The sequence below is a fragment of the Anabaena sp. UHCC 0399 genome (assembly GCF_034931465.1).
Classification (GTDB): Bacteria; Cyanobacteriota; Cyanobacteriia; order Cyanobacteriales; family Nostocaceae; genus Trichormus; species Trichormus minutissimus.
The window spans coordinates 1-115343 of the sequence record NZ_JAYGGZ010000004.1 but is presented as its reverse complement, the minus strand read 5'-3'; the positions used below and the strand labels follow the sequence as shown (position 1 = coordinate 115343).

Below are 115343 nucleotides of genomic sequence, written 5' to 3'. Positions count from 1 at the left end.
CGATCGCATCCAAGCTATGGGTAGGGTGCGAAACTTTTGCCATTGGGGAACGTAGGCACGCTGATTAAAGATGTTGTAATCTTGACGTTCGATCACGTCCAATATTTGCCCGTACAGCATGGATGCTGCCCACACAGGCCAGCGTGCGTCTGGTGCTAAATGAGTGATGCCTTGTTCCGCCTTGGTGTAGAACTGCCGCGCCCGCTCAATTTGAAAGCGCATTAACGCCCGCCAACGGTCATCGACTACACCGTTGAAGAACTCTTGTTCGGTGTAATTGAATTGTGCTAAGTCTTCTAGGGGAATGTATATCCGCCCTCTCTTAGCATCTTCGCCAACATCCCGCAGAATGTTAGTGAGTTGAAGAGCAATTCCATTAGCGATCGCTTCTTCTGTGGGAATATATGGTTGTTTACACTGATGCCACGGGGCTGTATTGCCGGTGGTGTCTATTTCCATGACAGATGTTGACATCAAGCCGACTGTACCAGCGACGCGGTAACAGTAGAGGTATAATTCCTCAAAGGTTTCATAGCGACTACGGTATAAGTCCATACGCTGCCCAGCAATCATATCCCGAAAGGGCTGGATGTCGAGGGCAAAGCGTTGCAGGGTATCTACCAAAGCTACATCATAGTTTTCTACGGGATGACCCGCAAAAATTGACTCTAGATGCTGCTCCCATAGGTCTAGGGTTTCTGGTGTGGTAATGGCAGCACTAGGACCATCTACTAGTTCATCGGTACGGCGACACCAAGCATAAATTGCCCAGATAGCTTGACGTTTTGCCGGACTCATTAACAAAGTACCCAAGTAGAAGGTTTTGGCATACTTGGCTGTGAGTTGCCGACAAATTTTGTAGGACTCATCTACAGAGACCAGCGTTTTCATGCGCGGGGGGGAATCAGGCAGTTGCAGCATTCGTTGCAGGCGGTCGGGTTAGCGTTTGCAGGTTAGAGGCATTGGCCACTGGCAGTGATTCGCAGATCGCCTGCGCTGTTAGCTTACCAGAAAGTACAGCTCCTTCCATACTGCCTAAGTAGCGTTGCATGGTGTAACTCCCAGATAGCAAGAAATTGGCAATGGGAGTTTTTTGGGAGGGACGGTACTGTTGGCGACCGGGGGTCGCTTTGTAAACTGAACGCGGCGTTTTCACTACATGAGATTTCAGCAGTTTGGCTGGGTTTTCTCCCCCAAAATGATCGGGGAAAAGTTTTTCTAATTCTGCAAGAGTGGCAGTGACAATTTCCTCGTCAGATTTACTAATCCAATCTTTTGCCGGTGCTAGAACTAATTCCAGCATTGAGCGGTCGGGATTAGCGTATTCACGACAAGTATTGCTCATATCAGCATAAACGCTGAGGAGGGGCGATCGCGAAAATAATAGGTGATCAATTTCTGTTAATTTGCGATCAAACCATAAGTGCAGGTTAATAACTGGCACTCCTTCCAATCCTTCTAGCTTCTGGAAAAACTCCATTTGCTGCCAAGGCTTGGGTAATATCGCTTTGATCACGTCTACTGAGGTGGCACAAACGTAAAAATCGGCGGTTTCGATGTAATCATCTGCACCGTTTAATCCCCTAATGATAAAGTGCTTGACGCTACCATCTTCATTCAGGACAATTTCTTTGATGGGTGCATTCAGCCGCACATCGCCACCACCTGCGGCGATGTGTTCTACAATCGGACTGCATAGCCTTTCTGTAGGCGAACCATCCAAAAAGGCTATTTTCGAGCCATATCGTTCTTGCAGAAAGCGATTGAGTGCAGTTAAGAGGATTGTTGCCGAAACTTCGTCGGGATTGATAAAGGTCAGTGCTTTACACGCAGCGATAAACACATCACTTGTAACGCGCTCGTCAACACCTTGTTTTTCCAACCACTCTAAGAAGCTGTACTTGTCCATGTCCTCAACATACTTCTGACCTCTCACCACTGCTGGAGTTAGGCCGATAGCGAAGCGAATCTTCTGCTCCCAAGTCAACATATCTTGGTTACGAAGAATCGACGCAATCACGTTGAAAGGGGAGGGAATATCGGGAACATCAAAGCGTGAGAGTGTTCCAGGCTTGTCTGGTTGGTTAAAAATCAGTGTATGCTCTTTCCACTGGAGTCGGTCTTCAATACCCAACTCTTTGAGCAATTGGAGCATATTAGGATATGCACCGAAGAAGGCGTGTAATCCAGTCTCATACCAGTCGCCATCAGAGTCTTTCCACGCCGCGACAAGACCACCCAATACGTCTCGGCTTTCCAAGACTATGGGAGTGTGACCTGCGTCTGTGAGATATTTCGCGCAGGAGAGTCCTGCTAAACCAGCACCCGCGATCGCTACTCGCATTTAAACCTACTATTTTTCAATATTTCTTAATCGTTTTGCCGTTCTCATTATACGTTGCAATCTGTTACATTTGGCATTGCTACTAATTTGCAATTAGTAATTCCCATCTGTCAGTTGATGTCAATAGCCAAGACTGAAGGTGTAGGATAGGGCTGAAATTCTTGAAGTTAAAAATATTTCAGCAATCCTAGGTAAATTATTATGCCAGCATCACAACAAATAGAAAGCTTTGGTCATCACCTCATTCTGGGTATTTCTGGTACTACCTTAAGTGATGAGGATAAACGCGCTCTGAGTGAATTGAAACCTGTAGGGGTAATATTTTTCGGCAAAAATTTTCTGGATGGTGTCCCCTATGAGGTGTGGCTGCAAAGTTTTCGAGATTTGCACGACCAAATAAGAGAATATGCTGGACGTGAGTCGATGTTTTTTACATTAGACCATGAAGGCGGGCGAGTCGTGCGGACACCTTTACCAATTACGAGGTTTCCCCATGCTATGTTGTTGCGATCGCACGCACAGGAAGTAGCCAAAGCCACGGGTAGAGAATTAAAATCACTGGGAATTAATTTATCTTGGGCCCCAGTAGCAGATATTTATTCCAATCCCCAAAATCCTATTATTGGATTTCGCGCTTTTGATAGCACCCCTGAAACTACTGCTGAAGCGGTCTGTGAATATTACCAGGGACTCAAAGCATCGGGAATTGTGGGATCTGCCAAGCATTTCCCCGGACATGGAGATACTAGTAAAGACTCTCATGTGGAATTACCAATTCTCAATCTCACTCTCGAAGATTTACGAATCCGAGAATTAATCCCATTTAAAGCTTTGATTGAGGCAAAAATTCCCATCATGATGACAGCTCATATTCTCTTTCCCAAAATAGATCCCCATTGGCCGGCGACGCTCTCACCAGCTATTCTCAAAACCATCCTGCGGGAAGAATTGGGATTTGGGGGTGTGGTTGTATCTGATGATTTAGATATGAAAGCTGTCTCCGATATGTTCACTCAAAAGGGAACAGTGGCGCGTGCATTTAATGCAGGGTGTGATTTGTTTATCGTGTCGCGCAATATTCATTCATCATCAATAGAACGGACTTATAAAATAGCTGAAGATTTTGCTGATGCTTTAAGTCAGGGTAGCTTGGCTACATCTGTAGTTGAAGCAGCTAGAGCCAGAATTGAAAAATTATTGGCAATTACACCACAATATTCTGTAGAAACTTTAGATAAAGATACATTATTACAACACGCCGAATTAGCGATCGCTTGTACTTTTGATTGATATAAAAATACAGTTCAGCAAGGATCAATCAAGTTTTATAAATCATTATAAAACCCTATTATTCGCTTATCTGAACTGTATTTTACTAAAATTTGACTTGATTTTTGATTATCTCTAAGATGCTAAATCTCAAAGATAAAAAATCGGTACTAGTACAGCACGGCGTAAATAAGCAGACCATTTCAAAACAGCAAAAGCCTTGGTATATCAAACTTTTGACTTTTGACTTTTTACCTCCGGATCACAAAAACTTTTTGTGGTACTAATTGATATATTTCGAGTTATTGACAATTAAGTTATAATTTCATGACAATATTAGCGTGGTTATAATGTCTTCAGAAAACTGACCTTCTCATTTTTCTCAATAAGCTAGAGGTTTAAAAAAATATTGAAAAGTATTGTAAATAAAGCAGAAACTGGATTAGAAGCACAATTTTTAGATAAGTAATAAAAGCATTAAAAGATGTTATTTAATTTACCCCGCACTCATTTTTGCAATATTTTGTAATATTAATTTCGCTAAAAATAAAAATTAATGCTCAAGTGTTCCCTTCGCTTATTGCTTCACTACTTGAAGTATCGGACAGTTCCCCTGGGTTAGTTCATTGCAGTTTCAGCAACGCCAATTTTTCTATCGTGATGAACGAAATATGACGCGTCCGGGAATTTCTTCGTTGTTAATTCTGGCATAGACTCGCAGACAAGTTAAAACTTCGCCGGGGATTCCGCCGCAGTCTAGTTGTAAGTCATCTTTGGTTAATGCACAAATGTCAGCATAAATACCTGTTAGTTGACGGATTCGCACTTCGTAACCTGCATTAGTTGCGATCGCCACAACTTTTTTTAAAGCGCGTCTTGATTCTTGTTGCAGTTTACCCCACCAAGAATAACGTTCGGCTGGGGGGACAAAGATTAAGGAGTGGATGGCTTCATCCATGTCAATCCAGGCGCGTAGCATTAACAAGGGATCGGTAGTTTCTTCGGCTTTTTTGGTGCGGTGGAAGCGATCGCCTAAAGCTTCAACATATTGTATTTTTTGTTCTGGCTGGGAATGTAGAGGAATCACATCAAAGCTAAACACACTCTTTAAGGCATGATGTAACTCTGGTTCAATTTCAATAAATTTAATGAATAAAACTAGGAAACTCGCCAGTAAAGTTAATTCCTCAGAAGCATATTCTGGGATAATTTTAGTTCTTTCAAGTGCTTTTTGAGATAAGCATAATCCTGGGGAAATCACTGTACCACTGAGTCCAGGGTAGATAATTTCGTCTCTGATGAAGGGTAAATGATAGAGTTGAGAATTATCTGCGATACCTCCCGTAAACTGCGCTAACGCACCCACTTCTTGCGCTAAGTCTAAAGCACGTTGTCGCCAAAATTCCGCCAAATCTTCGGGAACTCGCAACAATTTGCGGTGAATTTCGTTCCATAAGTCGGAATCTGTTTGGCTATATAGGGGTGCGTCTCCTAGATATAAGCTGAGTTCTGAGTCAGATTCAAATGCGGCACGGAGATAATCCAGCTTTGATTCTGTTGGGGTGGATGCGTTAGTGTAGCTTACCGGAGGTATTGCCTCTTCTTTTACTTGTAGCAGATGATGAATTTCTTGCAGCACCTCATCGCACACTTTAGCACCAGGGTCATGAGGATGTTCTGCTTGCGCTTGTTTTAGCGAAGCTTCTAGTCCATGCAGACTATACCGCAGTAACTGGGCTAACTCTGAATTTTCTATTGCTAATAACTTGTAGAGATGCTGCATGAGTATCACCTTTTTTTATCCCACGCAGAGACCCTCAGAAAAACTATCTGCGCCTCTGCGCCTCTGCGTGAGGTAGTTTTAATGTATGCCGCAAAAGGGATCGCGTTCTTTATCAACTTCATTGGGTTGTAAGTCCAGTTCAGCGATATAAACACATCCTTCGTGTGTGAGACATTCTAAATTGGGTGATGTCCAGTAAGGTACGTCACCAGCGTGGATGCGAAGGATACCTCTGTTGTCGATTGTGACGCGATATTGACAAGGGTAATCTGTGTTGACATCGGGTTTACGCAATGCGCCGATGCGTATCCATTTTTTGGTGTTGGTTTGGACATCGGTTTGGTACATATAAAAGGTGTGCTGGCTAGCGTGGGGGAAGGGGGGTAGGGGGTTACTGATTAAACCGTTTCCTGGTTGGGATGTACCATCGCGCAGATAATGGAATTGTTGCAGGGGTTTGTTACCGTCTTTATCTACTTCAAAAACCAAATGATAAGCCTCTGGTTGATCTACTGTGGCTGATTCAATGACGTTGACGGCGATATCACCATCGCTTAAGTCTTTATCAGGACGTTCGACGGCGATGTTCCATTTCAATTTACCGTCAGCAAATAATGATGTTTCTGACAACTGTGATAATGCTGCGCCGATGTCAATTCCGGGGACATCGATTAAATAGTGGGGATTTCCTTGACACAGTAGGATGTTAAATTGCAGGGTTTGGTCAATCTCAAACTGGACTTTGATTTTTCTGAGAAATTCCGCTTCTTCCATCCCCAGTTGTCCCATGAGGTTTTTACCGTCGAAGCTACCCCACAGGCGTAAATCTCCTGCTTCGTAGTCTTGGCGATAAATGATGTTGGTTAACTGTGTCCCTACCCAATTTGTGCGAACTTTGGCGACGTTTTCTGAGGGTGAGAGTTGATAGAGTTCTTGTCCAGCTTTGAAGACTGTCAGGAGGTCGTTACTTTGGGTTTTGCGTTTGAAGTTGCAAGGTAGATAATAAAACAGGTTTTTAACGTCTATTTCTAATTGGTTTGCGCCTTTACGTAGCAATCCTTTCGATTCTTCAGGGTCAAATCGCAGTCTCCGCAGTTTCTCGGCGTAACAAGCACCGGCGGAGGTGGCTAGCTTGGTGTACTCCAAAACAAAGGTAATGCGTTCGGGATTCCAAACGAAATAGGGTGATTTGCTAAATTCTTGGTAAATTTGGCGTTGTACTAGGTCAAGATTGCAGGTTTTACCGGAGAGGATTAACCAGTCAACTTTATGGGTGTTCCAGGGATCTATATTATTGTCTTCGGGACGTAATCGGCTTTCCATTAAGCCTTTGGCAATTCCGATCGCTTCTTTGATGGCTGAGGCGGCGGCGCGTTCAAATTGCTGGCTGTCTAAGGTGACGCAAATATTTTCTGAGTCCTTCACCTGGAATTTAATCGCGCTTTGGGTAAGGAGTTCAGCAATTTGCTGTTCGGAAATTGTGAAGGTTAATAGGGTATTCTCAATTGCTGGTTTTTGCCCCAGTTTGAGTTTAGCAGTTTCTGCGTGATCCCAGAGGGTGTAAAAACTTTGCAGGCGTTGGGGTGCTTGTTGCCAACGGGTGGGGATGACTTTTTCGGCGGTATCTAAAGCATCTTTATAGGCTGCGTCACCTTCGGGGTTTTCCTTATCGACACATTTTAATAAACTTCCGCTTTTAAATTTACCTTGTTCTAAAAAGCGTTCGTTTAATTCGGCGTTGATTAAATCTTCTAGTTTGTCGCTTTCGATGTCGCCTCTGGTGACTGCTGTTAATAAAAAATCAGCGATCGCAATTTTCAATAATCTAAACACTCTGAGTGTAATTAACTCACCACCTAACTGTAAATGTCCAGAAGAACCCAATAATTTCGGGGTCAGTTTATAATAACGTCCCCCTAATCCTCGGTCTTCATTATTAGCAAAGTAGGGGGTTTTATCTTCTAAGGTGAGTTCAATTAATGCTAAGTCTGTTGTTCCGCCACCGACATCTAAAACTAGAACATTTTGTGACCATTTATTGTTTTCTTGGCGACAACGGGTTTTAAAAGATTCAATCCCAATGTTGAGATTCCCGCCAAATTCTCGCCATAAAAAGAAGATAGCTACAGATACAGCTTCATCATAGGCGGTTTGAACATCATCAATCCCCAACTGTTCGACTAATTCTTTAACTTCCTTCCTGACTACAGGGGGTGCAACGGTGGGGTAAGTCACAACTGCTGTTAAAAATTCCCCTTCCGAAAATCTGCGTCTGGCTCGTTGACGATAATCTTCTGTTAATTCGATTAAATGCGCCCATGCTGCTTGGATGAGTTGGTTAACATTAATAATATCTTCTTCGCCATCCAACATCACGGAAAAATTCCGATCCTGTCCAAAATAACGTTTGGGGGAATGGTGAAATCTGCTGATGATTTCTTTTAATGAACTGCTAGTACCTTGCGCGATCGCCTTTTTTCGATTATCCCTAGCTTCTCTCCCCATCCGTAGTTTTAAATTTTCTAAACTGGAAACTTCTAACTCACTGGGTATCTCTGTATCTCGGCGGTCAATATCTAAAACTACCGGGATTAAATTCTGTGATTCTAAAGTCGGGACGCGGAAGACTTCATGATATATCTGATAAAGTTTTTTACTGACGGCGTGGCGGAATCTATCGCTGTTACCTAAACATAATTCGATTTGCCGAATTGCTTCTAAAAATCTACCTTTATTATCACTACTAAAAACTTCACTTAAATTACTGGGTTCGATTTCGAGATTTTTACTAATATCAACAATAAATTTTTCCCATTCACTTTCGTTCACCTCTGGTAAAGCAATGGAAGCCGGAGAACTCAACCATTGTGACAGGCGATCGCGTAATCTGATTTCCTGTTCTTTCGGTAAAACCTCCGCGATGGGTACTTCAATCGGGTCAAAAAGAGTAACTGTAGAATTGGATGTACCAAAATCTAAAGCCAACCATCCAGGAAAGCGTTTTTTGGGTTTAACGTTGGTAGGTTTTTCGCTATATATTGGACTAGGAAGTTCAAACGGATTTGACCCCAGATTATTTGGTGTTTTTTGTTCCATAGGTAGTGACCACAGATGACAATAAGCTGCTACTTTTTGCCGTACAGATAACAGTGGATTTCCTGAATTGTCAGAATCAAAATATTCCACCATTACCCGTAAATGACAATTAATTGCTTGGGTAAGAGGTTGATCTAATTTACAAGGATACTGTTCTAATTGACCAATTTGGGAGATTTTGGGAATATCAGAATCAAACTTTTTATACGCTTGTTGAATTTTAGTTGCTAATTCGCCTGGTATGCCTTTAACTGTGCAGTTGATTCGGGAAATATGAGGTACGTTGTTTCCAGAACCTAGTAATTGAATACTGGGTAATTCTAAATACTTCTTATGATTAACCCGCACTTGAAAGCGAGGCACAAGTTGAATCTCTACAGGCATTTTTTATCTTCCTTAAAAGGCGGAATTCATTAAGCAGTAAATTTATGACTTATTACTGATTACTGATTAGCTGTTAGGGAATCAGAAATGTTAGCGATTTCTGTGAGATTCTGTAGCCAAGTAGGTACTGCTACACCTGATTGGGTGTCACCAGCCGCGATAAATCTCAGCAAGCCATCTTTTTTGGAGAGGTTTTGCAAAGTGGGAATAATTTGATCTAAAATCCCCTCTAATTCAGCGTTGACTTGTTGATTAACTTCGCTGACATACTGTACAAGATGTAAGCTAGCACTCGCAGTAATTTCATCACGCAATCTTAATACAAATAACTGGTGATTAGCTGATCTAGGTAGACCTTGATTTTTTTCTGGCGACCAATCAAAGATTTGACCAATATTATGTTTTTCATCCTGACGCGCCAGAGGAAACATAACTTCAGGAACGAGAGATTTATCTTGTTGATTAATCTCTTCTAAAATTACATCTTGCCATTTATTGGGGTCGCATCCTAACAGCAATTGATAAAATAAATCAGCTTCTTCCGGTCCGAATTTCGCTTCAATCTCTTGTTCTATTTCTGGTGTTAAAATTGCCAAGAGGCGATCGCGCTCTGGGGCAATTTGGTGAGATAATTTACTGAGTAAGTCTACTACAGCCTGACGGATGCGATCGCGGGCAAATTCTTCTACTTCTTGCACAGTCTTAGCAAAGGCTGGATAAAAGTCATCGCTTTTGGTCGGGATGCTGTTATTAGTTCTGTTCCCTCGGTCAAATAATTTACCGGCTGCACCCTTAGATTCTGTCAGCGTAATTGTGCCATTGTTGACTTTGTTAAATAATAAAGTCCACTGACTCCAACTAATAACTTGAAAAGTCAGTTCGTCTTTGACTACATCACTAACCACTGTTCCCCGGCGGTCTTTGAGTGGTTGTGTACCTAAATCTTTCTGGAAATTACGATAGGTTTTATCTAAACTTTCAATCGCATTCCTGAAGTCAACTAAAGCCTGAGAGTCACCAGTAGGAATACCTTGGGCGTGAATTTCGGCAATAATACCTTTGAGGTTCTCTTGTTGTAATTGTAAATTCTCAGCCGCGCGACGGGTATCTTCATACAGTTGCTTGAGTCCATGATTCGCAACGTGATTTTGAATTAATTCTCGCAGCTTGGCGACACCCCCATCTTGAGCAAAGTAACCCAGTTTGCGCCCTAAATGGTGACGTGCATCTGATTCTAACAGGCGATCGCTCAACCTGCGCCATTTTTGTTGCAGTCGCTTCGACCTCTCCAAATACTCTGGATAATCTAAGTTCGCCAAAAACTCCGTTGAACCTGCTTTCACACTACTAGAACGCTTGGCTAATTCCGCTAGTCCCAATAGGGGGGATAGCAAAACGATGCGGTCTTTATTAATGGTGAATGCACTCGCACCGTCAATGGTAGTTTGCAGAACCTTAAGTTTTTGCAGCACCATATCGGCTGTGAGGTTGGGGGTTTGGCTGTCGTTAATTAGGGAGTCTAATTCCCGTTCGCCGCCTTCACTTTCTAAAGGTAACTGGTCAAAACGTCCCACCCCCACCAGAATTAAATCCTTGAGGTCTTGTCCAGGACGCTGTTGTTGCATCATCGTGAAAATTTTATTGGCGCGATCGCTCCCCGGCGATTTACCATTCAGGAGTACCAAAATTGTCTGCACTTCCGCCAATTCTCGCAGCGATAAAAAGGTATCCCTCGCGCCAGAATTCGCCGCACCTAAACCTGGAAAATCTAACAGAATAAATTTATCAGCACCTGTAACATCCCAAATTTCTTGGGAAATTCTCACTTCAATATCAATACGCCGAATTAACGGAAAACTATTTTGTAATAACTTGGTGGGTAAGTTTTGCGGTGGACTCGGTAAACGAATATGCGCTGGCGGTAACTCTTCAAAGCTAAGAGTTTGGATAGCCATTGGCTGTTCCGCCAACTGTAACCCATCACGCGCCGTAGCTGCATCAATTTCGTAGCGTTTACCACACAACGCCTCATAGGAACTGTAGGCGCGGAGAAAAACCACCAACTCCCGCACCAGATAACGTAATTCCAAGTTATTGCTGCTATTCCAAGCTTCTTCACACCAGCTAAGAATGTCTTTCCCAGAGTTGAGTTTAGCCGATGGTATGGGGGGAAGTCCGGCTGCTGTTGTACGGCGATTAGCTTCTCCTAGCATGAAGCGCAAGCACTCATTAACCCCTTCCCGACTCAAATACTCCACAGTAAAGTTACCCACCTGTGTCGTTGAGAAGCCCGCTTGGGGGATGATATGAATAGCGGTGACGTTTCCTGTAGTGGGATTTTCACTAATGGGTAAAGCATCACCATAGCCAATTAAGCTACCTAAAAGTAAAGTTTTGCCACTACTAAATTCTCCCATCACACCAATTTTCACAGGCGAAGTAGCAAGACCTATAGTTTTCTCCGCAGCTTCTCGGAGACGCAAAATACATTCATCTAAGCTAGTAGGAATCCAATCTTCTTGTTTAGAAGGATTTTGAGGAACAGAATTAATTTTTTCAAGTATAATTTCGCTGTACTCTTTAAAACATCCTATTTTTTCTAGTTCCATAGAGTAGCCTACCAATAATATAATTTTCTGTGAGTTTTATAACACAAAAAAGGCCTGTAACTTTTATATTTACAACTTGTTTAGGCTATCTTTCGGAAGATTTTGCGATAATTTACTCTTTTAAAGACTTGAGTTTTTATCAGCTTACATCAGGGTGAAAAGGTGATAATTCTGGATAATTAACAAATATGAGTTTTTACTATCAAGATGCACTACTAACTATAGCAACCCTAAATCTAGATAAATTAGCCAATTTTTATACTAATTTATTGACACAAAAACCAATCAGTTTTATACCAAATGTATATGCTGAGTTCCAACTTACTGGTATAAGAGTGGGGATTTTTCAGCCCAAAAAAACATACGAGTCGGAATTTCAACACTCAGCTACAAGTAAAATGAGTATGTGTTTAGAGGTAAATAACTTAGAAGACGCGATCGCCCACCTCACAGATTTAGGTTATCCCCCACCAGGAGAAATTGCGATCGCCTCCCACGGTAGAGAAATTTACGCCTATGACCCCGATGGCAATCGTCTGATTTTGCATCAAAGCCATAAGGGATAATAATTAATAACTCGTAATGGGCTAACGCCCCGCTCCGCTAACGTAATTCGTAATTCATAATTGCTATGGGCTTAACAAATAACTATAAATTAAATTTGATCCAGTGGTATCCGGGTCATATTGCCAAGGCGGAAAAGAATCTCAAAGAACACCTATCGCGGGTAGATGTGGTCTTTGAGGTACGAGACGCGCGGATTCCTTTGGCGACACACCACCCCCAAATAGATGAGTGGGTGGGAAACAAGGCGCGAGTTTTGGTGTTGAATCGTTTAGATATGATACCGCCCCAAGTGCGATCGCTGTGGATAAATTACTTTAAAAATCGGGGAGAAGAACCTTATTGTACCAATGCTCAACACGGTCAAGGTGTTACCGGAGTTGCTAAAGCTGCCCAAGCAGCCGGGGTAGAACTCAACCAAAGAAGACGCGATCGGGGAATGTTACCTCGTCCTGTGCGCGCTGTGGTAATTGGTTTTCCTAATGTTGGTAAGTCAGCTTTAATCAACCGTTTATTAGGAAAGCGCGTTGTCGAAAGCGCGGCTCGTCCTGGGGTGACACGTCAACTGCGCTGGGTGCGAATTTCCGATCAGTTGGAATTGTTAGATGCACCCGGAGTCATCCCCCTGAAGATGGGTAATCAAGAAGCAGCCATAAAACTGGCAATTTGTGATGATATTGGTCAAGCCGCTTACGATAATCAACTAGTAGCGGCTGCATTCATAGATTTACTGAATTCTTTAGAAGAGCAAGCTGGTGAGTTATTACCCAGATCACCCTTATATTCACGTTATGAACTCGACCCCATACCCCACACAGGAGAAGCATACTTACACGCGTTAGCCGCATATCGTCATAAAGGTGATGTAGAACGAACTGCTAGGGAACTTTTAACAGATTATCGCAAGGGTTTACTCGGAACGCTCCCTTTGGAATTACCACCCAACATCTAGACGGTTAGTTTTTCAGTTTTATTTGAGAGGCTCTTGCTTTTAATAGCAGCATTGTTCCTGCTGTAAATGTTATTCCCATTAACAAGTTTTTGATACTGAAATTCTTACCGCTTTCACTGACTAAAACACCTTCTAGGATTAAAGAAGGTATTAATATTCCACTGTAAATAACTTTAGAAAAGATGAATCTTCTTTTTGTTAGGAGAGTGAGGATAGTTAAGCCTATCCCTAGGGGTATAAAAGTTAGTGCATAGTAGAAAACTCTTTGTTGTTTGGGAATTAATTCTAGTAAGTTAAAAGAGTAAGCATTTTGTAGATTATCTACATAAACTTGAATAGTTCCTCTAGCATAAGTAATAACTAGATGATGTGGTCTGGTATCCACAAAAATATTAGGTATATTCAATTTAAGCTCTGACCCATTTTCCCCAGTAATGGGTGTTCTTATGCGAAAATCTAGGCTATTTCCCTCTTGTCCCACCGTTAAATTGCGACGAAAAGAATTATCAGAAATAGAAATAATTCGTGCTGGCCCATCCTGTTCCGTATTCGCTGCCTTGACAATAGCACTAATCGTCACCTCTGATGTTTGACTGATTTTTTCACTCAGTTTTGTAACAGGAGCAGATGTTTGTAGCCAATGATTATTGCTCAAAAATACACCTTGACTTCCATCTTGATTGATAGGTTCTCCTTGCCAGATTAATTTGGGTAGTTGTAATGTTTTATCTTGATAGCAACATTTCTCATTAAATTGATAGTGAACTAATAAGTAATCACCAAGATTATCAAAATAACTAGAGTTTCTTAAAACCTGTCCTATTTGATTCCTTGATAGAGCTTTATCAGCAATATGGATTTCAGATATATATCCTTGCCACGGCTTATCACCCGTTCTTTCATTACCAATTATTAGTGGATAATTAACATCCCAATTACTTAAATTAGTTGTGCTTTGCCATAATAATGAAATTAACAAAGTTACAAATAAATATCCTATAAAAAATCCTAAAATCTGCTGATTGGATTGACTAAACCGACTGGTTTCTATTCTCTCAACAGTCATATTAAAGCTTTTTTTATTCCATATATAAAAGCCAATATAACCCAAAAATCCCCCTAGGGTATTATTGAGTAAATCCGCAGGTGTAGGCATTCTAGAAGGTAAAAATATTTGTAATACCTCTACTGTCAATGACAAGCTCAAGCTTGCTAAGATAACTAATAGAATTTGTAATCTACTTTTAATTTTCAGGCTTTGTAAGAATCTGGCTAAACTGAAACCTAAAGGCATAAATAACAAAATGTTATTTACCTGATCTTGAAAAGAACTGGAGTTATTAAAACTGAGAATAACTTCAGGTAATGAAAAATTATCTACATCTGAAAAATTGAATGGATAAAGTGTAGCTAGAAATACAGCTAAAATGCTAATACTGCAAAGTAGCCAATTATATGGTTGTAAATATTTCTGTTGATTATTCATATTTAAATATCTATCTATCAGTAGATAAGTGTAAATTAATGCTTGGTTATTAGTTAATAATAATTGGCATATAAATGCTTGATATAGATGCAGAGTAGATAATGCTTTTCTAATATTATTCACCTATTTATATTTTGACCTAATTATATATATTTTTTTTGTAAAGATATTACAAAGAAACTGTAAATGCAAATTAATTTTGGCGAATAATGAAGGTTCAGTTAAGTTATTGGGAAAAATTGTGTAAGTCAATACAGAACCCCGGTTTCTTGAAGAAACCGGAGTTCTCGTCCAAAAAATCCTGAAGCCAACAGATATTTATGTAGTATTTGATACTAAGACTTGTCGATCGCTATGAACAATGCCATAAAGAAATGGTAAAGAGTTCATAAATATCCTGCAAACCAGATATGTTTGCGCTCCCAGCCCCCAAAATAGACAAATCACACTCATGACTGAACTGACTTTACTCTTAAAACAGGGAGATACGGAAACAACTGTCACTGTGAATCAAGATATATTCACAATAGGTCGGTTGCCGGAATGTAACTTATATCTACCTTTTGGGGGAGTTTCCCGCAAGCACGCCCAACTCGTAAAAAAGGCTGAGGGTACATGGACGGTTGAGGATTTGGGTAGTAAGAACGGTACACAAGTTAATCAAACAATTGTCAGTCAAGCCCAAAAGTTACATCACGGTGATGTAATTTGGCTAGGTAATGTGAATTTAGTCGTATTGTTTCACACACCTCTTTCACCACCGCCACTTAAACAACTAACTATTTCAGATAGTTCTGAGCCAAGAACGATTTTTCGTAACGTCAAACAACTACAACAACAATGGATAGAAGCTAATGGTAATGATGGTGATATTAGCGACAAAAATAAAACCATTGCTCGTCTTAAAGACTTAGTAGATATAGCTAAAAACCTTTGTGCAGCAGCATCTATAGAAGAAATTTTCTCTCAAGTGCAACAAGTTGTATTTCGTTATCTTAGTAGTATTGACCGATTGGCTTTATTAATTGATGTCAATGGTTGCGGTAATTTAGAGTTAGTTAATGCTGGTACTAGAAACCAAACTCAGCAAAAATATCTCTTAGCTGATGCTAGTTGGATTAGTCGGAGTATTTGCCAAAAAGTCTTTGAAGAAAAAGTAGTAATTCAAACTGCTGATACCCAAAAAGATGAAAGGTTTTCTGGTGAACATAGCATTTTACTCAAAGGAATTCGTAGTGCTATGGCTGTCCCTTTATGGGATGAAAATAAAGTAGTGGGTGTACTTTATGCTGATGCTCATTTGTCTTCTTATCATTGGGAAAAAGATGGTGAAGAAGAACTCAGCTTTTTTTCTGCTTTAGCCAATCTTGTAGCATCGAGTGTACAACGTTGGTTACTTGTAGAAAAACTGAAAACAGAAGAAGTAATTCGCCATCGCTTAGAACGCTATCACTCACCTGCGGTTGTGCAACATTTGATTTCTGTGGGTGGTTTACCAGATGGTCGTTTATCACCTGCGGAAAGTGAAATTAGTATTTTATTCGCAGATTTAGTTGGTTTTACAGCTATTTCTGAGAAGTTAACACCAACTGCGATCGCCCAATTATTAAATAAGTTATTTGAAGAAATGCTACAAGAAGTATTCGCTTGTGGCGGCACTTTAGATAAATACATCGGTGATTGTATCATGGCATTTTTTGGCGCACCCGAACCGCAAGCCGATCATGCCGATCGCGCTACAGCAACTGCTAAAGGTATGCTAACTCGCCTAGAACATCTCAATGCCAACGGTTTCTGGCATGAACCTTTACAATTACGCATTGCGATTAACAGTGGTAAAGCTGTTGTAGGCGATGTCGGTAGTTCCCAAAGGGTAGAGTACACAGCATTAGGTGCTACTATTAACCTAGCCGCGAGAATGGAAGCAGTTTGTCCTCCTAGTGAATGTGTTGTTAGTGAAGCTACCTATCAATTACTTTCACAACCTGAAGACTTCCAAGAAATGGGAGATCATCGATTTAAAGGTATTGATAGACTAGTCAAAGTTTATCAAACAAAATTGCATCATTTAACAACAATTATTCATCCATAGTTATTAGCCATTAGTCATATATTTTACACTTAGGTATTGAAATTATGAATTACGAATTAATATGAAGCGGGAGTCATTATTAGAATCTTTAGTTAATCTTTTACTCCCTTTAGCATTAATTTTTGGATTAGTTCTACTTTTAGGTATTAACGTCGGACAAATTGAGGCAACACAAGCAGCTAGAGAACCTTTAGAGTCATGGTTAAAGCTCATTGTTGGCTACTTAGCAGCAACAGCAGAAATTGCCGCAGCCGTAGTAATTGGACTGGCAGTGATTCGTGGAATTGCTCTTTATTTTCGGCAAATATTTTCTCGTCATAGACAACATATTGATTCTACTGAAGTAGTAAGGTTGCAACTAGGAAGGGCATTGGCATTAGGATTAGAATTTACTGTTGCTAGTGATATTTTGCAAACAGCAGTTGCACCTACACGCCAAGATATTCTCAATTTGGGGGCGATTGTGCTTTTAAGAACACTATTGAACTACTTCCTGGAACGGGAGATTAAGCAAGTTGAACAAGCTCGTTTTACACATAGAGAAAATCTTCACAACTCATCTTCAGAAGAAATAGATCAATCTGATCATTAAACCGTGACTCACCCTCAAGATACAGATGAATGTGTTCTTGTATTCTATTAAGCAGCATTAATACTTATTTTTGAGTATAAATTAGTTCAAGTTTAATTGCGAGATTTTAAGTTGGAGAGACTAAGCCTTTGCCAAAAGACTAAAATTTGGATGGTGGCTTCCTCAAGAGATGTGTGTAACACTAAGAAGCTACCTCAAGCTATTTTAAAACGGGAGGTCAGGCAATGGCGATCGCCACTATCAATCCCGCTACTGGGGAAACGCTCAAAACCTTTGAGCCACTCAACGATGCAGAAATTGCCACTAAATTAGATTTGGCACAACAGGCTTTTATACAGTACCGTCAGACGAGTTTTACACAGCGATCGCAGTGGTTAAATGCAGCTGCGTCAATTTTAGAGCAAGACAAGGCTAATTTCGCTAAAATTATGACTCTAGAAATGGGCAAGCCTTACAAAGCTGCGATCGCAGAAGTCGAAAAATGCGCTTTAGTTTGCCGTTACTACGCTGAAAACGCTGCCGATTTTATGGCTGATGTCTCGGTAAAAACTGATGCTAGCCATAGTTTTGTCCGCTACCAACCATTGGGTATAATTCTCGCCGTCATGCCGTGGAATTTCCCCTTCTGGCAGGTGTTCAGGTTTGCTGCACCGACACTGATGGCGGGTAATGTCGGCTTACTCAAACACGCGTCTAATGTGCCACAGTGCGCTTTAGCTATTGCAGATATCATGCAACGGGCGGGTTTTCCTGAAGGTGCATTTCAGACTTTATTAATCGGTGCAGCTAAAGTTGCCGATTTAATGGCAGATGACCGAGTAAAAGCCGCTACCTTAACCGGAAGCGAACCAGCCGGTGCATCCCTAGCGGCGGCGGCGGGAAAACAAATAAAAAAAACCGTCTTGGAATTGGGGGGAAGTGACCCATTTATTGTCTTAGAAAGTGCTGATTTAGAAACAGCAGTAACCGCCGCGACAACCGCACGGATGTTAAATAATGGTCAATCTTGTATTGCAGCAAAACGCTTTATTGTCGCCGAGGCGATCGCAGATAAATTTGAGAAACTGCTATTAGGAAAATTCACGGCGTTGAAAGTTGGTGATCCCATGCTTCCCGACACCGACTTAGGCCCTTTAGCAACACCTGATCTTCTCCAAGATTTACACCAACAAGTGCAAGTTGCTGTCAAAAGTGGGGGAAAAGTCTTAACAGGTGGGTATCCTTTAGCAGATATTCCTGGCAACTTTTATCCACCAACAATTATCATAGATATCCCTGTTGACTCACAAATTGCCCAAGAAGAATTTTTTGGGCCAGTAGCCTTATTATTCCGTGTGCCAGATATAGATACTGCGATTAAACTAGCAAATGCTACACCCTTTGGTTTAGGTGCAAGTGCTTGGACAACCAACGATCAAGAACGCGATCGCTTAATTACAGAAATTGAAGCAGGCGCAGTATTTATTAACAGCTTAGTTAAATCCGACCCCCGACTACCATTTGGTGGCATTAAGCGTTCCGGGTATGGACGAGAACTAAGTATTCAAGGCATACACGAGTTCGTGAATGTTAAAACAGTTTGGGTTAAATAGGGATTAGGTATTAGGTACTGGGGATTACGTATTACTTTTTCTTCCCAATCCCCAGCTTTTCAATGAGTGGATTTTAGATTATTTAATCCAAAATCCAAAATCCAAAATCCAAAATCTAAAATCTAAAATTCCCAGTCCCCAACCACATGAGGAATGTAAAATGAATACGGCAGAACTATTAGTACAGTGTTTGGAAAATGAAGGGGTACAGTATGTTTTTGGACTCCCTGGCGAAGAGAATTTACACGTTTTAGAAGCACTTAAACATTCATCTATTAAATTTATTACCACACGTCATGAACAGGGTGCAGCTTTCATGGCCGATGTCTACGGACGATTGACAGGAAAAGCTGGAGTGTGTCTTTCTACACTTGGGCCTGGGGCAACAAATTTAATGACTGGTGTAGCAGATGCAAATCTAGATGGTGCGCCGTTGGTTGCCATTACTGGACAGGTGGGAACAGATAGAATGCACATTGAATCCCACCAATACTTAGATTTAGTGGCCATGTTTGCCCCTGTAACTAAGTGGAATAAACAGATAGTCAGACCGAGTATTACACCAGAAGTTGTACGGAAAGCCTTCAAGCGATCGCAAACTGAAAAACCCGGTGCAGTTCATATAGATTTACCAGAAAATATTGCCGCCATGCCCGTAGAGGGCAAACCATTGCGTAAAGATAATATCGAAAAAACCTACGCTTCTTTTGCTAGTATTCGGGCAGCCGCAGCCGCGATTTCTCAGGCAGTTAATCCCCTAATCTTAGTCGGAAATGGAGCAATTCGCGCTCAAGCTAGTGATGCTGTCACGCAATTTGCTACCCAGATGAATATCCCTGTTGCTAATACCTTCATGGGTAAAGGTGTGATTCCTTATACTCATCCTTTGGCCTTATGGTCAGTAGGATTACAACAAAGAGATTTTATTACCTGTGGTTTTGATAATACAGATTTAGTCATTGCGATCGGCTATGATTTAATTGAATTTTCACCCAAAAAATGGAATCCAAACGGTAATATTCCCATCATCCATATTGGGGCAAGTTCTGCCGAAATTGATAGCAGTTATATTCCCAATGTAGAAATAATCGGGGATATTTCTGATTCCCTAGCTGAGATTTTAAAAGTAGCAGATCGACAAGGAAAACCCAAACCCTACGCCATTAGTTTACGGGAAGAAATTCGGGCTGATTACGAACAATATGCCAACGATGAAGGGTATCCGATTAAACCGCAAAAATTAATTTATGACTTGCGGCAAGTCATGGGGCCAGATGATATTGTAATTTCTGATGTGGGCGCACATAAAATGTGGATTGCTCGCCATTATCATTGTCATAGTCCAAATACTTGCCTGATTTCCAATGGTTTTGCTGCAATGGGGATAGCAATTCCTGGTGCTTTAGCGGCAAAACTGGTGCATCCTAACCGCAAAGTTGTAGCCGCAACCGGCGACGGTGGCTTTATGATGAATTGCCAAGAATTAGAAACAGCATTGCGTGTTGGTACACCATTTGTCACCTTAATTTTTAATGATGGCGGCTACGGTTTAATTGAGTGGAAACAAGAGAATCAATTTGGTAAAGGACAATCATCTTTTGTCCATTTTGGCAACCCAGATTTTGTCAAATTAGCTGAAAGTATGGGCTTAAAAGGTTATCGAGTTGAATCAGCTTTAGATTTAATTCCTATACTCAAAGAAGCCTTAGCCCAAGATGTCCCGGCTGTGATTGATTGCCCTGTAGACTACAGAGAAAACCGCCGCTTTAGCCAAAAAGCCGGTGAGTTAAGTTGTGAATTGTAAATAATTAAACGTTCGTAGTAAGGACTTTAGTCCTTTCTTGAGAGCTAAATTCTTTACTATGAACTAAATTAATCTAAATTTCCGGGAAGCAATTCCATCACACAGTTTGTAATAGCGATCGCACCCCAGCCATGCCGACAGCATATAATGCGTTAGCGTAGCTTACCGTAAATATCGCCTATCGCCAAAAATGTATGAAGTTACACAAATATGATTATTTTTACACAAGTTGATATTCAGCTATAAATCATTAATTGATACCAAACCACCGTCTGTAAACTGGATAGTTAGTTCAGACCCATCCAATAAAGCAGTTCCCAATAAAGGCCGCCTTCCTGTAGCTAAAACATTAACTACTCTTTCCTCTCCATTCCAAACTATGACAGCTTGATGTAATGCTACGACGAGGGTACTATTGTCAGCCAGATTTATATAAACATCATATAGGAACGGTAAATCTAATACAGCTACTGCTGCTGGTGGAAGACAAAGGTAATCTGTAAAACCTGTGTCGATCTGAAACTCAATAGAAAAATCTGGTTGATTGGGCAACCGAAATGTAATATTAACAGTTGCCCGTCCGTTTTTCACAATACCAGAAATCACCGATAGTCACGCTCCATGTCACCATTGAAAGAAGCCGCAACTTTATAACCAATGCGAATACCAAACAGTCTAGCTAATGGGTTCTTTTTGCGTAAATAATGCGCCGATTCTATCCCTGTTTTATCAACTGCATATTCACCAGTTTCTATATCAATAATCACCATCTTACCGATGTTTTCTTCTGTTTCTACTTGCTGACGGATATTATTGTCATATAATGCTCTGGCACGTTTGCCGACTTCTTCGCTGCTTAAAAGTATGCTTTGCATGATTTCTCCTGTGTGGCGATGATTTATTATGCAACTGTTAAAATTAACAGCTGATTTTTGTTTATCTTAGCTTATTAGAATAGACAACAATAAAGTATTTTAGGCATGATTACCAAAATGTATGGTGCGTCAGTGAGAGAAAATCTAGTTATGCCAAGAAATTATTCATACTGACACACCCTACTAACTATTAATTAGTAGTCTGCTCAGAATTTGCTAATGTGCATTGTCTTTTATCAATATTGGACTTGATATTTAGTCCTTTATTACTGACTGCTATCTCAACTTGGTATTGACCATTAACCATATTAATAGCTGCGTAAGTAACTGTACCACACATAATTACACCGGCAAGTGATAAGGTAATTTGCAGGATTCCCAATGCTCTTTTCATGACCTATAGCCCTTAAATCTCTATGTCTCAATTAAAAGATGAGGCTGGTTGAGAACTGGGTTAACCACGAGTTGACTATTAGACGACTTTTCGCGAATTTTACATTGAATCAAGACGAGTTTAGGTTGTATTGTCGTTGATGCTCTCGAACACTGTTGATACTGTGTCTTTAATATAAAAGTCTGATATACTCTTGACAGTTTTTGAATGGGGAGTGATGGCGCGATCGCTTAGGGTAGCACCAGAGTATATTAATAAAGTCAAGTCAGCACTTCAGCGTAACGGCTACCCTAGCCTGAAAAAGTTTTCTGAAGACATAGAACCTTCATTATCCACCGTCAAAAACTTTTTTGGTGGTAAACCTATTGATTATGAGAATTTTCTAGTCATTTGTGAAAAACTAGGATTAGACTGGCAAGACATTGCAGACAAACAACCAGAAAATCAACCATCTCAACCTCAGCCGACTAATGGGGAAGCATCACCCTTCATCACTGGCGCACCCATCACCCAACCACGTTACTTTTTTGGACGCGAGAAAGAATTAAAACGCCTGTTTAACCTCCTCAAACGCCATCCCCTGCAAAACGCCGCCATTATCGGTAAAAAGCGCAGTGGTAAAACCTCTCTACTCCACTACTTAAAAAATATCACCACCACCCCACCAGAACAACTGCGTGCTGATCAAAAATCTGATTGGCTACTCCATCCAAAAAGTTACAACTGGGTATTTGTGGATTTGCAAGATGCACGAATGCAAAGCCGGGAAGGACTATTAAAGTACATCCTAGAATCTCTAAATATTAAAGTCCCAACACCTTGCGATTTAGATTATTTCATGAATGTAGTTAGCGAAAACTTATCTTCTCCCACAGTCATTTTATTAGATGAAATTGGCGTTGGTTTACAACGTTGTCCAGAGTTAGATGATACCTTTTGGGACAGTTTGCGGTCTTTAGTAACCAACCACACAAGAGGCAATCTAGCATTTATTTTATCTAGTCCTGAGTCACCAATGGATCTAGCACATCACACAGGACATAGTTCACCATTTTTCAATATTTTCGGCTACACAGCATTTCTAGGAGCATTAACTGAAGCTGAAGCACGAGAATTAATAGGGAGTTCACCAATACCCTTTCCTGATAAAGACATTGAGTGGATTTTAACTCAAAGCGAATATCAACCACTGTTACTACAAATTCTGTGTCGAGAAAGATTATTTACTCTAGAAGAAGGAGAGAACGATGATAGCTGGCGTGAGGAAGGGTTACAACAAATAAAATCATTTACTCATTTATTGGATTCATAACTAACAGAGTAATCATGAAAGCACATCGAATTGAAACCACATTAACCGAAGACGGAACTTTGATCATCAAAGACTTACCCTTTCAGGCTGGGGAAGCAGTAGAAATCATTATCTTAGAAAGTTCTTCTCAACCTTCAGATTCTAATCCTTACCCTTTACGGGGAAAGGTCATTCATTATGATGACCCATTTGAGCCTGCTGTACCTATAGAAGATTGGGAAGTTTTGCAATGATAATTTTAGATACCCATATTTGGATTTGGTGGGTAGATAATAATGCGCGACTAAATCAAAAATATCGCAATTGGATAGAAGAATATCAATCTCAAGGACTTGGAATTAGCCTGATTTCTTGTTGGGAAGTTGCCAAACTAGTTGAGAATCGCAAACTTGCTTTATCAATTTCAGTCGAGGAGTGGTTAACAGCAGCGTTAGCTTATCCAGGAGTGCAGCTACTCGAACTAACAATGCCCATTATCGTTGAATCAACTAAACTCACAGGTTTTCACCGAGATCCATCTGATCAAATCATAGTAGCCACTGCGAGAATTTACGGGTGTCCGTTACTCACGGCTGACGCAAAAATTCTGGCATATCCTGGCGTGCAAACTCTTAAATAAATATCAACAAGGTTTTTCATCTCATCTTCAGCAGCCACAAGGCAATTTAAATGCCTAAAAACATACTCCACAACGCCTACACCAATGCGCCTGAACAGCACCCTAACTTAATACTCGGTAGCCTGCAACTGCTTTTCTGGTTGTTCTTCCGTCCTTCAGCGTGGCATAACCACCTCAAGCGCATTGACCCCACTTTAGACAGCGAATCTTCTTTGATTACTGTAATAAGACGAGGAGGATGGCGGTTAATCATTCAGGGAAACATTATCTTACCTATTCTGGCTAACTTAATACTTGGCTTAGTGCTGTTGATATTGGGTGTACCAGTCGAAACTATAGTTGCTCGCGTGGCGGTAGGCGTGGCGGGAGGCGTGGCGGTAGGCGTAGCGGAAGGCGTGGCGTTAGGCGTGGCGTTCGGCGTGGCGTTCGGCGTGGCGTTCGGCGTGGCGTTCGGCGTGGCGTTCGACGTGGCGTTAGGCGTGGCGGTAGGCGTGGCGTTCGGCGTGGCGAGAGGCGTGGCGAGAGGCGTGGCGTTCGGCGTGGCGGAAAGCGTGGTGGTAGGCGTGGTGGTAGGCGTGGCGTTCGGCGTGGTGGTAGGCGTGGCGGAAAGCATGGCGAGAGGCGTGGCGGGAGGCGTGGCGGTAGGCGTGGGAGTTAATATTAACTCATGGCGACCTATTATATTATTTCCATTTCTCACAGTATGGAATTATCTACTCTATCTATTAGACAAACAACGTAATGCTCAAAGCCCTTGTTTATTGCGCTTTCACTCTGCTTTCTGGGATGAGTGGCAGCGTTTACATTTATCTGGCTTAGACGAGTATCTTCTTTTCGTCATCGGACATAATCTAGTCGAAGGCAAAACTGCTTTAGAATACTTAAGTACCAGTCCCCAGCGTTGGGCTGTTCAATCCGTACAAATTGAACTAGATGCACGCTATTTACAAGCCTGTGCGGATGTAGAAGCTATTCGTCAAATTTACCGCAGTTTAGAAATCGGCGAATTACAAAGTCCTGTTAACCCTATACTCAGCATTTTTAACCGCATTAGTCAAGATATAGACGCGGCTCTAAATCAAAACAGTACATATAACCAGCGTCTACTCCTCAAAGATGTTGCAGACAAATTAGAAGGAAACTTACGAGAATTCACTCGTAGCAACGACAAATACACAGTACGTTTCCGTCCCATAGTCACAAGTTGGCGTGATATAGTCACCAACTATATAGAAGAACTAGTTAAAGCTACCGAACTCCGCCAAGAAATTGACTCACCATATATTACTGGCGTACCTCTCACACTAGAACAAGCAATCTTTACAGGCCGTACTGATATCGGTACACGCATTGAGCAATTACTGTTAGACCGCCGTCGTCCTCCCTTGCTACTATACGGTCAGCGACGCATGGGCAAAACTTCCCTACTCCACAACATCGGGAAGTTACTCCCAAATTCCATCATCCCCATGTTTGTAGACTTGCAAGGCGCACCCACATCAGCCAGCGACTACACAGGTTTTCTCTACAACTTAGCTAGAGGGATGACAACTTCCGCCAAACAGCAAGGCGCGTTAACACTACCTACTCTCACACGGGAAACATTAAAAGATGATCCCTTTACACGATTTGATGAATGGCTATATCAGGTAGAAGAAACACTAGAACAGAATACCGCTTTGCTGATGTTAGATGAGTTCGAGACATTAGACAGCGCAATCACTAGGGGACGCTTCGATGAGGAAGATGTGTTAGGAATGCTGCGCCACTTAATTCAACACCGTACCCGCTTCAAGGTGTTAATAGCAGGCTCTCATACTATTGAAGAATATCAGCGTTGGGCTAGTTATTTAATTAATGTCCAAGTGGTGCATATCTCCTATTTAAAGGAAGAAGAAGCACGACAATTAATAGTAGCACCAGTCAAAGATTTGACTCTCCGCTATGAACCTGATGCAGTTGAGCGAGTTCTGCAACTTACCCGTTGTCATCCGTTCTTAATACAGCTACTTTGTGCGGAAATTATCGTTTTAAAAAATGAGCAAGACCCTTCTATTCGTCGCTTGGTAACTTTAGCAGATGTGGCAGCAGCCATACCAGAAGCTTTGCAAAGTGGTAGCTTTTTCTTCGCTGATATGCAAAATAATCAAGTAGATGACAGTGGGCGCGAGATTTTACGCTTTATTGCTGCTCAAGGGGAAGGGGTAATTGTTAGCAAGCTCACTTTATCACAACGGTTTCCTGATGTTTGGGAAAGAACAATTGAACTGTTATTACAGCGAGAGTTAATCGAGGAAGTTGGGGAGGGTTATCGTTTCCAGGTGGAGTTAATTCGGTTGTGGTTTACTCGGTAATTACAAGCCGTATTTTTTACTTATCTCACGCAGAGGCGCAGAAACGCAGAGGAGAGTACAAGCGGTCTATTGGGGAGAGGAAACTAAGGTAAAGATGGTAATTTCAGGACGGGCGAATAAACGCAGATGTAAGCCTGTCATTCCTACACCTCGGTTGGTGTATAAGAGCATTTTTCCTACCTCGTACTCTCCTGAGTAATACTTTTCACCCCAAGGCGGTAGGATTAGGGGTCTGATGAAAGGTAGCCGGATTTGTCCGCCGTGGGAATGTCCTGATAGTTGCAGGTCAAATTTGGCTGTGGCTGCGCTGGTAGTCGCAAAGTCTGGTTCATGGGCTAATAAAATGGCTGCTCCCTGTGGAGGTAATTGCTGCAATACTAAATCTAGGCGGTCTTTACCCATACCCACATCATCAACCCCAGCAATATTTAAAATGGCGTTGCCTCTTTGAAGTGTGTAGACGGTATTATCTAAATCAAATACGCCGCTTTGTTTGAGTATTTTAATGATGGCTTTGGTGTCGTTTTCGTGGTCATGATTGCCTAAAACAGCCACAGTTCTGTCGCGGGGTGTAAGCTGTTCTAAGGCTGGCTTGAGTGATGGGATTAATCGGGGTAAGTTACGCGTTACTAAGTCCCCGGTAATGGCTACTAAGTCCGGGTGTTGTTGATTAACTAGGTGGACAATACGCTTTAAACGCCTCGTAGTCATCCATTGGTCGCGGTGAATATCGCTAATCTGCACAATCCGATAGCCATTAAATTCTGATGCGAGATGGGGTAGAGTCAGTTGTAAAGATTTGATCTCAATCCAATTTGGTTCAATTACCTTGGCGTATAGTAAGATGCAGAATATTAATAAAAATAACCACCGCAAGTATTGAAAGATTAGTTGACTGGCTTTGAGCAGCCACTTACGATTTCTCAAGATGTAATCTCCTGTGACGTAACTGCCAGTTCTGCTGTTATGCTATTTTTTTAAATTTCGCGGTAAATCACCTTGGGGATAGAAGCGTAATTCGTAATTCGTAACCAAAAGTTTCTCCCCCTACACCCCCACCTCTTCACTGTCACCTGTCCCCTATCACCTGTAACCTATAATGAGAGATGTGATATACTAGCCTTTCTCTCAATTACCCTTGGTTTATGGGACTGCCAATTGTTGCAATTATCGGTCGCCCAAATGTGGGCAAATCCACCCTGGTTAATCGACTCGCCGGGGAACAAACGGCGATTGTCCATGATGAACCGGGTATGACGCGCGATCGCACTTATATGCCGGCTTACTGGAGCGATCGCGAGTTTTTAGTAGTAGATACAGGCGGTTTGGTATTTAATGATGACACCGAATTTCTGCCCCTGATCCGCCAACAGGCTTTAGCAGCCCTGGCAGAAGCTTCTGCTGCTATCTTTGTTGTTAATGGTCAAACTGGCCCTAATTCGGCAGATGAAGAAATTGCCGAATGGTTACGCCAACAGCCAGTGCCAATTTTTCTAGCAGTGAATAAATGCGAATCACCTGAACAGGGTTCAATTCAAGCTGCCGAATTTTGGGAACTAGGCCTAGGAGAACCATACCCCCTCTCCGCGATTCATGGCAACGGTACAGGTGAGTTATTAGACGAACTCATCAAACACATCCCCACTGTTGCGGATGTAGCAGACAGCAATGAAATAAAAATTGCGATCGTCGGACGGCCTAATGTCGGCAAATCAAGCTTACTCAACTCTTTTGTAGGTGAAGAAAGAGTCATTGTTAGCCCAATTTCTGGCACAACCCGCGATGCGATCGATACTTTTATCGAAAGAGATGGACAATCCTATCGCCTGATAGATACAGCCGGGATTCGCAAAAAGAAAAACGTCGAATATGGCCCGGAGTTTTTTAGCATTAACCGCGCTTTTAAAGCAATTCGCCGCGCCGATGTGGTTTTATTAGTTTTAGATGCCCTAGATGGTGTAACAGAACAAGATCAAAAATTAGCTGGGCGAATTATTGAAGAAGGTCGAGCCTGTATTATCGTCGTCAATAAGTGGGATGCAGTCGAAAAAGACTCCTATACTATCTACGACTACGAAAAAAATATGGAAGGCCGGCTACATTTTACAGAATGGGCAGAGACAATTTTTGTCAGTGCTTTAACCGGACAACGGGTAGAAAAGATTTTAGAGTTGGTAACTCAAGCAGCCACAGAACACAAACGCCGCGTTAGTACATCAGTGGTTAACGAAGTCTTGGAAGATGCGTTGAAATGGCATTCTCCCCCAACTTCACGCGGTGGACGACAAGGTAAAATTTATTACGGTACACAAGTCAGCAGCCAACCGCCAACTATTGCTTTATTTGTCAATGAAGCTAAACGCTTTAATGACAACTACCGACGTTACATTGAAAGACAATTCCGCCAACAACTAGGGTTTAAAGGTACTCCCATTCGCATATTGTGGCGGAGTAAGAAAGTCCGAGATATGGAAAGCGGTAATGTTAACCGTGCAACTCGTGTTTAAGAGTGAGGAGTGCTGTTAGCGGTAGCGCGGCGTTTAGCCGGTGCTGAGTGAGGAGTGAGGAGTGAGGAGTGAGGGGTGCTGAGTGGGCAAAATAAAGTGTGCTAAGTTCTGGATATCAGGGCAGAATAGTCAAGAATCAAAAGTTCAAACTAAACTTTAATCTGAGAATTTACTAACCTTTAAATTCTCATTAGATAAACTCTTAACTTTCCATAACTCATAACTCAGCACTCATAACTCAGCACTCTCTCACTTAGCACTGAAAAATGGATTTACTGCGATCGCTTCCATTAGGACTATACCTAGAACAGCCACAAACTTGGTTACATAAACTTGATCCACGGGTCAAGTTTATCTGGTTGATGAGTTTTCTGACTAGCTACAGCTTTGCTAATAATCAATGGCGCATACTACTAGTAGCACTATTAATTATTTTTACTTTAACTGCTAAAATCCCCCGGCGTGTCTGGCAACAACAAATGGGTTGGCTGTTAACACTAACATTTTTAGTGTTCATGATTTCAGCGATCAGTCCTGATGGATTGGGTATAGATTATCAGCCACGTCTACCAGCTAACTCTCAAGTTTTAGCCCCACTAACTAATAATAATTCCCCAGTTGTTCAAGAACAGGTAAAAAGTAGCAAAAGCTATAACTACATTCTGTTTCATCAAGGCCCTGTGAAAATCACTCGCCGTTCTCTAGATTTAGCAACGCGCTTAAGTACGATTATATTTACTGTTATTTACAGCACCAACTTGTATTTACTGACAACTGCACCAGAGGAAATTACTGCTGGGATAGAAAGCCTCATGCAGCCGCTACGGCGATTTAAGATACCCGTTACTGAAATTACTTTGACTTTAACTTTATCATTGCGGTTCATTCCCCTAGTCTTAGAAGAGGTACAGAATTTAGTGCGTTCTGTGATGACTAGGGCAATTAATTGGAAAAAGTTAGGTTTAAAAGGTGGATTCAAAGTCTGGTTGATTGTCGCCGAAAGATTATTAGAAAATCTCTTGTTACGCGCCGAACAAATGGCTAGTGCGATGATGGTACGCGGTTTTACCAGTCCCAACGAACACCGAGTCCCGTGGCATGATTTACGTTTAAAATCATGGGACTGGTTAGCGATCGCAACTCTCACCCTATTTTGGGGAGTAAGAATCGTTTTAGGAAATCAACTTTAGGGGAATAGGCAACAAATATAACATTTTATGTGGCACTGGCGATCGCTTCCATTAGAAAATCGTACTGGTTCGGAAATTTTCTCTGCCTTATTTCACTCCCACACTACATCTGAAATAGCCACCCTCCTAGAAAGTCCTTACCCTACACCCACAAACCAACCTCAACTGAGTCGCTATTCTATCTGTGCAGGCGCACCCAGAATAATAAATGGAGTTCCGCAGATGTGGACACCAGAATTAGGGGATATTTTTGGTTTGCTGGAGAATTTGTTGCAAGTTAGAGGAATAGGGAAACAAGATAAAATTTCTCTCCCATCTCCACAACTCCCCTTCACTGGCGGTTGGCTGGGATGGCTTGGCTATGACGCATCTGGGGAAATTGAACAACTACCCCAGACAAAAATTGATCCCTTACCATTTCCTGTAGCTTTTTGGTATGAACCAGATGCTTTTGCAGTTTTGGATCATGTGCAACAAGTTTTATGGTTAGCTGCTAGCGATGCGGTTGATCTTGATGGGTTGGAACTGCGTTTAGGACAAATAGATCCAGAAAACTCACCGCAGCATATCACCCCCATCACTAATTACCCTGTTGCACCGGAATTTTTTACATCTCAATCAGATTATGAAACCGCCGTTAACCGGGCTAAAAAATATATTCAGGCGGGAGATATCTTTCAAGCGAACCTATCTTTAAGATTTGCCGCCACTACCTCAGCTAGTGGTTGGTCGATTTATCAAGCCTTACATAAAATTAATCCTTCCCCCTTTGCTAGCTATTGGCGTACACCTTGGGGTGAAGTTATTAGCTGTTCACCAGAAAGATTAGTTTTATTACAAAATGGGCAAGCCCAAACCAGACCGATCGCCGGCACGCGATCGCGTGGTATAACTCCAGAACAAGACCAGCAACTAGCTAAAGAACTCCTCAGCAACACCAAAGAACGGGCAGAACACATCATGCTGGTAGATTTGGAACGCAATGATTTAGGGCGAGTCTGTGAATGGGGAACAGTCACCGTTGATGAATTGCTGACCATTGAAAGATATAGTCACGTTATGCACCTTGTCAGCAATGTTACAGGGAAATTGAGCGATTGCACACCCATTGATTTAATTCGTGCCTTATTCCCTGGTGGTACAATTACAGGCTGTCCCAAAGTCCGGTGCATGGAAATCATCGAAGAACTAGAACCAGTGCGCCGCAGCTTATTCTACGGTTCATGCGGTTATTTAGATTGGCGCGGCAACCTAGACTTAAATATTCTCATCCGTACCCTACTACTAACCCCCAACGCCCCATTCAAAACCGTCTGGGGACAAGTAGGTGCTGGAATTGTCGCCGACAGTGACCCGGAAAAAGAATGGTACGAATCTCTGCACAAAGCCCAAGCGCAGTTGGCAGCATTGAAAATGGTTAGGGGAACAGGTGACAGGTGACAGGTGACAGGTGACAGGGGTGATTCAATTTTGAATTTTGAATTTTGAATTTTGAATTGAATTCCCCAAACTGTAACAATACAGACTGTTAAGATGAACAATTATTAGGAAAATTCCCCTGTTGGAGATTTTGCTCTAACGAGCGATAATTATGGCAACATAGAGAGATGTGAGAGTAAACAGCAGTATCAGAGTCGGCTTTTGCCCTGGACGAGTTCAAAGGGCGCATCCCATCGTTAGCGCATTGTAGAAGTTATCCCAAAGCCCACATACTCAGTCTGTTCTCTTTTGCTTTTTGTCTTGTTTTACTAGCTTCATCTACCTATCAGAAATATCAAGGTCGTCATCAACTTCATAAAAGGGTAGAATTTGCTGATTCTCAAATGAATTTCTACAAATATTCTGGCGAAAGGGAGATATTATCGTCTGGATGTTTGTACTTCACTGCCAAAAAATATATTATTCTCCTACTTGATTATTAGATGAATCCAGAAAGCGCAGAAACTTACATCAATCATCCCACTTGGGGCTTGCTATATCGGATCTGCATGGTTGATGATGCCCAGGATCTGTTCACTACACTCTACGCCCAACGCCTGTTTTTTTTGGTGGTGAACGACATGAAGGCACTGAAATTTCAACCCATAGGGCGTACAGAAGCCCGAATGTTGTTGGAAAATCGTTTGCGAACTTTGCGTCGTAATGGTCTGTCACAGGAGTACGATCAGCTTCAGAGTGTTTTCCAACGCACCTTCCAATGATTAGTTCGATTAGCGAACGTATTACTCAAATTCGTGCATCTATTCCAGCTTCAGTCAGGTTAATTGCTGTCACCAAGCAAATGCCAACTGAAGTTATTCGTGTTGCCTATGCAGCTGGTATCCGCGATTTTGCTGAAAATCGCATCCAAGAAGCTGCTACCAAACAAGAACAGTTACAAGAGTTCTCAGATATTACTTGGCATTTTATTGGCCATTTGCAAAGTAATAAAGCCAAAAAAGCCCTTGAACAATTTGACTGGATTCACTCCTTAGATAGTTTGCAGCTGGCACAGCGTTTAAATCAAGTAGCACAACAGCTAGGCGTAAGTCCCCAAGTGTGCCTACAAGTAAAAATCCTCCCTGATCCCAGTAAGTCGGGTTGGAGTGTGCCGGAACTACTAGCCGATTTACCTGCCCTCAACCAGTGTAAAAATTTACAAATTCAGGGTTTAATGACAATTCCGCCATTTGGTCTAGACGATACTGAAAGTCTTCATGTGTTTAATGAAACTCACCAGTTAGCCAAAGAAATTTCTGAACAAAACTGGGATCACATCAAAATGCAAGAGTTATCGATGGGTATGTCAGGGGACTACCAACTGGCAGTACAGGCTGGGGCAACAATGGTAAGATTAGGGACTATCTTGTTTGGTAAGCGCACTTAGGTAGAACAGCCCCATTATTTTTTGATCGTGTTTTTGGTTGCCCAGTATGAACTACGGTTAGACTAGAGTCATACTGGTGCTATAAAACACATAAAATATTTTTTTAATGAAAATAAAAAATCAGAAAAAGGTGTTGAAGTCAACTTCCTTTCGGATCAGTGTTGGGATATAATCTTGACTCAATTATTGTATCTAGGTTAATGTACAGACGTTCCATGTAATACCAATTTGAAAAAGAATCTGACAGATATACATACTCAAGAACTTGTGATATCTAGCTCCCTTAATTTTGAATTGTGAATTGGTACAACGTCAGCCCATTGCCAATAACAGTAGTAGATGCTACAAATAACGATAAAATTATTGGGATTGTCTGCCCTTTGTAGCTTTACCGTTAGCTACATCATTTGATGAACCGGAATAAATAGAGACAATTATCAGCAGGAGCGTCACTAAATGAATAATATATTTTCTAAACTACGAGACTTTGTAGGTCTCAATGAACAAGTGGAATACGAATACTACGAAGAAGAAGCAGATACAGATAACTACCAAAATTTGTATCAACAAGAAAATCCTCAGCCAGCACCAGCAGAAGCCACCCCACCTAATCGACGTTGGCGAGAACCAGTGACTACAATGGGTGATGAGGTAGTAACAGGAACAAAATCGACGATGGGGAATGTGATTGGTATGCCAGGAGCAATTAACGGAATTTCTGAAGTATTAGTTCTAGAACCTCGGACATTTGAAGAAATGCCCCAGGCAATTCAAGCATTGCGTGAGCGCAAGTCAGTAGTGTTGAATCTGACAATCATGGATCCAGATCAAGCACAACGTGCAGTTGATTTTGTAGCTGGTGGGACTTACGCATTAGATGGACATCAAGAACGCATTGGCGAAAGTATCTTTTTGTTTACGCCCAGCTGCGTGCAAGTCAGCACACAAGGTGGAGTCATTCATGAAGTACCCCAACCCCCAGCCCGTCCCTCTCGTCCTGCAACCCCCAGTCCAACTGCTTGGGGCAATGAACCTAACAGAATGGTACAATAAGGTTAGATTAGTCATTAGTCAATAGTCAAAAGTTAAAGGTTTTTGACTATTGACTATCGACAAATGACCAATGACTAAGTGACTAATGACTATAAAATTTGGCTTGATTGGTGGTGGGGTAATGGGAGAATCGCTGTTATCCCGCCTTATTGCGCGAGAAATTTATCACCCATCAGAAGTCATAGTCAGCGAACCCCAGCTAGTGCGCCAAGCTTTTTTAAAACAGAAATATGATGTGAGTGTCACCACAGATAATAGTCTGGTGTTCAGTCAAGCCCAAGAAGTGGTGTTTTTGGCAGTGAAACCGCAGGTATTTAGTGCGATCGCTCAAGAATTAGCAGAAATGATTTTAGTTTCAGGACACTCACCCCTAGTCATTTCCATTTTGGCGGGAGTGTCTTTAAGTCAGCTAGAAGCAGCATTCCCGCAATTACCAGTCATTAGAGCCATGCCCAACACCCCTGCCACAGTTGGTGCAGGTATGACAGCTATGTGCTTAGGTGCATACACCCACCCCCAACACCAAAAGTTAGCACAGCAGATATTCTCGGCTGTAGGGGAAATTGTCGAAGTGAGCGAATCCTTGATGGATGCAGTCACAGGGTTATCTGGGAGTGGCCCGGCTTACGTAGCCATCTTAGTAGAAGCCCTCGCCGATGGTGGAGTCGCCGCCGGATTACCGAGGTCAATAGCTAATCAACTAGCATTACAAACCGTATTAGGGACAAGCAAATTATTGCAAGATAGCAGAATGCACCCAGCCGAACTAAAAGACCGTGTTACCAGCCCTGGTGGAACAACAATTGCAGGTGTAGCTAAATTAGAACAAGCAGGATTTCGTTCCGCCTTAATTGAAGCAGTCAAAGCAGCTGCATTGCGATCGCAAGAATTGGGAAAATGAGAGAGTGGTGAGTGGGGAGTAGTGAGTGGTGAGTAGGAGAAAATAGAGAATTTTTCCCAATTCCCAATTCCCAATTCTTATTCTCACTAACGAAGTTGACAAAAGACTCGTTAATATAGTAAACAGTCCGGTTGTAAAAGTGATTGAGTGAATTATCCCGCGCCGTCTCCAGAACTAGACCTAGGGTTGATATTTCCCTTTGAGCTAGATCAGTTTCAAAAAGATGCGATCGCGTCCCTGAACGCGGGACGCTCTGTTGTCGTGTGTGCGCCCACAGGTTCGGGCAAAACTTTGGTTGGTGAATACGCTATTTATCGCGCCCTAACACGAGGGAAGCGGGTATTCTACACCACTCCTTTAAAGGCACTGTCTAATCAGAAATTACGTGACTTCCGCGAAAAATTTGGCTTTGACTCGGTAGGTCTGTTAACGGGAGATGCCTCGATTAACAGAGATGCCCCCATTTTGGTGATGACCACCGAAATTTTTCGGAATATGCTCTACGGCACACCGATTGGGCAAGTTGGTATTTCCTTGGTGGACGTGGAAGCAGTGGTGTTGGATGAATGCCACTACATGAACGATCGCCAACGAGGTACAGTTTGGGAAGAATCAATTATCTACTGTCCCCGTGAAGTTCAACTAGTCGCCCTATCTGCTACCGTTGCCAATAGCGACCAACTCACCGACTGGCTAAATCGTGTTCATGGCCCTACTGACCTGATTTATTCCGATTTTCGCCCTGTCCCCTTAGCATTTAATTACTGTAGTCCCAAGGGACTGTTTCCCCTGCTGAATGACAGCAATACCAAAATCAACCCCCGTCTCGCCAACAGAGGGAAAAGAAAACAAGCGGATAGGGATAGAGGGAGAAATGGCAGACCAGAGGCCCCCAGCCTGATCTATACCCTGAACCATTTACAAGAACGGGATATGCTGCCGGCGATTTATTTTATTTTCAGTCGCCGGGGATGTGACAAAGCAGTAGCAGAGGTTGGTGATTTATGGCTGGTAGATAATGATGAGTCACAGGTGCTACGGCGACAAATCGACGACTTTTTAACTCGCAACCCCGAGGCCGGACGAACAGGACAAATTGCCCCCTTATATCGGGGAATTGCTGCCCACCACGCCGGCATTTTACCAGCTTGGAAGGTGTTGGTAGAAGAGTTATTCCAACAAGGTTTAATCAAAGTTGTCTTTGCCACAGAAACCCTAGCAGCCGGAATTAATATGCCCGCTAGGACAACAGTGATTTCCACCCTCTCCAAACGTACCGACACCGGACACCGCCTATTGAACGCTTCAGAATTTCTGCAAATGGCGGGTAGGGCAGGCCGACGGGGGATGGATAAACAAGGTTATGTAGTCACAGTCCAAACTCCCTTTGAAGGAGCAAAAGAAGCAGCGTATTTAGCCACCTCTAAACCAGACCCGTTAGTTAGTCAGTTTACCCCTAGCTACGGCATGGTTTTAAACTTGCTACAAACCCACACCTTAGAGAAAACTAAGGAACTGATAGAACGCAGTTTCGGGCAGTACATGGCGACATTACACTTAAGACCAGACTATGAATATATTGAAGAACTACAAACCGAATTAGCGACATTACAGGAGCAAATTGCTTCAGTCAGTCAAAATGAAGTGGCTATTTATGAAAAATTGTGGCAACGTCATAAAGTAGAACGCCAGTTATTGAAAACTCTAGAAGAACAAGCCCAGGAAGCGCGACAAGAACAAATTAAGATGCTCCTAGATTTTGCTGTTTCTGGGACACTGTTAAGCCTCAAGGGCAAGAATATTAAAACATCTACCCCTATAACAGCCGTTTTAGTGGGTCAATCTCCTACATCTGGGGAGTCTAGCTACTTAGTATGCCTCGGAAAAGATAATCGCTGGTATGTGGCGGCTACGGTAGATGTGGTAGATTTATATGCCGAATTGCCCCGCGTGGAAGTAGCAGCCGATATCTTCCCGCCCCAAGAGTTAGCCTTCAAACCAGGGCAATCATGCCGTGGGGATGAAATAACAGCTGCGATCGCTCAAAGTATCCCTGACCCCGAAGGATCTTTGCATCTCCCCCAGGAAGTAGCAGAACAACTGAGTCGGGTGACTGCGGTACAAGCTCAATTAGAAGCCCATCCCCTTTATCAATCTGGGAATATTGCCAAAGTTTTCAAGCGTCGGGAACGCTACGCTGAAATCGAAGAAGAACTGCAAGAATTGCAGGGACAAGTAGCGCAACAATCCCAACGTTATTGGGAAGAATTTCTCAATTTAATCACGATTTTGCAGCAATTTGATTGCTTAGACAACCTCGTTCCCACGCGACTGGGACAAGTCGCTGCCGCCATTCGGGGAGAAAATGAACTGTGGTTAGGTTTAACCTTAGCTAGTGGAGAATTGGATAACTTAGATCCCCAGCATTTAGCTGCTGTCATTGCGGCTTTAGTCACAGAAACACCCCGTCCCGATAGCAGAGTCAACTTTAACCTATCCCCAGAAATAGATGAAGCCTGGTCGAGTTTACAAAAAATTCGGCGGGCTGTTTTAAAGGTGCAGTACCGTCATGGTGTCACCTTGCCAGTAGGTTTAGAGAATCGATACATTGGCTTAATTGCCCTGGTTGAACAGTGGGCTTTAGGTACTGAGTGGGTAGAATTGTGTGAAAACACCACTTTAGATGAAGGTGACGTGGTGCGAATTTTACGCCGGACGTTGGATTTATTATCGCAGATACCCCACGTTCCCAATTTGCCAGATGCCTTACAGCGTAACGCCTATCGTGCTATGCAACTCATTGATCGATTCCCTGTTAATGAAGTAGTGGAATAATCAAACGAACTACCTTTAGCTCAAGCGGAGCTAGCTAGAGGTAGTTTATTTAGCACACATCCCTTAGCGTCTGGAACGTCTGCGGAGTCTGTCAATCATGACTGCGGTAATGATGACTAGTAGTTCATCAAGTTTGAATTGATGGATAAGCTTTTTTTGTAGTAAGGACTTTAGTCCTTAGAAAAATCAGGACTAAAGTCCTTACTACAAACCATCAAAACTAACTTGACACAGCACTAGTCCTTTAACAACGAGTTGCCAGAAGTAGGACATATTTAATAGGGTCAAACCGTTGTTGAGAACGGCTATGATTAATGCACATGAGATGAACTATGTACCTAATGCGATCGCTCAAAGTTTACAAAATCAACGCACCTATACCGTTGGAGTAGTTGTCACTTCCATCGCAGATCCTTTTTTTGGTGAGCTAGTAGAGGGAATTGAACAGGTTGCTAAAGAAGCGGGTTTAAATGTGCTGTTAAGTGCTTTACATGGAGATATTAACCTTATATCTTTGACGATTAACTATGGCAAATAGCAAGACTAAAAATGTGAGTAATCCAGCTAAATATAAAGGGTAACTATAGGTCTGGGGATTAGCTTGACTAACCAACATACCAGCAATTACAGGGCCTACTCCATTAGACATACTTAAATAAGATGAATTTAATCCTAAAGCTGTCCCTTGTTCTTCTGGTTTTGCATTTAGTGAAATCAAAGTGTTAATCATGGGTTGCACTAAAGAATTAAACAAGGAAAAAACTATACTAACAACCACAAAATAACTGACTATAGGGAAAACTGGCATTAAAAGAAATGAAAAACTTCTCACGCATAAACTCAAGAGTAATATTTTAGTTTCATTAAAATATTTGCTAAGAATTTTCACTCCCCAAGTCTGCATGATCACTCCTAATACTCCAAACAAGAGAAACATTAATGTTAAGGATTGGTTATCTTGTTTTAGTACATTTAGGAAGTAAGGTTGAAAAGCAAAAGTAAATAGAGTGAAAGTTGTACCAATAAAGAAGTTAATTATCAACAAAATACCAACTTTAGGAATAGCCAAACCTTTAATTAAATTATCTAAACCTAAATCAAAGATGTTGTGTGCTTGCTTATCTTTACTTTTGATAGTCTCTGGCAATAAAAATGTGGTAACTATCAGAGCTATCATTGCCACACTACCGGAAACTAAAAAAGCTGCCCCTAAAGATATCTGCTGTGCTGCTAAACTGGTGGCTGGCCCCAAGACAAAACCTAAACCCATTGCAGCCCCATATATGCCAAAACCTTGAGCGCGGCGTTCAGGCTCAGTCACATCAGAAATCATCGCCTGAGCAACGGCATTATTTCCCCCAGTAATTCCATCTAAAAAACGTGCCAAAAACAGAGTTGTTGCAGCTGTAGCTGTGCCAGCGAATAAATTAGCAATGACCGTTCCCGCTAAACTAATAATCAATAAAGGCTTACGCCCAAAGCGGTCTGAGAGTTTGCCAATAATGGGAGTCGCCAAAAATTGTGCGATCGCATAAATCGAAAATAGTAAACTAGTGTGGAAATCACTCAGTCCAAATTGTCTGCCATAAAGATAGATAATAGGAATTAAAATTGTAAAACTCAGGGAGTTAATAAATGCAACTAAAGCAATAATCCAAAAAATTCTATTCATGCGCAATCCATACTATCTATTTATTACGGTTCAAGTCTACTAGAAATAAACATATCAGCTTTTCTGTTCTAGCTAAATCATTACTGGCAATCTGGTTCAAATAAGATAATTTGCAGAAATAATAACGCTTATAGAGACGCTGCATTCAAACGTCTCTACACACGCACCCATAACGTTAACCGCCGCGTATTATCATCACTTGTATCTTTTGTGAATATTATCGATGAAATTTCCTATAAAAAAACCTGTTAAACCAAAAAAACAACGTCTGCTGCCGCGAATTCACATTAAAATCCACAATGGACAATTTGAAATACTTGGTATGGGTACATGGTATTCTTATTGGCGCGATCCTTACCATCTGCTGCTCACGATTCCTTGGAGTGGTTTCCTCATCCTAATTTGTATTTTTTACGTATTAATTAATGCTTTATTTGCCCTAGCTTACTTGGCTGGTGGAGACTGCATTGCTAACGCTCAACCTGGCTCTTTTTTGGATGCATTCTTCTTCAGCGTGCAAACTCTGGCATCCATTGGCTATGGTGCAATGTACCCCAAAACAACTTATGCCAATATTATTGTCACTATAGAAGCAATGATTGGATTGGTAGGAATTGCAGTCATGACAGGACTAGCATTTACTCGCTTTTCCCGACCTACCGCCCGTGTGATATTTAGTAATGTAGCAGTTATTACACCCCATGAAAATATGCCAACTTTCATGTTTCGCACTGCTAACCAGCGTCGTAATTTTATCCTAGAAGCACATATGCGGGTGTATTTAATGCGCGATGAAATAACAGCAGAAGGCGAGTTTATTCGTCGGTTTCATGATTTAAAGTTAGTCAGAAACCAAACACCTAATTTTACACTAAGTTGGGTAGTAATGCACCAAATTGATAAGTTTAGTCCTCTTTATGGGATGACGGCAGAATTACTTTCTCAAACCAACACTACTATTATTATTTCTCTGAGTGGCATTGATGAAACAGTCTCACAAGTAGTTCATACCCGTCATACTTATGCTGCTGATGATATTATCTGGAACAGTCGATTTGTTAATATTTTTCATCACACAAATGACGGGCATCGTTACATCGATTACAAACATTTTCACGATGTTTTACCTTTGGAATAGGGAATAGGGCATTGGATATTGATATTATATTTTTCTCCCCCTACTTCCCCTGCTTTCTTGTCCTCTGTCACCTGTCACCTATTTCCTTTGAGCCAAAACTGTTGCAGAATTTCACTAGGTTTGCGATCCCAAGTATCAATATGCTCGTAAATTAAATTATCCGAGTTGAGTTTATAGGTAGAATAACCATTAAAAAAAAGCCGCGCTTTCCAGGGAACACGCAACACGCCCCGAACTGTCCACCTCGCTATAATAGTGTCTGCGGCAGACTGATATACTTCATGCACGTCAAAGTAGATTTCTGTAAAGAATAGGCGCGCGTGAAATCTTAGAGTCCAAAATATAATTCGGTAATTAAATTTATATTTGAATTTATTTACTGGGTCTTGAAAGTAAATATCTTTTGTATATATATCATAAGATATATCTTGCTCAAACAGTGTGGGTAAATCCTGTTGCAGAGTTTTGATTACTTGTTCTATTGGTAGGCGAGATTCTACAAAGCTTGTCATTTATTTTTTGCTCAAAAACCAACAATAGGAAAATCATACCCCATACCACAATATGGTTCAGTTAAGGATAAATTGTAGCTTGGATTGAACGCAGTGAAACCCAACAAGCCCCTGGAAATGTTGGGTTTTGTTCCTCAATCCAACCTATGCATTTTAAGGTTTTTGACGCTAACTGAACGGTATGAAATACTGATTTTTCGTTGGTTCTTAATCTTGGTCGTGATCAAGAGTCCTTTAGATGCGTTTGCCCTGGGGTGGGAGTGGATGATTCTCAAACTGGGAATACTGGGAATCAATTCGGTGAGCTTTTTGAACCGTTCGTTGAAAAAACAGATTGGCTAATTTTAATTCTCGAAAAATCTTTTGCGGATCTTCAAGATGGGTTGTGGGTAGTTGCTGTCCCATTTTTTTGAGAACTAAACCCATAGGAATTTTAATTTCATCCTGAAGTTCAAGAAAACGGGTAAATATGGGTGCAAAGGCGGAAAATACAGAACCAGCACCTCCTCTAGCTTGTCCCCAACCGATGTAGTAAATTCCTTTGTAATCTTCAAGAAATGACCCTCCATAACATTTTACTGTTGCTCCTTCCACTCGTTGCAATTCTGGAGGTAAAAATGGATAGGCTACATGAAAACCAGTTGCACAAACAATTAAATCAAAGGTTTCTCGACTACCATCCGCAAATTTAACTTCTCCACCATCTAAATGTCTTACCTCTGGCTTATAGGTAATGCGACCGTGTTTAATATAGTAAGGCACTTCATTATTTAAGGTCGGGTGCTTATCAAAAATTCGATATTTGGGTTCGGGTAGACCATAATCTTTGTGCTTACCGAAGGTTAGCAGAATAATTACATAAGACATAAACCTCTGAAACCATTCTGGCATCCACCATTCAGTTAAATCGGAAACTGGAACACCCATAAAGGTTTTGGGAATAAACCACACAGATTCACGCATACTCAACACAGATTTAGCTCCCACCCTAGCTGCTTCTGCGGCTATATCACAAGCTGAGTTCCCTCCACCAATTACCAGAACTCTCTTACCACGTAGTTGCTGGGGATTTTTATAATCTTTGGAGTGAATTATTTCCCCATCAAATTCTCCTGAAAATTTGGGAAAACGTTTGCACCAGTGATGACCATTACAAATGATAATCCCTTTGTAAATTCGCTGTTCCCCATTATCAAAAGTAACTTCCCAGAGACTATTCTCAACAGGTCGCATATAGCTAACTTGACGATTTAGTTCAATATTTTTACGCAACCCAAAATGGTCAGCAAAGGAGTTTAAGTAATCTCGTATATTTTGAGCACTGGGAAAGTCCGGATAATTATCCGGCATGGGGAAATGGGTAAATTGGGTAATCTTCCGTGATGAAATAATGTGTGCAGTTTCATACACACCATGATACCAATTTCCACCAATGTCATCGCTGGCATCAACTTGGTCGTAGGGAATACTCGCGCTCTTGAGCACTTCAGCCATACCCAATCCCACAAAACCAGCCCCAAGAATTAAATGCTTGTGAGTAGTGTCCAACATAATTATTAATTTGACTTGACTATTTTCTAAACTTTTGGAAGATACCGTGCTAACCAACTCAAAAAGAGAGAATATTTCGTGAGGATATGAAAAGCTTGGGTTATAACATCAGGGAATACGTGCAATTTATTGACAACAATACTTCTATTGCTGCCCGCATTACCTGTGTGTGTTGGATCTGTTGTCATATATTCTGGAACACCCTGGCTTCTCTTAGCTAGAGTTCTATATCGTTCCGATTGCAGAATTGGAGTACGACTAAAAAATTGATAAACATCGGGAAGCTTGACTTTATCTTCCTTAACTTCATTGTTGTGTTTATTTCTCCCGATTTATTATTAGCTTCAAATGTTAGGGGAACTGATGATGCCTAACTGTAGCGATGAATACGGTATTTTAATTTTAAAAAAATTAGTGTGGCAAAGTTTCCTGGAGAAGTAGTTTCTCAATAGTTGCCCAGTAAGCTTCAGAATTTCGACGGAATCGAAGTTGCTCAATGCGAGTTGAGAGGTTATTTCAAGGGCGTAGACAATAAACTTTATCAGGTTAACAATAGTGAATCAAGGAATACAGATTTTCTGGTGGGAGACTAATATGGTTAATTTGAATTCTGCAAAGGTTAATAAAGGTAAATTTCAATAAGATTCCTCTAAGAACTTTTTTGTTTTATTCAAGTTACATCAGCCATTTTATCAAATGAAAAATAATCATAAATATCCACAAAAAACTGCGCTTATCACAGGATCAGCACATGGAATTGGCTACCAATTAGCATATATTTTTTCCCGTCATAGTTACAATCTGGTTTTAGTGGATAAAGATGAAGAAAAACTCGCAGTAATTGCTGAGGAACTTATCCAGGAATTTGGCATTTCTGTTAAAACTTTAGTTAAAGATTTATCTATATCAACATCCCCAGAAGAAATATTCACCGAATTACAACAAGCAGCAATCAAGATTGATGTATTAGTTAATAATGCTGGATTTGGTACTTATGGAGTATTTAGCGAAACTGACCTCACTACTGAACTAAAAATGTTACAAGTAAACATAGTGAGTCTCACTCATTTAACTAAGTTATTCCTCAAGGATATGATCTGCCAAGGCTATGGAAAAATATTAAATGTTGCCTCAGTTGCAGCTTTTCAACCAGGTCCACTAATGGCAGTGTATTTTGCGACTAAAGCTTATGTTTTATCATTTTCCGAAGCGATCACTAATGAATTAGAGGGTACAGGCGTAACAGTAACTACTCTTTGTCCAGGACCGACAGCATCAGAATTTCAAAAAGCAGCCGCAATGGAAGAATCCAAAATTTCTCATGTTAATAGAATGATGAATAGTGAGACTGTCGCTAAAATTGGCTACGATGGTTTAATGGCAAATAAAACTATTGTAATTCCTGGTTTTAGAAATAAGATATTAGCTAAATCCGTCAAATTTGCACCCAGAAACATAGTTAGCAAAGTCGTGAGGAATATGCACGAAACCAGGAAATAATAATCCGCCGTGGTTACATTTGGTATACTCCCAAATGTGTAAAAACATAATTTGTCATTGCGAGCGTAATGAAATGGCGCGAAGTAATCGCAATATCTAGGTGTTGCGATTGCGACCCTGCGAGAACGCTCTGCGAACATTCCACTTCCCTCCAGGACGGGAACGCGAAGGCTTCATTCGCAATGACAAAGTCTCATAAAATTACCTTTGCTCCAGATGATATTGCTACTTATAAAAAATCGGTTGCCAAAAGTGGCGCACTCACAGCCTATTGAACTATTACTGTAATGTTTTCTCCAGCTTCTTATCCCAAAAGAATAGGGGTATTTTAGAATTCCCTATACTGATAATTTCGAGTGAAAATAATACTGCTCTGGGTAAAGAACTTACTTGTGACACCGCCGCCTATCTCCAAAATCTCAAAATTAAGTATATTCCCGGTTGCGGACATTGGGTTCAACAAGAGCAGCCAGAACTATTTAACCAGGAAATCCTGACTTACTTTGTAATTTAATATACTAACTTTTTGTAAAAATTGATCATATTTTTTATTGGTAAATGCTGAAAAATTTTCCTCCTAAAAAATATATCTAATGATACATTTGCTTAAAGATATTTAATATTAAATTAAGTCAAGTATTTATGCTTAATTTATTGCTCAAAGATAGCTATAAAGCATAGATAGTAATCTTTTCAGCCTCACGAATACACCTGTTATCTAGAAAAGCAAATTGTGATTTAAATCAACATTATTTAGGAAGTTAGTGAGATAATAGAAGCGTGAGGAAAAGAACGGACACGAAATATAAGGAGAAAGGGGGAAATTTATGAAACTCAAGCTATTAGCAGCAGTAGTATTAGCTACTCCCCTATTTTTTGTAAACTCAGTCAAGGCTGGGAATCCACAAGATTTACAAAGGCTATTATCAACTGGGGAATGTGGTGGGTGTAATCTCTCAGGGATGAACCTCAATGGCGCACATTTAATTGGTGCTGATTTAAGAGGAGCAAACCTAGCTGGTGCAAACCTAGCTGGTGCAAATCTCGAAGGTGCTGATTTCACTAACGCTAACTTGAAAGGCGCGAACTTAAGCGCAGCCTTTATCACCAACGTCAACTTCAAAAAAGCCAATCTCAACAATGTCAACATGACTCGCGCTCATGTTATCGATTCCAATGTGTATGGCGCATCAATGGAAAACCTCACCATCACTGATGCAGAAATCTATCACACTGCGATCGGTGTGGGTGGCGAAGATGGTGCAGAAATTCCCGATTGGGATTAGGGTGAACTAAGTCAGCTAAACTTTAAGAAACAAAAGATGGGGTGAGAGAATTGGGTGTTAGCCAATATGATCTCTCACATACCTATCAAAAGTATTTAAACTGAGACGAAAACCTCTGCTCTGCCAAAACTTAACATTTATTTACTTCAACAAGCGATGACCTGCGGCGGGCGAATACGTCGTTGAATTAATGTTTTGTAGTCAGCACTAAAGTGCTTGGAAGCATTACGACTAAAATCCTCAATACGAAATTGCTTACCCGCCAATCCAAATAGGGTGCATTTTTATTGGTCTGTAGTAAATCAGTACACAATTACTACTATAAAGCCAATTAATTGTTTGCCAATAATGTTGGGAAATGCTAGTAGTCCTAATTTTTATGAAGTATTGGTATCAAGAATCAATACTTTCATTGACGAACACGGCTTAAGATAGCTTTAATATTCAGATGAAATCAGCGTTTGTGCTTATATAAATGAGAGGTAGAGTGATTTTTGCATGATCTGTACTTTATTTAAGTACGATGATGAGCAACTGACACAGCCTAGGATAATAACAACCTGAAGATTCCAGTTGATTCACGACAAAAGAACTCAGAACGCCAATGGTTTTAGACATCCTGTAGCCTTCTGACTTCTATTTGCTTAGTGACTGTCTACCTTGTAGTTGATGCAGTAGATGTTACAGGGCAATTATGGTTATAGGACACTAAATCCTGTTGCCAAACTCGATTGAATGCAAGAGTGCATCACCTAATCAACAGCCTTTTGGTTGTAATTGTCCAGATTAGAGAAACTCAACTGTCAAATTTATGGAAGTGAACATGCAAGAACCGGAATTCGCCCAAACCCAACCCAAAGAGACAACAGTGCCAGATATCAACAATCAACCAGGAACTATTACTAAACTCCAGCCTCCTGTACAGTCTCAAGAGCAATGGGTAAAATACGGAGAACAAATTTCTGAATTTTTAGGAACACTGCCTGATTATGTAGGTAACTTTTTTAATCAATATAAGCAGCCCTTGGTGAGCGTAGGCTTAATTGTAGGATCATTGGTTGCAGTCAGGGTACTGTTGGCAGTATTAGATGCTTTGAATGACATTCCTTTGGTAGCACCAACTTTTGAGTTGATTGGAATTGGTTACTCTGCTTGGTTTGTTTACCGCTACTTACTAAAAGCTTCAACCAGACAAGAGTTAAACAGTGAAATTACAACTCTGAAGTCCCAAGTAGTTGGTCACGATGGGTCAGAAAGCTAATATTTGGCTAAATGATACATCGCCTACTGACAGCTACTACAGAATATAGATAGAAAACAAAAATGGTCAAGCAAAATGCTTGACCATTTTTGTTGTTTATAACTCGTATTCCCAATGCCCATTCATAATTTACAACACCCGCAAAATACTGGGAATGCTATCAACTGCTTCCAGACTCTGAATTTCTGCTAAGGCTTGGCGAAAATCTCCTTCCCTAACATCGTGGGTTACAACTACAATCTCCGCTAGTCCTCCCTGAAAGCCTGTTTGGACGATTGACTCTAAACTCACACCATGATCACCAAAGCAAGTACCCAGTTTACCAATGACACCCGATCGGTCTTTGGTGAGGAATCGAGCGTAAAATCGAGTTACAAGGTCTGCTATCGGGGCAATTTGGCAGTAATCCTCATGCCTACAAGTTAAGAGGGGATTCGGTGCGGCAGTATTGCTTTTTAGTGCTGCCACTAGACTCAAAATATCTGAGGTGACGGCACTAGCAGTAGCACCTGCACCCGCCCCAGGGCCAAAGAACATCACTTGACCGATGGGTTCTCCTTCTACGAGGATGGCGTTATAAACACCGTTAATACTTGCTAGAGGATGTGCCTTGGGGACTAACGTTGGATGAACCCTCACAGATAGCTGGGAGTTGTCGTTAACCTGATTTGTAGCGATCGCTAGTAATTTAATGACAAAGCCCAATTTTTCGGCATAGGCAATATCGGTTTGACTAACTTGCCGAATCCCCTCACAATACACATCTTTTAAATGAATCCGGCCATCAAAAGCCAATGATGCCAAAATCGCGATCTTATCCCCTGCGTCTAAGCCATCGACATCAGCCGTGGGGTCGGCTTCTGCATAACCCAAGCGTTGGGCATCAGCCAACACATCAGCAAAGTCAATGCCTTCGGTTTGCATCCGGGTGAGGATGTAGTTAGTTGTACCGTTAACAATGCCAGTCACAGTATGCAGGCGGTTGACACTTAAAGCCTGCTTTAAGGGTTGAATTACGGGGATACCACCACCCACAGCCGCCTCTAGCATGACGTATAAGCCCGCTTGATTGGCAGTTGTGAAAATTTCTGCCCCAAAGCGAGAAATAGCAGCCTTATTGGCGGTGACAACGTGTTTACCATTCTTGAGAGCTTGGAGAATTAGCGATCGCGCCGGCTCTAATCCCCCCATCACCTCGACTACAATATCTATTTCCGGGTCATTGACAATTGCTTCTAAATCTGTTGTGATGATTTTCGCAGATAAATTAACATCGCGAGGTTTATCTAGCGATCGCACTCCCACTCGATAAATTTCAATTTCTTGTAACAACGGGTGACGACCAGCCGCATCTTGTAGCAACTGCACAGTCCCCGTTCCTACCGTACCTAATCCTAAAATTCCCAGCTTTACACCCACAAAATTAACCCCAAACTCTATATTTAAGTGCTGAGTACGGAGTGCTGAGTGCTGAGTTGGCTCAGAACTTACCACTCTTGTCTCAACTATATCTAGTGTTGAGTGCTGTTAGCGGTAGCGCGGCGTTTAGCCGGTGTTGTTAGCGGTAGCGGGGCGTTAGCCCGTGCTGATTTGGCTCAGAACTTACCACTCTTATCTCAGCTATTTATTTATACAAAAAAATGTAGGGTGGACATTGCCCACCCTACAAACTCATTACTCAGAACTCATTACTCATTACTCAGAACTCTGTTTTTAGTATGTTTCAACGTGCCAACGGCCTGCTCTCTTGAGGTCTTTCTGATAGTCACTCCAGGTTACGCCTTCCTTAGCAGCAGCAACAGTTAAAGCAGCATCAATACCATCTTCCATACCGCGCAAACCGCAGATGTAAGTGTGGGTTTTTTCGTTTTTGATCAACTTCCACAGTTCATCAGCATTTTCTGCCACGCGGTCTTGGATGTACATTCTACCGCCTTGGGGATTTTGTTGTTCCCGGCTGATAGCGCAAGTTAAGCGGAAGTTTTCGGGATACTTCTGCTGCATTTCTTCCAATTCTTCTTTATATAGAATATTAGGAGTTGTGGGAACACCAAAAATCAACCAAGAGAATCCTTTAAATTGATATTCTGGGTTAGCAGCTCTTTCTGCATCCTTAAATTGCCGCCACAGGTAAGCACGCATGGGAGCAATACCTGTACCAGTCGCCATCATGATGACGTTGGCTTCTGGATCATCGGGTAACAACATTTCCTTACCCACTGGCCCTGTGATTTTGACATCATCTCCAGGCTGCAACTGAGTTAGGTATGTAGAGCAAACACCGTAAATTGTTTCACCGCTTTCTGGGTGCTTGTACTCCAGCTGACGGACGCATAGGGAGACTGTCTTATCATCTACATCATCACCATGACGAGTGGATGCAATGGAGTACAGTCTGAGCTTTTCTGGCTTACCGTTTTTGTCCACACCAGGGGGGATAATCCCAATACTTTGACCTTCGATGTATTTCAAATTACCACCGGAAATGTCAAATTTTAAGTGCTGAACAATCCCAATTCCGCCTTCTTTGACTAATGTTTCATTAGAGATACACTTACCAACAAATGGCGCATTGGGGCGGTAGGTGTTTACAGGAACATCAGCGTGGGCTTTTTTGGCTTTCGCTTGAGTCATGGTTTTGCCTTTGTTATCCTTATTCTTCTGCTGTTCTTCAGCTGGTTTTTGAGCAAAGCCTTTCGCTTCACTATTGGCTGTTACAGGTGTGGCATGACCATTTCCCTGAGTGCTAGGATTCACCTGATCGGCCACTTTCCCATTAAGTTGTTGTAGACCATTTGCAGGATGAATGCTAACAATCTTCCCTCCTAGGCGAGTGATACGCTGCATTTCTTGATTCATGCGGTTGTAAGGTACTCTGATGAACACACTGCCACTTTTACGAATTTGGTAGTTAGTTTTATCAGTTTCTTCGTTCTGTCGCAGACCCACCACTTCGTAAACGAAGACACGGCTACCTGATTCTGCGTTGGCAGCACCTTCAAAAGCACCTTGGTTGTACATTCTTTCTACCACTCCGATATTTACTTAACCGTTTATCAAAAAAAAACTTTTCCCATCACAAACTAGCTTTAGTTTATCGGATTTCGTGTTCCTAAAACTAACGTTATGAGAAAGTGGCACTATCAAATAATGCCTTGCATTAATACACTTACCAAGGACGTGGAGGCTTAGGAATAAACACACCTGTTCACCTTCTAAGTTAAAGGATAAGTCTCTTGGATAATGTTAATAATGAGTCAATTTAATCTTTTTTTTCGTGCTGTGAGTAGTAAAAGCAGATTCTGGAAAATATTTCTAGGGAGTTACTAGTACAACAGAGCGTAAACGAAGTCACCATCTGGAATAGACGAAAAGCTTATATGATCAAGATTCTTTATTTTGCCTTTTGTCTTTTACCTTTTGACTTCTTGCACTAGATTCTCTTGACAGTAAATCTTGTATGGGTTACATCATTCTGTTAAAATCAACTATACCACTAGGATTAAATACTTAGCCAGTTTTCAAAGCAAGATATTCAGACGAGTAACAACTACTAATTTGGTTGACAACCCGTTTGATGAATCTTATATGTCGCTGAGTAGCAAGAACGCAGGACAAACCAAACGGGTAAACTCCTGGCTTCACATCTGCTGTGAGAAAAAATTATTGATTGACACATTTAGTACATAGAGGAGATTTATGACAAGTAAGCCGGAACGCGTGGTACTAATCGGAGTAGCCGGAGACTCCGGATGCGGAAAATCTACGTTTTTGCGTCGTTTGATAGATTTGTTTGGTGAAGAGTTTATGACAGTTATCTGTTTAGATGACTATCATTGTTTGGATCGCAAACAACGTAAAGAAACTGGCATCACGGCACTTGACCCCAGGGCGAACAACTTTGACCTGATGTATGAGCAAATCAAGGCTCTCAAAGAAGGTCAAGAAATTAATAAGCCGATTTACAACCACGAAACCGGCCTGATAGATCCACCCGAAATTGTCAAGCCAAATCATATTGTAGTGGTTGAGGGTCTACATCCTCTATATGATGAACGGGTGCGATCGCTGCTTGATTTTAGCGTTTACTTCGACATCAGCGACGAAGTGAAAATTGCCTGGAAAATTCAGCGTGATATGGCAGAAAGAGGCCATCGCTATGAAGATGTCTTAGCCGCCATCAACTCCCGTAAACCCGATTTCCAAAAATATATCGAACCACAAAGAGAATTTGCGGATGTGGTTCTGCAAGTATTGCCCACCAACCTAATTAAAAACGATACCGAGCGTAAAGTATTGCGGGTACGGATGCTACAACGGGAAGGTAAAGAAGGCTTTGAGCCATGTTACCTCTTTGATGAAGGCTCAACCATCCAGTGGACTCCTTGCGGACGTAAACTAACCTGTTCTTACCCAGGTATGCAACTTTACTATGGTTCTGATGTTTACTATGGTCGTTATGTCTCAGTTCTGGAAGTAGACGGACAATTTGACAATCTAGAAGAAGTGATTTACATCGAGAGCCACCTAAGTAACACATCCACCAAATACGCAGGTGAAATGACTCACTTGTTATTACAACACCGTGAGTATCCAGGTTCTAACAACGGTACTGGCTTATTCCAAGTATTAACAGGGTTGAAAATGCGTGCTACTTACGAGCGTTTAACAACAAAAGAAGCCAAGCTAGCAGTTCAAGTTTAAAACAGCAGTGTTTGTGTCAAAACCTTAGGGAGTACATTCCGCGTACTCCCTTTTTTTATAGACTTCTGCAAAATACTATATATAAGAATAATTTACTGTGATATTTTCAGAGAAAATGTCATCTAAGGCACAAAAACCTATATTCAGTACAATATAGCTCCGATCAGCACGTTCCCAGAGGGAAAGCGTAGCGTGTCGCAGTAGAGAGGCTGCGCCAACACCAGAAAATCCACATTGTTAATTATTTGCTATTTTTACTTTTACGTTCTTCATGACTAGTTCCAGGAAACTAACTACTGAATGTGTCAATATTGTTATGATTTCAGTAATTAGTAACTGCACTAAATATGTATCTGATGTTTAGTCAGTGAAAATACTTTTACAGGAGGAATACTCTATTGTCTCGACGCTACTTATTTACCTCCGAGTCAGTTACCGAAGGGCATCCTGATAAAATCTGCGATCAGATTTCTGACACGATTTTAGATACCTTACTCGCACAAGACCCCTCTAGCCGAGTTGCGGCTGAGGTAGTTGTCAACACTGGCTTAGTGCTAATCACTGGTGAAATAACCACCAAAGCCAACGTCAATTATGTGAATATCGCCCGGAAGAAAATAGCGGAAATCGGCTACATTGATGCTGATAACGGCTTTTCTGCCAACAGTACCAGCGTGATTGTCGCTTTAGATGAACAATCTCCTGATATTGCCCAGGGTGTGAACACTGCTCAAGAAACTCGTCAGCAAGATAGTGAAGAACTATTTGACACTATTGGTGCTGGTGATCAAGGAATCATGTTTGGTTTTGCTTGCAACGAAACCCCAGAACTGATGCCCTTACCTGTGAGTTTAGCTCATCGGATTGCTCGCCGACTATCCGCAGTGCGTAAAACTGGGGATTTGCCCTATCTCCGTCCTGATGGTAAAACCCAAGTTACCGTCACTTATGAAGACGGTCGCCCGGTTGGTATTGATACCATTCTGATTTCTACACAGCACACAGCCACCATCGGTAACATAACTGATGAGGCAGCAGTCCAAGCGAAAATTAAACAAGACCTATGGACTGCGGTAGTTGAACCTGTGTTTGGTGACATGGAAATTAAACCCAGCCAAGAAACACGTTTTCTGGTTAACCCCACCGGAAAATTTGTCATTGGTGGCCCTCAAGGTGATTCTGGTTTGACGGGACGGAAAATTATTGTGGATACCTACGGTGGTTATTCACGGCATGGTGGTGGTGCTTTTTCAGGCAAAGACCCCACGAAGGTAGACCGTTCAGCCGCCTATGCAGCTCGCTATGTGGCGAAAAATATCGTCGCTGCTGGGTTGGCAGAAAAGTGTGAAGTGCAGTTGAGTTATGCCATTGGTGTAGCGCGACCAGTGAGCATTTTTCTAGATACCTTTGGTACTGGCACTGTCGATGATGAAACCTTGCTGGAACTAGTTAAACAGAACTTTGAACTACGACCGGCTGGCATCATTCATACCTTTAACTTACGTAACTTACCAAGTGAACGAGGCGGACGTTTTTATCAGGACATCGCGGCTTACGGTCACTTTGGGCGGAATGACTTAGACTTGCCTTGGGAACGTACCGATAAGGCAGAATTTTTGAAGCAAGCAGCTAGTCATGCCATATCAGCTGCGATCGCGCAGGCTTTAAAGTAGATCCCAATACTACTGAAAAAATGATTTAGTTATAAGCCCTCTGCTCAGGAACTTTCTGGGCAGAGGGTTTTCTTATAGAAATAGCAACCTAGTAATTTTTGGGAAAATAGAGTCAAGAGGTGATACTATTTGCTATGTGATAACTAGATTTATCTCTAAAAAAGTTTCTCTCTTGTTAGTTAGTCAAGCTAGTCTTGATTCTAGAGTAGAACTAGTTGAGTGAAAAAGTTCCCTGTTTGCGTTTTTGTCAGGATTCCTGTGCTGAATTGCTGGAAAGTTCTAGTAAAGTGAATTAGCCCTTTTGTACTTTTAAACATCTGCGACTATAGTGCTTGAAGATGTTGGTTGAGTTTAACAAAAGTGCTTTAGAGAACTAGCAAACATCAGTCGGGAGATCATGGAAATGCGTTAGATTAGAGTATCCCCATACTTTCAGACAAAATCTGATCTGCAAAAATAGAGGAGAATCAAAGGCACTTCTAGGAAAATGTTAGATTTGTCAACTACCGATTCATTAAGCACGATATCGCTGATACCAGCAAATGTTCGTGTAAAAATTCGTATCAAAACCACTTCAATGTCATGAAGTAATGCGAATTATCTAGAAGGTGATTTATTGCATTTGTTATAAGAGAAAATAATCTAAAGTATTGATCAATATTGGCAGTGGTTGTATAAGTAAGACTGATTTGGTGATTTTTGCGGTAGGGATAAGGAGATTTGAGGGATGCAAACTCAACAGCCAATCCCTGTGTACAGCAGTTTAGAAAGCGAAAAAGTGCCAGTAGAAGAGACATCCAACGATGAACTCCCGACTATAGAATTTCCCTCACGAGGGAAACTCAAAGCCAGTTCCTGGCGCATACATCAGAAAATTGGTTATGGATATTTTGTGGCGATTGGTATTGGTTTTTTCGGCTCACTCACGGGTTTGGTCATCGCCAACTACTACCGTGGGAGAGAAATCAGGCAATTTAATCAAGCCCAGGAGCAACGACAACTACTGAGTGAGTATAAAGATGCAGTTATAGGCGCACAACTGCATAGTTTTAAAATGGCAGCGTTTTTAGAAGATCCCCAACGGCTACCAGCAAAAAAACAAGATTTTTTGAAAAATCTAGAGAAAGCTAAGACTTTAGAGCAAAAAATCGACAAATTTATTGATAAAAAACCTGAAACATTAGCGGCGACAACCACTAACTTACAGGCTCTATTACAAGATTACGCTTTTTACTTAAAATCGTATGTTGACAAAATAGAAGCGGTTTTGAAGGAAAGTAATCAACAGCAGGTGAGTGTCACTAGAGACAAGCTGTTACAAATTATGCGTGGTCAAACAGCCATGCAACTAGACCAGCTATCAGAAAAATTAAGTAATATCCTTCAGACTGCGGAAGAGAAAGAACAAGACAGACAAAGAGATGTAGAACAAGCCAAGGGAGTAGAGAGATTAATTGTAATGGTGAGTATGCTGGTGTCAGTAGCGATCGCCGCCATCATAGCATGGCGTACCAGTCGAGCGATCGCAGAACCAGTGATCATTGTCACCCAAGTCGCTGAACAAGTAGCACGGAAACACAATTTTGATTTACGCGCACCCGTCACCACCGAAGACGAAATTGGTTTATTAGCAAAATCTTTAAATCATCTAATTGAACGGGTATCAGAACGCACAAAAGAACTAGAACAAGCCAAAGAACAAGCCGAAGCCGCCAGCAAAGCCAAAAGTAGATTTTTAGCTAATGTCAGTCACGAATTACGCACACCCCTAAATGCAGTGATTGGCTTGAGCCAACTGCTACAAGATGATGCAACGGATCTCAATGTATCGGGAGACTTCATCACTGACTTAGAAACTATCAACTCTGCTGGTAGACATCTACTAGAACTGATTAACGACATCCTTGACTTATCCAAAATTGAAGCCGAGAAAATGTCTCTTTACCCAGAGACCTTTGAGATTGCTACGCTAATTAATGACGTTGTCCTCACAGTCAAACCAGCGATAGAAAAAAATGGCAATGTGTTAGCAGTCTATTGTGATGAACACTTAGGCTTAATGTACGCTGATCAAACCAGAATGAGGCAGGTATTGTTAAACCTATTAAGTAACGCTGCTAAATTTACCACTAACGGCAAGATAACGCTAACAGTTAAGAATGACAGACAAGACATCTCACCAGAAGCTCCCCTGGGCATGATTACTTTCAATATTAGCGATACAGGTATTGGGATGTCTCCCACACAACAGCAACAATTATTTCAACCCTTTATCCAAGGTGATACCTCTACGACGAAAAAGTATGGCGGTACAGGACTGGGTTTAGCTATCAGTCGCCACTTTTGTCAGCTGATGGGCGGTGAAATTTTGGTGCAGAGTCAGATGGGAATTGGTTCTACTTTTATTGTTCACTTACCATTGACGGTGCAGGAGTAAACTGGGAATAGGGCATTGGGAGACAAGTTAGACAAGGGTACAAGGTATAGTAACTAATGACTAATGACGCTGGCGCGTAGCTTGCTTTGCTACGCAGGCGTAAGCCTACTCCAGAGGAGTACAATTTTAAATTTTGAATTCCCCGCAGGGGTTGACCATTGACTAAGTTATCAGCACTCCTCACACCATGACTACAAGCATCGACTTTCTCAGCCATCTTAACCCCAGCCAACGTCAAGCCGTGGAACATTACTGCGGCCCTTTACTCGTCGTGGCTGGCGCGGGTTCTGGTAAAACACGCGCCTTAACTTACCGAATTGCTAACTTAATTCTCAAACACCGTGTCGCGCCTGAAAATATCCTGGCGGTGACTTTCACTAACAAAGCCGCACGGGAGATGAAAGAACGGATTCAGAGGCTATTTGCTGAACAGTTGGCAATGGCAGAACATGGACAAAAGTTGGATTTACTGCCAGAATACGAACAAACTAAACTGCGATCGCGCGTTTATAAAACTACTATCAAAGATTTGTGGTGTGGGACTTTCCACAGTCTATTTTCGCGACTTCTCCGCTTTGATATTGAAAAATACCAAGATGAAAAAGGTAGAAAATGGGATAAAAATTTCTCTATCTTTGATGAATCTGATGTCATGAGTTTAATTAAAGAAATTGTCACCAAGCAATTAAATTTAGACGATAAAAAATTTGACCCCCGTTCTGTACGTTACGCCATTAGTAACGCTAAAAATCAAGGGTTGTCTCCACAAGAATTAGAGCAAGAACAACCGAATTATCGCGGGCGAGTTATAGCTAATGTCTATAATCTTTATCAAGATAGACTTTCTCAAAATAATGCCCTAGACTTTGATGATTTAATTCTGATTCCTACTAGATTATTTCAGCAAAATGAACAGGTTTTAGGCTATTGGCATCGCAAGTTTTGCCATGTTCTTGTAGATGAATATCAAGATACCAACCGCACTCAATATGATCTAATTCGCCTGTTAGCAACTAATGGCGAAGAGCAAAAGACTGAATGGAATTGGCAGAATCGCTCAGTTTTTGTTGTAGGTGATGCTGACCAGTCTATTTATAGTTTTAGAATGGCAGATTTCACCATTTTGTTAGAGTTTCAGAATAACTTTGGTGATGCTTTAGCTGATGAAGATACACGCACAATGGTGAAGTTAGAAGAAAACTATCGCTCTTGTGAAAACATTCTGCAAGCTGCCAATGAACTAATTGAAAATAACACCCAACGCATTGATAAAGTCCTCAAGCCTACGAGGGGTGCAGGTGAGCAAATTTATTGCCACAAAGCAGATGATGAACTAGCTGAAGCAGATTTTGTGATTAGACAAATTCGCACTTTAGAACATCAACATCCTGAATTGGATTGGGGCAGTTTTGCCATTCTTTATCGTACCAACGCCCAATCTCGCCCCTTTGAAGAACAGTTAGTCAGGAATCAAATTCCTTATACAGTTGTCGGCGGGATGAAATTTTATGACCGTAAAGAAATTAAAGATGTCTTAGCTTATTTAAGAGCGATCGCTAACCCAGCAGATACAGTTAGTTTATTAAGAGTTATTAATACACCCCGGCGTGGTATTGGTAAAGCCACTATGGATAATTTAATCAATGCTTCCCAGCAATTAAACACAACATTATGGGAAATATTGAGCGATGAGACTTCAGTCAATACTTTAGCTGGACGTTCTGCCAAAGCTGTCAATAACTTTGCTAAGATGATTAACCGTTGGCAAGGAGAAATAGCCACAGTTCCCGTTTCGGAGATGGTAACGGGAATTTTAGAAGATTCTGGTTACGTGCAAGACTTACAAAATCAAGGAACAGACGAAGCCGAAGATAGAATCCAAAACGTCCAAGAACTTTACAACGCTGTACTGCAATTTCAAGAAGAAAATGAAGATGTTTCTTTAACAGCCTTCTTGCAAAGTACCGCCCTCAGTTCTGATTTAGATAACTTAAAAGAAGGACAAACAGCCGTTTCCTTAATGACCTTACACGCTTCTAAAGGCTTAGAGTTTCCCGTTGTCTTCTTGGTAGGATTAGAACAGGGACTATTCCCCAATTACCGTTCCATGAACGACCCAGCGGCCTTAGAAGAAGAACGCCGTCTGTGTTACGTAGGGATTACCCGCGCCCAAGAGAGACTACACTTATCCTTCGCCCGTGAACGCCGCTTGTATGGTTCACGAGAACCCGCCATGCGATCGCAATTTCTTGACGAATTACCCCCAGAATTATTAGCAAATCCCGGACAAAAGCGGCAAACTTACACCAAAACTTCTGCAACCAATGGGAAGCAAGCTGCTAATCAGGATTGGCGAGTAGGTGAGCGAGTTTTACACAAAAGTTTTGGTCTTGGTGAAATAACTCACATTTTTGGCGAAGGGAATAAGGTATCTGTAGCAGTTAAATTCGCAAGTTTGGGACAAAAGATTATTGACCCTAGAGTAGCGCAGTTGCAAAAGATGGACTGATATTATATTCAATCGTAGTCAAAGTAGAGACGCAATAAATCGCGTCTCCACAGTTTCTAATAAGTTCGTTGTGTAGAATGCTGCACGGCTTCTACATTAATATTGAGTCGAATTTACACAGGAAATATTAGTTGATAATTAAATTACTAAAATTTGATATATTCATGTGTTCAATTTATTAAAAAATCGAATGTACGATTATTAATAATAGATGATTGCTGATTGCTATAGCCTATCTTTAAAAAATCATAAATATCTCTAAAACAAGATAATCGCTATTATTTTCCGGGATTGGCATAACTGAAATTGAAATAAACTATAGAACGAAGAATTAATCTGTCTGCCTCAACAAATCTGCGTAAATCCTGACTTTAGCTAGATTGCAATTCAAAACACTCTACAGTCCCCAAACATCAAGTTTCATGTTTTGAATCTTGTATTTTCAGTGATCCGAAGTTTAGGAATTGATGACTTTAGCAATATGCAAAACTGGATTCGCAGTACCGGAAGACATTGCTTAGGAAAATTCTCTCCTGGTGCAGTAATAATAATGGCGGCTTTGCTGTCTTGGTTGCCGCCAACGGCAGCTGATACCAATCCACCCAAGACCGTAGCTGCATCAGTTAATGACAGCAGTATTAGTACATCGGATATTCAACAGATATCTCAATCTCGGCGGATTGTGATTGACTTATCGGCACAACGTTTATTTGCTTGGGAAGGGAATAAACTGGTGTATTCCTTTCGTGTGTCTACAGGAAAACGTTCCACTCCTACACCTACAGGCAAATTTACGATTAATTCCAAATATCGTATTAACAGGATGCGAGGCCGTGGCTACGATATTCCAGATGTTCCTTATGCTATGTATTTTCACAAAGGCTATGCTATTCACGGAGCTTATTGGCATAACCGCTTTGGCACTCCCGTTAGTCGTGGTTGTGTGAATTTACCAGTTAAACAAGCCCGCAAGCTTTACGATTGGGCTGCTAATGGGACTGTGGTAGTAGTGCGGAAATAGTTGTTTTGGTAATGGGTAATTGTTTGATTACCCATTACCATGATGGGCTATGCCCCACCTTTCCTGCGGAACACTTCGCGAATGGCGATTCGCAATTACTGCACTATCCAATCTACTACCTGTGCTTCAGTAATATCTGGTACTTCTAAACGATTCTTCATTTTATAGAGTACCTTTTCTGGTAACTTGGCAGAGCGATCGCGATTTCTTTTGAGTAGTTCCTCCCAAGGTGCTTCTAAGTAAACAATGCGAATCTTGGCTTGATAATTGGCAAACTGACGTATAAGTGAACCTCTCAATTGGCGACTGATGTTGGTGGCGTTCCACACAAAAGATTTTCCAGTTCGCATATAGTCTTTAGCTAGGGCTTTGGCTGCATTCACCACTGCTCCTTGGTCTTCGTCAGGTGCAATCTTCATGGTGTTTCTGAGTTCATCTAGAGAAATTACTGCCCAGTCAGGTATATTTTCCTGAATCCAGGTGTCTTTCCCTGCACCCGGTAATCCTGACATCATCACTACTTCAAACCGTGTATCATCATAGGCTGCATAGTCTGCGTTGCCATTTTCTTTTTGAAAATAAATAAACCGACTGTGATTTGAGCGAAAGGTGCGAGGCTGGTGAAAGCATTGATTTTCTTGAGCATATTCCCGGAAAAATGCAATCCGTTCTAATAACTGGGGTTGATCGTCGCAATATCGCCCCCAGACATCGGCTTCGGCTAGCAAACTCAGCATATCGCAACGGATAATCTGACTAGTTTTGATCACTGCTTTTTCGGGGTTAGGTTTGTCCCAAAACCACAGAGGTAAGCTACCGTATTTCACCAAAGCCACAACCGCCTCCCGTTCGCGGAATGGGACTTGCAAATCCCAGAGAATTTGCTGCGCCATCTTTGCACCTTGGAGGACGTGACCTTTAGAGGAGATAGCACCATCAGTTTCGATAAGGGTAGAGGCTGGTTTAGCGACATCATGCAGCAACGCCGCCACAAATAAAACTGAGCGTTCTGTAACTGGTAAGGCTCGCCATTTTGGTAATGCTACTAATGCCTCACATACTAATTTCGTATGGACGAGGACATTACCCTCTGCATGGTAACGTGGGTCTTGGGGACAATCAGCAAGCGATCGCAACCAATCAAATTCTGTTTCTAATGTGCGCCAATCTATTGTCCAGTTGTTTGCATCTGGGCAATGAGGAAAAGTCCAACTCATATTGCCATCCTCAATTAATAGTAATATTTGTTCGTAGTAAGGACTTTAGTCCTGATAGTTTTGAGGACTTTAGTCCTTAAAACAAACAAGTCAAAATAACTCGACACTAGAACGCAGCCGATTAGGGATAATCAGGCGGTTCAGCCAATGACCATCAGACTGTTGAATAGTAGTTAAAAAGCTGGAACGCACATATTTATAACGTCCTGTCACCGTATCCCCTGGTTCGACTTTGATGTATAAACCTTCCATCAAAGCACTTTGGTCAGTTTGCTTCAGGGAACGTTCTACATCTAATCCCTGTTCTTGACAAACTTGACAAAAATTTTCTAAATATCCAGAGGTTTGATAATGAGACTCACTCAATAACCCCAAGAGTTGTTTGTAAGATTGCAGTTTGCCAGTAAATAAAACCGGTACAGAAACCAGTGGTAGTCCTGCTAGTAGCTGCTGGCGATATTTGGTGCTAAGAAATACTTCGTTGTCTAAATCCAGCACATCGTACTCTAAAAAGTAGTGGGGTAAAGCATCGTAAAACACTGTGTGCTTGGCATATAGCCATTCACCAAAGAGAATAAAACGACTACCCAAAACTTCCCAAAATGCGCCTGCGTAGGTATGCGCCCACTGCTTAAACAGATTGAAATGCTTTTCTCTCGCACCACCTGTTAAATAGTGTCCCCGGCTTTGCAGTCGGAGTTGTCCATCCACAGTAAAACTGATAGCCGCGTTTGCACCATCAACTTTTTCTTCAACTACTACATACTGTTCCTTGATAGTTGCAAAAGGGATACTATCGAGGTCTTCATCCCCAGGCTGCGATCGCGAACCCTGAATGTGAGGGGTACGCGGATATTTATAGATTTGTTCCATGACTTTTACACCTTGGTAAGAGCAATCAAAATCATTACGTAGCGGAATCACACGAATGAGCAGGCATTTTTAACAGTTGCTACCATTCGCGATGAATCCGAATTTGATTGAGCCAAGGGATTACATAGCCGTGACCTGAATTTGTGTAGTGTTTACATAATACATTTACTTCACAAGCTGAAGCCACATTTCCAGAATTTGGGAAGATATAGCAATTTTATTCAAGTAAGAATTTTTATAGGCGATCGCAATCAGGCAGACTAAATATATTTATAATCACTTTTGTAGAGACATTGCACTGCAACATCTCTACTGGTTCACAAAAGCACAATACAATTAATCGCGGGCATCATCAATTAAGCAAGATTTAAACTTTTCAACCTTGGCATTTGGGCTATTGGCAAGCAAGTTAGTAACCGGAGTTTCTAGGGTAATATCGCCTGCAAGGTTAACCCAAAATTCATTCAACAATAAATTATTGCATTTTACTTCTACCTTGTCCCCAGTTGCAGAACCAAAAGACGATAAGGCTTGATCAATCTCCTTGATAGCAAGTTGGCGACCAATCTTACTAGCAACTAATTTTTGCACTGGAGATTTATTAAAGGCTTCCAGAAGGACAATTGACTCAGTGTAATATTCTTCTGGCGTACCTTGGTAGCAAGTACCATGCTTAATCCATTCATGTCGATGCAGATTGGATAAAGTTCCAGGCATAACTACCTGTAGTTTTTGCCAAGTCTCAGGAGATAAATCTTCCTCTATAGCCGGTAGTTTTGACCAGTCTCTCTTATTTCCATCATCAAAAGCCCTATCACTCTGACTGACACCGCAGTAAATATTAGATTTGGGTTGAGGCCAGAGACCATGCAAAGCGAAATTAGTAGCTTCAGGACGGTCTGGGTTTTGAGCTAGGATTTTACACTCTGTTTTGTCTGGTTTGCCTTCACAGAATGCGGGTTGCCAACTGATGGCTAGTAAGTAGTCTTTGTCAATAGGAATTGGAATTACAGGAGGGTTACTCACAGCTGTGTCAGGAGGTGAACTAGCGATTTTCTGACAGCTCGTAGCAACCCAACGCTGAGGAGGGTTAGCCCCAGCAATTTCTAAAAGGTAGTGAGAGGGGATATCTTTATTTTTCCCAACTACCTGATAAGTCTCTCCCTGCTTTAATTTCACGTTGCCGGGGTTAGTTCCTTTTTTAATTGAGACTAGGGCTTCGCAAGCATCTGTAGCGGTGAATTGACCTTCAAAGGGTACAAAAGCTAAAGCAGCGTTAGGAAATAGTATGAAAGAGAACACTAATATCATTGCTAACATAAGTGTTTTTCTGAGCGATCGCAGCATAGGATACTCCATAAAATTAGGCAGAAATGCCTCGTCAACTACGATAATGAGATGCTTTTAGCTAGGATTTGGCTTGATTGATTATAGATCGATAAACCCGAAGTATCCTAGCAGTAATACTTAAATGAATATAAAAAACGTAACTTACGCTTACCTAAATGATTTACCGGAAACTTCTTAATAAAGTTAATTTTTAACAAATTCTCAGCTTAATTTAATTTTGTAGGTAGCAGAAAGCTTTAAATTGTCTTTAGATAGCAATGTCAGGAGATTTGAGCTATGAAATGGAAAAAATTAGTAATTTTGGCAATTATTACGACTGTAGCTATGGGCTGTACAAGAGAAGTAAGTTCTAATCAGGTAGATACTCAAACTTCCACTACTGCAACTCGTCCAAGTGCTAAGGCTGGCAATTTCCAAGCTGGGGAACACCCAACTCAGGGTAAATTAACCGTAGTGACGGAACAAGGTAAACAATATTTAGAATTTGATCAGGATTTTAAAACAGATAAAGGCCCTGACTTATTTGTAATTCTTCATACTTCCGATGCACCACCAGTATCTGGCATTAAAGAAAAAGATTATGTAACTCTTGCCCCTTTACAAAAAATCAGTGGCAATCAACGCTATGCTTTACCTAATAATATCAAGTTAGCAAATTATAAATCTGTAGCTATCTGGTGCCGGAAATTCAATGCTACTTTTGGCTATGCCACTTTATAGACCTCTTGCATAAACCTTAAGCTGTCATGTTGAGCAAAGCTAAACATCTCAAAGGTTATACATTTCATTCGGAATGACACATCTCATTTTCGGATTTTTGCAAGAGGTCTTATGAAGTCAAAAGTAAAAAGAGAGAGTCAGTAGATTAGTAAAAATTCTCTTTTTACTTTAGTTTGATAAACCTAAAAATTAATATTAATTTTTATATGGAATTAGTAGATTTTTTGGCGATTGTACATCCTGCGATTGCAGTTATTTTTGTCTTCCCTCTCATCGGCATTGTCAGCCATTTTGCTTGGCAGACACGCCAACGCCGTCTCCAAATTGTAGACGGCGGTAAAAGTAAAATTCCTCCGATAGTGGGAGGAGAACATAAGCGCATAGGTGAATGGCTAACTAGTGCCGTTGTAGGTTTATCTTTAATAGGTTTAGCCTATCCAATTGGTAAAAATATCATTAAAAATCAACTTTGGAATCAAAATTTATTCCAAGTTATATTTATTCTGCTAATGTTTGTTTTGACTATAGTTTGTTTAGTTTTACTTTTTCAAGCAAAACAGCGATTATGGCGCGGTGTCTTTGCCACGTTGACAGGTGCAGGTTTAGTGATTCTTGGCTGTCAGGATGGCGTATTTCGTCGCACAAATGAATGGTATTGGTCACACTACTATATAGGGATTACCGCAGCCCTACTGATGATTTTTTCGATAGCAATTGTGCAAGATATTTATCAAGATCGGTCTAATCGCTGGCGGATAATTCATACTTTTATAAATTGCATTGCCCTATTACTATTTATCGGTCAAGGTTTTACAGGTTCACGAGATTTATTAGAAATCCCCCTAAGCTGGCAAGAATCGCACGTTTATCAGTGTAATTATTCCCAAAGAACTTGTCCAACCCCAAATCTTGAAACTCCAAAGTGACACAAATACGAAAAATTTATCAAAAAATAGATCCTTTTTCATTACGTTTACGTTTGACAGTTGGTATTGCTATAGTTTCCGCTTTGGGTTTAGGAAATCTGGCTCTCTGGACAAGCTGGAAAATGCGGCAAGTGTTAATCAATAACCACAAACGAAATATTGAAGCAATTGCCCAAAGGCTACCCCGCGATGTGCAGATTTATAGTGAAATGATGCCATCAACGACAGCATTACAAAAAGCAATTGATAACTTGACAGCGACAAATACATTTTTGTGGGTTAAAAGTCCTGAAAATCAGATTTTAGCAAAATCTAATAATTGGAATCAGTTGTCGAATCCAACAGCAACTGAGTTAATGTCTCTCGGTGAAATGACGATAAGACCACGAATAGATAAAGTTGGTCAACGCTACTTTGTGTTATGTGGTGGTGCAATACCAGTACGGGGAAAAGTCCTAGGTAAATTATTTGTGATCCAGGATGTCACCCGTGAACAGATGATATTTTTAGTCATGGTGGAGAGTTTAGGCGTTGGTAGTGTATTAACAATTATCGTGATGTCTGTGGCGATCGCATTTTACATCAAGCGTTCTCTGCAACCACTCATGCAACTCAGCCAAATGACCTCTGTAATTTCCATCGCAGATTTAGGACAAGCCAAATTGTATCTAGATAAAGCACCTAGCGAAGTCAAAGAATTAGCACAAACCTTCAATATGATGTTAGCTCGCCTCTCCCAGTCTTGGGAACAAGAGCGTCAATTTGTTAGTAATGTTTCCCATGAATTACGTACACCACTGACAATAGTACACGGTTACTTGCAAAGTGTTTTACGCCGACAGACTAATCTCACCGATATGCAGCGAGAAGCCTTAGAAACTGCTGCATCAGAAGCCGAAAGAACAATTCGGCTTTTGCAAGATTTACTAGATTTAGCTAGAGCCGATAGTGGTTACTTGCAGCTTTGCCTGGAAGAATGCGCATTGAATGACTTAATTATAGAAGTTGCAGGCATGGCGGAAAAATATAGCGATCGCCAAATTACAATCGAATATACCATCAATCCCATTGTAGTGAAAGCAGACTACAATCGCCTCAAGCAAGTATTACTAAATTTAGTTGACAATGCTGTTAAATATTCCGATTCTGATACGCCAATAACTTTGAAATTGCATCAGCAAGAACAAGCAGTAATTATACAAGTTTGTGATCAAGGTTATGGGATACCTTTACAACACCAATTACGGATTTTTGAACGATTTTACCGTGTAGATGAAGCCCGTACTAGCTCTATAGGCGGTTGTGGTTTAGGATTATCAATTGTGAAAACCCTTGTTGAAGGTATGGGTGGTAGTGTTACAGTCCGTAGCCGTTTAGAAGAAGGTAGTATATTTACTATTACCTTACCCATTAGTGAATGCTGTTAGCGGTAGCGCGGCATTTAGCCGATTGTGATTTGTGTTAGCTGGGCTTAAGCCTCTGCTGTGTCCTGAGTATGATAAATAATGAGTAGAAATGTAGAGGTAAACTAAACATATCTACTCATTTTCTCTTGAGTTATCTTAACCACCAAAAAAGCCAATTAAAGGTTTTTAGGCTTTAGACTTCTGCAAAATTATCGTGATTCAGTACCTTGATTGGGGCTACCAGCTACGTCATCTTCTCCTGGAGCTTCAGGTGTAGCAGATTCTCTAGCATCAGATTGAGAAGCATCACCAGTTTTGCGGATATCTTCTTGTAGTGGTGTTTGGTAGCCACCAGAAGAGGTGGGAGTGGTTTCTTGATTTTTAGATTTTTGTTTCCGCTCTTCAGACATAACTATACTCCTTCATTTAGTTCAGACTTCATTTTAAAAAATACGTATGGTAAATGTATCTATCTAAAATCTAGTTATGGCTAATTTATGACTCTATCAGAAGTATTGTTTAATCTTATTTATGTATACTTGCAAAAACGCCCCAAATAACATTTTTATCAATAAAAACGAGTTCCACTATCTATATTCAATTAATTATGAAGCAGAGTAACTTATCATTACCACCTGGATGTACAATGCGTAGAGCGACATCTAGGGATATGCGATCGCTAAGATGGTTAGTTTTTTCAGCTATACTTGACCCCACCCAATTACGTTGGCAGCAGTTTTGGGTAATTGAATCTCAAGGAGATATCATAGCCTGCGGACAACTACGTAACTTTGCACAAGCCCAAGAACTCGGTAGTTTAGTCGTTACACCAGCTTGGAGAGGTCACGGTTTAGCAACTCTGCTCACACGACATCTCATCACTCAAGCCACGCAACCGTTATATCTTGAATGTCTAGGTGAAAGGCTCGCAAAATTTTACAGTCGCTTTGGTTTTGTGCAAATCAACTTTGAAAACTTACCAAAGGCACTCCAGCGTAAGTTTAATTTATCCCAATTAGCCAAAAAACTCATCAAAGTTCCTGTAGTGTTTATGCACTATCAAGATCAGTGCTGAGTAAAAAGTATAATTCAACACTCAATACATTGCCCACGCACCGCTCCGCTAACAGCACTGAAAACTCAAAACCGGCTAAACGCCGCGCTACCGCTAACAGCACGGGCTAAACGCCGCGCTACCGCTAACAGCACTCAAAACTATTCACGGTTTAGCAAAGACTGTCAGCAATACAGGCCCTAATAAATAGTAATGATGCAAACACGACAAACCAGCAGCAGCACCAAGAATTTCCCGTTGCTGGGGACTGTAGAATTTAATTCCCTGATGGGAAATTGACAATGTTTGTGGTTCTTTCTCTTTCTTCGTAGTGATATCAACCAAATAAAAGCGTCCACCAGGAGACAGCACCCGTGCTAATTCCTGCAAAACCAGTTTTGGTTCTTGATAGTGCAAGAAACTAATACTGTTGAATACAGCATCAAATTGACCATCACCAAAAGGTAGAGCTTCAGCTTTACCTTCAATAAAAATTAACCGGGGATGGTGGCGGTTGCTCAGTCGTGCAACTTGCAACATCTTAGACGATAAATCTAAACCAGTACCTTGCAAGTAGGGAAACTCATTAGCTAGCCGTTCCAGCAGGCGGCCAGTACCACAACCTAAATCAAGTATATTTGCGCACTCTGGTAAATCGACATATTCTAGCAGTCGTTTGTGGACAGCCTGGTAAAACACAGAAGGTAAGAGCCAGTCATAACTATAAGCCCATCGATCAAAAATAAACTTTTTGTTCTTGAGAAAGTCGTTAGTCATTAGTTTTCGCAGCTGCTTTCAGCTAAATGCTTCCAGCGATGAGTTTTGAGCTGCGCCTCCCAAAAATTAAATCACAACAAGAGCCAGACTTATCTACACTAACGTTTAGCAAAACATATATGTGACGGTGCTTAGGCAATCTTCTGTAATCGCAACACCTGCATCTGTAGTTAACAGTGTTCCCAAAGATAATATCTGTCTCTATTGAGAACTGCATAAAAAGACATAGCCTAACTGTATTTATGTATAGAAGGTTAAATACACAAAGTAATAATAATGAAGGTAATGGATTATGACAAGCTTTACTCAACTTCACTCCCACAACGACCTACTTAATCCTATTCGCAGATGGTTAGAAGGAATCGAAATTCATAACCATAAACTAGCTCATCTTTTATGTAGACTTATTCCTGCTCAATGTCCATTTGAACGAGATGTAAAGCTGTTTGGGCGTAAACTATTCCACATTCCGCCAATGTGTAAATTAAATCCTTTCTACGAACAAGTAGTAGCTTTACGTTTCAAGGCACTTTGTTATCTTGCTGATGAATGTGGTGAAGACATAACAGCTTATTGCTAAATGATGACAATTGCTCAAGAGTGCAGCAATTTATAATCGGTAATTACAGATTTACCCTTGTTAGTTACGCAAAAGTATACTAAGCTAACGGAGAACTATTTAGATGCCCATATTATTGGCTAGCACAGCACAGTAGGAGTCAAAAGACTATGTGCAGACAACAGCTCACATTATAGGTTATCTATTAATTTTTTACCTTTACCTTTTTACTTTTGCCCGATCATGACGCACATCTTGCTGGTTGAAGATGAAGTCAAGCTAGCTCGATTTATGGAGTTAGAACTGAACTATGAAGGTTATCAAGTAAGCGTCGCCTACGATGGATTAACTGCAATCATGGCAGCACGGGCGTTACAGCTAGATTTAATCATTTTAGATGAGACACTGCCTGGAGACTCAGGATTAGAATTTTATCATCGCTTGCAAAGTATGGATAATCAAGTGCCGATAATTTTACTAATCGCTAAACATGAAGTGAGCGATCGCATCTCAGTCTTAGACATCATTGTTAATGATTATGTAATCAAACCCTTCAATATAGAAGAACTATTAACTAAAGTTAACGCTTATCTACGCATAAAGCCCCAGAGTTATGAGTGCTGAGTTAGTTGTGTTGGCGGTAGAGCGGCGTTTAGCCGGTTGTGAGTAGTTAGTGAAGTTATCTCCCCTACAACCCTAATTTTAGAGTTTTCAGCAAAAACTAATATAACTAGTCATTAGTTATATTAGGATGCACAAAGTTGACTCCACATAACAACACGCACAACCAGAACTGCCATGACTTATCTAGAAACAGCAGCCCAATTTTACAGTGAAGTCGCTCAAACTCCACAAGTAGGACTTTGTTGTGTTCAAAGTACACCTCTGCAACTTCCAGGGCTAAAAATCCCTTTACCTATGCAGGAAATGAACTATGGTTGTGGAACTACAGTTCACCCTACGGAACTTTCCCATCAGCCTACGGTGTTATATATCGGTGTTGGTGGTGGCTTAGAAGCATTGCAGTTTGCTTATTTTTCTCGCCGTCCTGGGGCTGTAATTGCGGTTGAACCTGTTGCGGCTATGCGAGAAGCGGCGATACGTAATTTAGAACTGGCGGCTGAAGAGAACCCTTGGTTTGACACCAGTTTTGTGGAAATTCGGGAAGGAGATGCTTTTAATTTACCTGTGGCTGATGCTGTCGTTGATATTGTCGCCCAGAATTGCCTGTTTAATATTTTTGAACCTGAAGATTTAACTCATGCACTACGAGCAGCCTATCGGGTGTTAAAACCAGGTGGACGCTTGCAAATGAGTGATCCCATTGCTACCACTTCTATCCCTAACCATTTACAAGAAGATGAACGGCTAAGGGCTATGTGTTTATCAGGCGCACTCACCTACGAAGAATATACTCAACGCATTATTGACGCTGGCTTTGGTCAAATTGAAATTCGCGCTCGTCGTCCTTATCGTTTGCTAGACGCAGAAACTTATAACTTAGAAAAGCATCTACTGTTAGAAAGTCTAGATTTGGTTGCTTTCAAAGTAGAAATTCCAGAAGATGGTGCTTGTATTTTTACGGGTAAAACCGCTATTTATGCTGGTTCTGACCCATTTTTTGATGATTCAGCTGGTCATTTATTGCAACGTGGCATTCCGGCAGCAGTTTGTGATAAAACTGCTGCTAAACTAGGAGCTTTAAAGCCATCAGAAATAATGATTACTGATTCAACCTGGCATTATAGCGGTGGTGGTTGTTGTTAATTTATCATCTTTAAAATGTGGTTAGTAAGTATATTTATTGCTACGCTATTTCTGGCTTATGTTAAAGGAGCTAATGACAATTTTAAAGGTGTAGCTACGCTGTTTGGTAGTCGTATAACTAGCTACCAAACAGCAATTTTGTGGGCAACTGTCACAACTTTTGCAGGGGCTTTAACGTCCACTATATTTGCTAATGAGTTAGTCAAAACGTTTTCAGGTCAGGGTATTGTTAAAGATGCGATCGCTAATGCTCCTAACTTTCATATAGCAGTGGCGATCGCTACTGGATTAACGGTACTAATTGCTACAATATTGGGTTTACCTATTTCGACTTCCCATAGTTTAATAGGTGCTATTCTGGGCGGTGCATTAGTAGCGATTGGACTTAAAGCTAATTTTGCAGTCCTCTTAAGTTACTTTGTTTTACCCTTATTTTTAAGTCCCATTCTTGCTATTGTTTTAGGCGCAGGCGTTTACAGCATAGTTGAATATATCAAGCCAAAAGTTTCTTTACCCATAAATCAAAATTTTATTAAGATTGCTCACTATATCAGTGCTGGAATAATCTGTTTTACTAAAGGATTTAATGATACGCCTAAACTTGTTTCTCTGGTGATGGTGATTGCATATTTTTCCAGGCAAGGGTCAATGATAACTATTGCAATGGCTATGGCATTAGGTGGTTTAATTAGCTCTCAAAAAGTTGCTGAAACCATAAGCATAAAAATTACCCCCATGAATCATACTCAGGGTTTATCTGCCAATATCATTACAAGTAGTTTAGTTATTGCAGCTAGCTACTTTGGTCTACCTATCTCTACAACTCATGTTACTGTTAGTTCTATTTTTGGCGTAGGATTAATGACTGAAAAAACTAACAAGGTTGTTTTCTTTAAGGTTTTTATTGCCTGGATTTTAACATTACCTATTGCCACCATTCTTGGTGGAATCATTTATAGATTATTGCAAAATTGAAACAAAATATTTTTTATTTATCGGGAGTAGTCATCAATGCTAAATATAGATACAATCATCACGCCATTTAAAACAAAATTAAATGAATCTTTTACTAAAAAAAAGATTCATATTTTACAAATTAATTTAGGTAAACGCTGTAATCTGGCCTGTACCCACTGTCATGTAGAAGCTAGTCCCAAACGCACGGAAGAATTGTCTCCAGAAATTTGCCACCAATTAATTGAATTAATAGAGAGATTTCCAGAAATTGAGATTGTTGATTTGACTGGTGGCGCACCAGAAATGAATTATGGCTTTAAATCATTAGTTGCATCTGCTAGAAAAAACAATAAACAAGTAATTGTTCGTTCTAACTTGACTATTTATTTTGAAAATGGCTTTGGTGATTTACCAGAATACTTTGCCCAACATCAGGTGGGAATTGTCGCTTCTTTACCCTGCTACTTAGCAGATAATGTGGATAAAATGCGGGGTAATGGTGTATTTGATGCTTCAATTAAAGCCTTACAATGGCTGAATCAACTGGGCTATGGTACAGACCCGAATTTAATTTTAGACTTGGTTTACAATCCTCAACTCCCCAAGAGTGAAAAATTTTCCTTAACACCTGAACAAGGAAAACTAGAACGAGATTATAAAATATTTTTGCAAGAACGTTTTAATCTGGTATTTAATCACCTGTTTACAATTACCAACCTACCAGTTGGTAGAACTAAACTTTATTTAGAGCGAAAAAAACTTCATAGTAGCTATTTACAATTTTTAGAGTCTCATTTTAATGGAAGTACAGTAGAACATTTAATGTGTCGTGATCAGCTTTCAGTAGATTATTTAGGTAATATTTATGATTGCGACTTTAATCAAATGATGAATTTACCTGCAAAAACGGCTAACGGTGAAGCTATCACTGTAGCTAAATTACTAGAATTTGGCAGTTTAAACTTAATTGATGAAATTCAAACTGCTGATTATTGCTATGGTTGCACTGCTGGGTGTGGTTCTAGCTGTGGTGGTTCTTTGCTGTAAGATAAAAAAAAGTCAACTGGGATATCTTGTTTTTGTTTAATACAGCTTTATTTATCGATGCACAATGTGTAGCACTAGGTAGCACCTACAAAAAAAGAAAAAGGCAAAAGATGCAATTCTTTTGCCTTTGGAATTTATTTGTTTAATTCTCTAAGTTAATCATCGTCATATTCGTCATCATCATCATCATCTTCTTCTTCTTCATAGTCGTCGCTTTGGTCGTCTTCTATGAGATCATGAATTTCATCTGCGATTAAATCATCATCATCCAGAATTGCCCGACGATTGGTAAATCCAGTATCTAGACCAGGAGTGTCTAAATTGTAGGCGCGAGCTGTACGGTCATCTAGTACCATATCCAGTGGATCATCAGTTTCATCTAAAACACTGGTGGTATCTAAAGTAGCATAATCGTCAATCATACCGGGTTCATCATAGGTATTGTAACCAGTTCCCGCCGGAATCAATCGACCAATAATTACGTTTTCTTTCAAGCCACGCAACCAATCAGATTTCCCTTCAATCGCTGCTTCCGTGAGAACCCGTGTGGTTTCTTGGAAGGATGCCGCAGAAATAAAGCTATCGGTATTCAAGGATGCTTTAGTTATCCCTAATAATACTGGGGTGTATTCCGCCCTAGCACCGCCAGTAATAGCCATAGCTTCATTTACCTGCTCAACTTGGCGTAATTCCACCAACTCACCAGGAAGCATAGTAGTGTCACCACCATCATCAATTCTGACTTTGTTGGTCATTTGGCGCACAATGACTTCGATGTGTTTATCGGCAATATCAATCCCTTGGGATTGGTAAACCATCTGCACTTCGTTCACTAAGAATGTCTGTACCTTTTGTAAGGCGTGGCTGGCGCAAGCATAAATTCCGTCTTCTGAACCGAGGCTGAAGAATACCTCTAGAATTTCGTGGGGGTTAGAAGGCCCATCACACAAAGGTTGTCCAACATTTACAGGAGAACCATCTGGCATGGCTAAATTTTGTCCAGGGCCTAGGGGGTAATCAGTAACGACACCATTGGCTTCTACGACTTTAACCGCGATCGCTTCATCACCATCGCCGTAAACCACCTTCACTTCACCACTGCGTTTTGCCAAGATACAGGCTTCTTTGGGTTTCCGGGCTTCTAGCAGTTCTTCAATCCGAGGCAAACCTTGAATGATGTCCCCAGTTTTCGCCCGCTCAAATACCAACAGCACTAAGTTATCGCCCCGTTGTACCAAGTCGCCGTCTTCTATCTGCAACACTGCACCAGGACTGACTCGATAAGGACGACCCACGCGGATAGTCACCGCATAGTTTTGGGTGCTAAGGGCTGAGTCTTTACTGGCGGAAGTGGCGGCGGCATTTTTCACTGAGACAACTTGTCCAGATTCTTCAACTAAAAATCCAGGGGCAATTTCTGTCCCCGCGACGATTAAGCTACCCGCTTTAACCTTGGGTTGGACACTGGTATTCACTGTGATCATGTCACTGTGACGCAGTACCAAACAACGACGCACAGCTTCAGAACCTTTCTGCACACCCCGTACAATCCCACCTTCTTTAGATAGGATTTGGGTACTTGCTACCACAGATCCAGGTGCGATCGTATCGCCATCTTGGACTTGTAAAGTAGTTTGGGTACTGCCCTGGGTGGCATCAGCCGCAATATCACGACGAATGACCAAGGATTCCAAAATTACCAACTGCAAGCGTTGAATTTCTGCGTTTTCAGCATCCGTGACTAACTCAATATCTGCTGCCAGGGGAGAAGCATTATGTTCTTGTTCGCCATCCTGCTCAATTTCCAAAACTAATTGGGTACGTAGCAGTTCCACTCCTTCCACAGACTTAACACGTTCAGAATCTTTGTAAGGCAAACGCTGTACTGCCCGCAACTGAATTGAACGTCCTGTTTGTTGGCTGACAGAGGTAGTGGATGGCACATCAGGATTATTAGGTACGGCAAACTCCACAACTGGACGGCTTAACAATGCCGGGCCTTCTGGTGACTCCACATATTGAATGTAACGTAATTCTGTGAAAATTCGTCCCAACAATTCTTCACCAGCCGGAAGAAATGTGTCATCACGCCCAATCACTGCCTCTGGGTCATCTACCATCAGTAGTTCCCCTGGCTTCACCACCACTTCCCGTAAAATGTCATTTTTCTGGGTAACTTCAACTACACCATTGTTTTGACAGAAGATGTCTTTCACGACCTCAGTGCCAGCTTCGACATACTGACCATCTTCTACCAACAGCAAGGAGATGTCTTTGTTGACTTCGTGGGTTTCTTCGGGAATCCACAACATTGTGCCGCCCTGTACCACTTCATAGCCCAGCTTGGCTTTACCTTTCTTCTGGACTTCTACACCTGCAAATTTCAAGAAGCCGCCTGTGGTGGTACGGTAGTGGTCATCAATCAACTCAGCTACCACCTGACCATTTTGAACTTTTGTGCCTGGTGTTGCTCGCAAGTTAAATACTTGGTTATTGGCAGTGGTGACTAAGTAATTGTTGCGCCCCTGGGAACTTTGAACGGTGACTGTAGCTTGGTCTAAAACTACAGATGCCGTGATAATCTCTATTTCCCTCGTACTCTTACCTGGAGTAGCTTCTGGTAAACGGACGACACCACCGTGTATAGTTGTTAATTTAGTTGCTGCCAAAACGCCGTTAGTTTCTACTGCGTCGCCGTTTTTGACGGCCAATTCTGCCCCTGGTGGTAAGTTATAAACTTCCCCAGACAAAATCCAAATCAAACCACCTCTGGCGGCTGTGATGGTGGTGTTGCCTTGACGGTCTGTTTTTTGTTCAGGAACCACTTCCGCAAACTTCACTTCCCCAGCCAAATCAGAAGCCACATCTTTGACGGCTTTTTCTGTATTGGTACGGGTAGTACGTGCGCCTAGGGCAACTTCTGCCAGTAACTGACCAGTTTTTATTGACTGCCCATCAAATAGATATAGTGTAGAACCTTGGGTAAGATTAACTTCTTGGGGTACTGGGGTTTCAGAACCTTCCTTACGTGGTTCTAAAATCAGAATGCCGTTACTTTCCACGTACAAGGCATCTTCCCCGTGGCGGGTACGATAGGCTCTTGTCCGCAATTTTTTTGGTAGCTTGACAGTGCCATCAACCTTAGAACGCACTTGTTGCGCTACTTCCCCCGTGAACACACCGCCGGTGTGGAATGTCCGCATGGTTAACTGTGTTCCAGGTTCACCGATACTTTGAGCCGCGATAATCCCCACCGCTTCACCCAAGTCCACCATCTTAGCGTGAGCCAAACTCCAACCGTAGCAGTGTTGACAGACGGAACGGGCTGCTTCACAAGTTAGAGGCGATCGCACTACAACTTGTGTCACCCCAGCTTTTTCAATTTCTTTCGCTAAGTCGTCAGAAATCGGGGTATTGCGTGGTGCAATTACAGCTTTTGTAGTGGGATGTATTACATCTTCTCCTATTACCCGTCCTAGCAAGCGTGTAGATAGCTTGATCAGGGTTTTGCTCCCTTCGGTCATCGCCCGGACGGGAATCCCTCTAGTAGTACCGCAATCAATTTCCCGAATGATCACATCCTGGGATACGTCAACTAGACGGCGGGTAAGATAACCAGAGTCGGCGGTACGTAAAGCAGTATCAACCAAGCCTTTTCTCGCACCGTAAGACGAAATAATATATTCCGTTACCGTTAGACCTTCACGGAAGTTCGTTTTGATAGGTAAGTCAATAATTTCCCCTTGAGGATCTGCCATCAGTCCCCGCATCCCTACCAATTGCCTTACCTGAGAGATATTCCCCCGCGCCCCAGAGAAGGCCATCATATACACGGAGTTGAGGGGATTAGTTTTTTTAAAGTGGACAACTACTTCATCTTTCAGGGCTTCACTAGTACCATTCCAGGTGTCAATTACCTTTTGGAAGCGTTCTACTTCTGTGATTTCTCCCCGTTGGTAACGGGCTTCGGTAGCAAGGATTTCTTCCTCGGCCGCCTCCAACAGACTCTTTTTACTGGGCGGAATCATCAAATCATCAACACTGATGGAAACCCCGGCTCTAGTAGCGTAGCGAAATCCTAAATCTTTTAGTTTATCCGCCATCACCGCAGTCCGCGCCGTCCCATGATGGGTAAACGCCCAAGAGATCAAATTTCTCAGTTGACCTTTGTCAACGACGCGATTGCGAAAAATCATTTTTTCGTTAGTCATTAGTCATTAGTCCTTAGTCATAAATAATTAATAATTCGTAATTCGTAATTCGTAATTGCAGAATTAATTACGAATTACGAATTAGAAATTACGAATTAACTGGCAAGTGCTTCTTGAATCGCTTTATTGTAAATAACACGACCAGGAGTTGTGCGTATATACTGAGAGATTACATTTCCCTGGGCATCTTCTCTAATGCGGCGGAACTTGTACATTACAGTCCGGCTACCATCTTCGTTATTTGTAATTTTTAGGGGTTCTGTATCTGGTTCGTCGGATTCTAGTTCACCATCAAACCGCACATAGATATAAGCGTGCAGGTCAATTTGCTCTTGCTGGAAGGCCATAATTACGTCATCCAGTGAAGCAAAGTATTTACCTGCGCCCTTAGTAGCATTGGGATTTTCCGCAGTTAGGTAATATGCCCCCAATACCATATCTTGGCTAGGTGTGATAATTGGTCTACCCGTAGCTGGTGACAAAATGTTGTTAGAAGCCAGCATCAACAGCCTCGCCTCAGCCTGACTTTCTAAGGACAGAGGTACGTGTACCGCCATTTGGTCTCCGTCAAAGTCAGCGTTAAACGCTGGACAGACTAAAGGATGTAGTTGAATCGCTCTACCTTCCACCAAAATCGGCTCAAAGGCCTGAATACCCAAGCGGTGCAGTGTCGGCGCACGGTTGAGCATGACGGGGTGTCCTTCAATTACTTCTTCCAAGACATCCCAAACACTGGGGTCATTGCGAGATATCAACTTTTTCGCAGCTTTGATATTATTTACCATGCCACTGCGAATCAGGCGATTAATAACAAATGGTTGAAATAGCTCAATGGCCATTTCTCTGGGCAAACCGCACTGGTGAATCTTCAGCTTTGGCCCAACTACAATTACAGAACGGCCAGAGTAGTCAACCCGTTTACCCAACAAGTTTTGCCGGAAACGTCCTTGCTTACCCTCAATAATGTCAGACAAGGATTTCAGGGGTCGGTTATTTGCTCCGACCACGGTGCGTCCTCGACGACCGTTGTCAATCAACGCGTCCACTGCTTCTTGCAACATCCGCTTTTCGTTCCGCACAATAATTTCTGGTGCGAGAATTTCTTGCAGTCGTGCTAAACGGTTATTCCGGTTAATAACGCGGCGATATAAATCATTCAAATCGCTGGTAGCAAATCGTCCGCCATCCAGCTGCACCATTGGGCGCAAATCTGGAGGAATTACGGGAATGACTGTCATCACCATCCACTCTGGCTTTGAACCGGTAGCAATGAAGTTGTCAATCACCCGCAGGCGTTTAATCAGTTTGGCCCGCTTTTGTCCTTTAGCATTGCCAATTTCTTCCCGGAGGTTTTCGGCTTCCTGCTCTAAATTAATGTCAGCCAACAAGCGCAATAATGCTTCCGCACCAATGCCTACTTCTACACCCTGCAACAGAGAATCTTCACTATAAATTTGGTCTTCAATTTCTAACCACTGGTCTTCACTCAGTAGCTGTTTATAGGTTAAAGTTTCAGCGTTGCCAGGACTCAAGACAACATAAGAGTTGAAATAGACAATTTGTTCCACATCCCGCAAGGGCATATCTAGTAGGATGGAAATATAACTGGGAATCCCTTTGAGATACCAAACGTGCGCTACTGGGGCAGCAAGTTTAATGTATCCCATGCGATGGCGGCGCACCCGTGATTCGGTAACTTCTACACCACAACGCTCACAGACAATACCCCTATGGCGGACTCTCTTATACTTACCACAGTGACATTCCCAATCTTTCGCAGGGCCAAAGATGCGCTCACAAAATAAGCCATCCATTTCTGGCTTGAGGGTGCGGTAATTAATCGTCTCTGGTTTGGTGACTTCACCAACTACCTGTCCATTGGGTAATGTCCTCTCACCCCATTGGCGAATCCGTTCTGGTGATGCCAAGCCGATTTTTACGTAGTCAAACTGATTAGTTTGGGCAGGTCTCATACTTAAGTGCTGAGTTTTGAGTAGATTATTCAATTAAAAGGTGTGAGTTCAGAGATATCTAAGTTCTGGATGCTGAGTTTTTAATACTCAGCACTCAGCACGGGCTAAACGCCCCGCTACCGCTAACAGCACTCACTACTCGTCGTCTTCCAAAGACTCGCGGGAAAGCGATTCGTAAGTTGGTCTAGGTGGTGTTCTTCTGTTGGCTTGGTCTGCCATCAAATCGACTTCTACATCCAAGGAACTACCATCAGCTTGGGTCTCTACTTTATGTACAGCAATGTCTAACCCCAAGGATTGCAGCTCTCGCATCAACACCTTAAAGGACTCTGGTGTTCCAGGTCTGGGAATCGCTTTACCTTTAACGATCGCATTTAAAGCTTCGTTGCGCCCCTGCATATCGTCAGATTTTACTGTCAACAACTCTTGCAAGGTATACGCTGCACCGAAGGCTTCCAATGCCCATACTTCCATTTCCCCAAATCGCTGACCACCTTGTTGAGCTTTACCACCCAAGGGTTGCTGGGTCACTAGTGAGTAGGGGCCTGTAGAACGGGCGTGAATCTTATCATCTACTAGGTGTACTAGTTTCAGCATATAAGCCACGCCTATAGTCACTGGGCGGTCAAAGGCTTCACCTGTCCGACCGTCGTAGACCATAATTTTGCCTGGATCATCTGGGTTATACACCCAATCTCTCCCGGTTTCATCCCGTGCTTCTTGCAATTTGCCATGCACAATTTTCCGAGAGGATTCTTCGCCATACATTTCATCGAAGGGAGTAATCTTAAAGCGCACTCCCAAAGTATGACCAGCCCAACCCAAAAGACATTCAAATACTTGTCCGACATTCATCCGGCTGGGTACACCAAGGGGGTTGAGGACGATATCAACGGTTGAACCATCAGGCAAATAAGGCATATCTTCCATCGGCAAGATGCGGGAAATAATCCCTTTATTCCCGTGGCGACCTGCCATCTTGTCACCGACTTGGATTTTCCGCTTCTGAGCTACATACACCCGGACTACCATGTTAGCTCCTGGTGGTAACTCATCCCCTTGTTCACGGGTAAATAAGCGTACATCAACTACCCGACCTTTTTCACCGTTGGGTACACGGAGGGAGTTGTCCCTTACATCCCGCGCTTTTTCGCCGAAAATCGCCCTTAATAGTTTTTCTTCTGGCGGTTGGTCTGATTCACCTTTCGGTGTAACTTTACCTACAAGGATATCGCCGGCTTCTACCCAAGCCCCAATGCGAATGATTCCCTGTTCATCTAACTGACGTAGGGCATCTTCCCCGACGTTGGGAATTTCTCTGGTGATTTCTTCTGGGCCTAGCTTAGTTTGCCGTGCCTCAATTTCATATTTTTCGATGTGAATTGAGGTGTAGATATCATCTTGGATCAATCGCTCGGAAATCAAAATCGCGTCTTCGTAGTTGTAGCCTTCCCAAGGCATATAAGCAACGACGATATTTTGTCCCAGTGCCAATTCTCCACCTTCGGTAGAAGAGCCGTCAGCTAATACTTGACCAGCTACTACCCGTTCACCAATCCGCACCAAGGGTTTTTGGTTGAGACAGGTATCTTGGTTAGAACGCTGGTACTTGGAAAGGGTGTACTTGATTTCTGGGGCGTTAGGTTTGGGACGGATGCGAATTTCTGTCGCGTCTGCATAGGTGACATCACCGTCAGTCCGGGAGATGATCACCATCCCTGAGTCTCTCGCACCTTGAGCTTCTAAGCCTGTACCGACTAAGGGACGCTCTGGTTTCAGTAGGGGTACTGCTTGGCGTTGCATATTAGAACCCATGAGGGCGCGGTTAGCGTCGTCATGTTCCAAGAAGGGAATCATGCTGGTAGCTACCGATACAATTTGTACCGGAGATACTGCCACGTAGTCTACTTGTTCTGGTGTTGTAGTGGAGAATTCTTGGCGATAACGCACTGGCACTTGCGGCCCTATAATGTAGCCATTTTCATCAACAGGAATATCTCCAGGGGCTACCCGCAGGTCGTCTTCTTCGTCGGCGGTCATGTAAACTGGCTGCACGTCAAATTTTACTCGTGCATTTTCCACCGGTCTAAAGGGGGTTTCTAGGAAGCCGTACTGGTTAACCCGTGCATGGGTAGCCAAAGAACCAATCAACCCAGCGTTAGGGCCTTCTGGTGTCTCAATGGGACAGATACGTCCGTAGTGGGAGGGGTGAATATCTCGCACGGCAAAACCTGCCCGTTCTCTGGTTAAACCACCAGGGCCTAGGGCTGACAGACGGCGTTTGTGGGTCAGTTCTGCTAAGGGATTGGTTTGATCCATGAACTGACTTAATTGGCTAGAGCCAAAGAATTCTTTAATGGCTGCTACTAATGGTTTGGGGTTGACTAGAGATGCTGGGGTCAGAGATTCTGCATCGGATACAGTCATCCGTTCCCGAATGATCCTTTCTAGGCGGTTTAAACCTACCCGTACTTGGTTTTGCAGCAATTCACCGACACTTCTTACCCGGCGGTTGCCTAAGTGGTCAATGTCGTCAATACTACCAATATCATATTCTAGGTTGATCAGGTAATCGACAGCGGCCAAGATGTCTTGAGGGGTGAGAACGCGTAAGGTGTCAGGAACTGACAACCGCAATTTTTTGTTGAGTTTATATCTACCTACGCGACCTAAGTCATACCGTTTGGGGTCGAAGAATCGAGAGTCTAGCAGTTGTTGTCCACCTAATACGGTTGGTGGTTCACCAGGACGGAGTTTGCGATATAACTCCATCAGGGCTTCTTCTTCCGAAAACTGCCCTTCTTTTTCGATGGTTTTTTGGAAATATTCGGGGTGGCGGAGGGCATCAAAAATTTCGTTATCCGATAACCCTAGGGCTTTCAAAAGTACCTGGGCTGAGAGTTTCCGAGTTTTATCAATGCGTACCCAGACCAAATCATTCCGGTCTGTTTCAAATTTTAGCCACGCTCCCCGGTTAGGAATGAGTGAAGCTGAATAGGTACGTCGCCCGTTTTTATCGATTTCTGATTTATAGTAAACTCCAGGCGATCGCACAATTTGATTAACAATAACCCGCTCTGCTCCGTTAATAATAAACGTGCCGCGATCGGTCATCAAAGGCAGATCCCCGATAAATACTTCTTGTTCTTTAATATCCCCAGTTTCTTTATTCAACAGGCGTGTGGGGACATACATTTGGACGGCATAGGTACTATCCCGCCGTTTGGATTCTTCTACGCTGTACTTTGGCTCCTTGAGCTTGTAGTTCTGTCCTAAAAAGTGCAGTTCTAGTTTGCCCGTATAGTCTGTAATCGGACTAAAGGAGTTAAGTTCTTCAATCAGCCCTTCTTCTAAAAACCAGCGAAAGCTTGAACGCTGGATTTCAATCAAGTCGGGCAACAAAAAGGCGGGTTCAATATAATTTTCGGTAATCATGCCTCTACCTTTGTCAACCTGGTCAAATTTTTAGAGGACAAAGCTTTGTCACTTTATGGTGTCACCAGCTATTGTCCTTAGCCGTTAGGAAACTTATCCTTCAATATCACCTGACTATTTACAGGTGTAGGTGAACGCCGCAATTGAAACTGGAGAGGGAGATTTTGGCAAGGGGGGTTATAGCCCCTGAACACTCTTCACCGCTACGAAGATACAGCTATTTGAATGATTCTTCAATAGCCGTAGTCTTAAGATATGCCTGAGTTTGTTTTTTTGCCTCATTTCCTCTCCTCAAAGCGCGCTTACCAATTTACGCAGCTCTTACTTGGTCTGCACTACACCATTTATACTCACGGTAATAGTCTCAAATTGAGGAATCGAGCTACACTTTGTATTTTCTGGATCAAAATGTCGGGATTTTGCTGGATTATAATCACAAGACAATTTCTTTTAACAATTTTCTATAGGTTGAATAAAAGGCCAGTCTATCTCAATGTTGGTTGCCAGGTTTTATCACGCATTCAGAGCATCCGCTTGTAGAGATGTGAGGATGGTCAAGTTGATAACTTTACAAAATCAAGCTTACGAGTTTTCCGTTCCTTTATTTATCATTATGGCGCACACAAAATGTTTTGGAGGGATTCATAGTAGCACATTTTTGTCCTCCTAGCGTTTTATTTTTTAACTGCACCCTACAAGATGAATAAACAAACTTTATATTGCGAGATTAAATAATTCACAGGCATTTTGGGTGGTTTGAGCAGAAATGGCCTCTAATGTTTCTTGCCGTATTTGAGCTACTTGCTCTGCTACGTAGCGGACATAAGCCGGCTCGTTACGTTTTTCACCTCGCTTTGGTACTGGGGCTAAAAAAGGACAGTCGGTTTCTACCAGCAGGCGATCGCTTTTCACCATCGCTGCTGAGGCTTGTATGGCTTTAGCGTTTTTGAATGTGACAGTACCGCTAAAACTAATATAAAAGCCTAAATCTAGAAACCATTGAGTTTCTTCTGGTGTACCACCCCAACAGTGCATCACACCCCGTAGCCGATGATTTGCGCCCTCTTGCCATTTTTGCAATATTTTCCTGACTGCAACGGCGGCATCCCGACAATGAATTATTACAGGTAAATTCAGTTCAGAGGCGATCGCTAGTTGTGCCTCAAATACTATTTGCTGTTGCTCATAGTTATCAGCTTTGTAGAAATCCAGCCCCATCTCGCCAATTGCTACTATCTTTGAGTCAGACCTGGCTAAAGATAATATTTCCTTTGCTGTCTCACTTTGCCATTTTTCGGCATCTAAGGGATGCAGTCCTACAGCAAAACTCACTTCAGGAAACTTGTGTGCTATGGCTTGAATACTGGAAAATTCTGCTGGCTCGACGCAAGAATGTACTAGATGTACTACTCCTGCTTCTTGCCATCGCGATCGCACTGCTGCCAAATCTGGCTGGAAATTATCGAAGTTGAGATGAACGTGGGTATCAATCAGCTGCATTTTTTAGTTATTAGTCATTAATTTTTAGTCATTGGTCATTAGCTAGTGACTAATAACTAATGACTAATAACCTATTTATGCTGGTTGCGTAATTGGCTTGAGTTTTTTAGCCAATCTCGATTTTTTCCTCGCCCCATTGTTGGGATGGAGAACTCCCGTTTTCACTGCTTTGTCGATTTTGCTATAAGCTTCCGACAGGCGTGTTTCCACCTCTTGTTTTAATTCTGGGGTGGGGTTAGCGGCATAGATGTCTACCGCATTTAGGTACTTTTTCATCAGCGTTTTGGCTGATGATTTGTAGTTTTTATTACGCAGCCGATTGCGTTCTGCGATTTGGGCGCGCTTAAGAGCAGACTTTGTATTCGCCACAGTCAATTCCAAAAAGACTATTAATTATGTACACACACTACTAGACTTACTAATATAGCATCTATATTGCCAATGTTAGGGTTTCTGAAAAAAAATTAGTTATTGGGAATGGGGTATTGGGCATCGGGCATTGATGTTACTCCTGTTTCTTGATTCCCCATTGAATTTCAGACACCTTGAGAGTATCAAAAAAATCCAGGTTAAGCTAGAGAAGAGAATTCGCGTCAGCTCTCTACCTTTTTTGGGAAAGGGTAAACCTAATTCTCAGGTGGGAATATTCTAAAACTTTGGCATTGTCCTTACTCCATGCTGCGAATCATTACTCAGCAGGCAGATGTAAAAGCAGAATTGCAACGACTTTGCGATCGCACCCATGATGACCAAGTGCTTCACAAGGAAGCGACTGTGCGGGAAGTTTTGCAAGCAGTAAAACGCCAAGGCGATAAAGCTGTGTTACATTATACTGCCGAATTTGACAATCAAATTCTCAAACCAGAAGAACTGCTGGTGAAAGGTTCGGAATTGGATGCTGCGTACCAACAAGTATCACCAGAATTGTTGACAGCAATTAGGCTGGCTTGTCGCCAAATTGACGCATTCCATCGACAGCGAGTCCCGAAAAGCTGGGTACATTTTGGGGATGATGACGTAGTTTTAGGCAAACGTTACACCCCCGTAGATAAGGCAGGCTTATACGTTCCTGGTGGTCGTGCGGCCTATCCCAGTTCAGTGCTGATGAATGTGATTCCGGCTAAGGTGGCAGGTGTACCGCGTATAGTCATGGTGACACCACCAGGTACGGAAAAAGTAATTAACCCGGCGGTGTTGGTGGCGGCGCAAGAAGCAGGGGTGAAAGAAATTTATCGGGTGGGAGGAGCGCAAGCGATCGCGGCTTTAGCTTATGGGACAGAAACAATCCCCAAGGTAGATGTAATTACAGGCCCTGGTAATATCTATGTCACCCTAGCGAAAAAACTAGTCTATGGCACAGTCGGTATTGATTGTTTAGCAGGGCCAAGTGAAGTCTTGATTATTGCTGATGAAACAGCCAACCCCGTTCATGTAGCAACGGATTTATTAGCGCAAGCTGAACATGATCCGATGGCGGCGGCGATTTTGTTAACCACAGATCCGGCTTTAGCTAAAAATGTGCAATTAGCAGTAGAAAGACAGTTGGTGGATCACCCCCGGCGGATAGATACCGAAAAAGCGATCGCTCATTATGGTTTAATTGTCCTCGTGGAATCTTTAGAAGCTGCTGCCGAACTTTCTAATGAATTTGCACCGGAACACTTAGAGTTAGAAATTAAAGACCCCTGGGCATTACTCCCCCTGATTCGTCATGCAGGAGCGATATTTTTAGGTTACTCTACCCCAGAGGCAGTAGGCGATTACTTAGCAGGGCCAAACCATACCTTACCTACTTCCGGTGCTGCTCGTTATGCCTCATCTTTAGGCGTGGAAACATTCCTCAAGCACTCGAATATTATTCAATATTCCCAGACTGCTCTACAAAAAGTTGCTGGTGTCATTGACACATTAGCAACAGCTGAAGGTTTACCCTCTCATGCTGATTCAGTCCGCCGTCGCCTGCAACAAGATGAACCTCAAGAATGATTAATTTTTTCCTTTAGTTTGACTAAAACCTACTCAGTAGCTACAAACTGAAAGTCTAGGTACTTGTATCAGGGGTCTACATCTGAGGAGATAACAGTTGTGCTAAAAACTATTTTGGTGGCTCTCGATGGTTCGGAAACTGCAACACAAGTAATTCAAGCTTTAGATGATTTGGTTTTATCACCAGAGACTAGGGTGATATTGTGTCATGTTTTTTCCACAGCAGAGTCAGAAATAGACTTACCAGCTGATCGTCCTCAACCCCAGTCTTTGAGATTTTCCGCTTTCCAAATTGAACAGCAATTACAATCTTTTCAAGAACAGTTATCAGTTAAAAGTCAAATTGAAATAGTAGCTGGTAATCCAGCCGAAGAAATTATTCGTCTTGCTAATATCTACAAAGCAGATTTAATTATTATTGGCAGTCGTGGTTTAACAGGTATGACAAGGATTGTCTTGGGTTCTGTGAGTAGTCAAGTAGTGGAAGAAGCGGCTTGTTCAGTGTTGGTAGTGAAGCCAAATTAAAATTAGGTAAAGGCACATGAGATGATGTCATGACCACAACTCCGGCAGTCACTAAGAAATTTACCGTTGCAGAGTACCTAGCTTATGATGATGGGACTGATACTCGCTACGAGCTGGTCAATGGGGAACTAGTTCCTATGAGTTTAGGAAGTGGACTACATGGAGCGATCGCAGAATTTCTCAATGATTTTTTTCGTGATGAAATTCTCCGCTTAAAATTAAACTGGACTTCTAAGCAAATGGTGGTTGGTGTCCGTTCTCCCCGTGCTGGTAAATGGGATACATCCAGAATTCCAGATGTGGTTGTGCTTCCAGTATCTCAGTGGCGAGAATTGAGAAACCGAGGAGCAGTGATTGAACTCAATGAACCACCTCCTTTATTGGTGGTAGAAGTTGTCAGTGAGTCAACCAAAACTGTAGATTATCGAGCCAAAAGAGTTGAGTATAACGTTCTTAACATTCCCGAATATTGGATTGTTGATCCTTTAATTAACAAAGTTACTGTTTTTACTCTAATTGAGGATTTGTACGAACCTGCGGAATTTGTTGATGCAGAACGCATTCAATCTTCTACTTTTCCAGACTTACAATTAACAGTTGAGCAAGTATTCTCTGCGGGTGATGAGCAGTAATTAAACCTTGCTGTGAGACTCGGTGAGAAACTGGCGCAAACTCAATAAACTGACAGTTTGCCCCAAATTTAAGGGTAGTAATGATATTCCCTCGACGCGAGATTGTACCCAACCGTCTCCCCAATACCATTCATGAAATCCATCAATACCGCCACTGAGTAACAAACGTAGACAATTGGATTTGGCGACATCTACCCGATGATGAATAGCGATCGCTCCAGTCCAGGTAGTAAACTCCAATCCTGCGGTCAGTTCATCTGGTATTCCTGGCGCAAATCGTTGCCCTATCAGCCATTTTCCCAGTTGCTCGGTGCGTAATAGACTATCATGTATGGCATTGGCTGATGCTTCTATTTCTATTCGCAGTTGGGTGTGTTGAAAAGTACCTAGCATTTGTAGAAGCTCGATGACAGCAGTTTCTATAGTAATTCTAAATCATGGGTAAAGAATAAGGGAGATAGAATGAGTTGGGCGTTTATTCGTAATCGATTATGGATACTTCTAACATAGAGCTAGGCGCAAGTAAGAAATCTAGTTAAGAAAAAATCTTATTACTTTGCTCTTAAGCTTTCCTTATAAGGATTTTAGTTGCCATTACTGGTTAACTTCCTTGCTCAGTATTGGCTTGGATAGAGAGATAGAAGTAAAAAGTCACTTTTTCTAAAGGGTGTTGACACCCCTTGTTTTTTTATGTATCTTCAAAGTATATACGTCAGACAAACGATTATTGAAAAGGTTTTGCTGCGGAAACACAAAATTGGGCGTATAAATCGCTAATACAGCTTTGGGAGAAGATTATGACAGCAGTTGTAGCTAAATGGGGAAACAGTTTAGCTGTTAGGATTCCTAGATCGATAGCTGAACAAGCACACGTAACTGAAGGAACAGATATCAATTTTAGTGTTGAAGGCAATAGCATAGTAATTACACCAAAGAGACGAAAAAAATATACGCTTGATGAATTACTTGAAGGGATGACCCCTGATAATTTTTATCCAGAATTTGAAACAGGTGACGCTGTGGGGAATGAAGCTTGGTAGTGAAGCCGCCTTACTTTCCCAATAGAGGAGACATTGTTAAATTAGAGTTTGGCTCTGCAAAACAGTTCACGGCTGAATCAATTCAGCGTGTATTTACCCTTCGTAATTCTGGAATGTCATTTGATGATATTGCCATAACACTAAATAACGAGCTACAACAACAAGGGCGTGAGCAAACTGGCTATCGCCCTGTTCTTGTTATATCTCCAATTAAGTACAATCAAATGGCTTCTTTAGTTTTAGCTTGTCCTATAACTACTAACCCGAAGGGGCTTAAGTTTGAAGTTCCCCTTATTGAAGGAATGAAAACAAAAGGGGTTGTGTTAGCAGATCAAATTAAAACACTAGATTGGAAAGCTAGAAAAGTAAAATTTGTTGAAAGTTTAACAGAAGATTTAATAGAAGAAGTACAAGCAAAACTCGAAACATTAATTTTATAGAAAAAACAATTGTGTTAATTATGAGTTGAATGCCTGACCCTCATTGCATTTTGCCTTGATGTCGTGATATATGCGGAAGACGACATCACGGTTTTAGTTGGTAATTTCAAGGTTGTAGCCCAAACTCGTTGCTATTACACTCGACTCAAAGAGTGGTAATTCAGAGTTTTACTTGTAATGCGTAAGGGTGACTCTCATTTATTCAAAGCAATATACCGCGATCGCTCACAGACAAAACCAATTTAACATTACCGAAACTATACACAAGTTGATAAGTATTATTTTAAACATTTGTTTTCTCCTACGCAAACCTACCCCCCTGCTTGCTCGGCTTGACCGCACAATAGAGATACTCAGTCCCACCAGCCGAAACCCCTGTACATCAAACTTGTAAATGAATAAAGAAACGAGATTTTCCTACTTTTTCCTTACTTAGGATGGTTGACTTCAAACTATCAACAGAAAATTATGAAAAGTCTCTGTTTCTACTAGATATACTTGCGTAAGTGGTGTATAAGTTAAGTTTTGTTATACTAAATATTACTTGAAACCCGACGCTAAAGAGCAAGGGCGTTTGTTGAGACACTATTATTGGTAAGGTTTTCATGGCGGATCAATTAATTCGCGCCACAGCAGCCGACGGTGGAATTCGTGCAGTGGGTGTGATCACCACGCGCTTAACAGAAGATGCACGGCAACGCCACAAGCTTTCTTACGTAGCAACGGCGGCTCTGGGGCGGACGATGGCAGCAGGTTTGTTGATGGCTTCTAGTATGAAGCGTTCTGGCTCTAGGGTTAACGTCCGGGTCAAGGGTGATGGGCCGTTGGGCGGTATATTAGTCGATGCTGGCTTAGATGGGACAGTGCGGGGCTATGTGGGTAATCCATCTGTGGAATTGCCTCCCAATACTAAGGGCAAACTAGATGTTGGGGGTGCAGTTGGTGATGGGTATCTCTATGTGGTCAGAGATATCGGTTACGGCTACCCTTACTCTAGTACAGTAGAACTAGTTTCGGGGGAAATTGGTGATGATGTGGCTCACTACCTCGTAAATTCTGAGCAAACACCTTCAGCATTGGTTTTAGGTGTGTTTGTTGGTGCTGGTGGGGTGACAGCATCTGGCGGATTATTAGTGCAGGTGTTGCCTAAAGCTTCCAGAGATGAAGAATTAGTGGCAAAATTGGAATCGCGGGTAGCAGCTTTATCAGGGTTCACGCCGTTATTGCAAGCTGGTAAGACTTTGCCAGAAATCTTTAACGATCTATTAGGTGACATGGGTTTAAATATCTTCCCGGAAAGCCAAATTTTGCGCTTCCACTGTGGATGCTCGTTTGACCGAGTGTTAGGAGCATTAAAAATGTTGGGAGAAGCCGAGTTGCAAGATATGATTGTTAAAGATGATGGGGCTGAAGCAACTTGTGACTTTTGTGGCAGCGTTTATCAAGCTAGTAGTGATCATCTAGCTCAACTGATTGTGGATTTGCAAACTGAATCTTCGGTTTCAGGATAAGGTATACAAGGACGCTGAATCTCAGAATTATTAATGCTATCTGTGGGGATTGATTATGTAACAAGTAGCTTTTTAAATATGAGAAAGTTACTCTGGCGAAAATCGAATTATCATTCTAAAACAGATAGCTATTCAACTATTTTGGTGTGAGAGATGACAGAGCGGGATATCCCAGAAAGTTGGCATCCAACCAGAGGAATAAATCCAGATGAGAAGGAAAGATTATCGCGAACCCAAAAGGTCGGTGATCACCAAGCATCTGGTATCCCAGCTACTGGTTCTTATGATTCAGTCAAGCAGCGAACAGAGCATAATACCGAAGGATTACCTATTAAGGATCAATCCGACGTAACTCAGAGAGTCAAGAAAAGTTATATTAAGTTGCCAGGCTGGATGAAAGGCTGGGTGGCGTGGGCTTTATTGTTAACGCTTATTCCAGGTGGTGTGGCATTTATGGCGACGGCGATGCTACTGAAGTTACCAACTGCTCCCAATTGTCCGGCAATTTTTTGGCCTCTGGCTAGTGCTTCGGTGCGGTTACATTGCGCCCAGTTAGCCGCTTCTAAACAAACAGTTAACGATTTACTACAAGCGATCGCCTTAGTTAATCAACTGCCTCCAGATCACCCACTGCGGGGAGAAATTGATCGTTTGTTAGAGGTTTGGTCACAGGATATTTTGAAACTGGCTGATGGGAGTTTTCAAGCCGGAAAAATAGAAGAAGCGATCGCCACTGCTCGTAAAATACCCCAAGACCTACCAACTTATAAAGTAGTAGATGAACAAATTTCCAAGTGGGAAACTATTTGGGCTAAAGCAGAAGGCATATATAAGAACGCAGAAGAAGAACTGCGTCAACAGCGTTGGCAATCAGCGTTTATGGTGTCATCGAAGCTGCTGCGTGTAGACAATAAATACTGGTCAAGCGTTAAATATGACGAACTAAATGGCATTATTACTTCAGCTAAAGAAGATGTTGATAAGCTAGACAAAGCTGAAACATTAGCGAGTAGTAAGGTAGTTGATAATTACGTAGAAGCAATTAAATTAGCTGAGTCAGTTGGCAAAAATAGTTACTTGTATCAAAAAGCCCAAGAACTCATCCCCGCCTATGGACGCAAAATGCTAGAGTTAGCCCAGGCAAAAATGGCTGAACGGGATGCAGATACAGCCTTAGATATTGCCAGACAAATTCCGGAAATTACTGGGTTGCGAATAGAAGTTGAAGACTTCATCGCCTTAGCTGACGCGAAAAGGAGTGCATGGATAGGCAATATAACTGGTTTAGAAGCAGCAATTATCCAGGCACAACAAATAGAGCCATCACGACCAGTCTATAATGAAGCCCAACAACTAATCTCCCGATGGCGGTTAGAAATAGAAGATGTGTCTCGGCTAGAAAAAGCGCGGATGCTGGCAAATCAAGGCACAATTAACGATTTAAGCGCAGCTATTGCCGAAGCACAGCTAATACCTACAAGCAATCCCCGTGGTTCAGAAGCTAGACAAGACATCAACCGTTGGCAAGCACAGGTAGAAACTATTGAAGACAGACCTTATTTAGAAAGGGCTGAACAAATAGCCTTTTTAGGTGATATTAATTCTTTACAAGCTGCGATCGCCGAAGCTAGTCAAATTCGTCAGGGTCGGGCCTTGTATCCAGAAGCACGCCGCAGAATTAGAACTTGGGTAGGGAGAGTACAGCGCATCCAAGACCAGCCATTATTAGATCAAGCGCGAGACTTGGCACAAACTGGAGATTTGGCGGCTGCAATTAACGCTGCTAGACCCCTAGCATCTTCCGGGCGATCGCTTGCTGGTGAAGCAAAAACAGCCATAGAAGATTGGCAAGGTCAAATTCGCGCTAGGGAAAACTGGTCACAAGCCAAGGCTGTAGCACAGACTGGTACACCCGAAGCTTTGGTTGAAGCAATCCGAATAGCTGATAAAGTTTCAAACAACAGCATCTTGCGGATGGATGCGAATATAGCTATTGAGCAATGGAGTCAGCAAATATTAGATATTGCCCGTACTCAAGGTAGTTCAGATATAGCCAAAGGTATTGAAACTGCCCGATTAGTTCCACGTGGTACTTCTGTGTATAGTGCAGCGCAAGAACAAATTAAAACTTGGCAACAATTTCTCAATCCTCAACCTGAGCAATTGATACCTTCGATTATTAATACTCCGTAAAGAGGGGACAGGGGACAGGGGACAGGTGCAGGGCAAACGCATCTAAATTACTCTTGATCACAACGAAGGTTAAAAACCAATGAAAAAATGAGGATTTCGCGTTTGATTATTTTTTAAGCCCCAAGTAATCGCCAAATATTTTCGCAATAAGCAAGGACTAATGACATTGTTTTTAAGTATATTCTCAATAGATGTTGCTTGTTGACATGATGCGGCCGCCCTGGGGACAGGTGACAGGTGACAGGGGGAGAGTAACTCATCCCTCTTTCCTTACGCGCAGGATTTGTTCAATCATGCGATTAACTTGGGAAGCATAACTACCACCAAATAAATTGAAGTGATTCAAAATGTGATACAGGTTATACAGGGTTTTGCGAGTTTCGTAGCCTGCATCTAAAGGGAATACTTCGTTATAACCTTGGTAAAAAGCGGCTGGAAAACCACCGAAAAGTTCTGTCATTGCAATATCAACTTCGCGATCGCCAAAATAAGTTGCTGGATCAAATATCACTGGTTCACCAGCAACCGTACACCCAGCATTTCCACCCCATAAGTCACCGTGTACTAAGGAAGGTTGGACTTGGTAATCTGCCAATAAATCAGGAATAGCTGCTAGTAAATCATCTTGTTTGGGAAAGTTACCACCCCGTCGTCTTGCTAATTGGAACTGATAGCCAAGACGGTGTTTAGCATAAAATTCTACCCAGTCTGCTGTCCAAGTGTTGATTTGGGGTGTAGAACCGATGGTGTTATTCATCTCCCAGCCGAAACCTTGCTGGCTGGTGGCCTTGTGCATCGCTGCTAACTTGCGTCCCATTTCCGCCCAGGATTTGCTGTTACCTCCTCCCATTTCCAGCCATTCCAGGACAATATAACCAGAGTTCCCAGCTATACCCCAGCAAATCGGTTTTGGTACGAGAATTGTATTAGTATCGTACATCTGCTGTAACCCCAGCATCTCCGCCTCAAACATGGCAACTAGAGACGCTTGGTTGAGCTTGACAAAGTACGTCATTTGACCATCGGAGACAGCGTAACCTTGGTTAATACAACCACCACTAAGCGATCGCCTGTGTTGACTCTGAAATTTTTCGCCAGTTACCCGGCTAATATGGGCATCGATTTCAGTCCACATCATTAAATTGGGGAGAAGGGAATGAGAAACTTATGTATTCTCCCACACCCCACTCACTACTCACTAATTCATTCTGGTTTGATTACAACTACACCATAGGCTTCTGGGCAAAGGTATTGATTAGCTGCTAAGAGTAAATCTTGGGCTGCTTGAGCTTGAATATGGGCTGGGTAGTTAAATGCTGGTTCTAAATCTCCTACCAATGAATGATAAAAACCATATAAGCCGGTGCGATCGCTTGGGGTTTCGTTGGCGAAAATAAATCTGTTAGCTACACGCTTCTGTACACGGGCGATTTCTTTTTCTGTGACTAATTCTGTTTGTAACCTACGGATGTGTTCTGCGATCGCTTCTTCTACAGCTTGTAAATTTTCTACTTCACACTTAGCAGAAATATAAAATGTCCCTTGTAGACGATTACTCATATTGCTCACGCCAATAGAAGAGACTAACCCCCGTTCTTCCCGCAAGTCCTGAACTAATCTTGATGTCCTTCCGTGCGCCAAAATTCCTGCTAACACATCCAATCCATAAGTTTGCTCTAGCTGATTCATTCCTGGAACTCGCCACAGCATGACTAATCTTGCTTGCTGGAGACTTTCATCAATAAATTCCTGGCGGACAATTTCGGTAAACGCAGGTTCGAGATTAAGGGACTGGGAACTGGGGACTGGGGACTGGGTAATGGGATTGTTTTGGGTGAATCCTTCGGCGATGATTGCGATTAATTCTTCTTCAGGTAAATTACCAACAGCTACCGCCGTCATGGAGCGGGGTTGATACCAAGTATGGTGGAAATCTCTCATCTGCTGGGCTGTCAGTTGGGAAATCACAGATTCAGGCCCCAAGACTGGACGGCGATAAGGTAACTCTGCAAAAGCTGCTTCCATCGACCGGCGAAAGGTGCGGCGGCGGGGGTTATCTTCAGAGCGTCTGATTTCTTCTAAAACTACCAATCGTTCCCGTTCAAATGCTTCATCGGGAATACTGGCATTTAATACTACATCCATTTGCAGGGGAGCTAGTTCAGCAAAATCCTTGGGGGCGGTGGTGATGTAGTAATGAGTGTAATCTTGACTCGTGGCAGCGTTGGTGACAGCACCACATTCTTCTATTTGTCGTTCAAACTCACCGCTAGCAATTCGCTCAGTTCCCTTAAAAATCATATGCTCTAAAAAGTGAGCCATACCGTTAATTTCATCAGACTCCACTGCTGAACCAATGTTGATCCACAAGTTAAGGTTCACAGCTTCCACTGGCATTTGTTCAACTATGATGGTCAAGCCATTGGGCAACTTATGTATTTTGGGGGCGTTAAGACGCGGAAACTTTAACAGGGTTGAGGTCATGGATAGTGGTGAGTGAAGATAGCTCTTACTTCTATATCTTAAGTTGCCCGAATAAACCAAGTGAATTTTCTGAACCTTACTTAAAAAATCCACCTAACTAACAGGTGGATTTCAATAGTTACAAGTAGCATTCAAGCTACAAATTGCAAATGAGTTTAAATCACTTGAATTAAAGTCGTAAATTATTATTCGGATATCCATTTCCAGAGTTTATAAGCACCAAAGCCGACAGCCGCAGCCGCAGCCGCAGGTGCTGCAACTGTAATAGCAACACCTGCTACCATTCCACCTCCAACTGTTGCCCCAACTGCTGCTAATCCAGAAGTTATTCCAGCTGCGCTCAACCCGGCAACACTTCCAGCCGCAGCCACTGTACCAACAGCTCCAGCAGTACCAGCCAATGCACCTACAGTTGTCATGTTTCTTCCAACAGAACGAGCTTCACGTTCATCATCAGGAAGGCTTTCATCATCCATCAACACCTGACTCATAGCTATTTTTGTAACAGCAGCAGGAGCTAAACCAAGCGCAGCAATACCCATAACTGCACCACCACCAACGACTCCGCCTACTGTAGCTAGGCCTGACATAATCCCCGCTCCACTTAACCCGGCGGCTGCTCCAGCAGCACCAACAACACCGATACTACCTGCAACGGCTGCTCCACTTCCAGATGCTCCCACTCCAACTGCGCCTGCATTTTTTACTTGTTCACTTGCGTGTAGACCCGTTTTGCACCATGTAGCAAAGTGTTCGCAATTATTATCAAATAGGTCGTAAGCATTTTCCTCTAATCTGCTTTCAGCACGCCAAACTACAATATCTGGTGTATCGCATTGACCATACTTTTTTACAACAACGGTTACTCCAGACGCTCGCCAGGCATAATTTTCAATAACAGTTCATTTTTTCCAACAACAAAGCTTTCGCTAAACCTCTGCGCCTATGTGCGTAAACATCCGCGCTCCTACCCTGCGGGAACGCCTAACAACGAATGCGGTTCAAAATCAAATCCATATTTCCCAATAAATTAGGTACTGGAAAGCTGTTTAGTACCTATTTATCCATTCCTATAGCGATATCACAGTTTCAGCCGATTCTCCCGGTGCGTGACGAGAGCGAAGATGTAAGGTGATTTCCGTATCAAGTCGTTTCAGGAAAATGAGGAGTTTACCTTCGCTGAACCGTTGAAACTCTCCTTTCATTAAATGAGATACTTCTGGTTGAGGAATGCCAAGAAGTTCGCTAATTTCACGCTGTTTCAGGTTGCGTTGTTTCAAAAGGCGCAGTACCTGAATCCCTATTTTACCCCGTGTAAAGAGTTCATCTGCATTGGACAAACCGAGGTCAGCAAATATGTTACCACTGCTTTCTTCAAAAACGGATTCCTGTGTCATTGTTGTTTCTCCCTTGCTACCGCATCCTTATAGCGTTGTTTAATCAGGTCAACATCAGCCTGTGGGGTTTTAATACCCTGCTTTGATTTCTTTTGAAAAGCGTGCAGGACATAGATTTGTTCTCCAATCTTTACTGCATAAACAGCCCTATAAGTATCGGTATCATAGCGTTTGACGATTTCATACACGCCACTTCCAACCCTCTTAAAAGGCTTGGCATCCATTGGTGTTTCTCCTGCTTGCACCAATTGCAGTGCATATCCTACTGATGCACGCACCTCTTCAGGAAATGAGCGGATATTTTTAAGAGAGTCTCCCATCCAAACAATCGGTCGTAAAGGAATTTCTATAATATCCTCGTCATTGTTCATTTTATATGAAATTTCCTATAAAACAAGTCAGACAATATCATAAAATTTTCCAAGCTGCATAGGTTTCTTCTTCGGCGATCGCCTCTACTTCACTGCGATTAGCTTGTAAAATTATGAGTAACAATATTAATTTTTGTAACACTCATATTAATGTCTAATATTTTTGTTGATCAAAGTAAACCTCGTGTAGTCGTCATTGGTGCAGGAATTGGTGGACTGACGGCGGCTGCATTATTAGCCCATCGTGGTTACAGCGTGTTAATTTTAGACCAAGCCATTGTCCCAGGTGGCTGTGCTTCCACATTTAAACGCCAAGGATTTACCTTTGATGTTGGTGCAACCCAGGTAGCAGGGTTAGAACCAGGAGGAATCCATCATCGGATATTTTCGGAACTGGAAATAGATTTACCAGATGCAACCCCTTGTGACCCGGCTTGTGCAGTCTTTTTACCTGGGGAAAATACACCGATTAATGTCTGGCGTGACCCTGAGAAATGGCGGGAAGAACGGCAAAGACAGTTTCCTGGTAGCGAACCGTTTTGGCAACTGATGGCGACTCTATTTAATGCCAGTTGGGAATTCCAAGGACGTGACCCAGTTCTACCACCGCGTAATTTATGGGATTTGGGTCAGTTAATTCAAGCAGTACGTCCGAGTACATTTATTACTGCACCCTTCACCTTGTTAACTGTGGGTGATGCTTTAAGGTTATTTGGGTTGGGAAATGACCGACGACTGCGGACATTTTTAGATTTGCAACTCAAGCTATATTCTCAAGTCAGTGCGGAGGAAACAGCTTTACTTTACGCCGCTACAGCCTTGAGTGTATCCCAACTACCCCAAGGATTATTCCATCTTCAGGGTAGTATGCAGGTATTAAGCGATCGCCTAGTTGAAGCTTTAGAAAGAGACGGTGGTAAATTATTAATGCGCCACACTGTCGAAAAAATCACAGTCGAAAATGGCAAAGCTGCGGCTGTTGTCATCAGAAATCAAAAAACAGGCGAAGTTTGGACGGAAACCGCAGATCATGTAGTTGCTAACGTCACCGTTCAAAACTTAGTGCAACTATTAGGAGAAAAAGCCCCTTTTGGCTATAAACAGCGTGTGGAAAAGCTACCCCAAGCATCCGGCGCGTTTGTGGTGTATTTGGGTGTAGATGCTAGTGCTATACCTCTGGATTGTCCGCCACACTTACAGTTTATGTATGATGCTGATGGAGAGATTGGGGAGAATAATTCTTTGTTTGTGTCAGTCAGTCACGCGGGTGATGGTCGCGCACCAGAAGGGAAAGCCACAATTATCGCCTCATCCTTTGTAGACCCTGAACAGTGGTGGCGTACTGAAGATTATCCAGGACTCAAACAAAAGTTTACCCAAGAAGCGATCGCTAAACTAGCTCAATACTTCTATCTCAAACCAGAAACCATAGTTTATCAAGAAGCTGCCACGCCCCGCACTTTTGCCAATTTCACAGCCCGCGATCGCGGTATAGTTGGCGGTATTGGTCAAAGAATACCCACCTTTGGCCCCTTTGGTTTTGCTAATCGTACACCCATCCAGGCCTTATGGTTAGTCGGTGATTCCACCCATCCAGGAGAAGGTACAGCCGGGGTAAGTTATTCCGCCCTGACAGTCGTCAGACAAATTCAAGCGGAATCTTAATGTTACATACAACATATAAGGATATATTTATCCTAGACTTACGGGATGCGTAGATTAAATTGGCTTGTCGTCAGACATTGCCCTTGAGGACTTAGCACCAAACGGTGACATTCCATATAGCAAAAGATAGCGCATAACCAAGTATCTATACTGTGTAAAAACTTACGCTACGCTGGATAGATGAATTACGAAACAGCTCGCAAACTCCTAGTAGGGCAAACAACAGCAACTGAGGATAGCTCAGATGCCTTATTGACGCGGATGAAGTGGGGAAAGCCACCTGTACCCGGTCAAATCACTTCGATTTTATTAGCTTTGAAAGTGGTATTTGAAGCCCTGAAAGAATCCCCCAGCCTAGATAAAGAGCTAACTTTTGCCCTTTATCAATTAAGTATTAAGGCACAACAGCTATTTGTAGCAGGGCGGAGGGCTGGTGTAGATTGGCCGCCATTACTCAAGGAAGATTTGCTGAGAATTGCTTTAGCTGTGGAAAGTATTTTTTCTGGCGTTTGGCAAATCCCGCCTTCTGGAAGTTTTTAGGTAGTAGGAAATAGATAACTTGAGACTAAGCACTCATAGATTCAGAGGTCAGCAACCCAGACATATCCAATACTCGCTGTGACCAAGTAGATGCGGCCGCCGCAATACGTGCTGTCTCTGTTGGCTTGTCCCAAATATTTATCCAGTCTTGTTTCCAGCCCTGTAGCAAGTCTTGGAGTTGGTTTAATTCAAAATTATTAATTTCACTTTTTTGTTGTATCAAAGACAAATACAACAAATTTTCTGACAACAATACCAGAACTAATTCAGAGTTAGCACTTTTTTGTAACCAAGAGTTGAGGCGTGCTAAACAAGCTGCCAATTCTCCCAACTGTTGTGCGTGGGGTTGGTGTGAAAAACTAGCTTCAATTGCACTCCAGTTGGGCATTACAATCCTCCTAGCAATCGTTTGGTAATTTGATTAACTTGTTATCGAATTTGTAGAGATTGGATGATCATACTACGGTTGTTTTGGCTGGGGCGGATATTGATGATTGACTCAAACACGATTTCCTCAGTGTAAGGAGACCAATCAGCACCCCAAATATCCTTTTGTCTGCTACCGTCTTTCAGCAACTCTTGTTCACATTCGTAGTGGCGAACGCCTCCACCTGCAAGAATTTTGCGTTCTATGTCTACTGCTATCTTAATAAATACGTCCCAAGTTTTCAGCATTTCCTCTATCTCTTCAGAGGTAGCAGGTTCACGGATGATTAAAACCAATTGAAATTAATCCTACTCAGCAATTAACAACGTCAATTTATACACTAATTAACGTAGCCTAGCCAAGTGGGTGATTCTCAGTTGCAAGTGCAAAACTCAGCAATCTGAACAACAAAACCCCGACTTTTCAAAAGAGTCAGGGTTCTAGTTTCTCAAAACTAATTAGGACTGTCATATCCTAAACTAACGATTTCGCAGTTCTGCTTCTAACTTATCTAAGTCAGTTTTGAGTAAAACAGTCATTTGGCCTGTGAAAGCCTTACCGGTTCGTGGTTGGGCAATTTCTATCCAATAGGCGTAGCGATCGCCTACTCGTAATTCTCCCCTTAAAGCTTCTCTAATAGGAGTTTTCGCAAAACGCGCCGAGTTAATTGCACTCTGGTTAGGATATTCATAGATGGGTTGAGCATTTTTAAAGTCTTGATAAATATCTAAACCGTAAATTACCCGCAATGATTCTTGCAAACGCTGAAAACTCATGCCGTTAACAGCATCGTACATAGCTAGACGCTCGTAGCGAATCCTACTCCGGTCTTTGGTGAATTCTACTCTACCCGGAGGCAATACGGAAGCCTGAAAAGTAAATCGCTGGGCTGCTGTATCACTCTTTTGAATATATAATTTCTCTCCCCTACCAGGGCGTAGGGTGGGATGAGCTTTAATCCAAGTACCAACTTCCTCTGTACTTTGTCCTGGTAAAGCATTTGCTTTGGTATCAAATAGCATTCCCGCGCCTAGCCCAGAAACTAGAGAACAGGCGCAAATCAAAAAGTTAAGCTGAGATTTTTTGAGCATTTTCCTATACGGGAATCACAGAAAAATTTCTTCATTGTGTGGTGACAATGAAGGGATAACTATAGGATTCCCGTTTTATAGAAAGATAATGTCAAATTAGAATGGTAAGGTGTCTTGACAACGGATAGATGAGGATAAAAACAGATAAATTTGTACCTCAGCAGACAAGGCAACGCTATATAAACGCTCTATCATAAGAGAAAGGCAAGAAATAGAATAGTTATGAGTATTACCTTAAGCCCAGAGCAAGAACAGATAATTCAAGTTTTGCTAGCCACAGGTAGATTCCACAGCGTTGATGAAGTAATTAAAAGTGCATTACGCCTTTTAGAAGAAGAGACTATTTCTAATCAAGGGTGGCTTGAAGAAACTCGCACCAAGATTGATGAAGGGATAGCATCACTTGAAAGGGGAGAAGGAATTGATGGTGAAACTTTTGTGAATCAGCTTTTAACACAGTTGCAGCAAGCAAAAAAGGCTGAAAAATGAATCGGTATATTATCTCACTACCTGCTTCTCGTGATTTACAAGCTATTGCAGATTACTTCGCGGTAGAAAATGTTGAGGCTGGTGAGCGACTTTTATATGCGTTTAATCAAAAATGTCAACAACTCGTTAGCTTTCCTCATATGGGGAGAAAATATCAAGATTTGCTTCCAGACTTAAGAGGACTTCCATTAGATGGATATATTATTTTCTACATAATTACTAATGACGGAATTGAAATTGTTAGAGTTGTCAGTGCCAGACGTAATTTAACATCTCTATTTGCAAATCCAGAAGAAAACCTATAATTAATAAACTTATTAGTGCCATATTAAATCCCTTATTTTCTTCTTAAGAATTAATAGCCACTTTTATTACTTTCCGCGCTTTCATATCATGAAAAACTTGTTCTAAATCTTTTAATGGTCGCTGTTCACTAATCAATAATTCAAAGGGTATTTTACGACTAGCAATCAATGACAGCGCAGCCCGCACATATTCCGGGGTGTTGTGAAATACGCCTTTTAAGGTGAGTTCGCTGTAGTGTAATTGTTCTGTGTTGACGGTAATTGTTGTATCTCGTGGACAGCCACCGAATAAATTAACGGTAGCACCAGGGCGGGCGCAGGCGATCGCAGTTTCCCAAACGCTGGGTACTCCCGTCGCTTCAATCACCACATCTGCACCCCAACCTTCGGTAAGTTCTTTCACCACACCAGGAATATCTAGTATTTGATGATAGTTAAAGGTTTTAGCTGCACCAAGTTTTTGACCAATTTCTAGTCTGTGGTCGTTACCTCCCCACAGCAGCACCTCAGTAGTCTCCGCCAAAGTTGCCACAAACATTAACCCAATTGCCCCATCGCCCAAAACAACTACTCTATTTTTGGGTTTAACATTAGAACGGGCGATTCCATGCAGCACACAAGCCAAAGGTTCAGTCATTGCTGCCAATGCTAATGGCAACTTATCAGGAACGCGCAACATATTATGCTGCACAATGGGGGCAGGAATTTTTAAATATTCCGCAAATGTGCCGTTATTCCAAGTTAAATGGGGACATAGAGAATATTCTTGACGTTGACAAAAAAAACATTTCATGCAGGGTGCAGAGTTATTGGCGACGACGCGATCGCCTACGGTGGGGCGTAGCCCATCGCCTACTTGCCAACCTGTCACACCTCCACCTACTGCGACAATTTGCCCTGCTACTTCATGACCAAACAAAGTTGGCAGTTTCAACATCTTGGCATGACCACCACGCCGCCAAACTTTTAAATCTGTACCACAAGTAGTAGCAACCCCTACTTTAATTACTACTTCACCTAAATCTGGAGAGGGGTCTGCAACCTGTTCTAAGCGTAAATCTTCTTGACCATAAAGTAATGCTGCTAACACAGCCTTCTACCTATTAATTTAGCTCCACCTGATTTTATCAGGTAGAGCTAAAAATTACATATTTAAAAACCAAGAGATTACAGTACAGAGGAAAGAAACAACTCAGCACCCGCTAAACGCCGCGCTACCGCTAACACAACTCATAACCGGCTAAACGCTGCGCTACCGCTAACAGCACGCTGCTCAACGCCCCGCTACCGCTAACAGCACTCATAACTCAGCACTCACAGAAGATTGAGCAACTACACTAGTGTTGCGAGTGTCCACATTTGGTAAGCGATTAGTATTTAAAAGCGGAACTTCTTGTCGGCAAGACAAACAGAACCAATACAATTCACTGTGACGAACGTGGCGCAGGAGAGAACCACCGCAACATGGGCAATTGTTTGCTCGCATACTCATCATACCAATGTCCTCTTCAAAAAATTATTGTTGAAAAATGTTAAAAAAAGTTGTTGTTTAAAATTAGATTTGATCCGCATGAATATAGCCATTTAATTGGATTTGATTATTGATCACTTGTTCATAGACGGCTTCATATTTGTTAACCATTTGGATAACACTAAATTTGTCTTCTACATATTCTCTACACTGGCGACGATTTAATTCCAGAGCCGCCGGAATCATCTGAGCCATTTCATCATAGGTTTCGCAAATAAAACCTGTTTTGCCTTGTTCTATCACTTCTCTTACAGAACCTCGATTCATAGCAATTACTGGTGTACCAGTCGCCATTGATTCAATCATCACCAATCCAAAAGGTTCTTGCCAGCTAATAGGAAAAAGAGTTATTGCAGCGTTACCAAGTAATTGAGCTTTTTGTGTATGGTTAATTTCGCCTAAATATTCTATCTGCTGCCCATCTATATGGGGAAAAATTTCTTGTTCAAAAAATTTGGCATCGACTACATCAACTTTCCCCGCCATCTTCAACTTCCAGCCAGTTTTTTTAACAATTGAGATCGCATATTGTGGCCCCTTTTCGGGAGAAAATCGCCCTAAAAATGCTAAGTATGGGGGTTCTTGTGGTTGGGCAATGAATGGATAATCTGCTGTTTCAATCCCGTTATAAACGGTTTTAATATAGTTGAGATTAATTTGACGTTGGGCGTTGCTAATACTGACGTATGGCTGCTTTTGGTGATGACTAAAAACGTTCTGGTTATCTTTAGTAAAACTACCGTGCAGGGTGTGTACTGTCGGCGTTAAAACCAAACTCGCCAAGGGTAATGCCGAAATCCCTATATGGGAATGAATCAGGTCGAATTCCTTTGCTTGTTGGTAAACTTGGCTAAGTTCTAGAGTTTCATATACTGCATACTCTTGGACTGTATTGTCGAAGCGTAATGCACGCGGATAAACTGCTGCTAAATTAGCCAGGGTTTGAGAATCACCAGAAGCAAATAATGTAACCTCATGACCACGACGTACTAATTCATTGGTCAAGTGACTCACTACCAGTTCAATCCCTCCATAATTGGGAGGTGGAACTTGTTCCCACAGGGGGGCAACTTGAGCGATTTTCATAAATTGTTTTGGTTCTGTCGGTAAGATGCTCCCCACAATAAAAACTTCAATAATATTATGAGGAAATAAGATTATTACTGACACTTTTGCAATTTAAATTAACCTAATTGATACCTGAAAGGGTAATCTTAGTTAATTTGAGATCATGCGTCATAGTTACTAACCCACTGCCTTTTAAATATAACTCATGTATTCTAAGTTTCATCTACCTTGGGGATCAGAAACTAGTAAAATATTTTGTAGCAGAACTCACAATATAGTGAAATTTTGTAGCTAACAATACTAAAAATTACAGATGGGATCAATTTTTTATGGTGTCCATTTAGAGAAAATGGCTAAAAATAAAGAAACCTGATAAATATTAAATAATTCTAAAAAAATCATCGTTAAAAATTTGTTCTCTATACAGACACTGTTAATTAACTAATGAAAATCGCCACTTGGAATGTCAACTCGATTCGCACTCGTTTAGAACAAGTTATTGATTGGTTACGACAAAATCCTGTTGATGTTCTCTGTTTGCAGGAAACCAAAGTTGTAGATGCGGATTTTCCGCGATCGCCTTTAGAAGATTTAGGCTATCACCTGTATGTGTCAGGACAAAAAGCCTATAACGGTGTAGCCTTAATTAGCCAGCAACCGCTTAAAGATGTTACTACCGGATTCACAGTATTGTTACCAGACATTGATCCAGCATGGGACGAGCAAAAACGGGTAATTACTGGTGTAATAGATGGTGTGAGGATTCTAAACCTCTATGTTCCCAATGGTTCATCTGTTGGTAGTGAGAAATACGAATTTAAACTACGCTGGTTGACGGTGCTGCGGGAATATTTGCAAACACTTCTGCAATCTGAACTTGCCATCTGTATGTGTGGCGACTTTAATATTGCTCTAGAAGCCAGAGATATTCACGAACAAGTCAAAGCTGAAAATCACATCATGGCTTCTCAAGCAGAACGCCAGGCCTTACGAGATATTCTAGAATTAGGCTTTGCTGATGCCTTTCGCAAATTTACCAGCGAAGGCGGAAACTTCAGTTGGTGGGACTATCGCACCGCCGCCTTCCGTCGCAACTTGGGTTGGCGCATTGATCATCACTATTTGACATCTGTATTATACGAGCAAGCAAAAAGCTGCACTATTGACATCACCCCCAGAAAATTACCCCAACCTAGCGACCATACACCAGTAATTGTGGAATTTTAAAGTTGAGATTTTAGATTAGATATTGGGGACTGGAACACAGTGCTGAGTCAGAAGTACCGAGTAACGAGTGAAAAATTCACTCAGAACGGGCTAAACGCCCCACTACCGCTAACATGACTCAGAACTACCCATCCCTAATCCCTAATCCCTAATCCCTAATAATTATGTTTTTGGTAACTGGAGCAACGGGAGATATTGGTCGTCGAGTTGTGCGACTCCTACGCCAACGAGAGCAGTCTGTGCGGGCATTTGTCCGCCTCACGTCACGTTATGGCGAATTAGAACACCGAGGTGCAGACATCTTCATCGGTGATTTAAGGTATGAAAAAGATATTGCTAAAGCTTGTCAGGGTGTTCAATATATAATCAGCACCCACGGTTCTGATAGTGATGCTCTTGCCCTAGATTACCGGGCTAATATTGAACTGATTGATCAGGCTAAAGCTAATAGAGTACAGCATTTTGTCTTTATTTCTGTACTAGGAGCTGAACGGGGGTATGAAGATGCTCCCGTGTTTAAAGCTAAACGGGCTGTAGAACGCTATTTAGCTGCTAGTGGTATCAATTACACTATTTTCCGTCCGGCTGGATTAGCATCTAACTTGCTTCCCTTGGCAGAAAGATTCCGTGAAACAGGGTTATATCTATTGATTGGCGACCCTAAAAACCGTACTTCCATCGTCAGTACGGATGATTTAGCCAGGATAGTAGTAGATTCAATCACTGTTGGCGGTGCTGTTAACCAAATATTTCCAGTCGGAGGGCCAGAGATTTTATTCCGTGAAGATATTCCCCAAATTTTTAGTCGCATCTTTAATAAAGAGCCAATTGTAATTAGCTCTCCATTATTAGTAGTGGATGGGTTACGGGGTGTGTTGGGTTTAATTAATCCGAAAGCACAACAGGCTTTAGGAACTTTTCGGACATTACTGTCCAATGAGTTTTTCTGTAGAAAAGAGGAAATAGCTAACATAGAGCAAACTTTCAATTTCTCTTTAGAAACCCTAGAAAGTTTTTTACGGCGATATTTAGCAGTTTAAGTTTGGTTATGGGGCATAGGGAATGGGTCATGGGATATAACAGAATACCAATCCCCAAGTCCCAATCCCCAAGTCCCAATCCCCAAGTCCCAATCCCCAATTCCCAATCCCCAATCCCCAGTCCCCAATATGAAAAATTCCCTAGCAGCCAATGCTGCTCAAGCACGTCAAACCAAAGAACAATTTGCTAGACCAGAAGATCAACTATCCTACGAACTGGGTAAAGCCGTTAAGGAATTACCGCCGCTTTACACTAGATTATTAGCAGGAACAATTAGCTTAGTAGTATTTGGCGCGATCGCCTGGGCTGGTTTCTCAGAAATCGACGAAGTAGCAGTTGGACAAGGGGAATTAATCGCTTCCACCCAGGTACGTCCAGTTACATCTCTAGGTAATGGCGATATTGTTTCTATCAAGGTGAAAGAAGGCGATATCGTCACCAAAGATCAAGCCCTGATTCAGCGTGACCTAGAACTAAAACAAACCGATGTCACACGCCTAGCTCAAAGCACTAAATTAATTCGAGAAGATTTGCAGCGTTTGCAAGCAGAACGCATTGGTGGTCAAACCACTACTACAGACATCCAAGATGAACTACTAAAATCCCGGCTGCGTGACTACCAAGCACGTCAAGCAGCCGCAGAAGCCGAAGCTAATCGTCAAAAAGCACTTATCGACCAAGCAAAAGTCCGCTTTACACGATTGCAAGATAATCTCGCCAGTGCCAAAACCAGCGTTATTAATGCTAAAACGAACCTTGTCAATGCCGAAAACATCCGTGTCAAGGTAGAAAGTAATCTAGAAATTTCCCAAAGCCGCGAAGAAAATCTCCGTACTCTGATTACGCCTGGTGCTGTTCCTAGAGTCGATTATCTAGAAGCAAAAGAAAGACTAACTCGCACCCAGACAGATATTACCAGGGCTAAAGACGAAGTAACAAATGCCAAAAATAGATTAACAGAAGCTCAAGACAGAGTTACATCCCTACAAAAAGATATAGCAGCTCAAGTTCAAGAAATTCGCCAAGTCGAAGAAGCCTACCAAGCCGCCCGTAGTCAAGTACAACGTGTAGCATCAGAACGTCAAAGTGAAATTTTGACCCAGATAAATAAACGCCAAGAAGAACTCACCAATATTTCCGGTCAGTTGGAGCAAGCCAGAAAAGAAACAGACGGAGAAACTATCAAAGCTCCAGTAGCAGGTACTATCTATAAAATTAAGGCAACTAAGGGGCCAGTACAAGCAGGGGAAGAATTACTGTCAATCTTACCGGAAGGGGAAGAAATTTTGCTAGAAGTGAAAGTTCTCAACCGCGATATTGGCTTTATCCAAAAAGGAATGAAAGCAAAAGTGAAAATCGCTACCTTCCCTTTCCAAGAATTCGGAACTATTGATGGTGAAGTTGTCCAAGTCAGTCCCAACGCCACTATTGATAAAGATTTAGGTTTAGTTTTTCCTACTAGAATCAAACTGAAAAAACACTCTCTAAATGTTCGAGGTGAGGAGGTAGCATTTACTCCCGGTATGGCAGCTACAGGTGAAATTGTGACACGTAAAAAATCAATTTTGACTTTCATCATCGAACCCGTAACTCGTCGATTTAGTGAGGCATTCTCTGTCAGATAATCGACTTTGGTAGGGTGTGTTATGCCACAGGCTAACGCATTTGCATAATAAAGGGGAAAAGAGCGATCGCTATATCTACGTGCTTCCAGATGACAACTGTGTTTGATATCGTTGGATTAGCAACAAAAAAGGAGTCTAATTAGACCCCTTTTTTTATTCAAGAATATTTAAGCAATTGATGCGGAAAGCAGAATGTAAATATCTGCTGGCTTCTGACTTAATTACTTAACTGTCACCTTAGCACCAGCTTCTTCAATCCGCTTCTTAGCGTCTTCAGCAGCGTCCTTAGCGATCGCTTCTTTAACTGCTTTAGGTGCAGCTTCTACCAAGTCTTTTGCTTCTTTCAGACCCAAACCAGTGATTTCCCGTACAACTTTCAGTACAGCAATTTTCTTATCAGCTGGTACAGATTCTAGAATTACATCAAACTCGGTTTTTTCTTCTACTGGTTCAGCAGCAGCAGCACCAGGAGCAGCCATCATCATCATTCCACCAGCAGGCGCAGCAGCACTTACGCCAAAAGCTTCTTCAATTTGCTTAACTAGCTCGGAAGCTTCCAACAAGGTCAAAGATTTCAATTGTTCTAGAATTTGGTCGGTTGCAGTAGACATTTATATTACTCCCGTAATTTTGATTTGTTTTTTTGGTAATTGGCAGTTTGTCATAGGTAATTGGTTTTTTATGACCCCTTATCTATTCCTCACTAGCACTCTCATCGCCACTATTTTCTTTATCAGCGACAGCTTGCAAAGCACGCCCCAGTCCACTGGGAACTTCGTTGATACCCACAGCCACTTTTGTCGCCAAAGCGTTGATCGCTCCAGCAATTTGAGCCATGAGTTCTTCTTTTGATGGCAAGTCTCCTAAAGCCTTGACATCCGGTGCTTGGAGCAAGCGACCATCCATTACACCGCCGCGAAGTTCTGTCTTCTTAGAGGCTTTTTGGAAGTCTTGATAAGCTTTAATTGCAGAAGAAAAATCTTCTTCAACTAATAAAAAGGCAGAAGCACCTTTCAACAACTCCGACAGGGGTTGCCATTTTTCATCGTCTTTTATGGCAATACCCATAAAAGTGTTCTTAGTCACTTTGCAGCTAGTGCCAGTGGGACGCAACCGCCGCCGTAAGTCGGTAATTTCGGCAACTGTCAGCCCTTGGTAATCAATTACCAGTGCCAAAGTTGACTGACTCAAAGTTTGTTTGAGATCAGCTACTATCTCTTTTTTGTTTTCTAGTGTTCTACCCATGTCGGTTTCACCTCCCGAAAATAATTGTCGATTTCTCTGTGATGATTTTTATCTGACTAGGGCATAACAACAAACCCCAGCTATGTTAGCCGGGGTTGAGGATTAATACTCTGGCTGCCATGACAAGACACAATTATGAGTCTCGCTTGTGGCAATAGAGCTTTACCTAGGCAGGATATTAAGCGATTAGCACCTGCGGTCTCCGGCTTTGCTTATTAAATTTTGGGGAAAGTGGTGAGTTTGGTAAATTCCTACTACCCACTCTCTACTTACTAATTAAGCAGCTTCAGTCAGTTTATAATCTCGTAGAGCAGCAATATCGAGTTTAATTGATGGTCCCATCGTGGCAGACACATAAATTGAACGCCAGTAGCGGCCTTTTGCTCCTGAAGGACGGTTACGGTCAATCGTCTCTTGCAAAGCCTTCAGGTTGATCAATAAATCTTCAGGCGCGAAGGTTGCCTTACCAAACATAACATGAACTATGCCTGTACGGTCAGCCCGGAATTCTAATTTACCTGCTTTAAATTCCGCGATCGCACTTGCTACGTCAAATGTGACTGTACCACCTTTTGGTGATGGCATCAAACCACGAGGGCCTAACAATTTACCAAGTTTTGCCACCTGTGGCATTACATCTGGTGTGGCGATCAATTTGTCAAAATCCATGCGCCCTTTTTGGATTTCGTCAATTAGTTCTTCAGAACCAACTATGTCAGCACCAGCATTGGAGGCTTCGGAAACTTTTTCACCACGGGAAATCACAGCTACTCGGACAATTTGCCCTGTACCTTTGGGTAGTGCGACTGTGGTACGTAATTGTTGGTCTGTATATTTTGGATCAATACCTAGGCGAATATGAGCTTCTGCTGCTTCCGCAAATTTAGCTGTGGCAGTTTCTTTCAGAAGTAATAAAGCGTCTAAAGGTGTGTATTCTCTATCTTCCACCTTGGCTTGCAGTCCTTGCAAGCGTCGGGATACTTTTTTTGTCATTTTTATCTCCTGGGGTAACTTACGAAGCTTCGCTTCTCCCCCGATTCAATACGTGGATTTTAGATTTTAAATTTCGGATTGATTTTCGATGTGATCTGAATTTTTCGCTCAAAACGCATCATCAATCTGTGATGGTGACACCCATATTTTTAGCTGTTCCTGCCACAATGTTCATTGCCGCATCTATATCATTGGCGTTGAGGTCAGGTAGTTTGGTTTGGGCAATTTCCCGCAATTGGGCTGTAGTAATTGAGCCTACTTTCTTTTTGTTGGGTTCGTTAGAACCTCTTTCAATTTTCGCTGCCTTGCGAATCAGTACGGATGCTGGTGGCGTTTTGAGTACAAATGTAAAACTCCGGTCTTCATAAACCGAAATTTCTACAGGAATTACCATACCAGCTTGGTCTGCTGTTTTGGCGTTGTACTCTTTGCAGAACATCATGATGTTCACACCATGTTGACCCAATGCAGGGCCAACTGGGGGTGCTGGGTTGGCTTTTCCAGCATTCAGGGCCAGTTTAATGACCGCTACTACTTTCTTCGCCATTTGTATTTAGCTCTGTTTTTCTACCTGATTAAATTCCAGTTCTACTGGTGTATCTCGCCCGAAAATCGATAGTAAGGCTTTTAGTTTACTCCGTTCTGGACTAACCTCAATTACCTCACCTTCAAAGTCCTTAAATGGGCCAGAAAGCACAACTATCTTATCACCTGTCGCCATGTCAATTTTGACAACTGGCTCTTGTTCGGTGGTTTGTTTGAATATGCGTTCTACTTCTGAGTGGCTTAAGGGTAATGGCTTAACGTGACCACGACTTTTGCCTGTGCCACGTTTTTGTTCCGCTCCCACAAAGTTAATTACATGGGATGTATTGCGTACTACTTGCCAAGTATCATCATCCAACATCATCCGTACTAACACATAGCCAGGAAATACTTTTTCCTCTGTATGATGACGGCTACCATCTTTGCGAATTTTCACTGATGGTGTGTGAGGGATTTCTACTTGGACAATTTTATCGCCCACATCAAAAGTTTGGATGCGCTGCTCCAAGTTAGTTTTGACCCGTTTTTCGCAGCCTGAGGCTACTTGTACTGCATACCAGCGTGCTTCTTTTGACGCTGCTTCTGCTGTTTCCTCTGACTGCAACGCCGAGTTCATTGGTTCGTCTGTTGCAGAAGTCATCAGAATACCTGCTTTGCTGCCCAAGAAAACAATCCATCAACCAAATATATTAAAGAAGCTGAGAGTGTCACCATTAACAACACGGCAGCTGATTCGCTGACTAGTTGCTTGCGACTGGGCCAAACTACTTTCTCTAGTTCTTCTCTTGTTCCTTGGAAGAAATTGAGGAAGTTAAACCCACTTGGAGTTTCTGCTATTTCTGCTTCATTCTTTTTGGCCACGGTCGTTTATCCCCCCATCTTTTTCAATACAGCTATACTCTGCTAGTTTTCATCCAGGTTGACAGCTTTAACTCCATCAAATATTAACTGGAAGCAAAAAGCTGCAAGTATAAAACAACTACACCCGAAATCAATAGCACTTTCTGCTATCTTAGCAGGTGTGCTACTGCTTCGGGCTGTGTTTTTACTTTCGAGCGCGCCCTGGAGGACTTGAACCCCCGACATCAGGTTTTGGAGACCTGCGTTCTACCAACTGAACTAAGAGCGCACAAGCTGGGTTGGGTTTGTTTGCTACGTTGAACTTTTTGAGTTTAACGCACAATCGTTATGATAACACATTTTTATTGAAGAAACAAACTAGCGGCAGATGCCGCCTGTTAACTAAAAATTTCTGGCATACTCAAGAGCCATAAAGTTATAAAGCCCGGTCAAAGCGTTGCTTAATCCGGGTAGCTTTACCAACACGGCCTCGGAGGTAGTAGAGTTTGGCACGTCTGACTTTACCGCGACGGATAACTTTGATGCTATCAATCCGAGGAGAATGGAGGAGAAATACTCGTTCCACTCCTACACCTTGGAAAACTTTGCGAACTGTAATGGTTTCGTTAATACCACCGTTACGCATAGCAATTACAACACCTTCGTAGGGTTGCACGCGGTATTTTTCGCCTTCTTTAATCTTTACGCCGACTTTTACAGTGTCGCCCACGTAAATTTGGGGGAGGTTGGATTTTAGATGTTCCGCTTCAATGGAACGGATAATTTCTTGAGCATTCATGGCTGGTCTGATTAAAAATCTCACGATCATCCATCATAAATGGATAATCATCTTTCAGTCCACTACTTGAAGTAACTCTATTGAAAATAGACCTAGGGAATAGGGTGTAAAGATATAGAGGAAAGGCATTTTTATGTTTGGTTGTGGGTTTCTCTAGTGAGGAGCTGTTTGGCCACTTTTGTCATGTTCCACTAGTCTGTAGCCTCCCACCTAGTATTTTCCAGAAATTACTCGCTATCTAGGTTATATCCCCAATACGATCTGTGAGGAATGGCGGTTATATTGTAAAAACTTTTGTTCCAGGTGTGAGATTTATGAAATTTAGTATTGTCATCTCTACCTATAACCGCCTACACTTACTACGTCGTGCGATCGACTCTGCGCTAAAACAGACTATTCCTTGTGAGGTAGTTGTTGCTGATGACTGCTCATCTGAGGATACAGAAAAATATGTCAGGAGTTTGGGTAGCTCTGTAGTCTATCATCGCAACCAAGTCAATCAAGGTCATGCAGCAACAGTCAATGCTGGCGTAGAGAAAGCTAGCGGTGATTGGATCAAGTTTTTAGATGATGATGACTATTTAGATGTTAATTGTATTGAACAGATGGCTAAGGCGATCGCACTTTGTCCTGATGCTGTGATTTGCTCTTGTATCGCGGCTCAAGTCGATACAAATGCAATGGAACTCAGCCGTACTCCTCTCTTTGGCCCTGGTTTAGCTTTTTATATTCCCCAAGTAGATATTCACTACGGTATGCTCTTGGAGTTAGTCCCATTTGGTACACCGGTTCAAGTTGCTTGCCGCCGTGATGCTTTTTTGAAAACAGGTGGCTGGGATTCTCAATTAAACACCAACTGTGATGATATAGATTCTTGGATTCGCATTGCTAAATTTGGCCACGGAATTTTCCTCAATCAGTGTCTTGCTTATCGGACAATTTGGCCTGGTGCTTATAATCAAAAATTCTCTTTCATTCAGCGTTTAAATACAAATGTTTTGATGAAGGAAAAGATATACTCTTTAGTTAATAAGAAGCACCATGATTACTTACCTGATATAGAAGAGATTAAACAATATTTAAAATTACATTGGACTGTAGTCGCTTTAAAAAAGAAAGATTTACAAGGTTTTTTAGGATTATTAAATATATCTTTATGCTCTTTTGCTAATTGGAAGTTTTTACTGACTGTGCTTTACTCACGGCGATTAAAAATGCATAGTTCCCATGTTAAAAAGTTTGTATTAATTGATGATTTTCAAAAATGCAGTAAATATAAAATTCATTAAGTAAATTCTTAACTTTATGTAAGTAAGTCCGTGGGAATAAACCTAAATATGTTAAGTAATATAAAATTATTGTGATCGAGTTCGTAGTAAGGACTTAATTCCTTACTACGAACCTTTAATTATTTCCGCCGTTCTATTTATAGGAATCCTACGAGAATATTGCTCAGTATCCTGAGAAGAAACCCTTTTTATATATAGCGAGCTTATAGGTGGGTTAGTTGTTCAAAAATCAAATAGGAGTTCTATCTTTAACTGAATATAGATTTGAAAAATTGCGTTTGACGTATAGGGAATATTAAAACAAGCTTTGACAAATTAATAATCTTCTTTGTTAAGAGTAGACGCATTGGTGGTGCGTCACCCGCTATGAATTAAAGAAACAGTTAAAATTACAGATGCAACCAAACAATACATTTTTAAAAATCTGAGCTATTGATTATTCCTGATATATTGTCTGACTAAATTAATACTTATAAACTCAAGTAAAACCCTGGTAATAGCAACTTTTTTTGCAATCTGAATCTTCCCAAACAATGATAATTACTGGAAGTTCAGTATTTTTGCATGAGTAAGAACATAGCTATTTACTTAGTGCCAAAATTAAAGCTCACTTAATAAATACCCCATTTAGCTTTTCAAAGAGTAGGGTGAATTGCTCTTGCCCAGGAATTTAATTATACAATTATTAACTTAATTACTGAGAGCAAATAGGCAAATTAACATCAATAAAAAAATTAAGATTGTCTGCCTAATTTTAAATTTACCGCTACTCCTATGACAGCTTTGTTTTTGATTACTGAGTATTATCAACAGCATTACGCAACCGCATTAGTTGACGGCGCATTTGAGGTGAAGCTTTAAATTCAGAAATCTCCTGCGCTTTAACAGATGCTTGTAGCATCTCTAAGAAATCATCAGAGCCTTCTGTCAAAGCGTCTAGTAGCACTTGCAACAGTTGTTCGCGATCGCCTAATAAACTCTTTTCCTCAATCAGTCGGAATTTCAGATGTATTTCGCAATCATAAACACCTACTTCGATATTATTTATCTGCCGTGGTAATGCTTTCGAGTTCATAGTTTTGAGGATTCCTGTACTTGGTGGTTACGAGGTAAGGACTTATATTTCCAGAAAAAATTCTTTATATTTTTTTGAATCCACTCTGGTGGAATTAAGAATCTTTTTTCAAGTCATAGCATTTATCTTCCATTGCACTCTCCTGTATGTTTTTAGACAGACTTGCAGCTTTTAGCTTGTCATCTACCTGTGTCAGATGCTTTTAAAGCAAGCCATAACTATTATTCAGTTTTTGAGATTGTATACAATAAAGTTTCTGTAAGAAGTTGTTCTAGCTTTTTAAAGCTTTTTACATCAACTTTATTTTTAAGTCAATAACAGTTTGAGTTTTTACTAAACTTTTGGTGTTTACACGTAAGTAAATCCGCTAGTTTTTTGAGCTTTTATTAGAGCCAGAGGTATTTTTATCGTCACTACGTAAAATTACTTGATGTACGTTTTTTTCAACATAAAATTCAGGAGAGTAAAATAAACAATTTTATCAAGATTAAAATCTTGGTTTTAAACCATAGCATAGACTAGAAGCTAAATTAGCCGGAATTTCCTCACCTCAGTTTGTGAGTAACAGGGAATTAGGCATTAGACATGAGTTACTCTCTACCTTGTAACCAGTCACCAGTCCTAGGCGTTCTTTACATTTTGAATTTTGAATTGATTAGTTCCCCGTTCCCTTTATTAGTCCCTGGTGTAGCGTCTACAATGATTTCAGTATCATCAACCTAAATCTCAGATCCTAGCTATGGACAACCCGACGCTGCTCAAGTCTACAACTCGTCATATACGCATTTTCGCAGGAGAAATTGACCGGGACGGCGAACTGGTTCCCAGTAATCAGGTCTTAACATTGGATGTTGACCCAGACAACGAATTTAACTGGAACGAAGACGCTTTGCAAAAGATTTATCGTAAATTTGATGAACTAGTGGAAGAATCCAGTGGTGTAGACCTCACAGACTACAACTTACGTCGGATTGGTTCTGATTTAGAGCATTATTTGCGATCGCTCCTGCAAACAGGCGAAATCAGCTACAATCTCTCTGCGCGGGTCACTAACTATAGTATGGGACTCCCCCAAGTGGCTGTTGAGTAGAAGTAAATAGTCTTTATGTTTTGCTAGTGCCTAGCTGCACTAGTGGGGTGCTGAAATCTGTACCTGGGACAAAACCGGGTTTCTTGAGAATATATGAGGCTGAAGCCCCCGATTCTTCGTGGAGAAACCCGGTTTTTTAGGTATTGTTGAGAATATTGCCAGATGCTAAGTTTTAACGGATTCAAAGATTGAGCCATATCAGTTGAACCTGACGTTAGCTTTAAACTAAGACATAAATTTCTTGGCTAATGAAAAAGCCAGTGCAAAATAATAAGTTAACTTTCCCCTATCTCCACATTTAACTTATTTGCGAATCTATATTGATTGAGTAATTCGCAAATAGATAGATAATTATTCAGGAATATATAGTAGATTCTGATACAAAAATTTGCCTAAAAAATAGCAATAATACTTTCACGTTATGAAATAACTGATTTTTATTTCATATAGATGGATACAACCTTGAATTTTGGAATTGCCTAATTTTAAAAAATTGCGCTCCCAATTTATGTCAGCATAGTGCAGAACTATCTTTCGTTGAAATTTGTTAACTTTAACAAGTTAAATTTTGTGAAGTTCTTTTACTTAGTCGCGCTTAATGCCTAATTGGCTTTCAGGAAATGCGTACACCAGAACAGATGAAGAGTGCTGAATTGAAAGTGCTGTAAAGCCCTGCGGGCATAGCTGCGCTTAGAGCAAAAGCGGGGCGTTGGGCAGCGAGCGTACTCTTTTTCTTACTCAGGACTCAGCACCGGCTAAACGCCGCGCTACCGCTAACAGGACGGGCTAAACGCCCCGCTACCGCTAACAGGACTCTTAAAAATCGGCTACTCATGGGAAAACCCACAACCAAATATGAATATATACCTGATGCCGATAAAGTTAACAGGAGATTTTGAGATTTTGCACTCTGTGAAGTAGAACAAAATTTGTTTAAACAGCAGCCATCTTAATCCTTAATTAAAGTTCATAGCGGTGCAGCAAATTATAAACTGGAAAAAAAGCCTGCTTACTCACAAAGTCATACACTACCAGGAAAAATGAGATATATAGTTGTAGTTATGCTTGAGAAACAGGGTGTAAGTGAGTTTATCTAGTGATAGGGAGTTGCAAAATAGAAGCTATGATGAGGCTGTATGGTTGACAGAAGAGCCTGTTCTTTGCATAGATTGTAAATTAAGTATTAGTATTTTCTGGTATCTACCAGATAAAATCATCATCCCAAGTTGGATACGTCCAATTGAAGAGAAATGAGCGGTTTATATTGTTGAAGAAATTGCCAATCGCTGATCGGTGCGAACACTATGACAAATGATGCGGCAACGCTCCTCCACTGCCCAAATTGTCAGGCTACAAACCTCCTGACTAA

Annotated in this window: 99 protein-coding genes, 1 tRNA gene and 1 other annotated feature (1 of these 101 running past the window's edge); of the genes, 54 read left to right on the top strand and 46 right to left on the bottom strand. The window is 41.7% G+C overall.

Features of this window, described 5'->3' with window-relative positions; all coding sequences use genetic code 11:
- Both crtB and pds read right to left on the bottom strand, forming a co-directional pair.
- On the bottom strand, positions 1-921 hold the 5' portion of the coding sequence (crtB, locus tag VB693_RS03410; protein WP_323265057.1) for a 15-cis-phytoene synthase CrtB. The gene continues 12 nt to the left of window position 1, outside the view; 921 of the gene's 933 nt are visible here — the first part of the coding sequence; the start codon lies at positions 919-921; its stop codon lies beyond the left edge, outside the window.
- Positions 905-2344: a 15-cis-phytoene desaturase gene (pds, locus tag VB693_RS03405; RefSeq protein ID WP_323265056.1), complete on the bottom strand. Its 1440-nt coding sequence runs from the start codon at positions 2342-2344 to the stop codon at positions 905-907. The genes crtB and pds overlap by 17 nt, the downstream gene beginning before the upstream one ends.
- Positions 2345-2545: 201 nt before the next feature.
- Here pds and nagZ point away from each other — a divergent pair, with 201 nt between their 5' ends.
- Positions 2546-3634, top strand: coding sequence for a beta-N-acetylhexosaminidase (gene nagZ / locus VB693_RS03400; protein WP_323265055.1), 1089 nt, complete (start codon positions 2546-2548; stop codon positions 3632-3634).
- Positions 3635-4265: 631 nt separating this feature from the next.
- Here nagZ and VB693_RS03395 read toward each other — a convergent pair.
- The 3 genes from VB693_RS03395 to VB693_RS03385 all read right to left on the bottom strand — a co-directional run bounded on the left by VB693_RS03395 (position 4266) and on the right by VB693_RS03385 (position 11485).
- Positions 4266-5396 (bottom strand): hypothetical protein, encoded by a 1131-nt coding sequence (locus VB693_RS03395; protein WP_323265054.1) that lies wholly within the window; start codon positions 5394-5396, stop codon positions 4266-4268.
- 78 nt (positions 5397-5474) lie between these two features.
- Entirely contained in the window at positions 5475-8876 is a 3402-nt protein-coding gene (locus tag VB693_RS03390) for a molecular chaperone (RefSeq protein WP_323265053.1), read from the bottom strand.
- Positions 8877-8935: 59 nt separating this feature from the next.
- Positions 8936-11485, bottom strand: coding sequence for a proteasome protein (locus VB693_RS03385; protein ID WP_323265052.1), 2550 nt, complete (start codon positions 11483-11485; stop codon positions 8936-8938).
- A 188-nt stretch (positions 11486-11673) separates the two neighbouring features.
- Here VB693_RS03385 and VB693_RS03380 point away from each other — a divergent pair, with 188 nt between their 5' ends.
- Together VB693_RS03380 and ylqF are read left to right on the top strand one after the other, a co-directional pair.
- A complete protein-coding gene (locus tag VB693_RS03380) occupies positions 11674-12051 on the top strand; it encodes a VOC family protein (RefSeq protein ID WP_323265051.1) in 378 nt (125 codons plus the stop codon).
- Positions 12052-12116: 65 nt separating this feature from the next.
- Positions 12117-13001, top strand: a complete 885-nt coding sequence (gene ylqF, locus VB693_RS03375; RefSeq protein ID WP_323265050.1) for a ribosome biogenesis GTPase YlqF — start codon at positions 12117-12119, stop codon at positions 12999-13001.
- 4 nt (positions 13002-13005) lie between these two features.
- Here ylqF and VB693_RS03370 read toward each other — a convergent pair whose 3' ends face one another.
- Positions 13006-14487 (bottom strand): VanZ family protein, encoded by a 1482-nt coding sequence (locus VB693_RS03370; RefSeq protein ID WP_323265049.1) that lies wholly within the window; start codon positions 14485-14487, stop codon positions 13006-13008.
- A gap of 451 nt (positions 14488-14938) precedes the next feature.
- On the opposite strand from VB693_RS03370, the gene VB693_RS03365 reads away from it, so the two are divergent.
- The 4 genes from VB693_RS03365 to VB693_RS03350 all read left to right on the top strand — a co-directional run bounded on the left by VB693_RS03365 (position 14939) and on the right by VB693_RS03350 (position 20567).
- Positions 14939-16579 carry an adenylate/guanylate cyclase domain-containing protein gene (locus VB693_RS03365; protein ID WP_323265048.1) on the top strand — a complete coding sequence of 547 codons (1641 nt, stop codon included), beginning with the start codon at positions 14939-14941 and terminating at the stop codon, positions 16577-16579.
- 61 nt (positions 16580-16640) lie between these two features.
- Positions 16641-17171 carry a DUF1622 domain-containing protein gene (locus VB693_RS03360; RefSeq protein WP_323265047.1) on the top strand — a complete coding sequence of 177 codons (531 nt, stop codon included), beginning with the start codon at positions 16641-16643 and terminating at the stop codon, positions 17169-17171.
- Positions 17172-17395: 224 nt separating this feature from the next.
- A complete protein-coding gene (locus VB693_RS03355) occupies positions 17396-18763 on the top strand; it encodes an NAD-dependent succinate-semialdehyde dehydrogenase (protein ID WP_323265046.1) in 1368 nt (455 codons plus the stop codon).
- A 160-nt stretch (positions 18764-18923) separates the two neighbouring features.
- Complete coding sequence (locus VB693_RS03350; protein ID WP_323265045.1) at positions 18924-20567, top strand: acetolactate synthase large subunit; 1644 nt, start codon at positions 18924-18926, stop codon at positions 20565-20567.
- Positions 20568-20807: 240 nt separating this feature from the next.
- Here VB693_RS03350 and VB693_RS03345 read toward each other — a convergent pair whose 3' ends face one another.
- The 3 genes from VB693_RS03345 to VB693_RS03335 form a co-directional block, all read right to left on the bottom strand.
- The gene (locus VB693_RS03345) at positions 20808-21173 is read right to left on the bottom strand and encodes a clan AA aspartic protease (RefSeq protein ID WP_323265044.1); all 366 of its coding nucleotides are present in this window, start codon (positions 21171-21173) and stop codon (positions 20808-20810) included.
- Positions 21170-21442: a hypothetical protein gene (locus VB693_RS03340; protein WP_323265043.1), complete on the bottom strand. Its 273-nt coding sequence runs from the start codon at positions 21440-21442 to the stop codon at positions 21170-21172. Before VB693_RS03340 ends, VB693_RS03345 begins: the two co-directional genes overlap by 4 nt.
- 190 nt (positions 21443-21632) lie before the next feature.
- Positions 21633-21836, bottom strand: a complete 204-nt coding sequence (locus VB693_RS03335; protein ID WP_190708443.1) for a hypothetical protein — start codon at positions 21834-21836, stop codon at positions 21633-21635.
- Between the two features lie 193 nt (positions 21837-22029).
- Here VB693_RS03335 and VB693_RS03330 point away from each other — a divergent pair, with 193 nt between their 5' ends.
- The 4 genes from VB693_RS03330 to VB693_RS03315 are packed head-to-tail and all read left to right on the top strand — an operon-like array spanning position 22030 to position 26121.
- A complete protein-coding gene (locus tag VB693_RS03330; RefSeq protein ID WP_323265042.1) occupies positions 22030-23148 on the top strand; it encodes an ATP-binding protein in 1119 nt (372 codons plus the stop codon).
- 14 nt (positions 23149-23162) lie between these two features.
- Positions 23163-23381 carry a hypothetical protein gene (locus VB693_RS03325; protein ID WP_190708441.1) on the top strand — a complete coding sequence of 73 codons (219 nt, stop codon included), beginning with the start codon at positions 23163-23165 and terminating at the stop codon, positions 23379-23381.
- Complete coding sequence (locus VB693_RS03320; RefSeq protein ID WP_323265041.1) at positions 23378-23767, top strand: type II toxin-antitoxin system VapC family toxin; 390 nt, start codon at positions 23378-23380, stop codon at positions 23765-23767. The genes VB693_RS03325 and VB693_RS03320 overlap by 4 nt, the downstream gene beginning before the upstream one ends.
- 50 nt (positions 23768-23817) lie before the next feature.
- Positions 23818-26121, top strand: coding sequence for an AAA family ATPase (locus tag VB693_RS03315; RefSeq protein WP_323265040.1), 2304 nt, complete (start codon positions 23818-23820; stop codon positions 26119-26121).
- 66 nt (positions 26122-26187) lie between these two features.
- Here VB693_RS03315 and VB693_RS03310 read toward each other — a convergent pair whose 3' ends face one another.
- Entirely contained in the window at positions 26188-27048 is an 861-nt protein-coding gene (locus VB693_RS03310) for a metallophosphoesterase (protein WP_323265039.1), read from the bottom strand.
- Between the two features lie 218 nt (positions 27049-27266).
- Between VB693_RS03310 and der the strand changes: the two genes are divergently transcribed.
- The 9 genes from der to VB693_RS03265 all read left to right on the top strand — a co-directional run bounded on the left by der (position 27267) and on the right by VB693_RS03265 (position 38011).
- Positions 27267-28628: a ribosome biogenesis GTPase Der gene (gene der, locus VB693_RS03305; protein ID WP_237989156.1), complete on the top strand. Its 1362-nt coding sequence runs from the start codon at positions 27267-27269 to the stop codon at positions 28626-28628.
- Positions 28629-28894: 266 nt separating this feature from the next.
- Positions 28895-29818: an energy-coupling factor transporter transmembrane protein EcfT gene (locus VB693_RS03300; protein WP_323265038.1), complete on the top strand. Its 924-nt coding sequence runs from the start codon at positions 28895-28897 to the stop codon at positions 29816-29818.
- A gap of 27 nt (positions 29819-29845) precedes the next feature.
- On the top strand, positions 29846-31258 hold the full coding sequence (locus VB693_RS03295; RefSeq protein WP_323265037.1) for an anthranilate synthase component I: 1413 nt from the start codon (positions 29846-29848) through the stop codon (positions 31256-31258).
- A 482-nt stretch (positions 31259-31740) separates the two neighbouring features.
- Positions 31741-32019 (top strand): transcriptional coactivator PipX, encoded by a 279-nt coding sequence (gene pipX / locus VB693_RS03290; protein WP_190708427.1) that lies wholly within the window; start codon positions 31741-31743, stop codon positions 32017-32019.
- Positions 32016-32684, top strand: coding sequence for a YggS family pyridoxal phosphate-dependent enzyme (locus VB693_RS03285; protein WP_323265036.1), 669 nt, complete (start codon positions 32016-32018; stop codon positions 32682-32684). Before pipX ends, VB693_RS03285 begins: the two co-directional genes overlap by 4 nt.
- 456 nt (positions 32685-33140) lie before the next feature.
- A complete protein-coding gene (locus VB693_RS03280; protein WP_323265035.1) occupies positions 33141-33737 on the top strand; it encodes a cell division protein SepF in 597 nt (198 codons plus the stop codon).
- Positions 33738-33822: 85 nt separating this feature from the next.
- A complete protein-coding gene (gene proC / locus VB693_RS03275; RefSeq protein WP_323265034.1) occupies positions 33823-34638 on the top strand; it encodes a pyrroline-5-carboxylate reductase in 816 nt (271 codons plus the stop codon).
- A gap of 147 nt (positions 34639-34785) precedes the next feature.
- Positions 34786-37473, top strand: coding sequence for an RNA helicase (locus VB693_RS03270; RefSeq protein ID WP_323265033.1), 2688 nt, complete (start codon positions 34786-34788; stop codon positions 37471-37473).
- A gap of 307 nt (positions 37474-37780) precedes the next feature.
- Positions 37781-38011 (top strand): hypothetical protein, encoded by a 231-nt coding sequence (locus tag VB693_RS03265; protein ID WP_323265032.1) that lies wholly within the window; start codon positions 37781-37783, stop codon positions 38009-38011.
- On the opposite strand, the gene VB693_RS03260 is transcribed toward VB693_RS03265, so the two are convergent.
- A complete protein-coding gene (locus VB693_RS03260; RefSeq protein ID WP_190708417.1) occupies positions 37961-39145 on the bottom strand; it encodes an MFS transporter in 1185 nt (394 codons plus the stop codon). The genes VB693_RS03265 and VB693_RS03260 overlap by 51 nt on opposite strands.
- 223 nt (positions 39146-39368) lie before the next feature.
- Between VB693_RS03260 and VB693_RS03255 the strand changes: the two genes are divergently transcribed.
- A complete protein-coding gene (locus VB693_RS03255) occupies positions 39369-40283 on the top strand; it encodes an ion channel (protein WP_323265031.1) in 915 nt (304 codons plus the stop codon).
- Between the two features lie 74 nt (positions 40284-40357).
- Here the strand turns inward: VB693_RS03255 and VB693_RS03250 are convergent, their stop codons facing one another.
- Positions 40358-40795, bottom strand: coding sequence for a DUF2358 domain-containing protein (locus VB693_RS03250; protein ID WP_323265030.1), 438 nt, complete (start codon positions 40793-40795; stop codon positions 40358-40360).
- Between the two features lie 234 nt (positions 40796-41029).
- Complete coding sequence (locus VB693_RS03245; RefSeq protein WP_323265029.1) at positions 41030-42346, bottom strand: NAD(P)/FAD-dependent oxidoreductase; 1317 nt, start codon at positions 42344-42346, stop codon at positions 41030-41032.
- Positions 42347-43042: 696 nt separating this feature from the next.
- Here VB693_RS03245 and VB693_RS03240 point away from each other — a divergent pair.
- From VB693_RS03240 to VB693_RS03230, 3 genes are all read left to right on the top strand, one after another.
- Positions 43043-43846, top strand: coding sequence for an SDR family oxidoreductase (locus VB693_RS03240; RefSeq protein ID WP_323265028.1), 804 nt, complete (start codon positions 43043-43045; stop codon positions 43844-43846).
- Between the two features lie 827 nt (positions 43847-44673).
- Positions 44674-45132, top strand: coding sequence for a pentapeptide repeat-containing protein (locus VB693_RS03235; RefSeq protein ID WP_323265027.1), 459 nt, complete (start codon positions 44674-44676; stop codon positions 45130-45132).
- 823 nt (positions 45133-45955) lie between these two features.
- Complete coding sequence (locus VB693_RS03230; protein ID WP_190704653.1) at positions 45956-46393, top strand: CAAD domain-containing protein; 438 nt, start codon at positions 45956-45958, stop codon at positions 46391-46393.
- Positions 46394-46522: 129 nt separating this feature from the next.
- On the opposite strand, the gene VB693_RS03225 is transcribed toward VB693_RS03230, so the two are convergent.
- Together VB693_RS03225 and petH are read right to left on the bottom strand one after the other, a co-directional pair.
- Positions 46523-47812 (bottom strand): homoserine dehydrogenase, encoded by a 1290-nt coding sequence (locus VB693_RS03225; RefSeq protein ID WP_323265119.1) that lies wholly within the window; start codon positions 47810-47812, stop codon positions 46523-46525.
- A 294-nt stretch (positions 47813-48106) separates the two neighbouring features.
- Positions 48107-49414, bottom strand: coding sequence for a ferredoxin--NADP reductase (gene petH / locus VB693_RS03220; protein WP_323265026.1), 1308 nt, complete (start codon positions 49412-49414; stop codon positions 48107-48109).
- A gap of 678 nt (positions 49415-50092) precedes the next feature.
- Here petH and VB693_RS03215 point away from each other — a divergent pair.
- The 5 genes from VB693_RS03215 (at position 50093) to VB693_RS03195 (ending at position 58737) form a co-directional block, all read left to right on the top strand.
- Complete coding sequence (locus tag VB693_RS03215; protein WP_323265025.1) at positions 50093-51097, top strand: phosphoribulokinase; 1005 nt, start codon at positions 50093-50095, stop codon at positions 51095-51097.
- Positions 51098-51495: 398 nt separating this feature from the next.
- Entirely contained in the window at positions 51496-52770 is a 1275-nt protein-coding gene (gene metK / locus VB693_RS03210; RefSeq protein WP_323265024.1) for a methionine adenosyltransferase, read from the top strand.
- A 727-nt stretch (positions 52771-53497) separates the two neighbouring features.
- Positions 53498-55207 carry a sensor histidine kinase gene (locus VB693_RS03205; protein WP_323265023.1) on the top strand — a complete coding sequence of 570 codons (1710 nt, stop codon included), beginning with the start codon at positions 53498-53500 and terminating at the stop codon, positions 55205-55207.
- A 187-nt stretch (positions 55208-55394) separates the two neighbouring features.
- Entirely contained in the window at positions 55395-57716 is a 2322-nt protein-coding gene (pcrA, locus tag VB693_RS03200; protein ID WP_323265022.1) for a DNA helicase PcrA, read from the top strand.
- Between the two features lie 481 nt (positions 57717-58197).
- Entirely contained in the window at positions 58198-58737 is a 540-nt protein-coding gene (locus tag VB693_RS03195; protein WP_190704400.1) for a L,D-transpeptidase, read from the top strand.
- Between the two features lie 95 nt (positions 58738-58832).
- On the opposite strand, the gene VB693_RS03190 is transcribed toward VB693_RS03195, so the two are convergent.
- The 3 genes from VB693_RS03190 to VB693_RS03180 form a co-directional block, all read right to left on the bottom strand.
- Positions 58833-59954, bottom strand: a complete 1122-nt coding sequence (locus VB693_RS03190) for an AAA family ATPase (RefSeq protein WP_323265021.1) — start codon at positions 59952-59954, stop codon at positions 58833-58835.
- Positions 59955-60044: 90 nt separating this feature from the next.
- Positions 60045-60827 carry an RNA ligase family protein gene (locus tag VB693_RS03185; RefSeq protein ID WP_323265020.1) on the bottom strand — a complete coding sequence of 261 codons (783 nt, stop codon included), beginning with the start codon at positions 60825-60827 and terminating at the stop codon, positions 60045-60047.
- Between the two features lie 336 nt (positions 60828-61163).
- Positions 61164-62129, bottom strand: a complete 966-nt coding sequence (locus VB693_RS03180) for a ribonuclease T2 family protein (RefSeq protein ID WP_323265019.1) — start codon at positions 62127-62129, stop codon at positions 61164-61166.
- 324 nt (positions 62130-62453) lie between these two features.
- Here VB693_RS03180 and VB693_RS03175 point away from each other — a divergent pair, with 324 nt between their 5' ends.
- The 3 genes from VB693_RS03175 (at position 62454) to VB693_RS03165 (ending at position 65250) form a co-directional block, all read left to right on the top strand.
- A complete protein-coding gene (locus VB693_RS03175; RefSeq protein ID WP_323265018.1) occupies positions 62454-62897 on the top strand; it encodes a DM13 domain-containing protein in 444 nt (147 codons plus the stop codon).
- 206 nt (positions 62898-63103) lie between these two features.
- On the top strand, positions 63104-63823 hold the full coding sequence (locus VB693_RS03170) for a DUF4079 domain-containing protein (protein WP_323265017.1): 720 nt from the start codon (positions 63104-63106) through the stop codon (positions 63821-63823).
- Entirely contained in the window at positions 63820-65250 is a 1431-nt protein-coding gene (locus tag VB693_RS03165; RefSeq protein WP_323265016.1) for a HAMP domain-containing sensor histidine kinase, read from the top strand. Before VB693_RS03170 ends, VB693_RS03165 begins: the two co-directional genes overlap by 4 nt.
- A gap of 188 nt (positions 65251-65438) precedes the next feature.
- Here VB693_RS03165 and VB693_RS03160 read toward each other — a convergent pair whose 3' ends face one another.
- Positions 65439-65639, bottom strand: a complete 201-nt coding sequence (locus VB693_RS03160) for a hypothetical protein (RefSeq protein WP_190704420.1) — start codon at positions 65637-65639, stop codon at positions 65439-65441.
- Between the two features lie 197 nt (positions 65640-65836).
- On the opposite strand from VB693_RS03160, the gene VB693_RS03155 reads away from it, so the two are divergent.
- Positions 65837-66304 (top strand): GNAT family N-acetyltransferase, encoded by a 468-nt coding sequence (locus VB693_RS03155; protein WP_323265015.1) that lies wholly within the window; start codon positions 65837-65839, stop codon positions 66302-66304.
- A gap of 144 nt (positions 66305-66448) precedes the next feature.
- Here the strand turns inward: VB693_RS03155 and VB693_RS03150 are convergent, their stop codons facing one another.
- Positions 66449-67060, bottom strand: coding sequence for a class I SAM-dependent methyltransferase (locus VB693_RS03150; RefSeq protein ID WP_323265014.1), 612 nt, complete (start codon positions 67058-67060; stop codon positions 66449-66451).
- Between the two features lie 292 nt (positions 67061-67352).
- On the opposite strand from VB693_RS03150, the gene VB693_RS03145 reads away from it, so the two are divergent.
- The 5 genes from VB693_RS03145 to arsS all read left to right on the top strand — a co-directional run bounded on the left by VB693_RS03145 (position 67353) and on the right by arsS (position 71390).
- Positions 67353-67640, top strand: coding sequence for a Mo-dependent nitrogenase C-terminal domain-containing protein (locus tag VB693_RS03145; RefSeq protein ID WP_190704429.1), 288 nt, complete (start codon positions 67353-67355; stop codon positions 67638-67640).
- A gap of 222 nt (positions 67641-67862) precedes the next feature.
- Positions 67863-68243: a response regulator transcription factor gene (locus tag VB693_RS03140; RefSeq protein ID WP_190704432.1), complete on the top strand. Its 381-nt coding sequence runs from the start codon at positions 67863-67865 to the stop codon at positions 68241-68243.
- 174 nt (positions 68244-68417) lie between these two features.
- Positions 68418-69386 (top strand): arsenosugar biosynthesis arsenite methyltransferase ArsM, encoded by a 969-nt coding sequence (gene arsM / locus VB693_RS03135; RefSeq protein WP_323265013.1) that lies wholly within the window; start codon positions 68418-68420, stop codon positions 69384-69386.
- Positions 69387-69401: 15 nt separating this feature from the next.
- Positions 69402-70361 (top strand): anion permease, encoded by a 960-nt coding sequence (locus VB693_RS03130; protein WP_323265012.1) that lies wholly within the window; start codon positions 69402-69404, stop codon positions 70359-70361.
- A gap of 36 nt (positions 70362-70397) precedes the next feature.
- Positions 70398-71390, top strand: a complete 993-nt coding sequence (arsS, locus tag VB693_RS03125) for an arsenosugar biosynthesis radical SAM (seleno)protein ArsS (protein WP_323265011.1) — start codon at positions 70398-70400, stop codon at positions 71388-71390.
- A gap of 155 nt (positions 71391-71545) precedes the next feature.
- Here arsS and VB693_RS03120 read toward each other — a convergent pair whose 3' ends face one another.
- The 5 genes from VB693_RS03120 to rpsT form a co-directional block, all read right to left on the bottom strand.
- The gene (locus VB693_RS03120) at positions 71546-75601 is read right to left on the bottom strand and encodes a DNA-directed RNA polymerase subunit beta'' (protein WP_323265010.1); all 4056 of its coding nucleotides are present in this window, start codon (positions 75599-75601) and stop codon (positions 71546-71548) included.
- Positions 75602-75696: 95 nt separating this feature from the next.
- A complete protein-coding gene (locus tag VB693_RS03115) occupies positions 75697-77574 on the bottom strand; it encodes a DNA-directed RNA polymerase subunit gamma (RefSeq protein WP_323265009.1) in 1878 nt (625 codons plus the stop codon).
- A gap of 135 nt (positions 77575-77709) precedes the next feature.
- On the bottom strand, positions 77710-81009 hold the full coding sequence (rpoB, locus tag VB693_RS03110) for a DNA-directed RNA polymerase subunit beta (RefSeq protein WP_190704444.1): 3300 nt from the start codon (positions 81007-81009) through the stop codon (positions 77710-77712).
- 714 nt (positions 81010-81723) lie between these two features.
- On the bottom strand, positions 81724-82509 hold the full coding sequence (locus tag VB693_RS03105; RefSeq protein WP_323265008.1) for a TatD family hydrolase: 786 nt from the start codon (positions 82507-82509) through the stop codon (positions 81724-81726).
- A 75-nt stretch (positions 82510-82584) separates the two neighbouring features.
- Positions 82585-82878 (bottom strand): 30S ribosomal protein S20, encoded by a 294-nt coding sequence (gene rpsT / locus VB693_RS03100; protein WP_190704449.1) that lies wholly within the window; start codon positions 82876-82878, stop codon positions 82585-82587.
- A gap of 306 nt (positions 82879-83184) precedes the next feature.
- Here rpsT and hisD point away from each other — a divergent pair, with 306 nt between their 5' ends.
- The 3 genes from hisD to VB693_RS03085 all read left to right on the top strand — a co-directional run bounded on the left by hisD (position 83185) and on the right by VB693_RS03085 (position 85652).
- A complete protein-coding gene (gene hisD / locus VB693_RS03095; RefSeq protein ID WP_323265007.1) occupies positions 83185-84495 on the top strand; it encodes a histidinol dehydrogenase in 1311 nt (436 codons plus the stop codon).
- A 99-nt stretch (positions 84496-84594) separates the two neighbouring features.
- The gene (locus tag VB693_RS03090) at positions 84595-85020 is read left to right on the top strand and encodes a universal stress protein (protein ID WP_323265006.1); all 426 of its coding nucleotides are present in this window, start codon (positions 84595-84597) and stop codon (positions 85018-85020) included.
- 29 nt (positions 85021-85049) lie between these two features.
- Positions 85050-85652 carry a Uma2 family endonuclease gene (locus tag VB693_RS03085; RefSeq protein ID WP_323265005.1) on the top strand — a complete coding sequence of 201 codons (603 nt, stop codon included), beginning with the start codon at positions 85050-85052 and terminating at the stop codon, positions 85650-85652.
- On the opposite strand, the gene VB693_RS03080 is transcribed toward VB693_RS03085, so the two are convergent.
- Positions 85653-86045 carry a hypothetical protein gene (locus tag VB693_RS03080; protein ID WP_323265004.1) on the bottom strand — a complete coding sequence of 131 codons (393 nt, stop codon included), beginning with the start codon at positions 86043-86045 and terminating at the stop codon, positions 85653-85655. It lies immediately after the preceding gene.
- 404 nt (positions 86046-86449) lie between these two features.
- Here VB693_RS03080 and VB693_RS03075 point away from each other — a divergent pair, with 404 nt between their 5' ends.
- The 4 genes from VB693_RS03075 (at position 86450) to VB693_RS03060 (ending at position 90836) form a co-directional block, all read left to right on the top strand.
- Positions 86450-86692, top strand: a complete 243-nt coding sequence (locus VB693_RS03075; protein WP_323265003.1) for an AbrB/MazE/SpoVT family DNA-binding domain-containing protein — start codon at positions 86450-86452, stop codon at positions 86690-86692.
- Complete coding sequence (locus tag VB693_RS03070) at positions 86692-87132, top strand: type II toxin-antitoxin system PemK/MazF family toxin (protein WP_323265002.1); 441 nt, start codon at positions 86692-86694, stop codon at positions 87130-87132. Before VB693_RS03075 ends, VB693_RS03070 begins: the two co-directional genes overlap by 1 nt.
- A 605-nt stretch (positions 87133-87737) precedes the next feature.
- Positions 87738-88643: an Hsp33 family molecular chaperone HslO gene (gene hslO, locus VB693_RS03065; RefSeq protein ID WP_323265001.1), complete on the top strand. Its 906-nt coding sequence runs from the start codon at positions 87738-87740 to the stop codon at positions 88641-88643.
- A gap of 153 nt (positions 88644-88796) precedes the next feature.
- Complete coding sequence (locus VB693_RS03060; RefSeq protein WP_323265000.1) at positions 88797-90836, top strand: chromosome segregation ATPase; 2040 nt, start codon at positions 88797-88799, stop codon at positions 90834-90836.
- Positions 90837-91092: 256 nt separating this feature from the next.
- Here VB693_RS03060 and VB693_RS03055 read toward each other — a convergent pair whose 3' ends face one another.
- The 5 genes from VB693_RS03055 to VB693_RS03030 form a co-directional block, all read right to left on the bottom strand.
- Positions 91093-91971: a fructosamine kinase family protein gene (locus tag VB693_RS03055; protein WP_323265118.1), complete on the bottom strand. Its 879-nt coding sequence runs from the start codon at positions 91969-91971 to the stop codon at positions 91093-91095.
- Positions 91972-92039: 68 nt separating this feature from the next.
- On the bottom strand, positions 92040-93320 hold the full coding sequence (locus VB693_RS03050; protein WP_323264999.1) for a pitrilysin family protein: 1281 nt from the start codon (positions 93318-93320) through the stop codon (positions 92040-92042).
- A 185-nt stretch (positions 93321-93505) separates the two neighbouring features.
- On the bottom strand, positions 93506-94003 hold the full coding sequence (locus VB693_RS03045; RefSeq protein WP_323264998.1) for a hypothetical protein: 498 nt from the start codon (positions 94001-94003) through the stop codon (positions 93506-93508).
- 387 nt (positions 94004-94390) lie between these two features.
- Positions 94391-94717, bottom strand: a complete 327-nt coding sequence (locus tag VB693_RS03035; RefSeq protein WP_323264997.1) for a helix-turn-helix domain-containing protein — start codon at positions 94715-94717, stop codon at positions 94391-94393.
- Positions 94714-95088, bottom strand: coding sequence for a type II toxin-antitoxin system RelE/ParE family toxin (locus tag VB693_RS03030; protein ID WP_323264996.1), 375 nt, complete (start codon positions 95086-95088; stop codon positions 94714-94716). The genes VB693_RS03035 and VB693_RS03030 overlap by 4 nt, the downstream gene beginning before the upstream one ends.
- Positions 95089-95238: 150 nt before the next feature.
- On the opposite strand from VB693_RS03030, the gene crtD reads away from it, so the two are divergent.
- Together crtD and VB693_RS03020 are read left to right on the top strand one after the other, a co-directional pair.
- Positions 95239-96753, top strand: a complete 1515-nt coding sequence (crtD, locus tag VB693_RS03025) for a C-3',4' desaturase CrtD (protein ID WP_323264995.1) — start codon at positions 95239-95241, stop codon at positions 96751-96753.
- 180 nt (positions 96754-96933) lie between these two features.
- The gene (locus VB693_RS03020) at positions 96934-97293 is read left to right on the top strand and encodes a Dethiobiotin synthetase (RefSeq protein ID WP_323264994.1); all 360 of its coding nucleotides are present in this window, start codon (positions 96934-96936) and stop codon (positions 97291-97293) included.
- Between the two features lie 25 nt (positions 97294-97318).
- Here VB693_RS03020 and VB693_RS03015 read toward each other — a convergent pair whose 3' ends face one another.
- The 3 genes from VB693_RS03015 to VB693_RS03005 all read right to left on the bottom strand — a co-directional run bounded on the left by VB693_RS03015 (position 97319) and on the right by VB693_RS03005 (position 98811).
- Positions 97319-97681 (bottom strand): hypothetical protein, encoded by a 363-nt coding sequence (locus VB693_RS03015; RefSeq protein WP_323264993.1) that lies wholly within the window; start codon positions 97679-97681, stop codon positions 97319-97321.
- Positions 97682-97722: 41 nt separating this feature from the next.
- Entirely contained in the window at positions 97723-98016 is a 294-nt protein-coding gene (locus VB693_RS03010; RefSeq protein ID WP_323264992.1) for a DUF5674 family protein, read from the bottom strand.
- Positions 98017-98199: 183 nt separating this feature from the next.
- Positions 98200-98811 (bottom strand): hypothetical protein, encoded by a 612-nt coding sequence (locus VB693_RS03005; protein WP_323264991.1) that lies wholly within the window; start codon positions 98809-98811, stop codon positions 98200-98202.
- Between the two features lie 222 nt (positions 98812-99033).
- On the opposite strand from VB693_RS03005, the gene VB693_RS03000 reads away from it, so the two are divergent.
- The gene (locus VB693_RS03000; protein WP_190704487.1) at positions 99034-99300 is read left to right on the top strand and encodes a type II toxin-antitoxin system ParD family antitoxin; all 267 of its coding nucleotides are present in this window, start codon (positions 99034-99036) and stop codon (positions 99298-99300) included.
- A complete protein-coding gene (locus VB693_RS02995; protein WP_323264990.1) occupies positions 99297-99605 on the top strand; it encodes a type II toxin-antitoxin system RelE/ParE family toxin in 309 nt (102 codons plus the stop codon). Before VB693_RS03000 ends, VB693_RS02995 begins: the two co-directional genes overlap by 4 nt.
- A 43-nt stretch (positions 99606-99648) precedes the next feature.
- Here the strand turns inward: VB693_RS02995 and VB693_RS02990 are convergent, their stop codons facing one another.
- The 3 genes from VB693_RS02990 to VB693_RS02980 form a co-directional block, all read right to left on the bottom strand.
- Positions 99649-100695, bottom strand: coding sequence for a zinc-dependent alcohol dehydrogenase (locus tag VB693_RS02990; RefSeq protein WP_323264989.1), 1047 nt, complete (start codon positions 100693-100695; stop codon positions 99649-99651).
- A gap of 210 nt (positions 100696-100905) precedes the next feature.
- Positions 100906-101097 carry a hypothetical protein gene (locus tag VB693_RS02985; protein WP_190704661.1) on the bottom strand — a complete coding sequence of 64 codons (192 nt, stop codon included), beginning with the start codon at positions 101095-101097 and terminating at the stop codon, positions 100906-100908.
- 63 nt (positions 101098-101160) lie between these two features.
- Positions 101161-102222 (bottom strand): glycosyltransferase family 4 protein, encoded by a 1062-nt coding sequence (locus VB693_RS02980; RefSeq protein ID WP_323265117.1) that lies wholly within the window; start codon positions 102220-102222, stop codon positions 101161-101163.
- A 426-nt stretch (positions 102223-102648) separates the two neighbouring features.
- On the opposite strand from VB693_RS02980, the gene xth reads away from it, so the two are divergent.
- The 3 genes from xth (at position 102649) to VB693_RS02965 (ending at position 106097) form a co-directional block, all read left to right on the top strand.
- Positions 102649-103431 (top strand): exodeoxyribonuclease III, encoded by a 783-nt coding sequence (xth, locus tag VB693_RS02975; RefSeq protein ID WP_190704496.1) that lies wholly within the window; start codon positions 102649-102651, stop codon positions 103429-103431.
- 164 nt (positions 103432-103595) lie between these two features.
- Positions 103596-104471, top strand: coding sequence for an SDR family oxidoreductase (locus VB693_RS02970; protein ID WP_323264988.1), 876 nt, complete (start codon positions 103596-103598; stop codon positions 104469-104471).
- 129 nt (positions 104472-104600) lie between these two features.
- A complete protein-coding gene (locus VB693_RS02965; RefSeq protein ID WP_323264987.1) occupies positions 104601-106097 on the top strand; it encodes an HlyD family efflux transporter periplasmic adaptor subunit in 1497 nt (498 codons plus the stop codon).
- A gap of 221 nt (positions 106098-106318) precedes the next feature.
- Here VB693_RS02965 and rplL read toward each other — a convergent pair whose 3' ends face one another.
- The 8 genes from rplL to rplS all read right to left on the bottom strand — a co-directional run bounded on the left by rplL (position 106319) and on the right by rplS (position 110520).
- A complete protein-coding gene (gene rplL, locus VB693_RS02960) occupies positions 106319-106708 on the bottom strand; it encodes a 50S ribosomal protein L7/L12 (RefSeq protein WP_190704506.1) in 390 nt (129 codons plus the stop codon).
- Positions 106709-106790: 82 nt separating this feature from the next.
- Complete coding sequence (gene rplJ / locus VB693_RS02955; RefSeq protein ID WP_323264986.1) at positions 106791-107342, bottom strand: 50S ribosomal protein L10; 552 nt, start codon at positions 107340-107342, stop codon at positions 106791-106793.
- A 59-nt stretch (positions 107343-107401) separates the two neighbouring features.
- Positions 107402-107566 (bottom strand) — a sequence feature (ribosomal protein L10 leader region).
- A gap of 52 nt (positions 107567-107618) precedes the next feature.
- Positions 107619-108335, bottom strand: coding sequence for a 50S ribosomal protein L1 (rplA, locus tag VB693_RS02950; protein WP_190704512.1), 717 nt, complete (start codon positions 108333-108335; stop codon positions 107619-107621).
- 121 nt (positions 108336-108456) lie between these two features.
- Positions 108457-108882, bottom strand: a complete 426-nt coding sequence (gene rplK, locus VB693_RS02945) for a 50S ribosomal protein L11 (RefSeq protein ID WP_190704514.1) — start codon at positions 108880-108882, stop codon at positions 108457-108459.
- A 6-nt stretch (positions 108883-108888) separates the two neighbouring features.
- Positions 108889-109521 carry a transcription termination/antitermination protein NusG gene (gene nusG / locus VB693_RS02940; protein WP_237989020.1) on the bottom strand — a complete coding sequence of 211 codons (633 nt, stop codon included), beginning with the start codon at positions 109519-109521 and terminating at the stop codon, positions 108889-108891.
- Positions 109521-109742: a preprotein translocase subunit SecE gene (gene secE, locus VB693_RS02935; RefSeq protein ID WP_190704521.1), complete on the bottom strand. Its 222-nt coding sequence runs from the start codon at positions 109740-109742 to the stop codon at positions 109521-109523. Before secE ends, nusG begins: the two co-directional genes overlap by 1 nt.
- Positions 109743-109937: 195 nt before the next feature.
- Positions 109938-110010 (bottom strand) — tRNA-Trp (locus tag VB693_RS02930).
- 147 nt (positions 110011-110157) lie between these two features.
- Positions 110158-110520, bottom strand: a complete 363-nt coding sequence (rplS, locus tag VB693_RS02925) for a 50S ribosomal protein L19 (RefSeq protein ID WP_190704667.1) — start codon at positions 110518-110520, stop codon at positions 110158-110160.
- Positions 110521-110834: 314 nt separating this feature from the next.
- On the opposite strand from rplS, the gene VB693_RS02920 reads away from it, so the two are divergent.
- Positions 110835-111809 (top strand): glycosyltransferase family 2 protein, encoded by a 975-nt coding sequence (locus tag VB693_RS02920; RefSeq protein WP_323264985.1) that lies wholly within the window; start codon positions 110835-110837, stop codon positions 111807-111809.
- Positions 111810-112602: 793 nt separating this feature from the next.
- Here VB693_RS02920 and VB693_RS02915 read toward each other — a convergent pair.
- Entirely contained in the window at positions 112603-112884 is a 282-nt protein-coding gene (locus tag VB693_RS02915) for an Npun_R1517 family heterocyst differentiation transcriptional regulator (RefSeq protein ID WP_190704527.1), read from the bottom strand.
- 739 nt (positions 112885-113623) lie between these two features.
- Here VB693_RS02915 and VB693_RS02910 point away from each other — a divergent pair.
- Positions 113624-113974 (top strand): NAD(P)H-quinone oxidoreductase subunit M, encoded by a 351-nt coding sequence (locus VB693_RS02910; protein ID WP_190704530.1) that lies wholly within the window; start codon positions 113624-113626, stop codon positions 113972-113974.
- The last annotated feature ends 1369 nt before the right edge of the window (positions 113975-115343 follow it).

Coding starts and splice junctions, on each gene's coding strand:
- pds (WP_323265056.1), bottom strand. CDS start 2,344: ATGCGAGTAGCGATCGCGGGTGCTGGTTTAGCAGGACTCTCCTGCGCG.
- nagZ (WP_323265055.1), top strand. CDS start 2,546: ATGCCAGCATCACAACAAATAGAAAGCTTTGGTCATCACCTCATTCTG.
- VB693_RS03395 (WP_323265054.1), bottom strand. CDS start 5,396: ATGCAGCATCTCTACAAGTTATTAGCAATAGAAAATTCAGAGTTAGCC.
- VB693_RS03390 (WP_323265053.1), bottom strand. CDS start 8,876: ATGCCTGTAGAGATTCAACTTGTGCCTCGCTTTCAAGTGCGGGTTAAT.
- VB693_RS03385 (WP_323265052.1), bottom strand. CDS start 11,485: ATGGAACTAGAAAAAATAGGATGTTTTAAAGAGTACAGCGAAATTATA.
- VB693_RS03380 (WP_323265051.1), top strand. CDS start 11,674: ATGAGTTTTTACTATCAAGATGCACTACTAACTATAGCAACCCTAAAT.
- ylqF (WP_323265050.1), top strand. CDS start 12,117: ATGGGCTTAACAAATAACTATAAATTAAATTTGATCCAGTGGTATCCG.
- VB693_RS03370 (WP_323265049.1), bottom strand. CDS start 14,487: ATGAATAATCAACAGAAATATTTACAACCATATAATTGGCTACTTTGC.
- VB693_RS03365 (WP_323265048.1), top strand. CDS start 14,939: ATGACTGAACTGACTTTACTCTTAAAACAGGGAGATACGGAAACAACT.
- VB693_RS03360 (WP_323265047.1), top strand. CDS start 16,641: ATGAAGCGGGAGTCATTATTAGAATCTTTAGTTAATCTTTTACTCCCT.
- VB693_RS03355 (WP_323265046.1), top strand. CDS start 17,396: ATGGCGATCGCCACTATCAATCCCGCTACTGGGGAAACGCTCAAAACC.
- VB693_RS03350 (WP_323265045.1), top strand. CDS start 18,924: ATGAATACGGCAGAACTATTAGTACAGTGTTTGGAAAATGAAGGGGTA.
- VB693_RS03340 (WP_323265043.1), bottom strand. CDS start 21,442: ATGCAAAGCATACTTTTAAGCAGCGAAGAAGTCGGCAAACGTGCCAGA.
- VB693_RS03335 (WP_190708443.1), bottom strand. CDS start 21,836: ATGAAAAGAGCATTGGGAATCCTGCAAATTACCTTATCACTTGCCGGT.
- VB693_RS03325 (WP_190708441.1), top strand. CDS start 23,163: ATGAAAGCACATCGAATTGAAACCACATTAACCGAAGACGGAACTTTG.
- VB693_RS03320 (WP_323265041.1), top strand. CDS start 23,378: ATGATAATTTTAGATACCCATATTTGGATTTGGTGGGTAGATAATAAT.
- VB693_RS03315 (WP_323265040.1), top strand. CDS start 23,818: ATGCCTAAAAACATACTCCACAACGCCTACACCAATGCGCCTGAACAG.
- der (WP_237989156.1), top strand. CDS start 27,267: ATGGGACTGCCAATTGTTGCAATTATCGGTCGCCCAAATGTGGGCAAA.
- VB693_RS03300 (WP_323265038.1), top strand. CDS start 28,895: ATGGATTTACTGCGATCGCTTCCATTAGGACTATACCTAGAACAGCCA.
- VB693_RS03295 (WP_323265037.1), top strand. CDS start 29,846: ATGTGGCACTGGCGATCGCTTCCATTAGAAAATCGTACTGGTTCGGAA.
- pipX (WP_190708427.1), top strand. CDS start 31,741: ATGAATCCAGAAAGCGCAGAAACTTACATCAATCATCCCACTTGGGGC.
- VB693_RS03285 (WP_323265036.1), top strand. CDS start 32,016: ATGATTAGTTCGATTAGCGAACGTATTACTCAAATTCGTGCATCTATT.
- VB693_RS03280 (WP_323265035.1), top strand. CDS start 33,141: ATGAATAATATATTTTCTAAACTACGAGACTTTGTAGGTCTCAATGAA.
- proC (WP_323265034.1), top strand. CDS start 33,823: ATGACTATAAAATTTGGCTTGATTGGTGGTGGGGTAATGGGAGAATCG.
- VB693_RS03265 (WP_323265032.1), top strand. CDS start 37,781: ATGATTAATGCACATGAGATGAACTATGTACCTAATGCGATCGCTCAA.
- VB693_RS03260 (WP_190708417.1), bottom strand. CDS start 39,145: ATGAATAGAATTTTTTGGATTATTGCTTTAGTTGCATTTATTAACTCC.
- VB693_RS03255 (WP_323265031.1), top strand. CDS start 39,369: ATGAAATTTCCTATAAAAAAACCTGTTAAACCAAAAAAACAACGTCTG.
- VB693_RS03250 (WP_323265030.1), bottom strand. CDS start 40,795: ATGACAAGCTTTGTAGAATCTCGCCTACCAATAGAACAAGTAATCAAA.
- VB693_RS03245 (WP_323265029.1), bottom strand. CDS start 42,346: ATGTTGGACACTACTCACAAGCATTTAATTCTTGGGGCTGGTTTTGTG.
- VB693_RS03240 (WP_323265028.1), top strand. CDS start 43,043: ATGAAAAATAATCATAAATATCCACAAAAAACTGCGCTTATCACAGGA.
- VB693_RS03235 (WP_323265027.1), top strand. CDS start 44,674: ATGAAACTCAAGCTATTAGCAGCAGTAGTATTAGCTACTCCCCTATTT.
- VB693_RS03230 (WP_190704653.1), top strand. CDS start 45,956: ATGCAAGAACCGGAATTCGCCCAAACCCAACCCAAAGAGACAACAGTG.
- petH (WP_323265026.1), bottom strand. CDS start 49,414: ATGTACAACCAAGGTGCTTTTGAAGGTGCTGCCAACGCAGAATCAGGT.
- VB693_RS03215 (WP_323265025.1), top strand. CDS start 50,093: ATGACAAGTAAGCCGGAACGCGTGGTACTAATCGGAGTAGCCGGAGAC.
- VB693_RS03205 (WP_323265023.1), top strand. CDS start 53,498: ATGCAAACTCAACAGCCAATCCCTGTGTACAGCAGTTTAGAAAGCGAA.
- pcrA (WP_323265022.1), top strand. CDS start 55,395: ATGACTACAAGCATCGACTTTCTCAGCCATCTTAACCCCAGCCAACGT.
- VB693_RS03195 (WP_190704400.1), top strand. CDS start 58,198: ATGCAAAACTGGATTCGCAGTACCGGAAGACATTGCTTAGGAAAATTC.
- VB693_RS03190 (WP_323265021.1), bottom strand. CDS start 59,954: ATGAGTTGGACTTTTCCTCATTGCCCAGATGCAAACAACTGGACAATA.
- VB693_RS03185 (WP_323265020.1), bottom strand. CDS start 60,827: ATGGAACAAATCTATAAATATCCGCGTACCCCTCACATTCAGGGTTCG.
- VB693_RS03175 (WP_323265018.1), top strand. CDS start 62,454: ATGAAATGGAAAAAATTAGTAATTTTGGCAATTATTACGACTGTAGCT.
- VB693_RS03170 (WP_323265017.1), top strand. CDS start 63,104: ATGGAATTAGTAGATTTTTTGGCGATTGTACATCCTGCGATTGCAGTT.
- VB693_RS03160 (WP_190704420.1), bottom strand. CDS start 65,639: ATGTCTGAAGAGCGGAAACAAAAATCTAAAAATCAAGAAACCACTCCC.
- VB693_RS03155 (WP_323265015.1), top strand. CDS start 65,837: ATGAAGCAGAGTAACTTATCATTACCACCTGGATGTACAATGCGTAGA.
- VB693_RS03150 (WP_323265014.1), bottom strand. CDS start 67,060: ATGACTAACGACTTTCTCAAGAACAAAAAGTTTATTTTTGATCGATGG.
- VB693_RS03145 (WP_190704429.1), top strand. CDS start 67,353: ATGACAAGCTTTACTCAACTTCACTCCCACAACGACCTACTTAATCCT.
- VB693_RS03140 (WP_190704432.1), top strand. CDS start 67,863: ATGACGCACATCTTGCTGGTTGAAGATGAAGTCAAGCTAGCTCGATTT.
- arsM (WP_323265013.1), top strand. CDS start 68,418: ATGACTTATCTAGAAACAGCAGCCCAATTTTACAGTGAAGTCGCTCAA.
- VB693_RS03130 (WP_323265012.1), top strand. CDS start 69,402: ATGTGGTTAGTAAGTATATTTATTGCTACGCTATTTCTGGCTTATGTT.
- arsS (WP_323265011.1), top strand. CDS start 70,398: ATGCTAAATATAGATACAATCATCACGCCATTTAAAACAAAATTAAAT.
- VB693_RS03120 (WP_323265010.1), bottom strand. CDS start 75,601: ATGACTAACGAAAAAATGATTTTTCGCAATCGCGTCGTTGACAAAGGT.
- VB693_RS03115 (WP_323265009.1), bottom strand. CDS start 77,574: ATGAGACCTGCCCAAACTAATCAGTTTGACTACGTAAAAATCGGCTTG.
- rpoB (WP_190704444.1), bottom strand. CDS start 81,009: ATGATTACCGAAAATTATATTGAACCCGCCTTTTTGTTGCCCGACTTG.
- VB693_RS03105 (WP_323265008.1), bottom strand. CDS start 82,509: ATGCAGCTGATTGATACCCACGTTCATCTCAACTTCGATAATTTCCAG.
- hisD (WP_323265007.1), top strand. CDS start 83,185: ATGCTGCGAATCATTACTCAGCAGGCAGATGTAAAAGCAGAATTGCAA.
- VB693_RS03085 (WP_323265005.1), top strand. CDS start 85,050: ATGACCACAACTCCGGCAGTCACTAAGAAATTTACCGTTGCAGAGTAC.
- VB693_RS03080 (WP_323265004.1), bottom strand. CDS start 86,045: ATGCTAGGTACTTTTCAACACACCCAACTGCGAATAGAAATAGAAGCA.
- VB693_RS03075 (WP_323265003.1), top strand. CDS start 86,450: ATGACAGCAGTTGTAGCTAAATGGGGAAACAGTTTAGCTGTTAGGATT.
- hslO (WP_323265001.1), top strand. CDS start 87,738: ATGGCGGATCAATTAATTCGCGCCACAGCAGCCGACGGTGGAATTCGT.
- VB693_RS03060 (WP_323265000.1), top strand. CDS start 88,797: ATGACAGAGCGGGATATCCCAGAAAGTTGGCATCCAACCAGAGGAATA.
- VB693_RS03055 (WP_323265118.1), bottom strand. CDS start 91,971: ATGTGGACTGAAATCGATGCCCATATTAGCCGGGTAACTGGCGAAAAA.
- VB693_RS03050 (WP_323264999.1), bottom strand. CDS start 93,320: ATGACCTCAACCCTGTTAAAGTTTCCGCGTCTTAACGCCCCCAAAATA.
- VB693_RS03035 (WP_323264997.1), bottom strand. CDS start 94,717: ATGACACAGGAATCCGTTTTTGAAGAAAGCAGTGGTAACATATTTGCT.
- VB693_RS03030 (WP_323264996.1), bottom strand. CDS start 95,088: ATGAACAATGACGAGGATATTATAGAAATTCCTTTACGACCGATTGTT.
- crtD (WP_323264995.1), top strand. CDS start 95,239: ATGTCTAATATTTTTGTTGATCAAAGTAAACCTCGTGTAGTCGTCATT.
- VB693_RS03020 (WP_323264994.1), top strand. CDS start 96,934: ATGAATTACGAAACAGCTCGCAAACTCCTAGTAGGGCAAACAACAGCA.
- VB693_RS03015 (WP_323264993.1), bottom strand. CDS start 97,681: ATGCCCAACTGGAGTGCAATTGAAGCTAGTTTTTCACACCAACCCCAC.
- VB693_RS03005 (WP_323264991.1), bottom strand. CDS start 98,811: ATGCTCAAAAAATCTCAGCTTAACTTTTTGATTTGCGCCTGTTCTCTA.
- VB693_RS03000 (WP_190704487.1), top strand. CDS start 99,034: ATGAGTATTACCTTAAGCCCAGAGCAAGAACAGATAATTCAAGTTTTG.
- VB693_RS02995 (WP_323264990.1), top strand. CDS start 99,297: ATGAATCGGTATATTATCTCACTACCTGCTTCTCGTGATTTACAAGCT.
- VB693_RS02985 (WP_190704661.1), bottom strand. CDS start 101,097: ATGAGTATGCGAGCAAACAATTGCCCATGTTGCGGTGGTTCTCTCCTG.
- VB693_RS02980 (WP_323265117.1), bottom strand. CDS start 102,222: ATGAAAATCGCTCAAGTTGCCCCCCTGTGGGAACAAGTTCCACCTCCC.
- xth (WP_190704496.1), top strand. CDS start 102,649: ATGAAAATCGCCACTTGGAATGTCAACTCGATTCGCACTCGTTTAGAA.
- VB693_RS02970 (WP_323264988.1), top strand. CDS start 103,596: ATGTTTTTGGTAACTGGAGCAACGGGAGATATTGGTCGTCGAGTTGTG.
- VB693_RS02965 (WP_323264987.1), top strand. CDS start 104,601: ATGAAAAATTCCCTAGCAGCCAATGCTGCTCAAGCACGTCAAACCAAA.
- rplL (WP_190704506.1), bottom strand. CDS start 106,708: ATGTCTACTGCAACCGACCAAATTCTAGAACAATTGAAATCTTTGACC.
- rplJ (WP_323264986.1), bottom strand. CDS start 107,342: ATGGGTAGAACACTAGAAAACAAAAAAGAGATAGTAGCTGATCTCAAA.
- rplA (WP_190704512.1), bottom strand. CDS start 108,335: ATGACAAAAAAAGTATCCCGACGCTTGCAAGGACTGCAAGCCAAGGTG.
- rplK (WP_190704514.1), bottom strand. CDS start 108,882: ATGGCGAAGAAAGTAGTAGCGGTCATTAAACTGGCCCTGAATGCTGGA.
- nusG (WP_237989020.1), bottom strand. CDS start 109,521: ATGACTTCTGCAACAGACGAACCAATGAACTCGGCGTTGCAGTCAGAG.
- rplS (WP_190704667.1), bottom strand. CDS start 110,520: ATGAATGCTCAAGAAATTATCCGTTCCATTGAAGCGGAACATCTAAAA.
- VB693_RS02920 (WP_323264985.1), top strand. CDS start 110,835: ATGAAATTTAGTATTGTCATCTCTACCTATAACCGCCTACACTTACTA.
- VB693_RS02915 (WP_190704527.1), bottom strand. CDS start 112,884: ATGAACTCGAAAGCATTACCACGGCAGATAAATAATATCGAAGTAGGT.
- VB693_RS02910 (WP_190704530.1), top strand. CDS start 113,624: ATGGACAACCCGACGCTGCTCAAGTCTACAACTCGTCATATACGCATT.